At 58.3% G+C, this 113223-nt stretch carries 106 protein-coding genes and 4 pseudogenes (2 of these 110 cut by a window edge); 36 read left to right on the plus strand and 74 right to left on the minus strand.

Annotation, left to right across the window (positions count from 1 at the left end):
- A protein-coding gene (locus tag CKW32_RS04075) for a hypothetical protein (protein ID WP_095184109.1) crosses the window boundary here: on the minus strand, nt 1–1772 show its 5' end (the start). It extends 2125 nt beyond the left edge of the window; the window shows 1772 of its 3897 coding nt (coding positions 1–1772); the start codon lies at nt 1770–1772; the stop codon falls past the left edge of the window.
- Nucleotides 1773–1981: 209 nt separating this feature from the next.
- Nucleotides 1982–3910: a transglycosylase SLT domain-containing protein gene (locus tag CKW32_RS04080; protein ID WP_032888785.1), complete on the minus strand. Its 1929-nt coding sequence runs from the start codon at nt 3908–3910 to the stop codon at nt 1982–1984.
- A gap of 213 nt (nt 3911–4123) precedes the next feature.
- On the opposite strand from CKW32_RS04080, the gene CKW32_RS04085 reads away from it, so the two are divergent.
- Complete coding sequence (locus CKW32_RS04085) at nt 4124–6043, plus strand: ATP-binding cassette domain-containing protein (RefSeq protein ID WP_032888786.1); 1920 nt, start codon at nt 4124–4126, stop codon at nt 6041–6043.
- 138 nt (nt 6044–6181) lie between these two features.
- On the opposite strand, the gene CKW32_RS04090 is transcribed toward CKW32_RS04085, so the two are convergent.
- Complete coding sequence (locus tag CKW32_RS04090) at nt 6182–6622, minus strand: universal stress protein (protein WP_032888788.1); 441 nt, start codon at nt 6620–6622, stop codon at nt 6182–6184.
- 105 nt (nt 6623–6727) lie between these two features.
- On the opposite strand from CKW32_RS04090, the gene CKW32_RS04095 reads away from it, so the two are divergent.
- The 7 genes from CKW32_RS04095 (at nt 6728) to CKW32_RS04130 (ending at nt 15082) form a co-directional block, all read left to right on the plus strand.
- Nucleotides 6728–7165 (plus strand): hypothetical protein, encoded by a 438-nt coding sequence (locus tag CKW32_RS04095; protein WP_095184110.1) that lies wholly within the window; start codon nt 6728–6730, stop codon nt 7163–7165.
- Nucleotides 7166–7658: 493 nt separating this feature from the next.
- A complete protein-coding gene (gene fadB / locus CKW32_RS04105; RefSeq protein ID WP_032888792.1) occupies nt 7659–9806 on the plus strand; it encodes a fatty acid oxidation complex subunit alpha FadB in 2148 nt (715 codons plus the stop codon).
- 29 nt (nt 9807–9835) lie between these two features.
- On the plus strand, nt 9836–11011 hold the full coding sequence (gene fadA / locus CKW32_RS04110) for an acetyl-CoA C-acyltransferase FadA (RefSeq protein ID WP_024074080.1): 1176 nt from the start codon (nt 9836–9838) through the stop codon (nt 11009–11011).
- A 97-nt stretch (nt 11012–11108) separates the two neighbouring features.
- On the plus strand, nt 11109–11345 hold the full coding sequence (locus tag CKW32_RS04115; RefSeq protein WP_010212074.1) for a DUF1653 domain-containing protein: 237 nt from the start codon (nt 11109–11111) through the stop codon (nt 11343–11345).
- Nucleotides 11346–11459: 114 nt separating this feature from the next.
- Nucleotides 11460–14081 (plus strand): type I DNA topoisomerase, encoded by a 2622-nt coding sequence (gene topA / locus CKW32_RS04120; protein ID WP_095184112.1) that lies wholly within the window; start codon nt 11460–11462, stop codon nt 14079–14081.
- Between the two features lie 127 nt (nt 14082–14208).
- Nucleotides 14209–14730 carry a DUF6586 family protein gene (locus CKW32_RS04125; RefSeq protein ID WP_095184113.1) on the plus strand — a complete coding sequence of 174 codons (522 nt, stop codon included), beginning with the start codon at nt 14209–14211 and terminating at the stop codon, nt 14728–14730.
- A gap of 118 nt (nt 14731–14848) precedes the next feature.
- Nucleotides 14849–15082: a hypothetical protein gene (locus tag CKW32_RS04130; protein WP_032889274.1), complete on the plus strand. Its 234-nt coding sequence runs from the start codon at nt 14849–14851 to the stop codon at nt 15080–15082.
- Between the two features lie 258 nt (nt 15083–15340).
- Here the strand turns inward: CKW32_RS04130 and sulA are convergent, their stop codons facing one another.
- Together sulA and lexA are read right to left on the minus strand one after the other, a co-directional pair.
- The gene (gene sulA, locus CKW32_RS04135; RefSeq protein ID WP_095184114.1) at nt 15341–15814 is read right to left on the minus strand and encodes an SOS-induced cell division inhibitor SulA; all 474 of its coding nucleotides are present in this window, start codon (nt 15812–15814) and stop codon (nt 15341–15343) included.
- Between the two features lie 10 nt (nt 15815–15824).
- Nucleotides 15825–16433 carry a transcriptional repressor LexA gene (gene lexA, locus CKW32_RS04140; RefSeq protein ID WP_003172575.1) on the minus strand — a complete coding sequence of 203 codons (609 nt, stop codon included), beginning with the start codon at nt 16431–16433 and terminating at the stop codon, nt 15825–15827.
- Nucleotides 16434–16696: 263 nt separating this feature from the next.
- Here lexA and CKW32_RS04145 point away from each other — a divergent pair, with 263 nt between their 5' ends.
- Complete coding sequence (locus CKW32_RS04145; protein WP_032888800.1) at nt 16697–17404, plus strand: TetR/AcrR family transcriptional regulator; 708 nt, start codon at nt 16697–16699, stop codon at nt 17402–17404.
- A gap of 144 nt (nt 17405–17548) precedes the next feature.
- Nucleotides 17549–18559 carry a beta-N-acetylhexosaminidase gene (nagZ, locus tag CKW32_RS04150; protein ID WP_095184115.1) on the plus strand — a complete coding sequence of 337 codons (1011 nt, stop codon included), beginning with the start codon at nt 17549–17551 and terminating at the stop codon, nt 18557–18559.
- A gap of 87 nt (nt 18560–18646) precedes the next feature.
- Here nagZ and CKW32_RS04155 read toward each other — a convergent pair whose 3' ends face one another.
- The 3 genes from CKW32_RS04155 to mfd are packed head-to-tail and all read right to left on the minus strand — an operon-like array spanning nt 18647 to nt 25374.
- On the minus strand, nt 18647–21337 hold the full coding sequence (locus CKW32_RS04155; protein WP_095184116.1) for a DEAD/DEAH box helicase: 2691 nt from the start codon (nt 21335–21337) through the stop codon (nt 18647–18649).
- Nucleotides 21338–21346: 9 nt separating this feature from the next.
- A complete protein-coding gene (locus tag CKW32_RS04160) occupies nt 21347–21913 on the minus strand; it encodes a CsiV family protein (RefSeq protein ID WP_032888806.1) in 567 nt (188 codons plus the stop codon).
- 11 nt (nt 21914–21924) lie between these two features.
- Complete coding sequence (mfd, locus tag CKW32_RS04165) at nt 21925–25374, minus strand: transcription-repair coupling factor (protein WP_032888809.1); 3450 nt, start codon at nt 25372–25374, stop codon at nt 21925–21927.
- A gap of 340 nt (nt 25375–25714) precedes the next feature.
- Between mfd and CKW32_RS04170 the strand changes: the two genes are divergently transcribed.
- Entirely contained in the window at nt 25715–27178 is a 1464-nt protein-coding gene (locus tag CKW32_RS04170) for a glyceraldehyde-3-phosphate dehydrogenase (RefSeq protein WP_095184117.1), read from the plus strand.
- A gap of 194 nt (nt 27179–27372) precedes the next feature.
- Here CKW32_RS04170 and CKW32_RS04175 read toward each other — a convergent pair whose 3' ends face one another.
- Nucleotides 27373–27906, minus strand: a complete 534-nt coding sequence (locus CKW32_RS04175; protein WP_095184118.1) for a chalcone isomerase family protein — start codon at nt 27904–27906, stop codon at nt 27373–27375.
- Nucleotides 27907–28167: 261 nt separating this feature from the next.
- Here CKW32_RS04175 and sthA point away from each other — a divergent pair, with 261 nt between their 5' ends.
- Nucleotides 28168–29562: a Si-specific NAD(P)(+) transhydrogenase gene (gene sthA, locus CKW32_RS04180; protein WP_032888814.1), complete on the plus strand. Its 1395-nt coding sequence runs from the start codon at nt 28168–28170 to the stop codon at nt 29560–29562.
- A 42-nt stretch (nt 29563–29604) separates the two neighbouring features.
- Here the strand turns inward: sthA and CKW32_RS04185 are convergent, their stop codons facing one another.
- Together CKW32_RS04185 and CKW32_RS04190 are read right to left on the minus strand one after the other, a co-directional pair.
- Nucleotides 29605–30327, minus strand: coding sequence for a glycerophosphodiester phosphodiesterase (locus tag CKW32_RS04185; protein ID WP_032888815.1), 723 nt, complete (start codon nt 30325–30327; stop codon nt 29605–29607).
- A gap of 44 nt (nt 30328–30371) precedes the next feature.
- Nucleotides 30372–30950 carry a PilZ domain-containing protein gene (locus CKW32_RS04190; protein ID WP_095184119.1) on the minus strand — a complete coding sequence of 193 codons (579 nt, stop codon included), beginning with the start codon at nt 30948–30950 and terminating at the stop codon, nt 30372–30374.
- Between the two features lie 94 nt (nt 30951–31044).
- Here CKW32_RS04190 and CKW32_RS04195 point away from each other — a divergent pair, with 94 nt between their 5' ends.
- From CKW32_RS04195 to CKW32_RS04205, 3 genes are read left to right on the plus strand one after another with little or no spacing between them, the layout of a single operon-like run.
- The gene (locus tag CKW32_RS04195) at nt 31045–32295 is read left to right on the plus strand and encodes a lipoprotein-releasing ABC transporter permease subunit (protein WP_032888819.1); all 1251 of its coding nucleotides are present in this window, start codon (nt 31045–31047) and stop codon (nt 32293–32295) included.
- A gap of 7 nt (nt 32296–32302) precedes the next feature.
- Nucleotides 32303–32986: a lipoprotein-releasing ABC transporter ATP-binding protein LolD gene (gene lolD / locus CKW32_RS04200; RefSeq protein ID WP_024074097.1), complete on the plus strand. Its 684-nt coding sequence runs from the start codon at nt 32303–32305 to the stop codon at nt 32984–32986.
- A 60-nt stretch (nt 32987–33046) separates the two neighbouring features.
- On the plus strand, nt 33047–34291 hold the full coding sequence (locus tag CKW32_RS04205) for a lipoprotein-releasing ABC transporter permease subunit (RefSeq protein ID WP_095184121.1): 1245 nt from the start codon (nt 33047–33049) through the stop codon (nt 34289–34291).
- A gap of 104 nt (nt 34292–34395) precedes the next feature.
- On the opposite strand, the gene CKW32_RS04210 is transcribed toward CKW32_RS04205, so the two are convergent.
- Together CKW32_RS04210 and CKW32_RS04215 are read right to left on the minus strand one after the other, a co-directional pair.
- Nucleotides 34396–35751 carry a heavy metal sensor histidine kinase gene (locus tag CKW32_RS04210; protein WP_095184324.1) on the minus strand — a complete coding sequence of 452 codons (1356 nt, stop codon included), beginning with the start codon at nt 35749–35751 and terminating at the stop codon, nt 34396–34398.
- Entirely contained in the window at nt 35748–36428 is a 681-nt protein-coding gene (locus CKW32_RS04215; RefSeq protein ID WP_032888823.1) for a heavy metal response regulator transcription factor, read from the minus strand. Before CKW32_RS04215 ends, CKW32_RS04210 begins: the two co-directional genes overlap by 4 nt.
- 157 nt (nt 36429–36585) lie before the next feature.
- Between CKW32_RS04215 and CKW32_RS04220 the strand changes: the two genes are divergently transcribed.
- Both CKW32_RS04220 and queF read left to right on the plus strand, forming a co-directional pair.
- Nucleotides 36586–37098 (plus strand): plastocyanin/azurin family copper-binding protein, encoded by a 513-nt coding sequence (locus CKW32_RS04220; RefSeq protein ID WP_095184122.1) that lies wholly within the window; start codon nt 36586–36588, stop codon nt 37096–37098.
- A 66-nt stretch (nt 37099–37164) separates the two neighbouring features.
- On the plus strand, nt 37165–37995 hold the full coding sequence (gene queF, locus CKW32_RS04225) for an NADPH-dependent 7-cyano-7-deazaguanine reductase QueF (protein ID WP_095184123.1): 831 nt from the start codon (nt 37165–37167) through the stop codon (nt 37993–37995).
- 125 nt (nt 37996–38120) lie between these two features.
- Here queF and CKW32_RS04230 read toward each other — a convergent pair whose 3' ends face one another.
- Complete coding sequence (locus CKW32_RS04230) at nt 38121–38387, minus strand: DUF4404 family protein (protein ID WP_032888829.1); 267 nt, start codon at nt 38385–38387, stop codon at nt 38121–38123.
- A gap of 110 nt (nt 38388–38497) precedes the next feature.
- Nucleotides 38498–39106, minus strand: coding sequence for a hypothetical protein (locus CKW32_RS04235; RefSeq protein ID WP_032888830.1), 609 nt, complete (start codon nt 39104–39106; stop codon nt 38498–38500).
- A 195-nt stretch (nt 39107–39301) separates the two neighbouring features.
- Here CKW32_RS04235 and CKW32_RS04240 point away from each other — a divergent pair, with 195 nt between their 5' ends.
- Complete coding sequence (locus CKW32_RS04240) at nt 39302–39991, plus strand: VacJ family lipoprotein (protein WP_032888832.1); 690 nt, start codon at nt 39302–39304, stop codon at nt 39989–39991.
- 62 nt (nt 39992–40053) lie between these two features.
- On the opposite strand, the gene CKW32_RS04245 is transcribed toward CKW32_RS04240, so the two are convergent.
- The gene (locus CKW32_RS04245) at nt 40054–40350 is read right to left on the minus strand and encodes a PilZ domain-containing protein (protein WP_095184124.1); all 297 of its coding nucleotides are present in this window, start codon (nt 40348–40350) and stop codon (nt 40054–40056) included.
- Between the two features lie 278 nt (nt 40351–40628).
- Between CKW32_RS04245 and rssB the strand changes: the two genes are divergently transcribed.
- Nucleotides 40629–41810 carry a two-component system response regulator RssB gene (rssB, locus tag CKW32_RS04250; RefSeq protein ID WP_032888836.1) on the plus strand — a complete coding sequence of 394 codons (1182 nt, stop codon included), beginning with the start codon at nt 40629–40631 and terminating at the stop codon, nt 41808–41810.
- Nucleotides 41810–42292, plus strand: coding sequence for an anti-sigma factor antagonist RssC (rssC, locus tag CKW32_RS04255; protein WP_032888838.1), 483 nt, complete (start codon nt 41810–41812; stop codon nt 42290–42292). Before rssB ends, rssC begins: the two co-directional genes overlap by 1 nt.
- Before the next feature lie 183 nt (nt 42293–42475).
- Here the strand turns inward: rssC and tal are convergent, their stop codons facing one another.
- Both tal and dusA read right to left on the minus strand, forming a co-directional pair.
- Nucleotides 42476–43402: a transaldolase gene (gene tal, locus CKW32_RS04260; protein ID WP_032888840.1), complete on the minus strand. Its 927-nt coding sequence runs from the start codon at nt 43400–43402 to the stop codon at nt 42476–42478.
- Nucleotides 43403–43715: 313 nt separating this feature from the next.
- Complete coding sequence (gene dusA / locus CKW32_RS04265; RefSeq protein WP_095184125.1) at nt 43716–44726, minus strand: tRNA dihydrouridine(20/20a) synthase DusA; 1011 nt, start codon at nt 44724–44726, stop codon at nt 43716–43718.
- A gap of 103 nt (nt 44727–44829) precedes the next feature.
- On the opposite strand from dusA, the gene CKW32_RS04270 reads away from it, so the two are divergent.
- Nucleotides 44830–45981 carry a site-specific integrase gene (locus CKW32_RS04270; protein WP_095184126.1) on the plus strand — a complete coding sequence of 384 codons (1152 nt, stop codon included), beginning with the start codon at nt 44830–44832 and terminating at the stop codon, nt 45979–45981.
- On the opposite strand, the gene CKW32_RS04275 is transcribed toward CKW32_RS04270, so the two are convergent.
- The 9 genes from CKW32_RS04275 to CKW32_RS04320 all read right to left on the minus strand — a co-directional run bounded on the left by CKW32_RS04275 (nt 45956) and on the right by CKW32_RS04320 (nt 51681).
- Nucleotides 45956–46231 carry a pyocin activator PrtN family protein gene (locus CKW32_RS04275; protein ID WP_095184127.1) on the minus strand — a complete coding sequence of 92 codons (276 nt, stop codon included), beginning with the start codon at nt 46229–46231 and terminating at the stop codon, nt 45956–45958. The genes CKW32_RS04270 and CKW32_RS04275 overlap by 26 nt on opposite strands.
- A 265-nt stretch (nt 46232–46496) precedes the next feature.
- On the minus strand, nt 46497–46757 hold the full coding sequence (locus CKW32_RS04285) for a hypothetical protein (protein ID WP_095184129.1): 261 nt from the start codon (nt 46755–46757) through the stop codon (nt 46497–46499).
- 58 nt (nt 46758–46815) lie between these two features.
- Nucleotides 46816–47127 carry a hypothetical protein gene (locus CKW32_RS04290; RefSeq protein ID WP_095184130.1) on the minus strand — a complete coding sequence of 104 codons (312 nt, stop codon included), beginning with the start codon at nt 47125–47127 and terminating at the stop codon, nt 46816–46818.
- Between the two features lie 62 nt (nt 47128–47189).
- The gene (locus CKW32_RS04295) at nt 47190–49988 is read right to left on the minus strand and encodes a toprim domain-containing protein (RefSeq protein WP_177434255.1); all 2799 of its coding nucleotides are present in this window, start codon (nt 49986–49988) and stop codon (nt 47190–47192) included.
- Nucleotides 49989–49999: 11 nt separating this feature from the next.
- Complete coding sequence (locus tag CKW32_RS04300; protein WP_095184325.1) at nt 50000–50245, minus strand: hypothetical protein; 246 nt, start codon at nt 50243–50245, stop codon at nt 50000–50002.
- Nucleotides 50246–50316: 71 nt separating this feature from the next.
- Nucleotides 50317–50691: a hypothetical protein gene (locus CKW32_RS04305; RefSeq protein ID WP_095184132.1), complete on the minus strand. Its 375-nt coding sequence runs from the start codon at nt 50689–50691 to the stop codon at nt 50317–50319.
- Nucleotides 50688–50981, minus strand: a complete 294-nt coding sequence (locus CKW32_RS04310; protein WP_095184133.1) for an ogr/Delta-like zinc finger family protein — start codon at nt 50979–50981, stop codon at nt 50688–50690. Before CKW32_RS04310 ends, CKW32_RS04305 begins: the two co-directional genes overlap by 4 nt.
- On the minus strand, nt 50981–51451 hold the full coding sequence (locus tag CKW32_RS04315) for a YmfL family putative regulatory protein (RefSeq protein WP_095184134.1): 471 nt from the start codon (nt 51449–51451) through the stop codon (nt 50981–50983). Before CKW32_RS04315 ends, CKW32_RS04310 begins: the two co-directional genes overlap by 1 nt.
- A gap of 29 nt (nt 51452–51480) precedes the next feature.
- Entirely contained in the window at nt 51481–51681 is a 201-nt protein-coding gene (locus CKW32_RS04320) for a DNA-binding protein (RefSeq protein ID WP_095184135.1), read from the minus strand.
- A 21-nt stretch (nt 51682–51702) separates the two neighbouring features.
- Here CKW32_RS04320 and CKW32_RS04325 point away from each other — a divergent pair, with 21 nt between their 5' ends.
- The 3 genes from CKW32_RS04325 to CKW32_RS04335 all read left to right on the plus strand — a co-directional run bounded on the left by CKW32_RS04325 (nt 51703) and on the right by CKW32_RS04335 (nt 54768).
- Nucleotides 51703–52125 carry an XRE family transcriptional regulator gene (locus CKW32_RS04325; protein ID WP_371853980.1) on the plus strand — a complete coding sequence of 141 codons (423 nt, stop codon included), beginning with the start codon at nt 51703–51705 and terminating at the stop codon, nt 52123–52125.
- A gap of 83 nt (nt 52126–52208) precedes the next feature.
- A complete protein-coding gene (locus CKW32_RS04330; protein ID WP_095184137.1) occupies nt 52209–53003 on the plus strand; it encodes a zinc ribbon domain-containing protein in 795 nt (264 codons plus the stop codon).
- 373 nt (nt 53004–53376) lie between these two features.
- Entirely contained in the window at nt 53377–54768 is a 1392-nt protein-coding gene (locus CKW32_RS04335) for a P-loop NTPase fold protein (protein ID WP_160016616.1), read from the plus strand.
- A 44-nt stretch (nt 54769–54812) separates the two neighbouring features.
- Here CKW32_RS04335 and CKW32_RS04340 read toward each other — a convergent pair whose 3' ends face one another.
- The 26 genes and pseudogenes from CKW32_RS04340 to CKW32_RS04460 all read right to left on the minus strand — a co-directional run bounded on the left by CKW32_RS04340 (nt 54813) and on the right by CKW32_RS04460 (nt 74032).
- Nucleotides 54813–56078, minus strand: coding sequence for a phage late control D family protein (locus CKW32_RS04340; protein WP_095184139.1), 1266 nt, complete (start codon nt 56076–56078; stop codon nt 54813–54815).
- Nucleotides 56075–56515, minus strand: coding sequence for a phage tail protein (locus CKW32_RS04345; protein WP_095184140.1), 441 nt, complete (start codon nt 56513–56515; stop codon nt 56075–56077). The genes CKW32_RS04340 and CKW32_RS04345 overlap by 4 nt, the downstream gene beginning before the upstream one ends.
- A gap of 5 nt (nt 56516–56520) precedes the next feature.
- Nucleotides 56521–59196, minus strand: a complete 2676-nt coding sequence (locus CKW32_RS04350) for a phage tail tape measure protein (protein ID WP_095184141.1) — start codon at nt 59194–59196, stop codon at nt 56521–56523.
- A complete protein-coding gene (locus CKW32_RS04355; protein WP_095184142.1) occupies nt 59186–59305 on the minus strand; it encodes a GpE family phage tail protein in 120 nt (39 codons plus the stop codon). The genes CKW32_RS04350 and CKW32_RS04355 overlap by 11 nt, the downstream gene beginning before the upstream one ends.
- An 8-nt stretch (nt 59306–59313) precedes the next feature.
- Complete coding sequence (locus CKW32_RS04360; RefSeq protein WP_095184143.1) at nt 59314–59649, minus strand: phage tail assembly protein; 336 nt, start codon at nt 59647–59649, stop codon at nt 59314–59316.
- 50 nt (nt 59650–59699) lie between these two features.
- A complete protein-coding gene (locus CKW32_RS04365; protein WP_095184144.1) occupies nt 59700–60215 on the minus strand; it encodes a phage major tail tube protein in 516 nt (171 codons plus the stop codon).
- Between the two features lie 57 nt (nt 60216–60272).
- The gene (locus CKW32_RS04370) at nt 60273–61448 is read right to left on the minus strand and encodes a phage tail sheath protein (protein WP_095184145.1); all 1176 of its coding nucleotides are present in this window, start codon (nt 61446–61448) and stop codon (nt 60273–60275) included.
- 108 nt (nt 61449–61556) lie between these two features.
- Nucleotides 61557–62255, minus strand: coding sequence for a phage tail assembly chaperone (locus CKW32_RS28420; protein ID WP_256585243.1), 699 nt, complete (start codon nt 62253–62255; stop codon nt 61557–61559).
- Nucleotides 62256–63518: 1263 nt separating this feature from the next.
- Nucleotides 63519–64340, minus strand: a pseudogene (locus CKW32_RS28425) (phage tail protein); the annotation flags it as partial.
- Nucleotides 64337–64954: a phage tail protein I gene (locus CKW32_RS04385; protein ID WP_095184147.1), complete on the minus strand. Its 618-nt coding sequence runs from the start codon at nt 64952–64954 to the stop codon at nt 64337–64339. The gene CKW32_RS04385 and the pseudogene CKW32_RS28425, both read right to left, overlap by 4 nt.
- Nucleotides 64954–65865 carry a baseplate J/gp47 family protein gene (locus CKW32_RS04390; protein WP_095184148.1) on the minus strand — a complete coding sequence of 304 codons (912 nt, stop codon included), beginning with the start codon at nt 65863–65865 and terminating at the stop codon, nt 64954–64956. Before CKW32_RS04390 ends, CKW32_RS04385 begins: the two co-directional genes overlap by 1 nt.
- A complete protein-coding gene (locus CKW32_RS04395) occupies nt 65862–66206 on the minus strand; it encodes a GPW/gp25 family protein (RefSeq protein WP_095184149.1) in 345 nt (114 codons plus the stop codon). Before CKW32_RS04395 ends, CKW32_RS04390 begins: the two co-directional genes overlap by 4 nt.
- Complete coding sequence (locus CKW32_RS04400; RefSeq protein ID WP_095184150.1) at nt 66203–66775, minus strand: phage baseplate assembly protein V; 573 nt, start codon at nt 66773–66775, stop codon at nt 66203–66205. Before CKW32_RS04400 ends, CKW32_RS04395 begins: the two co-directional genes overlap by 4 nt.
- Before the next feature lie 75 nt (nt 66776–66850).
- A complete protein-coding gene (locus CKW32_RS04405) occupies nt 66851–67720 on the minus strand; it encodes a hypothetical protein (protein WP_095184151.1) in 870 nt (289 codons plus the stop codon).
- A 47-nt stretch (nt 67721–67767) separates the two neighbouring features.
- Nucleotides 67768–68226 (minus strand): phage virion morphogenesis protein, encoded by a 459-nt coding sequence (locus CKW32_RS04410; RefSeq protein ID WP_095184152.1) that lies wholly within the window; start codon nt 68224–68226, stop codon nt 67768–67770.
- Nucleotides 68216–68698 carry a phage tail protein gene (locus CKW32_RS04415; protein ID WP_095184153.1) on the minus strand — a complete coding sequence of 161 codons (483 nt, stop codon included), beginning with the start codon at nt 68696–68698 and terminating at the stop codon, nt 68216–68218. The genes CKW32_RS04410 and CKW32_RS04415 overlap by 11 nt, the downstream gene beginning before the upstream one ends.
- On the minus strand, nt 68695–68952 hold the full coding sequence (lysC, locus tag CKW32_RS28390; protein ID WP_218229550.1) for an Rz1-like lysis system protein LysC: 258 nt from the start codon (nt 68950–68952) through the stop codon (nt 68695–68697). The genes CKW32_RS04415 and lysC overlap by 4 nt, the downstream gene beginning before the upstream one ends.
- Nucleotides 68873–69238: pseudogene (gene lysB / locus CKW32_RS28430) on the minus strand (Rz-like lysis system protein LysB); the annotation flags it as partial. The gene lysC and the pseudogene lysB, both read right to left, overlap by 80 nt.
- Nucleotides 69235–69438, minus strand: a complete 204-nt coding sequence (locus CKW32_RS04425) for a hypothetical protein (RefSeq protein ID WP_095184155.1) — start codon at nt 69436–69438, stop codon at nt 69235–69237. The gene CKW32_RS04425 and the pseudogene lysB, both read right to left, overlap by 4 nt.
- On the minus strand, nt 69435–70277 hold the full coding sequence (locus CKW32_RS04430; RefSeq protein ID WP_095184156.1) for an N-acetylmuramidase family protein: 843 nt from the start codon (nt 70275–70277) through the stop codon (nt 69435–69437). Before CKW32_RS04430 ends, CKW32_RS04425 begins: the two co-directional genes overlap by 4 nt.
- Entirely contained in the window at nt 70274–70597 is a 324-nt protein-coding gene (locus CKW32_RS04435; RefSeq protein ID WP_177434256.1) for a phage holin, lambda family, read from the minus strand. Before CKW32_RS04435 ends, CKW32_RS04430 begins: the two co-directional genes overlap by 4 nt.
- A 45-nt stretch (nt 70598–70642) precedes the next feature.
- Nucleotides 70643–70855, minus strand: coding sequence for a tail protein X (locus tag CKW32_RS04440; protein ID WP_095184157.1), 213 nt, complete (start codon nt 70853–70855; stop codon nt 70643–70645).
- A complete protein-coding gene (locus tag CKW32_RS04445) occupies nt 70855–71316 on the minus strand; it encodes a head completion/stabilization protein (protein ID WP_095184158.1) in 462 nt (153 codons plus the stop codon). The genes CKW32_RS04440 and CKW32_RS04445 overlap by 1 nt, the downstream gene beginning before the upstream one ends.
- A gap of 116 nt (nt 71317–71432) precedes the next feature.
- Nucleotides 71433–72134: a terminase endonuclease subunit gene (locus CKW32_RS04450; protein WP_095184159.1), complete on the minus strand. Its 702-nt coding sequence runs from the start codon at nt 72132–72134 to the stop codon at nt 71433–71435.
- 4 nt (nt 72135–72138) lie between these two features.
- Nucleotides 72139–73161 (minus strand): phage major capsid protein, P2 family, encoded by a 1023-nt coding sequence (locus tag CKW32_RS04455; protein WP_095184160.1) that lies wholly within the window; start codon nt 73159–73161, stop codon nt 72139–72141.
- A gap of 40 nt (nt 73162–73201) precedes the next feature.
- Nucleotides 73202–74032: a GPO family capsid scaffolding protein gene (locus CKW32_RS04460; RefSeq protein ID WP_095184161.1), complete on the minus strand. Its 831-nt coding sequence runs from the start codon at nt 74030–74032 to the stop codon at nt 73202–73204.
- A 155-nt stretch (nt 74033–74187) separates the two neighbouring features.
- Between CKW32_RS04460 and CKW32_RS04465 the strand changes: the two genes are divergently transcribed.
- The 3 genes from CKW32_RS04465 (at nt 74188) to CKW32_RS04475 (ending at nt 77946) form a co-directional block, all read left to right on the plus strand.
- The gene (locus CKW32_RS04465) at nt 74188–75945 is read left to right on the plus strand and encodes a terminase ATPase subunit family protein (protein WP_095184162.1); all 1758 of its coding nucleotides are present in this window, start codon (nt 74188–74190) and stop codon (nt 75943–75945) included.
- Nucleotides 75945–76994, plus strand: a complete 1050-nt coding sequence (locus CKW32_RS04470; protein ID WP_095184163.1) for a phage portal protein — start codon at nt 75945–75947, stop codon at nt 76992–76994. Before CKW32_RS04465 ends, CKW32_RS04470 begins: the two co-directional genes overlap by 1 nt.
- 157 nt (nt 76995–77151) lie before the next feature.
- Entirely contained in the window at nt 77152–77946 is a 795-nt protein-coding gene (locus CKW32_RS04475) for a DNA adenine methylase (RefSeq protein ID WP_095184164.1), read from the plus strand.
- A 75-nt stretch (nt 77947–78021) separates the two neighbouring features.
- On the opposite strand, the gene CKW32_RS04480 is transcribed toward CKW32_RS04475, so the two are convergent.
- From CKW32_RS04480 to CKW32_RS04530, 10 genes and pseudogenes are all read right to left on the minus strand, one after another.
- A complete protein-coding gene (locus tag CKW32_RS04480) occupies nt 78022–78408 on the minus strand; it encodes a DUF2513 domain-containing protein (protein ID WP_095184165.1) in 387 nt (128 codons plus the stop codon).
- Nucleotides 78409–78507: 99 nt separating this feature from the next.
- Complete coding sequence (locus CKW32_RS04485) at nt 78508–79188, minus strand: SOS response-associated peptidase family protein (protein WP_095184166.1); 681 nt, start codon at nt 79186–79188, stop codon at nt 78508–78510.
- Between the two features lie 25 nt (nt 79189–79213).
- Nucleotides 79214–79552, minus strand: a complete 339-nt coding sequence (locus tag CKW32_RS04490) for a hypothetical protein (protein WP_095184167.1) — start codon at nt 79550–79552, stop codon at nt 79214–79216.
- Between the two features lie 1373 nt (nt 79553–80925).
- Nucleotides 80926–81202: pseudogene (locus tag CKW32_RS04495) on the minus strand (hypothetical protein).
- A 266-nt stretch (nt 81203–81468) separates the two neighbouring features.
- Nucleotides 81469–82383 (minus strand): hypothetical protein, encoded by a 915-nt coding sequence (locus CKW32_RS04500; protein ID WP_143499319.1) that lies wholly within the window; start codon nt 82381–82383, stop codon nt 81469–81471.
- Between the two features lie 74 nt (nt 82384–82457).
- On the minus strand, nt 82458–84149 hold the full coding sequence (locus tag CKW32_RS04505) for an AAA family ATPase (protein WP_095184169.1): 1692 nt from the start codon (nt 84147–84149) through the stop codon (nt 82458–82460).
- A 915-nt stretch (nt 84150–85064) separates the two neighbouring features.
- On the minus strand, nt 85065–85514 hold the full coding sequence (locus CKW32_RS04515) for a hypothetical protein (protein ID WP_095184170.1): 450 nt from the start codon (nt 85512–85514) through the stop codon (nt 85065–85067).
- Between the two features lie 487 nt (nt 85515–86001).
- Nucleotides 86002–86730 carry a metallophosphoesterase gene (locus CKW32_RS04520; protein ID WP_095184171.1) on the minus strand — a complete coding sequence of 243 codons (729 nt, stop codon included), beginning with the start codon at nt 86728–86730 and terminating at the stop codon, nt 86002–86004.
- 530 nt (nt 86731–87260) lie between these two features.
- Entirely contained in the window at nt 87261–88100 is an 840-nt protein-coding gene (locus CKW32_RS04525; protein ID WP_095184172.1) for a lipopolysaccharide kinase InaA family protein, read from the minus strand.
- Nucleotides 88101–88260: 160 nt separating this feature from the next.
- Nucleotides 88261–89448 (minus strand): MFS transporter, encoded by a 1188-nt coding sequence (locus tag CKW32_RS04530; protein ID WP_032888847.1) that lies wholly within the window; start codon nt 89446–89448, stop codon nt 88261–88263.
- A gap of 163 nt (nt 89449–89611) precedes the next feature.
- On the opposite strand from CKW32_RS04530, the gene CKW32_RS04535 reads away from it, so the two are divergent.
- The 4 genes from CKW32_RS04535 to CKW32_RS04550 all read left to right on the plus strand — a co-directional run bounded on the left by CKW32_RS04535 (nt 89612) and on the right by CKW32_RS04550 (nt 97320).
- The gene (locus tag CKW32_RS04535) at nt 89612–92425 is read left to right on the plus strand and encodes an ATP-binding protein (protein ID WP_095184173.1); all 2814 of its coding nucleotides are present in this window, start codon (nt 89612–89614) and stop codon (nt 92423–92425) included.
- Entirely contained in the window at nt 92422–93621 is a 1200-nt protein-coding gene (locus tag CKW32_RS04540; protein ID WP_095184174.1) for an EAL domain-containing protein, read from the plus strand. The genes CKW32_RS04535 and CKW32_RS04540 overlap by 4 nt, the downstream gene beginning before the upstream one ends.
- A gap of 125 nt (nt 93622–93746) precedes the next feature.
- Nucleotides 93747–96644 carry an ATP-binding protein gene (locus tag CKW32_RS04545; protein WP_095184175.1) on the plus strand — a complete coding sequence of 966 codons (2898 nt, stop codon included), beginning with the start codon at nt 93747–93749 and terminating at the stop codon, nt 96642–96644.
- Nucleotides 96645–96672: 28 nt separating this feature from the next.
- A complete protein-coding gene (locus tag CKW32_RS04550) occupies nt 96673–97320 on the plus strand; it encodes a response regulator (RefSeq protein ID WP_032888855.1) in 648 nt (215 codons plus the stop codon).
- Nucleotides 97321–97325: 5 nt separating this feature from the next.
- On the opposite strand, the gene CKW32_RS04555 is transcribed toward CKW32_RS04550, so the two are convergent.
- The 6 genes from CKW32_RS04555 to CKW32_RS04580 form a co-directional block, all read right to left on the minus strand.
- Nucleotides 97326–97814: a fimbrial protein gene (locus tag CKW32_RS04555; RefSeq protein ID WP_095184176.1), complete on the minus strand. Its 489-nt coding sequence runs from the start codon at nt 97812–97814 to the stop codon at nt 97326–97328.
- Entirely contained in the window at nt 97811–98278 is a 468-nt protein-coding gene (locus CKW32_RS04560; protein ID WP_095184177.1) for a fimbrial protein, read from the minus strand. The genes CKW32_RS04555 and CKW32_RS04560 overlap by 4 nt, the downstream gene beginning before the upstream one ends.
- A gap of 7 nt (nt 98279–98285) precedes the next feature.
- Nucleotides 98286–99194 carry a fimbrial protein gene (locus tag CKW32_RS04565; protein ID WP_241149719.1) on the minus strand — a complete coding sequence of 303 codons (909 nt, stop codon included), beginning with the start codon at nt 99192–99194 and terminating at the stop codon, nt 98286–98288.
- 3 nt (nt 99195–99197) lie between these two features.
- The gene (locus CKW32_RS04570) at nt 99198–101774 is read right to left on the minus strand and encodes a fimbria/pilus outer membrane usher protein (protein WP_095184178.1); all 2577 of its coding nucleotides are present in this window, start codon (nt 101772–101774) and stop codon (nt 99198–99200) included.
- 41 nt (nt 101775–101815) lie between these two features.
- Nucleotides 101816–102514, minus strand: coding sequence for a molecular chaperone (locus CKW32_RS04575; RefSeq protein WP_032888863.1), 699 nt, complete (start codon nt 102512–102514; stop codon nt 101816–101818).
- A gap of 66 nt (nt 102515–102580) precedes the next feature.
- Nucleotides 102581–103153 carry a fimbrial protein gene (locus tag CKW32_RS04580; protein WP_032888865.1) on the minus strand — a complete coding sequence of 191 codons (573 nt, stop codon included), beginning with the start codon at nt 103151–103153 and terminating at the stop codon, nt 102581–102583.
- A gap of 437 nt (nt 103154–103590) precedes the next feature.
- On the opposite strand from CKW32_RS04580, the gene mqo reads away from it, so the two are divergent.
- Entirely contained in the window at nt 103591–105237 is a 1647-nt protein-coding gene (gene mqo, locus CKW32_RS04585; protein WP_032888867.1) for a malate dehydrogenase (quinone), read from the plus strand.
- Nucleotides 105238–105449: 212 nt separating this feature from the next.
- Nucleotides 105450–105779 (plus strand): YXWGXW repeat-containing protein, encoded by a 330-nt coding sequence (locus tag CKW32_RS04590; protein ID WP_095184329.1) that lies wholly within the window; start codon nt 105450–105452, stop codon nt 105777–105779.
- 8 nt (nt 105780–105787) lie between these two features.
- Here the strand turns inward: CKW32_RS04590 and CKW32_RS04595 are convergent, their stop codons facing one another.
- The 3 genes and pseudogenes from CKW32_RS04595 to CKW32_RS28440 all read right to left on the minus strand — a co-directional run.
- Complete coding sequence (locus CKW32_RS04595; protein ID WP_032888869.1) at nt 105788–106159, minus strand: hypothetical protein; 372 nt, start codon at nt 106157–106159, stop codon at nt 105788–105790.
- A gap of 194 nt (nt 106160–106353) precedes the next feature.
- Entirely contained in the window at nt 106354–107727 is a 1374-nt protein-coding gene (gene ppnN / locus CKW32_RS04600) for a nucleotide 5'-monophosphate nucleosidase PpnN (RefSeq protein WP_032888871.1), read from the minus strand.
- A 148-nt stretch (nt 107728–107875) separates the two neighbouring features.
- A pseudogene (locus CKW32_RS28440) lies at nt 107876–107974 on the minus strand (beta-hydroxylase); the annotation flags it as partial.
- A gap of 192 nt (nt 107975–108166) precedes the next feature.
- Here CKW32_RS28440 and fabV point away from each other — a divergent pair.
- Entirely contained in the window at nt 108167–109363 is a 1197-nt protein-coding gene (gene fabV, locus CKW32_RS04610; RefSeq protein WP_032889283.1) for an enoyl-ACP reductase FabV, read from the plus strand.
- 63 nt (nt 109364–109426) lie between these two features.
- Here fabV and CKW32_RS04615 read toward each other — a convergent pair whose 3' ends face one another.
- Nucleotides 109427–110596 (minus strand): anthrax toxin-like adenylyl cyclase domain-containing protein, encoded by a 1170-nt coding sequence (locus CKW32_RS04615; RefSeq protein ID WP_095184179.1) that lies wholly within the window; start codon nt 110594–110596, stop codon nt 109427–109429.
- A gap of 304 nt (nt 110597–110900) precedes the next feature.
- Here CKW32_RS04615 and CKW32_RS04620 point away from each other — a divergent pair, with 304 nt between their 5' ends.
- A complete protein-coding gene (locus CKW32_RS04620) occupies nt 110901–111524 on the plus strand; it encodes an HAD family phosphatase (protein WP_095184180.1) in 624 nt (207 codons plus the stop codon).
- On the opposite strand, the gene CKW32_RS04625 is transcribed toward CKW32_RS04620, so the two are convergent.
- Entirely contained in the window at nt 111521–112426 is a 906-nt protein-coding gene (locus CKW32_RS04625) for a LysR family transcriptional regulator (protein WP_095184181.1), read from the minus strand. The two genes, CKW32_RS04620 and CKW32_RS04625, sit on opposite strands and share 4 nt — an antisense overlap.
- Nucleotides 112427–112522: 96 nt before the next feature.
- Between CKW32_RS04625 and CKW32_RS04630 the strand changes: the two genes are divergently transcribed.
- Nucleotides 112523–113223: the 5' portion of an acetylornithine transaminase gene (locus tag CKW32_RS04630; protein ID WP_095184182.1), read on the plus strand. Its footprint extends 478 nt past the window's final position; the window shows 701 of its 1179 coding nt (coding positions 1–701); its start codon is at nt 112523–112525; its stop codon lies beyond the right edge, outside the window.

Here is a 113223-nt window from a genome sequence, read left to right on the forward strand (position 1 = left end):
ACCCGATCAATGTCAGCCTGAGGATAGTTCCCGTCATCGCGGGGCACGAGTTCGCCGTTGATCTTGCCCCACTCAATAAGCGCCGCTCGCGATGTGACTTGCTGAATGGCCTGCCCCTCTTGCGAAATCGGGTCCAGAGCATCTCGGGCACATACTTGCGCAAACGTCATCTGCATCGTGGCACCAGGGCTATAGGCCTCGATCCGCGTCACCGCCGCTTTGAAACTCACCCACGCTGCCGATCCCAACGTAATGCTGGCAGGAGCGTTTTTGACCAATAACTCCGGCGCTGTACGCGAAAGCAGCATTTGTGCAGCAATGGGCGCCATGTCCGGCGAGGCTCTGTTCAGTTTTATCAGGTGGTCAATGAACGCCTGCTTGATAGTTGCGAGGGGCTGCCCCATGAAACGTCCGTCGGCCAGATTGAAACCCGCGAGATGATTGATTTGCGGGCCAAACATGCTTTCTGGGTCCAGAGTGGTAGCGATGGCAGTCAACAGCCAGTCATGGCTGGAGCTGGTCTTCCAGCCATCCCCCATCTTTTGGTGCAAGGCGGCTTCGAGTTCGATGGCTTTTGGTGTGTTGATGATTTTTTCGATGACTTTAAGTGGGTCGCGCAATTCGTTTTGGGAAATGTGCAGGTGGCTTGTGAGATAACCCAAAACTCCCCGTGGGTTTTGGGGCTCCGTTCTTTCCTTCACCAACGCCGGTAGTTGCAGGTTGTAGTGAAAATGACTGTAAACGCTCTTTTGGTCGTGGTCGCCCAGCGGGGCCGGCCACGAGATCGCCCCACCCAGGCTGCCTAGGCGTGGTGCCTGCAACGGCGGGGCATTGAGCGTGCTGATCATGTTCTCCAGTGCTTCAAGCGTGCTGGGCAACCGCCAGTTATTTGCCAGGATAAATTGCTCAAGTGTCACGGTGCGTCCAGGGCCGGTTTCGGGGCCTTGGCCGAATGACGAGTGCGGGTGCACCTCTATCGTTGTGTTCTTTAACCGCTCCTCAATCCCCTCAGTACCATAGCGCACAAGGCCCTTGAGCTTTTCGCAGAGCGCGCGCGTGTCCACCAAGTCGCCAAGGGCGGTCCGCTCTGTATTGAGCTTGCCCGTATTGGCCGGCCCATCCTCGACCTTGTTTGGAACCGCGTTGGCGGCGTTTTTGGTGAATGTCTGGGTCTGCTGCAGCTCTGCTGTCCGTGGCGTCGTGAGGGGTACCGATTCACCGTGAAAATTCGCCACCACTTCAAAGGGCGCAGATGTGGGGTCCGATGCGGACAGACGAAGGGGGCTGTTGCCCGCCGCCACGACGTTGGCGGCGCGAAGAATCGGCGCCACAACGACCGGCCAGAGCGGGTTTTCATCCGTTGCCCTGAACACCTCCCGGCGCCCATCAGTCATGGTGAAGGTGATCTGGTCGCGCAGACTGATCATTAAGGGTTTGGAAAGATTAATGTGCCTTTGCGTTGCCCATTCGACGAATTGGGGATGCTTGAGCAGCGTATGCAGGTGCGTCCACCACTGGCCGAAGGTCGAACTTGGCGGGATACCCTCAACGCTCTCTATGCCATCGTACGATGGGCCGGTTTTCGCCGATCTGGCTGATACGGCGGCAAACAGCACGGCCAATTCCTGATCGGCCTTGGCTTGCGGCGTTTTGCCGGCATCTTGATCAGGCGTGGGCGGCTTTTCACTCTTGACCTCGAAGAGTGGCGGGGGGGTGATGATGTTGGTCGCGGGCTGAGTGTTTAAGCGGCTGCTGATGGACGTGAGTGTCATGTCTGAGTTTCTCTCTAGGCCATTTTGAAGTCAGTCACTCAGAGATGATTTATCGACTGAGCTCGTGGGCTGAGTGAACATCAGACTTTTCGCGTTCCATCATGTTTTTTCTGTATGTGTATTTCCCCGGGCGATCAGAATGTTTTCAGCCGTGGAAATGAAAATGCCCGCATCTTTCGATGCGGGCATTTTCAGAGTCGCTTCAGACCTTACTGGTCATCAAAATAGCGCTCATGCCAATCCACAAGAGGCTGTGGTGAGTTGAGTTTTTGCCCGTAGATCACGGAATAAGACAACACGTTCTGCACATACTGGCGGGTTTCGTCGAATGGGATGCTTTCCACCCATACATCGAAACTCAAGTGATCCGCTCCGCGCAGCCACTGGCGCACACGGCCGGGGCCGGCGTTGTAGGCGGCGGAAGCGAGCACGCGGTTGCCGTTGAACTGGCTGTGCACCTGGCTCAGGTAGGCGGCGCCGAGCTGGATGTTTTTGTCCGGGTCCAGGACCTGGGCCGGGGAAGCCAGCGGGATGCTGAATTTGCGCGCGGTTTCCTTGGCGGTGCCGGGCATCAGTTGCATCAGGCCGCTGGCGCCTACGCCGGAGCGGGCGTCGTCCATGAAGGCGCTTTCCTGGCGGGTAATGGCGAATACCCAGCTCGAATGCAGGCCCCGCACCTTGGCTTCACGCACCAGGGTGTCGCGGTGGGCCATTGGGAAGCGGATATCCAGATCGTCCCAGTACTGGGCCTGGCTAATGGTGCGGATCGCCGGGAAGTACCACTTCATGTCGTACGCCAGCTTGGCCTGGGCGACCATCTCATCACGGTTGAAATGACGGCTGACGTGGTACCACTCGCGGCGGCCATCCACGATCTGGCCACGGGCGTAGAACTCCAGAGCGCGACGCACGCCGGGTGTGTTACGCACTTTATTGACCAGCGCCTGACTCATCACCAGCGGCTTGTTGTTCAACTGGTACGGAGCCTTGGAGCGGTCGGCGGCGAGGAAACCGTAGAAATCCCGCTCCCGCGAAAGGTTCTTGTAGAGCACCAATGCTTGCGGGTTCTTCGGCTCAGCCAGTTCAAGGCTGCGCGCCTGCCAGTAGCGCCAGCGGTTGGAGGTGGCCAAGTCTTGTGGGAGTTTGCGCGTCAACTGGTAGGCATCTTCCCAGCGCGCCAGGCGCAACAGCAGGCGCAGGCGCCATTCGGAGACGGTGTTGTCGCGCAGTTCCGGGTCGTATTTGGTCATCACCTCAAGGGCGCGTGGGTCGAAACGCTTGGCCAGGGTCAGGCCGATTTCACGGGCGATTGCCACTTTTTCGTCACGGGAGAAGTGCATGCTGCTGGCGTAACCGTCGAGCAGGGCCATGGCTTTGTCCGGGTCCTGGCGCGCCAGGCGGCGCAGGCCCAGGCCTACGGCATCCGACATAGCCTCGGTGGCCGGCTGGAAGCGCGATGGATCGCTTAGCATGTCGGGCTTTTGCGCCACGTCCACCATCAGGCGACCTTGGGCACCGAGGGTCGGCAGGGTTTTTACCAGGCTGTTGGCCAGCGCGTAGTTGCGCGCTTCGGCGGCGAGTTTGGTGCGGTCCCAGATTTTCTGTTCGGTGAGTTGGCCGTCGGCGGCCCACTGGCCAAACGTGGCATCACAGGCGGCGGGTTGGGATTTGCCGGTCATCCACAGCTTTTCGGCGGTCTTGTAGCCTTCGGCCTTCAGGTTGTGGGTGAGCTGGTATTGGCCGTGCAGGCAGTCCAGTTCGACGAAATTGAGTTTGGGGTCGTAGTACTTTTCAAAGGTTTGCCAGTCGCCACGCTCGGACAGCCAGCGCAACCAGCGCAGTTTCATCCAGTTCGCCTGGGGCAGGTCGCCGTTTTTGGCCAGGAACTGCTCGATTTCCTGGTTACTCGCGGTTTTCAGGCGCGCAGTTAGTTCGTCGTAGGCCAGGTACGGTGTAAGCGGATAATCGGCCAGGGCCTGGCTGTATTGCATGTATGGGCCGGTATCGCCCTTGGCCAGAGCGCGCTTGGCTTCATCGTAATATTGACGTTGGGTAGTGAGGTCCACGGCCTGGGCGGATTGAACGGCGGTGGCGGAAAGAAGCAGACAAGATAAAAAGTTGAAAAGGCGACTGCGCATGAGACGTCCGTGCAGAGAAATCACGACTAGCGCCGGCACTGCCGACGCTGATTGCCCCTAGCTTAGCCTTTTGCCAGCGACCGGCGAAAGCTTTGCTGGCCGGTTCGTTCAGGTTTACGGGAAATGTCCTACAGAACGTGTCGGCCTTGAAAATGCTGGCCGCATCCCACCCTCAACTCAGGTAGAATGCGCGCCCAGTTTTTGGAGAAGCGTATGACCCTGCTCAAATTCAGCGATGTGTCCCTTGCTTTCGGCGCTATGCCGTTGTTGGACAAGGTGTCCTGGCAGATCGCCCGTGGTGAGCGGGTGTGCATCATCGGCCGCAACGGCACCGGCAAGTCCAGCATGATGAAGCTGGTAAAAGGCGACCAAAAGCCCGATGACGGCTCTGTTTGGCGCGCCCCGGGCCTCAAGATTGGCGAATTGCCGCAAGAATTGCCGGTGGCCGACGGACGGACAGTGTTCGACGTGGTTGCCGAAGGCCTGGACGGTGTGGGCGAGTTGCTTGCGCAATACCATCACCTGGCGCAGAACTGCGTCACCGAGGAAGACCTGAACAAGCTGATGCACGTTCAGCAGGACCTCGAAGCACGTGATGGCTGGCGCCTGCAGCAACTGGTGGACAGCACCCTGAGCCGCCTGCAACTGCCGGCCGACAAGACCCTCGCCGAGTTGTCCGGCGGCTGGCGTCGCCGCGTGCTGCTGGCCCAGGCCCTGGTGTCCGAGCCGGATCTGTTGCTGCTCGACGAACCAACGAACCACCTGGACATCGGCGCCATCGCCTGGCTTGAAGAAGCCCTCAAGGATTTCCAGGGCGCCGTGCTGTTCATCACGCACGACCGTTCTTTCCTGCAAAACCTGGCCACGCGCATCCTTGAACTGGATCGCGGCGGCTTGATCGACTGGAACGGCGACTACGCCAGCTTCCTGGTGCACAAAGAAGCGACGCTGGCGGCTGAAGAAACTGCCAACGCGCTGTTCGACAAAAAGCTGGCCCAGGAAGAAGTCTGGATCCGCCAGGGCATCAAGGCGCGCCGCACCCGTAACGAAGGCCGCGTGCGCGCCCTCAAAGCCCTGCGTGTTGAACGTAGCGAGCGTCGTGAGCGCACCGGCAAGGCCAATATCCAGCTGGATACCGCCGACAAGTCGGGTAAACAAGTGATGGTGCTGGAAAACGTCAGCTTCCATCACCCGGACGGTCCGTTCCTGATCAAGGACTTCTCCATGGTCCTGCAGCGTGGCGACCGTATTGGTCTGCTGGGCGCCAACGGTACCGGCAAGACTACCTTGCTCAAGCTGATGCTCAATGGTCTGAAGCCGACCAGCGGCACCGTGGAGGAGGGCACACGCATCGACGTGGCTTACTTCGACCAGTTACGCCATCAGTTGGACCTGGAAAAAACCGTGATCGACAACGTGGCTGAAGGTCGCGACTTTATCGACATCGACGGCCAGAGCCGCCACGTGCTGAGCTACCTGGGCGACTTCCTGTTCAGCCCGCAGCGCGCACGGACGCCGGTCAAGGCCTTGTCCGGTGGTGAGCGCGCACGCTTGCTGTTGGCCAAACTGTTCAGCAAACCTGCCAACTTGCTGGTGCTCGACGAACCGACCAACGACCTCGACGTAGAAACCCTTGAACTGCTGGAAGAGGTCTTATTGACCTTCAACGGCACTGTGCTGATGGTCAGCCACGACCGGGCATTCCTCGATAACGTGGTCACCAGCACCCTGGTCTTTGAAGGTGAAGGCAAGGTGCGCGAATACGTCGGTGGCTATCAGGACTGGCTGCGCCAGGGCGGTTCACCGCGCCTGTTGGGCGTGACCGAGAGCAAGTCCGGCAAGGCCGACTTGAACTCGGCGGTGGTCACACCTGTTGCCGCTGCTGCCCCTGCACCCGAGGCTGCGCCGACGGCCAAGAAGAAGCTCAGCTACAAGTTGCAGCGCGAGCTGGAAGCCTTGCCGGGTGATATCGACGCCAAGGAACAGCAGATTGCTGCGGTAGAAGCCGACATGGCTGATGCGGGTTTTTATCTGCGTCCGGCGGCGGAAACTGCCAAGGTCATCGCTTCTCTGGAGAAGTTGAACCAAGAACTGGAAGTGCTGATGGAGCGTTGGGCAGAGTTAGATGCCTGAGTGACTTGAGGTCAGTAAAAAAGCGGCTCAAATGTGGGAGGGGGCTTGCCCCCGATAGCGGTGTCTCAGTCAGTGGTGTTTCTACTGAGAGGCTGCTATCGGGGGCAAGCCCCCTCCCGCATTGCATCTTCATCGGAGTTACGAGCTTTTTACCAACTTAACGGCCAACACATCGCACGGCGCTCCGTGCAGTACATCATTGGCGGTGGAGCCCAGCAGCAATGCCAAGCCGTGACGGCCATGGCTGCCCACCACGATCAGATCGCAGTTCTGTTCCTTGGCCAGGTGGTGGATCTCCTGGCGCGGTTGGCCGTAAGTGAGGTGGGAGTTTTCCTTGGTCAGTTCCGGGTATTTGATGATCAACCGGTCCAGGCGTTCTTTGGCCTGATCGAACTGTTGTTGTTGCAGTTGGGAAAGGTCCATCGGCACATCGCCGCCAAACGCCATGGCCATGGGCTCGACGATGTGTACCAGTGACAGCTTGGCGCCGTTTGCGATTGCTGAAGCCTGCGCGCGCTTGATCACTGGATCGCACTCTTCGGTCAGGTCGACGGCGACCAGAATATGTGTGTAGGACATGGGGCGTTCCTCCAGGGGACTGCAATAAGTTCAGTATGGCTGCTTTCAAGCGGATGGGGTTGCGTCAGGTCAAATCCGCTCATCTAGAAATTCGGGGGTACTCATATGACGGTCTGGATAGTGGTGTCAATCCTTGTGGTGGTTCTGAGCCCTCTGGCATGGCTACGCCCTTCGCGCCACCAGAGCGGGCGAATGGCCCTGCGCATGGAGGCGCGCCGCATCGGCCTGGCCATGCAATTGGTACCTCAGGAGTGGCCGCACTGGCTCAAGCAAGAGCCGCCGAGCCCCTGTGCGCAATACTGCCGGCCACGACGCGGTAGCACGCCGGCAACCTGGAGTTATTGGCAGTTGGAGCCGGGTGTGTGGGTTAATCAATGGCGTGAAGTCTGCGACGATGAGAAGTTGTTGCCGCATTTTGCAACGCTGCCGGCCAACGTCTACAAGGTCGAGGCCGATAAGCAGATGATTGCCCTGTATTGGGGCGAGAAGGGCGAAGCGAGTGATTTGCTCGCCATTGATGCGCTGCTCAAAGCGCTGGCCTGAAGCGTCTACTGAATTTCAGGCAATAAAAAGCCCGACATCATCATCGGGCTGGAGTTGGCCAGGCAGGCCGGTAATCTGTGCTTGCTGCGTCGGATGTTCATCCGTGCGCGTTATGGTTGCGGCTAGCCTAGCCGGATATCCCGTTCTGTACAGTCTTTTCCCACATCCTTCCTATAATTGATTTCGTGAATATTTGAATATTGGCGAAGCGTGCGCCTATGGTTTGAGTTCTGAAATGACTGGAAAGTCGCGTTTTTCCTAGCCTTTCGAGCGATTGACAATTGCCTGGAATTGGATGAAGGTGGCGTACCCAAATCAAACGGGCGTATGAATTGAGCGTTTGTCTGTCAGACCGCGCGCACATACAACCCGACTATCGCATTGGCGGGTGTGCCTGGCGGATTGGAGTGAGCATTGACCTAAAGGCCAGTGTCCAACCAGAGGCCAGCGTCCAATGTGTACTGTTCAGCTTCCATATCGTGGAGATCAGTTGATGATTTACGAAGGTAAAGCCATCACGGTTAAGGCTCTTGAAAGTGGCATCGTCGAATTGAAATTCGACCTCAAGGGTGAGTCCGTCAACAAGTTCAACCGTCTAACCCTGAATGAACTGCGTCAGGCCGTAGACACCATCAAAGCAGATGCTTCGGTCAAGGGCGTGATCGTCTCCAGCGGCAAGGACGTGTTTATCGTCGGCGCTGACATCACCGAATTCGTCGACAACTTCAAGCTGCCCGATGCCGAGCTGGTGGCTGGCAACCTCGAAGCCAACAAGATTTTCAGCGATTTCGAAGACCTCAACGTACCGACCGTTGCCGCGATCAATGGCATCGCGCTGGGCGGTGGCTTCGAAATGTGCCTGGCCGCAGACTTCCGCGTCATGTCGGCCACCGCCAAAATCGGCCTGCCTGAAGTCAAACTGGGCATCTACCCAGGTTTCGGCGGCACCGTGCGCCTGCCGCGCCTGATCGGGGCCGACAACGCCATCGAGTGGATCGCCGCCGGTAAGGAAAACCGTGCTGAAGACGCGCTGAAAGTCGGTGCCGTCGACGCCGTGGTTGCTCCGGACAAACTGGCCGAAGCCGCACTGAACCTGATCAAGGGCGCCATCAGCGGCGAATTTGATTACAAGGCCAAGCGTCAGCCGAAGCTGGAAAAACTCAAGCTCAACGCCATCGAACAAATGATGTCGTTCGAAACCGCCAAAGGTTTCGTCGCTGGCCAGGCCGGTCCGAACTACCCGGCGCCGGTTGAAGCGATCAAAACCATCCAGAAAGCAGCGAGCTTCGGTCGCGATAAAGCCCTGGAAGTGGAAGCGGCAGGCTTCGTCAAACTGGCGAAAACCTCGGCTGCCCAAAGTCTGATTGGCCTGTTCCTGAACGATCAGGAGCTGAAGAAAAAGGCCAAGGCCTACGACGAAATCGCCAAGGACGTGAAACAGGCTGCCGTACTCGGCGCCGGTATCATGGGCGGCGGTATTGCCTATCAGTCGGCGTCCAAAGGCACGCCGATCCTGATGAAAGACATCAACGAGCACGGTATCGAGCAAGGTCTGGCCGAAGCCGCCAAGCTGCTCGTGGGGCGCGTTGATAAAGGTCGCATGACCGCAGCGAAAATGGCTGAAGTACTTAACGGTATTCGTCCTACGCTGTCCTACGGCGATTTCGGCCATGTCGACCTGGTGGTCGAAGCCGTTGTCGAGAACCCGAAGGTCAAGCAGGCGGTACTGGCTGAAGTTGAAGGCCACGTCAAAGACGACACCATCCTGGCCTCGAACACCTCGACCATTTCCATCTCGCTGCTGGCCAAGGCCCTCAAGCGTCCGGAAAACTTCGTCGGCATGCACTTCTTCAACCCGGTGCACATGATGCCGTTGGTGGAAGTGATCCGTGGCGAGAAGTCCAGCGAGCTGGCGATTGCCACCACCGTTGCCTACGCCAAGAAAATGGGCAAGAACCCGATCGTAGTCAACGATTGCCCAGGCTTCCTGGTCAACCGCGTGCTGTTCCCGTACTTCGGTGGTTTCGCCAAGCTGGTGAGCGCCGGTGTTGACTTCGTGCGCATCGACAAAGTCATGGAAAAATTCGGCTGGCCGATGGGCCCGGCGTACCTGATGGACGTGGTCGGCATCGACACCGGCCACCACGGTCGTGACGTGATGGCTGAAGGCTTCCCGGACCGCATGAAAGACGACCGCCGCTCCGCTGTCGATGCTCTCTATGAAGCCAAGCGCCTGGGCCAGAAGAACGGCAAGGGCTTCTATGCCTACGAGACCGACAAGAAGGGCAAGCAGAAAAAAGTCGCCGATCCATCGGTTCACGAAGTGCTCGCACCTGTCATCTACGAACAGCGTGAGGTGTCCGATGAGGACATCATCAACTGGATGATGATCGCCCTGTGCCTGGAAACCGTACGCTGCCTGGAAGACGGTATCGTTGAAACCGCTGCCGAAGCCGATATGGGCTTGGTGTACGGTATTGGTTTCCCTCCATTCCGTGGCGGTGCGCTGCGTTACATCGACTCGATCGGTGTGGCCGAATTCGTTGCCCTGGCTGATCAATACGCTGATCTGGGCCCGCTGTACCACCCGACCGCGAAGCTGCGTGAAATGGCCAAAAATGGCCAGAGCTTCTTCGGTTAAGCGCCCAGACGACTAGAGCGAGAATATTTATGAGCTTGAATCCAAGAGACGTGGTGATTGTCGACTTCGGTCGCACACCGATGGGCCGCTCCAAGGGCGGCATGCACCGCAACACCCGCGCTGAAGACATGTCCGCGCACCTGATCAGCAAATTGTTGGAACGCAACGTCAAGGTCGACCCGAACGAAGTCGAAGACGTAATCTGGGGCTGCGTCAACCAGACCCTGGAGCAGGGCTGGAACATCGCGCGCATGGCGTCGCTGATGACTCAGATCCCGCACACAGCTGCTGGCCAGACCGTGAGCCGCTTGTGCGGTTCGTCCATGAGCGCGCTGCACACCGCCGCCCAAGCGATCATGACTGGCAACGGGGATGTGTTTGTAGTCGGTGGCGTGGAGCACATGGGCCACGTCAGCATGATGCACGGCGTCGATCCAAACCCGCACATGTCGCTCTACGCGGCGAAAGCCTCTGGCATGATGGGCTTGACTGCAGAAATGCTCGGCAAGATGCACGGCATTACCCGCGAAGCCCAGGACGCGTTCGGCTTGCGCTCCCACCAACTTGCCCACAAGGCGACCGTGGAAGGCAAGTTCAAGGATGAAATCATCCCGATGAACGGTTACGACGAGAACGGCTTCTTGAAACTGTTCGACTACGACGAAACCATTCGTCCGGACACCACCCTGGAAAGCTTGGCGGCCCTGAAGCCGGCATTCAATCCAAAGGGCGGCACCGTGACAGCGGGTACTTCGTCGCAAATCACCGACGGTGCTTCGTGCATGATCGTGATGTCGGCGCAGCGTGCCCAGGACCTGGGCATCCAGCCGCTGGCAGTGATCCGTTCGATGGCAGTGGCGGGTGTGGACCCGGCAATCATGGGCTATGGTCCTGTACCGGCCACACAAAAAGCGTTGAAGCGCGCGGGCCTGACTATCTCCGATATCGATTTCTTCGAGCTCAACGAAGCTTTCGCCGCACAGGCCCTGCCGGTGCTGAAAGATTTGAAAGTACTCGACAAGATGAACGAGAAGGTTAACCTGCACGGCGGTGCGATTGCCCTGGGCCACCCATTCGGTTGTTCCGGTGCGCGTATTTCCGGCACTTTGCTTAACGTGATGAAGCAAAATGGCGGTAACCTTGGGGTTGCAACCATGTGCATTGGTCTCGGCCAAGGCATTTCCACCGTCTTCGAACGCGTCTAAGCGTTGAGTTGACGGAAGCCGGGGCCAAGTGCCCCGGTTTTTGTTTTTTGGAATTTTTAATATTTTTTTTCAACAAATTTTGTAAGGGGGCCAGAGCATGAAAGTCGAACCAGGGCTCTACCAACATTATAAAGGTCCGCAGTACCGCGTTTTCAGCGTGGCACGGCATTCCGAGACCGAAGAAGAAGTGGTGTTCTACCAAGCACTGTATGGCGATTACGGCTTTTGGGTGCGTCCCTTGAGCATGTTCCTGGAGACCGTCGAAGTTGACGGCGAGCAGGTCCCGCGCTTTGCTTTGGTCCAGGCCGAACCCAGTCTTTTTTCAGGGCAATAACGGCAGGCGGCGCAGAATGCTGCGCTTGACCTCACCTTGTTGCCACTATATATAGCGTTGCCGCGTCAGGCGCCAACCGCCTTTCACTTCTCGAATTCAGGAATTTTCCGATCCATGGGCAAATCGCTGGTCATTGTGGAATCCCCGGCTAAGGCCAAGACCATCAACAAGTACTTGGGTAACGAGTACGTGGTGAAGTCGAGTATCGGCCATATCCGAGACCTGCCCACCAGCGGTTCGGCTAGCGCCAGCAAGGAGCCTGCCGCCAAGCGCGGCAAGGCGGCTGCGGGCGAAGGTCCGGTGCTCACGCCTAAAGAGAAAGCGCGCAAGCAGCTGGTCTCGCGCATGGGTGTGGACCCGGATCATGGCTGGAAGGCCAAGTACGAAATCCTTCCGGGCAAGGAAAAGGTCATCGAAGAGCTGCGCCGGCTCGCCAAAGATGCCGACACCATCTATCTCGCGACGGACTTGGACCGCGAAGGGGAAGCCATTGCCTGGCACCTGCGGGAAGCCATTGGCGGTGACGACAGCCGCTACAAGCGTGTGGTGTTCAACGAAATCACCAAGAAAGCCATTCAGGAAGCCTTCTCCAAGCCGGGCGAGCTCGATATCGACCGTGTCAACGCGCAGCAGGCCCGTCGGTTCCTCGACCGCGTCGTGGGTTACATGGTCTCGCCGCTGCTATGGGCCAAGATCGCCCGTGGCCTGTCCGCCGGTCGTGTGCAATCGGTAGCGGTCAAGCTGGTGGTGGAGCGTGAGCGTGAGATCCGTGCGTTCAACCCTGAAGAGTATTGGGAAGTCCACGCCGACCTGGGCACTGCCAAGGGCAACAACGTGCGCTTTGAAGTGGCCCGCGAGAAAGGTGAAGCCTTCAAGCCGCTGAACGAAGCTCAGGCCATGGCCGCGCTGGAAAAGCTCAAGGCCTCCAGCTACAGCATCGTCAAGCGCGAAGACAAGCCGACCAGCAGCAAACCGTCGGCACCGTTCATCACCTCCACCCTGCAACAGGCCGCGAGCAACCGCCTGGGCTTCGGCGTGAAGAAAACCATGATGATGGCCCAGCGTCTTTACGAAGCCGGCTACATCACTTATATGCGTACTGACTCCACCAACCTGTCGCAAGACGCGGTGGCAATGGCGCGTACCTATATTGAAAGCGAGTTCGGCAAGAAGTACCTGCCGGAGAAGCCGAACGTCTACAGCAGCAAAGAAGGCGCCCAGGAGGCTCACGAAGCGATTCGTCCTTCCGATGCCAACACCGAGCCAAGCAAGCTGAGTGGCATGGAGCGCGACGCTGAGCGCCTCTACGAGCTGATCTGGCGCCAGTTCCTGGCTTGCCAGATGCTGCCGGCGCAATATCTGTCGACAACCGTCAGCGTGGGTGCTGGCGACTTCGAACTACGTGCCAAGGGCCGTATCCTCAAGTTCGATGGCTACACCCGCGTGATGCCGCAAATCGCCAAGCCTGGTGACGACGATGTACTGCCGGACATGGCCCAGGGCGATACGTTGAAGCTGATCAAGCTCGACCCGTCCCAACACTTCACCAAGCCACCGGCGCGTTACTCGGAAGCCAGCCTGGTCAAGGAAATGGAAAAGCGCGGTATCGGTCGTCCATCGACCTACGCGGCGATCATCTCCACCATCCAGGACCGTGGTTACGTAGCGCTGCACAACCGTCGGTTCTATTCGGAAAAGATGGGCGACATCGTTACAGAGCGTCTGTCCGAGAGCTTCTCCAACCTGATGGATTACGGCTTTACCGCCGGCATGGAAGAGAACCTCGATGACGTGGCCCAAGGTGAGCGCGACTGGAAAAATGTACTCGACGAGTTCTACGGCGACTTCAAGAAGAAACTCGAAGTAGCTGAGAGCCCTGAGAGCGGCATGCGTGCCAACCAGCCGGTTATGACCGATATCCCGTGTCAGACGTGCGGCCGCCCGATGCAGATTCGTACGGCATCCACCGGCGTGTTCCTTGGTTGCTCGGGCTACAGCTTGCCGCCGAAAGAACGCTGCAAGGCCACGGTCAATCTGGTGCCAGGTGATGAAATCGCCGCCGATGACGAAGGTGAGTCCGAGTCGCTGGTCTTGCGTGGCAAGCACCGCTGCCCGATCTGCAGCACGGCTATGGACGCCTATCTGCTTGACGAGAAGCACAAGCTGCACATCTGCGGTAACAACCCGGATTGCAACGGCTACGAGATTGAAGAGGGCACCTACCGCATCAAGGGCTACGAAGGGCCGAGCCTGGAATGCGATAAGTGCGGCAGCGAGATGCAGCTCAAGACCGGTCGTTTCGGCAAGTTCTTCGGTTGCACCAATCCGACCTGCAAGAACACTCGCAAACTGCTGAAAAGCGGTGATGCGGCGCCGCCGAAGATGGATCCGGTGAAGATGCCGGAACTCAAGTGCGAGAAGGTCAACGATACCTACATCCTGCGTGATGGCGCTTCGGGGTTGTTCCTGGCGGCAAGCCAGTTCCCGAAAAACCGCGAGACCCGCGCGCCGTTGGTGCTGGAAATCGTTCCGCACAAGGACGAGATCGATCCGAAGTACCACTTCCTGTGTGAAGCGCCGAAGAAGGACCCGGATGGTCGTCCAGCCGTGATCCGCTATAGCCGCAAGACCAAGGAGCAGTACGTACAGACCGAAGTAGACGGCAAGCCTACCGGCTGGAAAGCGTTCTACGACGGCGGCAAGTGGAAGGTCGAAGACAAGCGCCAAGGCGCTTGATCGACTAATTTGCGATAGACAAAGGCCGCCTGTATGGGCGGCCTTTTTTTGCGCTTGCAGCGGGCTCGGTTGATCCGTGACACTGTTAAGCCAGCATCGCGCCTCATTCGTTGTGGAGATTGCCGTCATGGCCAACGAACTCTATACCCGTACCAATCAGAAAATTTACTTCGCGGGTTTGTCCCTGGAAGCCCTTGGTCGTGCCGAGGAAGGGAAGGAGATGAATGCTATCGCGCTGGTTCAGGCGGGGCGTGAAGCAGCCTTATTCCACCTGTACGGCGCCTTGCTGGGCCTGTGCCATGAAATCGCCGGGTTCTACCGCTTGCCCCAGGCCGGTTCGCCCCGTGCGGAAATGATCATGAGCCGTGAAGTGCTGGAGACCATGGCGATTCCTGAGCTGGCGGAACTGGTAGAGATGGCCCAGAGCCCAGACAGCTGGGTGGCGCGCCTGCTCAAGGCCCATGCCGATATGTTTCAGCCGCCGCGTGTTCCCCATGTGCCTAAGGGTGACGTTAGGCAGCCATTGATCTTGGCAGTTGCGCTGGAGGAGGACGAGCCTAAGTCATTGAGCCGGGAAGAGTTGGAGGGCTGGCGTCAGGAGCTGAAGAAGATGGCGCTGCGCTTTCGTGAGGGCCTGAACGAGTGCTAAACCCCGAGTAGGTTTAGAAAGCACCGTTCATCAAGCTGTAAAGAAACCTCCCTAGATCCTCAGCGAGGCTGGGTGGATGACTGATATAATCCCGGCCTTTCGTGGAGAACAGACTTTTATGCCGACGTCCTTTCTGGAAATTGTTGAGTTGCCTGACGGCCGAATCGAGCTGCGTCGGGCTGAGGACGAGGGTTCTCTGGTTATTCTGGACTTTTCAGAGGACGCAAAAGCGTTCCTGCAAGGCCAGCACGTGGAAGTGGCAAAAGCCATGTTGAGCGTAGGTGTGCAGATGGCTGGTCGCCTGGCGGAAGGCGAGCCGGAGAAAGAGGATGGGTCGCGGGTTCTTCACTGAGTCTGTGCCGAGCGCTGCTTATTGCGAGCGGATTTTTTGATGAGTGTACTTGTTGTGGTGAGCGGGCTTGCCCCGCGCTGGGTTGCGAAGCAGCCCTAAAACCAGGCGCCGTGGATTATCCGATATACCGTATCAATCTATTCAGGGCTGCTTCGCAGCCCAGCGCGGGGCAAGCTCGCTCGCCACAGAAGTTCGCTAAGCATAATGAGCATGCTCACTACAATCAGCCCTCTTCGCGCCCTCATCAAACCCAGCTTTTTATCCCAATCTAATATTCAAACTCTGTGCATCACCCGTGCGTGCGGCACTGATCAATTGCTGCTTGGCCGACGCATTCAGCGGATTCAACCAGCTCACCACCGTATGGCTACGACCCAGGCGCAACGCTTCGCATGTCAACTGCTGGGCACTTTGCGCGCCGCGCGGTTGCAGTAACAGGATGCGCTCACGATTGAGGCCGGCGTCCCGCAGCCAGGCCTGTGTAAGGCTGGCGGGCGGGGCAATCAGGGTCAACCAGCGTGCATCCTGATCTTCGCTCAGATCACGCAGGATAGGTGCCAATAGGCTCAGGCAGCTCCCGGCCGCACCGCGCAACGACAGTTCACTGAACGCCTCGGGTTCAGCGCTCCAGGGCGCCTCTACCGTTTGCTTGAGGATGGGCGCAAGGGGTTGAGCCATAAAGGCCTCGAACAGCGACAGTTGTGTGTGTTGTGGGGTGTGTACGAGCTGCATGATGCCTCCTTTAGCGGCGAATGACGCCGACGCTCAAGCCTTCGATCACCAGGTCCTGATCTTTCAGGTTTACTTCAATCGGGGCGAACTCAGGGTTCTCGGCCAGGAGCCAGACCTTGCTGCCTTCGCGCTTGAAGCGTTTTACGGTGACTTCATCGCCGATGCGGGCGACGACGATCTGGCCATTACGGGCTTCGCGGGTGGTGTGGACGGCTAGCAGGTCGCCGTCAAAGATGCCCACGTCTTTCATGCTCATGCCGTGCACCCGCAACAGGTAGTCGGCACGCGGATGGAAAAAAGTCGGGTTGATGTTGCAGGACTCCTCGACGTGCTGTTGTGCCAGGATCGGCGCACCAGCGGCAACGCGGCCAATGATCGGCAGTGTTGATTCGTCGGCCTTGGCTTCGAAGCCAGGGATGCGAATACCGCGCGAGGCACCGGGGGTCATCTCGATCGCACCTTTGCGGGCGAGTGCCTTGAGGTGTTCTTCGGCGGCGTTGGGGGACTTGAACCCGAGTTCCAGCGCAATCTCAGCTCGTGTCGGCGGGTAGCCGTTGTCATCGAGGCAGCGCTTGATAAAAGCCAGAATCTCAGCTTGGCGTGGCGTCAGTTTTAGCATGTTGATCGCTCTGTCTTTTTATACAGTGACTGGGATTATATACAGTGAACTGCACTTGGCAATCATCCTTTTCTGTGGCTCCGCTGGACGGTCATTCGCCATCCTTCCTACAACGCAGGTATGGCACTGCCTACAGACCTGAAGGGATGTGATTAAATAGCGATGAAATAGATGACTGACCGGCCGGAAAGCGAACCCGCAGGCTTGACAAGACACACCCTGAAACGTATGTTTCAAACAAGTGTTTGTCAGGCGGAGTAGTCATGGCCCAGTCGGAAACCGTTGAACGCATTCTCGATGCTGCCGAGCAATTGTTCGCGGAAAAAGGATTTGCTGAAACTTCATTGCGGCTGATCACTAGCAAGGCAGGGGTCAACCTCGCCGCTGTGAACTACCATTTCGGCTCGAAAAAAGCCCTGATCCAGGCGGTGTTCTCTCGCTTCCTGGGGCCGTTTTGCGCAAGTCTCGATCGTGAGCTAGAGCGTCGCCAGGCCAAGGCCGACAACAAGCCCAGCCTGGAAGAGCTGCTGGAGATCCTCGTCGAGCAAGCCCTGGTGGTTCAACCGCGCAGTGGCAACGATCTATCGATTTTCATGCGCCTGTTGGGCCTGGCTTTCAGCCAAAGCCAGGGCCACTTGCGGCGTTACCTGGAAGACATGTACGGCAAGGTGTTCCGCCGCTATATGTTGCTGGTCAACGAAGCGGCGCCGCGTATCCCGCCTATCGAACTGTTCTGGCGCGTGCATTTCATGCTGGGTGCGGCGGCGTTCAGCATGTCGGGTATCAAGGCACTGCGTGCGATTGCCGAGACCGATTTCGGCGTCAACACCTCCATCGAACAGGTCATGCGCCTGATGGTGCCGTTCCTCGCCGCCGGCATGCGTGCCGAAACCGGTGTGACCGATCCGGGCATGGCCGCTGCCCAGTTGCGTCCACGCAGCAAAACTGCGCCGGTTCCTGCCAAGGTTTGACTGCGCCGGGTGTGCGCGGCTGCTTGCATCCGCTAAGCTAGCCGCCATGCCGAATTCAGCTATTTACTCGCAACCCGTTGTGCTTGCCGCGCGTATCGCGCGAAGCAAGTGCACCGGGTTGTGTGCGTTATTTAAGGAAGGTTTATGACTGCTGCCCTGCAAGGTTCTTTGATGGTCGACGTTGCCGGTACCTGGCTGACGGCCGAGGATCGCCACCTGTTGCGTCAGCCTGAAGTGGGTGGCCTGATTATTTTTGCGCGCAATATCGAGCATCCGCGCCAAGTGCGTGAACTGAGCGCGGCGATTCGCGCAGTGCGCCCGGATTTGTTGCTGGCCGTCGATCAGGAAGGCGGTCGTGTACAACGTTTGCGCCAAGGCTTCGTGCGCCTGCCGGCTATGCGTGCGCTGGCGGACAACCCCAACGCTGAATACCTGGCCGAGCAGTGCGGTTGGATAATGGCCACCGAAGTGTTGGCTGTCGGCCTGGATTTAAGCTTCGCCCCGGTGTTGGACTTGGACTACCAACGCAGCGCGGTGGTCGGCACCCGTTCCTTTGAGGGCGACCCCGAGCGTGCTGCGGTGCTCGCAGGTGCCTTTATTCGTGGCATGAACAGCGCTGGCATGGCTGCGACCGGCAAACACTTCCCTGGACATGGTTGGGCAGAGGCTGATTCCCACGTCGCCATTCCCAATGACGAACGTAGCCTGGAACAGATTCGCGCCAATGATCTGGTGCCTTTCGCACGTCTGAGCAAGCAATTGGCGGCGGTGATGCCGGCTCACGTCATCTACCCGCAAGTCGACGCCCAGCCTGCTGGTTTCTCGCGCCGTTGGTTGCAGGACATCCTGCGCGGCGAGCTGCAATTTGACGGGGTGATTTTCAGTGATGACCTGTCCATGGCCGGTGCCCATGTGGTCGGCGATGCGGCCAGTCGTATCGAAGCGGCATTGACGGCCGGCTGTGACATGGGGCTGGTGTGCAATGACCGTGCTGCTGCGGAGCTTGCCCTCATTGCGGCGCAGCGGATGAAAGTCACTCCATCGCCCCGAATTGCGCGCATGCGTGGTAAGGCGATTGCTTCGACCGATTACAAGCAGGATCCGCGTTGGTTGGCGGCGCTTACTGCGTTGCGAAAGGCTCAGTTGATCGGCTGAACATCGCGGCGAGGCCATCGCAGGCAAGTCAGCTCTCACAGGGTGTTCATTCCGGGTGTGTGGCTTGCCTACCAAACAATCTAACGGTCAGCGCTTCTCTTGCTTATCAGGCAGCGGCGCAAACAACGCTTCAATTTCCTCATTGCCCAACTGCCAATCCCCGGTGGTTCGTCCATCCAGCACACCCGCCGCCAGGTCGGATTTTTCCTTCTGCAGGTGCTGGATTTTCTCTTCCACCGTCCCTCGGGCAATCAGCTTATAGACAAATACCGGCTTCTCCTGCCCGATGCGATACGCACGGTCAGTGGCCTGGTTTTCCGTCGCCGGGTTCCACCACGGATCGTAGTGGATCACGGTATCGGCTTCCGTCAGGTTAAGCCCCACGCCACCGGCCTTCAGGCTTATCAGAAAAATCTGCAACTTGCCGCTCTGGAAGTCCTTCACCGGCGTGCGCCGATCCCGGGTCTGGCCGGTGAGCAGCGCGTAGGCAATGCCGCGTTTTTTCAGTTCGACTTCGATCAGGCTCAGCATCGAGGTGAACTGGGAAAACAGCAGGATCCGGCGACCTTCGGCAAACAACTCGTCGAGCATTTCCAGCAGGCTGTCGAGCTTGCCCGAGCTGCTGCCGCGGGCAGGCAGAGTGGCGTCGTTGACCAAGCGTAGATCGCAGCAGACCTGTCGCAGCTTGAGCAGCGCTTCAAGGATGATGATCTGGCTGCGCGCCACGCCTTTGCGGGTGATCTCGTCGCGGACCTTTTTATCCATGGCCAGGCGCATGGTTTCGTACACGTCGCGCTGGGCCTCGTTGAGGTCGACCCAGTGGATGATTTCGGTCTTGGGTGGCAACTCCGTCGCCACTTGTTCCTTGGTTCGGCGCAGCAGGAAGGGTTTTATCCGGCCGTTGAGGTGCTGCAATCGCACCTCACTGGCGCGCTTTTCGATGGGCACGCGGTAATCACGGTTGAAGCTTTTTACGTCGCCCAACCAGCCTGGCAGCAGGAAGTGGAACAGTGACCACAGCTCGCCCAGATGATTTTCCAAGGGCGTTCCGCTTAGGCACAGGCGCTGCCGAGCATTCAGCTCGCGCGCCGCTTGGGCCGCCTTGCTGGAGGGATTCTTGATGTACTGGGCTTCATCCAGGATCAGTACGTGCAAGGGCAGGGCGGCGAGGTGGTCGATATCCTTGGGTAACAGGGCGTAGGTAGTGAGCAGGAGATCGTAGTCCTGCAGGTTGGCGAAGTGCTTCTTGCGACCCGCGCCGTACAGCGCCAATACCTTGAGTTGCGGTGTGAAGTGCGCGGCTTCGTCGAGCCAGTTAGGGATGAGGCTGGTGGGCATCACCACCATGCAGGGCCGGTCCAGGCGTCCGGCGATCTTTTCGCTGAGCAGATGCGCCAGGGTCTGCAGGGTTTTACCCAGGCCCATGTCATCCGCAAGGATCCCGCCGACGTCCAATTGGCGCAGCGACTGCATCCAGCTCAGGCCTTCCAACTGATACGGGCGCAACGTCGCGTTCAAACCCTCGGGCGCCGCACAGGTGAAGTCCTTGATATCCCTCAGGCGTTGGGCAAAGTTGCGGATCTTCTCGCCGCCTTCCCATTGCAGTGTCAGGTCTTCCAGCGGGTTCAACCGAATTGCATCGGCCTTGGCCAAACGCAGCGTGGTGGTGCCAGGGTCCTGTAGGTAAAACTCGCCAAGCGTTGCCAGAACCGGTTTCAGGCGGCCGTAAGGTAATGCCACTTGCAGTGGGCCGTGGCCGTTGGGCAGGCCGGGGATATTCACCAGGATCAGTTCGTCATCGCGGCGCCGAGCGAGTTTCTCCGGGTTGAGGATCTCGGTGTGGGAGCGCATCAGATTCAGCAGGATCGGCAATAGGCTCAGCCGCTCTCCGTTGACGATGATGCCCAGTTCCAGGTCAAACCAATCGCGCTCAGGCCCGTCATCGACAGTGGCGTACCAGTCGTCCACCGGGCTCAGGTCGAAACCGAAATCCTCATCGATCTGCAATTCCCAGCCTTCGGCGCGCAGGGTGGGTGAGACGTTAAGGGTGAAGTTCAGCCAGGCGCTGTCATTGACCATTTCGAAGAGCTCGCCAGCGCTTTCCGGCAGTGCCTTGCTCTGGCGGGTGGCGATCTTGAAACCCAGCAGGCGCAGTCGTTCACGAAAGGGTTGTTCCAGCTCCGGGTGTCGCTTGATACGCAGGCTCTGGGTTTCCTGGCGCACGATGATGTCGGCGTTCTTTTGCCCGCTGACATAGTTGCCCAAGTAATTGAACGAGAGCGCGGCACGGTGCTGGATATAGCGCTGCATCTTGCCGTTGCGCGGTTCGAACGCACTGAACTCGACACTCGCCAGCCACAGGCGCGGGACCGGCAGCACGTCCTCCATCACCACCTGCGGCAACACCACACGGTTATCCAGTACGGCCTGGAGTTTTTCCAGCAATTCGGCGTCCTGTGCGGCTGCCGGATACGCCAGTGTTTCCTGGACCTTGAGCAAAACGGCAGCGATGTGTTTGCAATTGGTGTGCACCGGGCAGGTGCAGCGGCTGTCTACCAGAATCAGCGAGCCCTTGGCCGATTCGCGCAGCGAGATGGTTTGTCGGTAAACGTTGCCGCCCGAGCCTTCGCAACTGGCGATGATGGTGCTGTCACCGGATTCGACGATGCGCACCCGATTCTCCAGCGCGTAACGTCGCCCGCGCTCCAGGCTCTGCTCTTTGAAGCGATTGGCCCACGAAGGGGCCAGGGGTTTGGTCAGCGACGATGTCAGGGGCATGGCGCTGGATCAGTCCTGAATGTCGGGCGGTGGTGCGCTGGGTGGCTTGGCGGTCAGCGAAGTGATCTTGATCAGCAGTGCCAGATGGCCGCCGTCCAGATAGTTGAGTTGGTTGTTCTTGGTGCGCACGTCGGTCTGGTTCAGGTGCTCGCTGGCAATCACGCTGCCCTTGCTGTCGAACTGGTTGATCCAGAATTGCGCATCGATATCGGTAAAGCGCCCCAGTTGCAGGTTCAGCGTGCCCTCGATAGGGAACTGGCCGAACTGCTCCTCGCCGTCGGTGATCGCGATTTTGACCGGCTGTTCACCGAGGTTCTGTTCCCACGCCTTGTGCGCCAACACGGTGTAACTGTTATCGGCCCTGAGCTTGTCGACGATATTGTTCAGGCGCGGCGGGCTCATCTTGTCGCCCAGGCGCACAGCCCCTGCATCCCAGTTTTCCGGCGCGGCGCGGCTGTTGATCACCGGCTCCGCGTTTTGGCGCACCAGGATCATTTCTACCTGGTAAGGGCTGTCGGCAAATGCCGAAGGCGCCAGTACCACCAACAACAAGCTCAAAATGCGGAACAGGCGCATTGGGGCGTCCTTCAAACAGATTTCGGGATGAGGCGCTCAAACAGCGCCTCCAGGGTATTAAAGCGTTCTTCGGCACGTTCCATCGGCACCATGAATTTGAACAGCGTAGCCCCTTCGAACTTATAGCGGTTGGGTTGGCCCTGGATCAGCTTGATCAGCACCAACGGGTCTACCGGCGTTTGCGCTTCGAACTCGATGCGTCCGCCCTGTGGCCCTGCGTCGACTTTCTTAATACCCAACTGCTCGGCCTGCAATTTAAGCAAGGTCAGGCGCACCAGGTTCTTGGTCGGTTCCGGCAGCAGGCCGAAGCGGTCGATCATTTCAACCTGCAAATCCTTGAGGCCTTCTTCGTCGGTGGCCGAGGCGATGCGTTTGTACAGGATCAACCGTGCGTGCACATCCGGCAGGTAATCTTCGGGAATCAAGGCCGGCAAGCGCAGGTTGATTTCCGGGCCGCCGCCCAGGGGTTGATCGAGGTTCGGCTGCTCGCCCTTGCGGATGGCTTTCACCGCGCGTTCAAGCATCTCCATATACAAGGTGAAGCCGACGGCCTGGATCTGCCCGCTCTGGCCGTCGCCCAGCAGTTCGCCGGCGCCACGGATTTCCAGGTCGTTGGTGGCCAGCACAAATCCGGCGCCCAGGTCCTGGGTGTTAGCAATGGCTTCCAGGCGCTTCTCGGCGTCGGAAGTGATCTGTTGGCGCGGCGGCGTCAGCAGGTAGGCGTAAGCCTGGTGGTGACTACGGCCGACGCGGCCACGCAGTTGGTGCAACTGCGCCAGGCCGAACTTATCAGCGCGCTCGATGATGATGGTGTTGGCGCTCGGTACGTCGATGCCAGTCTCGATGATGGTCGAGGCGATCAGTACGTTGAAGCGCTTGTGGTAGAAGTCGCTCATCACCTGTTCGAGTTCACGCTCGCGCATCTGACCGTGGCCGATGGCGATGCGTGCTTCCGGTACCAGTTCGGCGAGGTCGGCGGCGCATTTCTCGATGGTTTTTACGTCGTTGTGCAGGTAGTACACCTGGCCACCACGGAGCAGTTCACGCAGCAGTGCTTCTTTCACCGTGCTTTTGTTCTGCTCCATCACGAAGGTGCGCACCGACAGCCGGCGTGCCGGCGGCGTGGCGATGATCGACAGATCGCGCATGCCCGACACCGCCATGTTCAGGGTGCGGGGGATCGGCGTCGCAGTGAGCGTAAGAATGTCGACTTCGCTGCGCAGGGCCTTGAGCTGTTCCTTTTGACGCACGCCGAAGCGGTGTTCTTCGTCGATGATCACCAAACCCAGGTTCTTGATCTTCACATCGTCCGACAGCAGCTTGTGCGTGCCGATCACGATGTCGATCTTGCCTTCGGCCAGGTCGGCGATCGCGGCGTTCACTTCCTTGGCGGACTTGAAGCGGCTCATCACTTCGACGGTCACCGGCCAGTCGGCAAAGCGGTCGCGGAAGCTGTTGTAGTGCTGCTGGGCGAGCAGGGTGGTCGGGACCAGGATCGCGACTTGTCGGCCGCCGTGGACGGCAATGAAGGCTGCGCGCATCGCCACTTCGGTCTTGCCGAAACCCACGTCGCCGCACACCAGGCGGTCCATCGGCTTTGGCGCGAGCATATCGGCGCGCACGGCTTCGATGGTGGTTTGCTGGTCCGGCGTTTCTTCGAAGGCAAAGCCGGCGCTGAAGGTGGCGTAGTCGGCTTTTGGGTCGGCAAAGGCATAGCCTTCGCGGGCGGCGCGACGGGCGTAAATGTCGAGCAGTTCCGCGGCGACATCGCGCACCTGTTCGGCGGCCTTGCGCTTGGCTTTCTGCCACGTCTCGGACCCCAGGCGGTGCAACGGCGCCAGTGCGTCGTCGCTGCCGGTGTAGCGGGCGATCAGGTGCAGGCTGGCAACCGGCACATAGAGCTTCGCGCCCTCGGCGTACTCCATGGTGAGGAATTCGGCGGCCTGGTTATCGATCTCCAGCGTCTGCAGACCGAGGTAGCGACCCACGCCGTGGTCGATATGCACCACCGGCGCGCCTTCGCGCAGCTCGGTGAGGTTCTTGATCACGGCGTCGTTGTTGGCGTCGGCGCGTTTTTCGCGACGGCGCCGCTGCATCACGCGCTGGCCGAACAGGGGGCTCTCGGCGATCAGTGCCAGGGCCGGATCATCCAGAAGCAGGCCTTCGTCGAGCGGTGCGATGGTGATCGCCAGGCGTTCTTTGCTTTTCACAAAGTCCGGCCAACTGTCGACGGTTTTTGGCCGCAGTTTCAGACGTTCCAACAATTCCAGCAGCACTTCGCGACGGCCGGCGGATTCGGCGGTAAACAGCACGCGGCCGGGGAAGTCGCCGAGGAAGTTGGACAAAGCCTCCAGGGGCTGCGTGGCTTTGGCTTGAATCGCCAAATCCGGCAGCGTTCCGGCTGGGAAGCGTTCGCGGCCGCTGCCGGCGTCCACGTCCTGCTGGCTGGCGACAACGCGCGGCCAGTTTTTCAGGCGCGCGAAACAGTCTTCCACCGGCAGGAACAGCTCGGCGGGAGGCAATAAAGGACGGGACGGGTCGACGCGGCGCTCTTCGTAGCGGTTGCGCACGTCGTTCCAGAAGTTTTCCGCGGCTTGCTCGATACCCGGCAGCGAGAACACCTGGGTGTCCTGGGGCAGGTAATCGAACAGCGTGGAGGTTTCGTCGAAAAAGAGCGGCAGGTAGTACTCGATACCGGCGGGGGTAATCCCACTGCTCAAGTCCTGGAAGATCGGGCAGCGACGGAAGTCGACATCGAAGCGTTCGCGGAAGCGCGCCTTGAAGCGGGTCACCGCGTCTTTTTGCAGCGGGAATTCCCGCGCGGGTAGCAGCTTGACCGAGTCGACCTTGTCGATAGAGCGCTGGTTCTCCGGATCGAAGGTGCGCAGGGTTTCGATTTCGTCATCGAACAGGTCGATGCGGTACGGCAACTTGCTGCCCATCGGGAACAGGTCAATCAGGGCGCCGCGCACCGCGAATTCACCGTGCTCATACACCGTATCGACGCAGCGGTAGCCGCTGGCTTCCAGGCGCGTGCGCATTTGTTCCACATCGAGTTTCTGGCCGATATCCAGCACCAGGCTGCTGCCCAGCAGGAACTTGGTCGGTGCCAGACGGTGCAGGGCCGTTGTGATCGGCACCACGAGCACACCGTGGGCCAGTTCCGGCAAGCGGTACAGGCTGGCGATGCGCTGGGAAATGATGTCCTGGTGCGGCGAGAACAGGTCGTAGGGCAGGGTTTCCCAGTCGGGAAAATGCAGCACCGGCAAATCGGGGGCGAAGAAGCTCAGCTCCTGCTCCAACCGTTCGGCGCTTTGGCTGTCGGCGGTGAGCAGCAGGGTAAAGCGCTTGGCTGCGCTGGCAGCCTCGGCAATGGCCAGGCTCAGGGCGGCACCGGGCAGGTTGCCCCAGTGCTGTTTACCTGCCGCGGCAGGGAGTAGCGGTAGACGCAGAACGGGCACGGAAGGTTGAGCTCCAAGCGTTGCGACAAAGTCGGTAATTGTAACGGCCCGAGGTGCCGCCTGTCAGTTGCTGACTGAGCCTATTACGGTTTGTAGGAAATGTAGTGGCTAAGACAAACAATGGCGTGTTTTGACTCAATATGTAGTGCCAAAAAGCGTGAATGTTTAGGAGGGTTACGGACAAGTCGGCCGACTCGTTGAACTAGTGGCCTTCTGGAACCCGCGTATTTACTGGGCTGCAGCGGGGCGGTATTTTTTAGCAAGGACTTTTTGTTGCCTGGCGCGCATTGCGACGAGGACAGTCGGGCGGCATAATGTAGCCCCTTTTTTCAGCCCCTACATGTGGAAGGTTCCCGTGACTCAGAAGCCCGACCAGTGTCTTGGTGAATGGATCGACCGTGAAGCACTCGCAGAAGCGATGATCCCGCTTATCGGTCAGCTGTACCGCAATAACAATGTGGTGAGCTCGATCTATGGCCGCAGCCTGATCAACCAGTCCGTCATCGCGATTCTCAAGGCGCACCGTTTTGCGCGCCATCGCTCTGCCGACGACAGCGAACTCTCCGTCCACGAAACATTCCCACTGCTCAAGGCCATGAGCGAGCTCAAGCTCGGTGCGGCCTCGGTAGATCTGGGCAAGTTGGCGTACAAATTCCGCAAAGAAGGCGCGGGCCGCACTGCCGAGCAGTTCGTGCGTGAAGAAATGGCCGATGTGGTTGGCCAGCAAAACGCCGCTGCCCGCAAAGGCACTGATGTGGTTCTGTACGGCTTCGGTCGTATCGGCCGCCTGCTGGCACGCATCCTGATCGAAAAAACCGGTGGCGGCGACGGCCTGCGCCTGCGTGCCATTGTCGTGCGCAAAGGCGCCGACAACGACCTGACCAAACGCGCCAGCCTGCTGCGTCGCGATTCGGTACACGGTCCGTTCAACGGCACCATCGTCATCGATGAAGAAAACAACACCATCACCGCCAACGGTAACCTGATCCAGGTGATCTACGCGAAGAACCCGTCTGAGGTGGATTACACCCAGTACGGCATCAAGGACGCTCTGCTGGTGGATAACACCGGCGTATGGCGTGATGCCGAAGGCCTGGGCCAGCACCTGGCCTGCCCGGGTGTCGACCGTGTTGTTCTGACCGCACCTGGCAAAGGCAAGCTGAAGAACATCGTGCACGGCATCAACCACGGTGAAATCACTGCTGACGACAAGATCGTGTCCGCCGCTTCCTGCACCACCAATGCCATCGTGCCGGTGCTGAAAGCTGTGAACGACAAGTTCGGCATCGTTAACGGCCACGTTGAAACCGTTCACTCGTACACCAACGACCAGAACCTGATCGACAACTTCCACAAAGGCGATCGCCGTGGTCGTAGCGCCGCGCTGAACATGGTTATCACCGAGACCGGTGCTGCCACCGCTGCTGCCAAAGCTTTGCCTGAGCTGGCCGGCAAGCTGACCGGTAACGCGATCCGTGTGCCGACGCCTAACGTGTCGATGGCGATTCTCAACCTGAACCTTGAGAAAGTCGCCACCCGTGAAGAGATGAACGAGTACCTGCGCTACATGGCGCTGCACTCCGATCTGCACAAGCAAATCGACTACGTCAATTCCCAGGAAGTGGTGTCCACCGACTTCGTTGGCTCGCGCCACGCCGGTGTGGTGGACGCGGAAGCGACCATTACCCAGGACAACCGTGTTGTGCTGTACGTGTGGTACGACAACGAGTTCGGCTACAGCTGCCAGGTGGTTCGCGTGATGGAAGACATGGCTGGGGTTAACCCGCCTGCGTTTCCGCGCTAAGCCTCTGCGTTGAATGAAAAAGCCCCGACTGGTTCGGGGCTTTTTTATGGCAGCAGGTTTTGTGTTGTCGATCAGGGCCTCATCGGGAGCAAGCTATCTCCCTCATTTGAATGTACTCACAAGTCGACATGTGGGAGGGGGCTTGCCCCCGATAGCGGTCGCTCAGTGGATGCATACCCCACGGCAGGCCATTTTCATTTCAACAATTTGCCGCGCAACTCTTCAGACAGCCCTTTGGGCGCCAGCCAGATACCCAGGTAGGCCCTGGCTAGTGCCTCATTACGGCTGCTGAACACCACTTGGCCATTGATCTCAAGGTTCAAGCCGCGCCCTGGATGAAAGTCCAAGGCATATCGATCACCTTTGCGTATGTTGCGAAAGCTGGCATGCAGTTGATCCAGCTCGGGCTTCAAGCGTGCGCTGGCTTGCTGGCGCTCCAGCGTAGCGGTGGCGGCCTTGATTACGTCGGAGCGGTCGATGTCGCGATAGTAATAAAGCACCAGGCGCAGCGCCTTTTGCTGGTCCCAGGCCTGTCTGGCGCTCAGCGTCGCAGGGGCATATAGCGCCGCCGCGTACACGTCCGCCCAGAGGTACGTGAGCACCGCCTGGTTTTTCAGGACCAGTTCCTGGGACTGTGCCGGGAAATCGGCCTGCTTCAATCGATCCGCCTCATTAGCATGCGCGGTGATCGACAGCATCATCATCAAACAGATAACTATATGTCGCATAATGCCCCGTCCTGAAAAACGTACGTGCCTACAGGGTAATTCAATTTCTGGCCGTGTCAGGATTTAGCGGTAATCTGCGCCGTGTAGTAAAGGCAATACTGGCCTACGACGCGACCAAGGGTTAATGTGCGCGGCGTTGAGCCTTATATAGACTGTGCCCCGGTTCACACACTTGAGCCAAATTGTCCTTCATGACCGCTGGCCGCGGCATGATTTAGCCAGGCGTCCAACCGTACGCCTGGCCTGTTCTGAGGAGTACGCATGGCTGTCTACAACTACGACGTGGTGGTACTGGGTTCCGGCCCGGCTGGAGAAGGTGCGGCGATGAACGCCGCGAAGGCAGGGCGCAAGGTGGCGATGGTCGATAGCCGTCGCCAGGTCGGCGGTAACTGCACCCACCTGGGTACCATCCCGTCCAAGGCCTTGCGTCACTCGGTCCGCCAGATCATGCAGTTCAACACCAACCCGATGTTCCGGGCCATTGGTGAGCCGCGCTGGTTCTCGTTCCCGGACGTGCTCAAGAGCGCCGAGAAAGTTATCTCCAAACAAGTGGCTTCGCGTACCGGCTACTACGCCCGTAACCGTGTCGACCTGTTCTTCGGAACCGGCAGCTTCGCCGACGAGCAAACCGTCGAAGTGGTGTGCGCCAACGGCGTGGTCGAGAAGCTGGTGGCCAAGCACATCATCATCGCCACCGGTTCGCGCCCGTATCGCCCGGCCGATATCGATTTCCACCATCCGCGTATCTACGATAGCGACACCATCCTGAGCCTGGGCCACACCCCACGCAAATTGATCATCTACGGCGCCGGCGTGATCGGCTGTGAATACGCCTCGATCTTCAGCGGCCTGGGTGTATTGGTGGAACTGGTGGACAACCGCGACCAATTGCTGAGCTTCCTCGACTCGGAAATTTCCCAGGCGTTGAGCTACCACTTCAGCAACAACAACATCACCGTGCGCCACAACGAAGAGTACGAGCGGGTCGAAGGCCTGGACAACGGTGTGATCCTGCATCTCAAGTCCGGCAAGAAGATCAAGGCCGACGCCTTGTTGTGGTGCAACGGCCGTACCGGCAACACCGACAAGCTGGGCATGGAAAACATCGGGGTCAAGGTCAACAACCGTGGCCAGATCGAGGTGGACGAGAACTACCGCACCTGTGTAACCAACATCTACGGCGCTGGTGACGTAATCGGCTGGCCAAGCCTGGCCAGTGCGGCGCATGACCAGGGCCGTTCGGCTGCTGGCAGCATCGTCGACAACGGCAGCTGGCGCTACGTGAACGACGTGCCGACCGGGATCTACACGATTCCCGAGATCAGCTCGATCGGCAAGAACGAGCACGAACTGACCAAGGCCAAGGTGCCTTATGAAGTCGGCAAGGCGTTCTTCAAGAGCATGGCGCGTGCGCAGATCGCTGGTGAGCCCCAAGGCATGCTGAAGATCCTGTTCCACCGCGAGACCCTTGAGGTGCTCGGTGTGCATTGCTTCGGCTACCAGGCGTCGGAGATCGTGCACATCGGCCAGGCCATCATGAACCAGCCGGGCGAGCAAAATACCCTCAAGTACTTTGTGAACACCACGTTCAACTACCCGACCATGGCTGAAGCCTATCGGGTAGCGGCCTACGACGGCCTCAACCGGCTTTTTTGAGCGGCTCCGGCCGGTGGCCTGAGCCGGCCGGGGAGACCGATTTCAGTAATTCCCGAGGGTGGCAGTGGCCAAACCGGGAAAGTCTGTAATCAGGCTATCTACGCCGAAGTCGGCGAGCCTGCGCATCAGCGCAGGTTCGTTGACCGTCCATACGGACACGTGCAAACCCTGGCGCTGGGCTTTTTCCAGACGCTCCGGGGTGCACAGCGTCCAGTTCAATGCCAGATACTCACAGCCGTAGTTTTGCGCGACCTTCAGCGGGTCGAGCCAGGCGTATTCGGCGACCAGTCCGCGTGACAGGTCCGGGGTGAGTTCAACCGCCGCTTTCAATACTTCCCGCGAGCTTGAAGTCACGGTGACTTTGTCCATCAGGCCGAAACGTACCGCCATCTCACGGATTGCCAGCACGGTGGTCGCGGCGCGGGTGCGCGAAGCGCTTTTGACTTCCAGTTGCCAGTGATCGAAGTCGCACTGCTCAAACAGCTCTTCCAGACGCGGGATCGGGCACGGTTTGATCCAGCCTGGGCCGCCTTTGCGTGCGTCCATCTTCACCAGGTCCGCCGCCGAATACTCGACGACCTTGCCGCGCCGGTCAGCGGTGCGCTTGAGTGTTGGGTCGTGGATGACCATCAACTCGCCGTCCATGGACAGGTGTAGATCCAGTTCGCAGCGGCGTACACCGTGCTTGAGGCACTCCTGGAAGCTGGTCAGGGTGTTTTCCGGTGCTTCGCCTTTGGCACCGCGGTGGCCGTAAATCAGGGTCACAGTTGCTCCTTTGCGCCAGGCTGGCTGGCGTAGTGAATACGAATTCAGATGTCGTCGCTTTGTTCCCGCGCCAGGCGGCGTTCCTGGGCCTGCTTTTGCAGGATGTAGCGCGCCAGCAGTTGGCGTTGGGTATCGGTCATGGACTCGAATTCCGTGCCCACGTCAAAGCCATCACCCTTGGGATCGCAATGGGTGACCCGCGCCCGCAACAGCAGGCCGAGCGCCTGGGGCATCAGCACCAGCTTGACGGCCAAGTGAGCGCCGGTGACCAGTGAGGTAGGGTGTTGGAAGTCGATACCGCCTTCGGAGATGATCACCGGCTGCGGTGCGCCCACCTCATCGAGCAGGCCGCGTGCCATGATCTGGCTGAGCAGGTCCACGCGCTTGTTCTGCACGCGGAGGAAGGCGGCGAGGGTGCGGTCCTTCTCGCTCAGTTGGCGCAGCAGGTGCTGGGCTTCGAATTCGCTGAGGTGCAATTCGCTGAGCAGGTTGAACAGCGGTGAATCATCCAGCAACACTTCCTTGCTCGCCGCTTCGGGGGCCGACAGGCTTTTGATTTGGAGTGCGATCATGTCGTCGATACGGTAGTATTCGCGGCGCTCTTCTTCATCTAATGTCGACATGGCGAACCCCAGGTAACGGTAATGGTCAGAGTGTAAAGCTGCTTACCAGACCCCGCCACCGGGACGTCTTCTTTTCCTCCGAACAAGCCCCGACATGTTCAGACCTCTCTTCGTATTTATTGGCACGCGTTATACCCGTGCAAAGCGCCGCAATCATTTTGTGTCGTTCATTTCCTTGACCTCGATGATCGGGCTCGCCTTGGGCGTAGTCGTGATGATTGTGGTGCTGTCGGTGATGAACGGCTTCGATCATGAGATGCGCACCCGCGTGCTGGGCATGGTGCCCCACGCGACCATCGAGTCGGGCGAGCCGATCAACGATTGGCAAAACCTGGCCGCCAAGGTCAAGCAGAACCCCAAGGTCGTGGCCGTTGCGCCGTTTACCCAGATGCAGGGGCTGCTGACCCATGATGGCAAGGTGCAGAAGATCTTGCTCAATGGCATCGACCCAGCCCAGGAACGCAACGTGTCGATCATCGACAAGTTCATGTTGCAGGGCAAACTCGACGATCTGGCGCCTGGCGATTTCGGCATCGTGATCGGCGACAAGGCCGCAGCCAAGCTCGGCGTGGGCCTCGGCGACAAGCTGACCTTCGTCGCGCCGGAAGTCACCGTGACCCCGGCGGGCATGTTTCCGCGCATGAAACGCTTTACCGTAGTAGGCACCTTCCATGTGGGCGCCGGCGAAATAGACGGCTACCTCGGGCTGACCAATCTCACCGATCTGGCCCGCCTCCAGCGCTGGCAGCCGGATCAGGTGCAGGGCCTGCGCCTGAAGTTCAGCGATTTGTTCGACGCCCCGCGCGGTGCCTGGGATATCGCCCAGCACTTGGGTGAAACCGAGTATTACGCCCGTGACTGGACCCGTACCCACGGCAACCTGTACCAGGCCATCCGCATGGAAAAAGCCATGATCGGCCTGCTGCTGCTGCTGATCGTCGCTGTGGCCGCGTTCAACATCATCTCCACGCTGGTGATGGTGGTAAATGACAAGAAAGGCGACATCGCCATCCTGCGTACTCTGGGCGCCACGCCGGGGCAGATCATGGCGATCTTTATGGTGCAGGGCACCGTGATCGGCGTGGTGGGTACCTTGATCGGCACCGCCGTGGGCATCCTGGCCGCGCTTAACGTCAGCGCAGCCATCGCCTTGCTTGAGAAAGTGATCGGCCACAAGTTCCTCAATGCAGACGTCTACTTCATCGACTACTTGCCGTCCCAGGTTCAGGCCCAGGACGTGTTGATGGTGGGCGGCGCTGCGTTGGTCCTGAGTTTCCTTGCCACCCTGTATCCAGCCTGGCGCGCGGCACGTACCCAGCCAGCACAGGCCTTACGTTATGAGTGAATTGGGCATGAGTGAAAAAGCAATCCTGAGCTGCCGCAACCTGGGCAAATCCTACGAGGAAGGCCCTGAGTCAGTGGTGGTGCTGTCCAACCTGCAACTTGAGCTGCATCCGGGCGAACGCGTGGCGATCGTCGGCAGTTCCGGTTCCGGCAAAAGTACCTTGCTGAACCTGTTGGGCGGCCTCGACACGCCGTCCCAGGGCAGCGTCTGGCTGGCTGGCGAAGAATTGTCAGCCTTGAATGAAAAGGCCCGTGGCCAGTTGCGCAACCGTTCGTTGGGTTTTGTGTACCAGTTTCACCACTTGTTGCCGGAATTCACCGCACTGGAAAACGTCTGCATGCCGCTGCTGATCGGCAAGACCGCAATCCCGGAAGCACGCCAGCGTGCCAAGGCCTTGCTGGAGCGTGTCGGCTTGGGCCATCGCCTTGAGCACAAGCCGGCCGAACTGTCCGGCGGCGAGCGCCAGCGTGTGGCAATCGCCCGCGCCCTGGTGAACAACCCAGGCCTGGTGATGCTCGACGAGCCCACCGGCAACCTCGACTCCCACACCGCCCAGGGCATCAAGGATTTGATGCTGGAACTGAGCACCCAGATGCGCACTGCATTCCTGGTGGTGACCCATGACATGAGCATGGCCCGCCAGATGGACCGCGTGCTGCACCTGCAGGAAGGTCATCTGGTCGCCATCTGACCCGTTTCAAGCCTGGCGCCTGGCGTCGGGCTTTTTTAATTTTTCAGGCGGTGCAAGCGAATGTTCAGACCGTTATCGATTTTCATCGGCACGCGCTATACCCGCGCCAAGCGCCGCAACCGTTTTGTTTCGTTTATCTCGATGACCTCGATGATCGGCCTCGCCCTGGGCGTGTTGGCGATGATCGTGGTGCTGTCGGTGATGAACGGCTTCCAGCGCGAAATGAGCTCGCGCATCCTCGGCATGGTGCCCCACGCCACCATCGTCGGCGTGAACCCGATTGATGATTGGCAGCCGGTGGCCGCGGCTGCGATGAAGAATCCGCAAGTGACCGCTGCAGTACCGTTCACGCAGATGGACGGCATGTTCTCCTACAAGGGCGCGATGCAGCCGATTGAGATCAGCGGCGTCGACCCGGCCCAGGAAGGCAAGGTGTCGATCGTGGCCCAGCACATCGTTCAGGGCAAACTGGACGACCTGAAACCCGGCGAGTTCGGCGTGGTGGTCGGTGAAATCACCGCCCGGCGTTTCCGCTTGAACGTGGGCGACAAGCTCACCCTGATCGTTCCGGAAATCAGCACTGCACCGGGCGGCATCACCCCGCGTATGCAGCGGTTGAACGTGGTGGGGATTTTCAAGGTCGGCGCCGAGTTGGATGGTTCCATGGCCTTGATACACATGGCCGACGCGGCGGAAATCCAGCATTGGCAGCCGAACCAGGTGCAGAGTGTGCGCTTGGCGGTTAAAGATTTGTACGCAGCGCCCAAGGTGTCCACGGACATTGCCACCAGCCTCGGCGCGGCCTACAAGGCAGATGACTGGACCCACACCCAGGGCAGCCTGTTCAGCGCGATGAAAATGGAAAAGACCATGATCGGCCTGCTGCTGCTGATGATCGTCGCCGTGGCCGCGTTCAACATCATCGCCACCTTGATCATGGTAGTGAATGACAAAGGCGCGGACATCGCGATCCTGCGCACCATCGGCGCCACGCCACGGCAGATCATGGCGATCTTCATGGTGCAGGGCACGGTGATCGGCATTGTCGGCACCTTGATCGGCGGCGTGCTGGGGGTTATTGCAGCGCTCAACGTGAGCGAGTTGGTGGGCTGGGTCGAGCGGGTGAGCGGGCAGCATATCTTTAGTTCGGATGTGTACTTCGTCAGCAACCTGCCTTCGGAGCTGCAAGGTGGCGATGTGGTGCTGATCTGCACCGCCGGGTTTGTGTTGAGCTTTTTGGCGACGCTGTATCCGGCGTATCGGGCGGCGAAGATTGAGCCGGCGCATGCGCTGAGATACTCGTAATTATTGAGACCGCTATCGGGGGCTAGCCCCCTCCCACATTTGAGGTATTCATAGATCAAAGTGTGGGAGGGGGCTTGCCCCCGTTAGGGCCGGTGCAGCTTGCATCAATCTACAGCTGGCAGCTCAATCACAAACCGCGTCCATCCAGCCCCGGACTCACAAAAAATCCTCCCCCCATGGGCGCGCACGATCGACTGGGTAATCGCCAGCCCCAGCCCCGCATGTTCGCTGCTGCCTTCATGGCGCGCCGGGTCGGCCCGATAGAACCGATCAAACAGCCTCGGTAGCAACGCCCCGGGGATGCCTTCACCGGTGTTCTCCACCGCTAGCGTCACGCCCATTGCGCCTTCGGTTATTCTTACCCGCACTTCGCCGCCTGCCGGGGTGAACCTGAGGGCGTTATCCAGCAAGTTCGACAAAGCCCGGCGCAACATGCCGCGATCCCCGGCTGTATGAGCGCTGCCTTCTCGTACCAGCGATACGTGCGCGTCCTCGGCCAGCAACGCAAAGAACTCCAGCAACGCCTCCACTTCATCGGCCAGGGCCAATGGCTCACGCTTGGGCATCAGCAAACCGTGGTCCGCCTTGGCCAGGTACAGCATGTCGTTGACCAGTTGGGCCATCCATTGCAGCTCTTCCAAATTACTGTGCAGCGCCTCGCGGTAATCCTCCAGCGGGCGTGGCTGGGTGAGGATGACTTGTGTCTGGGTCAGCAGGTTCGACAGCGGCGTGCGCAGTTCATGGGCAATGTCGGCGGAGAAGGCCGACAGGCGTTGGAACGCGTCGTCCAATCGTCCCAGCATGGCGTTGAAGGCCTGGGCCAGTTCAGCCAGTTCCGCCGGCATGTGTTGTTGGGGCAGGCGCTGGGTCAAGGAGTGGGCCGATACGCTGGCAGCCACTTCGCCCATGCGCCGCAATGGGCGCAAGCCGCTGCGTGCGGCCCAGGCACCCAGCAGCGCGGTGGCGAGGGCAGAGAGGCCAACGGTGAGCCAGATCAAACGCTGCATGCGTTGCAGGAAGTGCTGGTGGTGGGTGATGTCGAGTATCAGGCTCAGTTGCGGTGAGTCAGCTTGGCCAGCGTTCAGTGGCGCATTGTAGACGCGGTAATCGGTGCCGGCATTTTGTAGGCTATGCAGGCCGGGCGCGGTGGGCAGGGCGACGCTCGGCGCATCGTCCAGCCAGCGCTGGCCAGCGTAAGTGATGCGCAGTGCAAGGTCGGGCTGTCGATTGAGTTCGACGCGCAGTTGCGCCTCGCGTTGGTTGAACGCTTGAGGTGAGTCGACGCCCTGCAAGGTGCTGCGCAACGCCACAAGTTTGCTGTCGAGTTGCTGCTGGTCCAACTCGACAAAGTGCGCCTCACTGGCTTGGTTGAACAGCACGCCTGCAATCAGCGACACCACTGCCGTACAAGCCGCAAACAATAGTGCCAGGCGGCTGGCGAGGGACAGGCGCTTGATCAATTGCACCGCTCCTCCAGCACATAGCCCATGCCGCGAACGGTGTGGATCAGCTTATTAGGGAAGTTGTCATCGACTTTGAGGCGTAGGCGGCGGATCGCTACTTCGATGATGTTGGTGTCGCTGTCGAAATTCATGTCCCACACCTGGGAGGCGATCAGCGTTTTGGGCAGCACTTCGCCCTGGCGGCGCAGCAGCAGTTCCAGTAGAGAAAACTCCTTGGCGGTCAGGTCGATACGTTGGCCGTCGCGCTCGACGCGGCGGCGGATCAGGTCCAAACGCAGGTCGGCTACTTGCAGGGCGGTTTCCTGGGGCGTGCTGCTGCCACGGCGCAACAGGCTGCGCACCCGCGCCAGCAATTCGGAGAAGGCGAAGGGTTTGATCAGGTAATCGTCGGCGCCCAATTCCAGGCCATGCACGCGGTCCTCTACGGCATCCCGGGCGGTCAGAAATAGCACCGGGATCTCCAGACCGGCACTGCGCACCGCTTGCAGGATTTGCCAACCGTCGCGACCGGGCAGCATTACATCCAGGATCAGCAGGTCATAATCGCCGGTCAGCGCCAGGTGCTGGCCGCTGGTGCCGTCGGCCACCAGTTCGGTGGTAAAGCCAGCCTCGGCCAGGCCTTGACGCAGATAGTGGCCGGTTTTCGGTTGGTCTTCGACGATCAGCAATTTCATGGGGTAGCTCTTGGCAACGGGTGGCGAGGGGGCTTTATACCGTGGGGACCAGGTGCGGGGCGCAACCTGACAAAGTTGTAATCTAGCAGTCAGTTGGCTGGCAGCGGCGTAATCTTAGAGTGCGGCTCAAGCCGGTTATACATTTTGGAGAAGAGAGATGACGTTGCGTTCACCCCAATTGTTGGCGGGTTGCCTGTTGGCGTTGAGTTTCAATGCAATGGCTGATGCATCCCACAGCTATGCATTTGGTCAACCAGCAGCGGCTGACAAGGCCACGCGCACCGTAGAAGTGACGCTGCAGGATATTGCCTTTGCGCCCAAGTCCCTGGATGTAAAAGCCGGTGAGACGGTGCGCTTCGTGCTGGTCAACAAGGGCCAGTTGCTGCACGAATTCAACCTCGGTGACGCGGCGATGCACGCGGCGCACCAGAAGGAAATGTTGCAGATGCAGGCCAGTGGCATGCTCACGTCTACCGGCATGGGCAAGATGGACCACAGCGCCATGGGCCATGGTGCAATGAAGCACGATGACCCGAACAGTGTGCTGGTCGAGCCCGGTAAAACTGCTGAGCTGACGTGGACATTCACCCAGGCCACCGGTCTGGAGTTCGCCTGTAACCTGCCCGGGCATTACCAGGCAGGCATGGTCGGCAAGCTGACCGTTGAGTAAGGCGTTTCTTAAGGGCGGGGGCAAAGGCTGGTAGACTGGCGCGGTTTATTTAGCCAGGTTTCCGCCATGCATCCCGCAGCCGAACATTCGCCGCTGGGCAAGTCCAGTGAATACATCTCCACGTACACGCCTTCGTTGCTGTTCCCGATTCCTCGCGCCGCCAAGTGGGCCGAGCTGGGCCTGAGTGCCGAGACCCTGCCTTACAAGGGCGTGGATTTCTGGAACTGCTTCGAACTGTCCTGGCTGTTACCGTCGGGCAAGCCGGTGGTGGCCATTGGTGAGTTCAGTATCCCGGCCGACTCGCCGAATATCATCGAGTCCAAGTCATTCAAGCTGTACCTCAACTCGCTGAACCAGACCGCCTTTGCCGATACGCAAAGCCTTGAGTCGACACTGCGCGCTGACCTGAGTGCCGCCGCCGGCAAACCAGTGACCGTACGCATCCGCAGGCTTGCAGAGATCGAGGCCGAGGGTGTGATGGCATTGCCGGGCGTATGCATTGACGATCTGGATATCAACGTCAGCAGCTACGAACATCCGCGCCCTGAGTTGTTGCGTTGTGACGACTCGCGGATTGTCGAGGAGAGCGTGCACAGCCACCTGCTCAAGTCCAATTGCCCGGTTACCAGTCAGCCGGACTGGGGCAGCGTAGTGGTGGAGTACCGTGGTCAAGCGTTGGATCACGCCAGCCTGTTGGAGTACATCGTGAGCTTTCGCCAGCACTCGGACTTCCATGAGCAGTGTGTGGAGCGCATCTTCCTCGACCTGCAGCGCCTGCTGAAGCCGGAGAAATTGACGGTGTATGCACGGTATGTGCGGCGCGGCGGGCTGGATATCAACCCTTATCGCAGTACCGAGGATGTGGCGTTCCAGAACGTGCGCCTGGCCCGCCAGTAAAACAAATGTGGGAGGGGGCTTGCTTCCGATAGCAGAGGTTCAGGCACAGGTTCGGTGACTGACACTCCGCAATCGGGGGCAAGCCCCCTCCCACATTCTGGTTCTGTGTCTGGCTTGGGTTCGGGTTAAATGCCGATGTTGCCCAGGGTGATCACGATATTGCGCAGTGTCCCGGCAATGCCCGGGTGATCCAGTTCAAAACCTTCCACTGCACGGTTCACATCATCGGCGATGCTCGGTGTCTGGGTGGCCGGTTCCAATTCAAGTTGCACTTCGAATTTGGCAATCAACCCTTCCAGCGCTTCACGTTTTTCTTCCGATAGCGGTGGCTCCTGCTCCAATTGCCCGCGCAGGATATTGACCTGTTCTTCCAGTTTTTTGCGATCAGGCATGACGTTCTTCCTTTTATCGATAGGCACTGGCATAGACCACGGCACGCTGAGAAAGGTCTACGGGATGAACTGTAGATTAATCCACCGGCGCCGACTGTGCATGATCTCGATCAGGGCTTCTCGCCTTTGAGCTGGCGCCGGCTGATGTCTGCCAGGCAGGTGCCGAGTTCGCCTAAGTGATCGATCACAGAATGCACTCCCAGCCCATACAGCGTCACGGTGGCCTTGCCGCGCTTGTGTTCGCGTTCCTTGTCGCTCAGTGCTTGCCATTGCTCGGGCGCTAAGCCACACAGCGAACCGCAGGAGGCCAGGCCGATGGTCCACAGCCCGGCGTTAAGTCCCGATTGCAACAAGCGCGGCTCGCCGCTGACCAGGACGCAGCCTTCAAGGCGTTCGATATTCAATTCCATCAGCGCTTGCCAGCACGCGTGGGGGGCGGGCCAGCGGATGGAGGAGGGCGAGGCTGCTTTGAGCCAGGTGGGCAAGGTGGCGGCCAAAGGAGTGGTCACCGCAGGCGGCAGCTCATCCAGCCAAGCGCAGGGCACGCCCAGCTCTTTGAGGTTGCGCAGGATTTTCAGGGCGCCCGGCGTGGCTTGTGAATCCGGGGAAGGAGAGTCGGTGCGCGCCTGTGAGCCAAAATCCACTAGGCAGCCACTCAGGCCAAACAGCACGGCGGTCAAGGCGGGTGCGCTGGTGATTGCAATCTCGGCTTGAGGCATGTCGACATCCCTGAAATAGCTGTGACGCTATCGAGGCAGGATGACAGTCCGATGACAGTTGGCTCAATTGTAGGAATTTTGTCCATTTGCGGTATGAGTTTTCCCGGCGGCTGCCTAATTGGGCACTTCCGTCATATACTGGCTACCTTATTCAGGGCATAGCGCCCATGACAGACCATTCAAGGAGCAAAAGCTATGCGCTGGAGCCACTACTTCGCTCAGCTGTCGGTGTGTGCCACCGTTCTGCTGGCCCCGTTCGCTGTGCAAGCTGCGTCGGAAGATGATCCATGGGAAAGCGTCAACCGCCCGATCTTTACCTTCAACGACACTGTTGATACCTATGCCCTCAAGCCATTGGCCCAAGGCTATCAATGGATCACTCCGCAATTTGTTGAAGACGGTATCCACAACTTCTTCCGCAACATCGGCGACGTCGGCAACCTGGCCAACAATGTGTTGCAGCTCAAACCTCACAATGCAGGTGTCGATACTGCCCGTTTGCTGGTTAACACCACGTTCGGTGTGCTGGGCTTCATCGACGTAGGCACCAAAATGGGGCTGCAACGCAGCGATGAAGACTTCGGCCAGACACTCGGCTACTGGGGCGTTGGCAGCGGTCCGTACGTGATGATCCCTCTGCTGGGTCCAAGCACCCTGCGTGATGCGCCGTCCAAGTACGTCGACAGCTACACCCAGCCTTATCGCTATATGGATGATGTGTCCCTGCGCAACAGCGTCATGGGCCTTGGCATCGTCGACGCCCGTGCCAGCTTGCTCGACAGTGAGAAGCTGATCACCGGCGACAAATACACCTTCATTCGTAACGCCTACCTGCAGAACCGTGAGTTCAAGGTCAAAGATGGCAAGGTCGTCGACGACTTTTAAGAGGTGATCGTTTGAAATGAAAAAAGGCGATCCTGAGTGATCGCCTTTTTTGTGCGCGGGTTTCAGCGCATTTTCAGGATGCTGAGGCCCAATTGCTGATCATTGCCCACCGTTTTGGCCCACACCACTTTGGTATCTGCCTCCAGGCCTTTAAGGGCCGCATGTTCTGAATCAATGCGCACGGTCAGCAGGTCTCCTACGTTGAACTGGCGCGGTGCCTGCACTTGCATTCCGGAGCTGGAAAGATCCACGCAAACCCCAGCAATCTCTTGGCCTTCGTGGATCAAAGACACATCGGCATCCACTCGCATGCGGATGAAATCGCGTTTCTCGGCGTAGTCGCGCTCGTGTTCGCTCATGGGTTCCATCCTTACTTTGTGTTGTGGTCGTGGCTGTTCTTATAACTCCCGGTGATTTGCGATGTAAAGACGCCTGGCGACCATCGGCATGAGCTTGAAACACCTGGCGGATGGGAGTACCGTCTGCGCCTTAGAAGGGCACCTCTGCTTTACAGTTGTGCGTGGGCAAAACGCCTACGCTTTTGTAGGACAGAGAGGCTAGAAAGCGAATCCAGTAGTGTGACCCCGGCCATTGCCGAGTTGCCTACGCCAACCTAATTCTGGCGCCGTTTGCCCACATGCAAAAAACCAGTGCCACGCTGCTGATAATCGATGACGACGAAGTAGTGCGCGCGAGTCTCGCGGCCTATTTGGAAGACAGTGGCTTCAGCGTCCTGCAGGCCAGTAATGGCCAACAGGGTCTCCAGGTATTCGAGCGCGACCAGCCCGACCTCGTGATCTGCGACTTGCGCATGCCCCAGATGGGCGGCCTGGAGCTGATTCGCCAGGTGACTGAGCTTGCCCCGCAGACTCCGGTGATTGTTGTGTCCGGTGCCGGCGTGATGAACGACGCCGTTGAGGCCTTGCGCCTGGGCGCCGCCGACTACCTGATCAAACCCCTGGAAGACCTTGCGGTGCTGGAGCACTCAGTGCGCCGCGCGTTGGATCGTGCACGTCTGCTGGTCGAGAACCAGCGTTACCGCGAAAAGCTCGAAACCGCCAACCGCGAGCTCGAAGCCAGCCTGAACCTGCTCCAGGAAGACCAGAACGCCGGTCGCCAGGTACAGATGAACATGCTGCCGGTCAGCCCATGGACCATCGACGAGTTCAAGTTTGCGCACCAGATCATCCCTTCGCTGTACCTGTCGGGTGATTTTGTCGACTACTTCCGTGTGGATGAGCGACGTGTGGCGTTCTATCTGGCCGACGTTTCGGGCCACGGTGCTTCCTCTGCTTTTGTCACCGTGTTGTTGAAATTCATGACCACACGGCTGTTGTTTGAATCCAAGCGCAATGGCACCTTGCCGGAATTCACCCCCTCCGAGGTGCTGGGCCACATCAACCGAGGCCTGATCAGCTGCAAGCTGGGCAAGCACGTGACGATGGTAGGCGGCGTGATCGATGAAGAAACCGGTCTTTTGACCTACAGCATTGGCGGTCACCTGCCGATGCCTGTTTTATACACTCCAGACAGTGTGCGTTACCTGGAAGGGCGTGGTCTGCCCGTCGGCTTGTTCAATGAAGCCACCTACGAAGACCACATTTTGGAACTGCCGCCGACCTTCAGCCTGACGCTGATGTCCGATGGCATCCTGGACCTTCTTCCAGAGCCTACACTCAAAGAGAAAGAAGCCGCCTTGCCCCAACGGGTCAAGGCAGCTGGCGGCAGCCTGGATGGCCTGCGGCAGGTTTTTGGATTGGCCACGCTAGGGGAGATGCCGGATGATATCGCCCTATTGGTGTTGAGCAGGAATCTTTGATGAGTACCGGAAGAATCCAATTCGCTGAGCAAGACGGGACCTTCGTCCTGAAGTTTGTCGGTGAAGTGCGCCTGACCTTATGTTCGGCGCTGGATGCGACGATTGAGCGGATCTTCACTGCGCTGAACTTCTCGGCGATCGTGATCGATCTGACTGAAACTCGCAGCATTGACAGCACCACCCTTGGGCTATTAGCCAAGTTGTCCATTCTGTCTCGGCAGAAGGTTGGCCTGTTGCCGACCGTCGTCACCACCCACGAAGACATCACCCGGCTGCTGCAGTCCATGGGCTTTGATCAGGTGTTCAACATCGTTGATCGTCCGATTCCTTGCCCGGAATGTCTTACCGACCTCCCGTCCCAGGATCAGTCCGAAGAAATGGTGCGGGTGAAGGTGCTGGAAGCGCACAAGATCCTGATGGGCCTCAATGAGTCCAATCGCGAAGCGTTTCACGACCTCGTCAACGCCCTCGAGCGTCACTGATCCTTCTGTCGAACACATTCCAAATGTCGGAGGAGCCTCGATAGCGCAGTGTCAGTCAGTACATTCACAACTGACTCACCGCTATCAGGAGCAGCCGCTCCCGCAGTTGAGCTGAGATCGGTTTGAGACACAAAAAAAGGGCGGTACCCTCACAGGTACCGCCCTTTTTGCCGTCCCCGCTGTTTACAGCTTGGCGGACAACAGCGCCTCAAGTTTTTCCTGGTCACGGGCAAACTGACGAATGCCCTCCGCCAGCTTCTCAGTCGCCATCGCATCTTCGTTGGACTCCCAACGGAACTGCGCTTCAGTCATATGCACTCGCGCTTCACCGGCATGGCCAGGCGACAGCTTACGCTCCAGTTTGCCTTCATCCGCCGCCAGCTTCTCCAGCAGGTCCGGGCTGATGGTCAGGCGATCACACCCGGCCAATTCTTCAATCTGGCTCAGGTTACGGAAGCTCGCACCCATCACTACCGTTTTATAACCATTAGCCTTGTAGTAGTTGTAGATGCGCGTAACCGACTGCACGCCCGGATCATCGGAGCCGGTGTAGTCGTTACCGTTGGCCTTCTTGTACCAATCGTATATGCGGCCCACGAACGGCGAAATCAGGAATACCCCAGCCTCAGCACACGCCACAGCCTGGGCAAAGGAGAACAACAGTGTCAGGTTGGTCTGGATCCCTTCTTTCTCCAGCTTCTCTGCCGCGCGGATGCCTTCCCAGGTAGAGGCGATCTTGACCAGTACACGGTCGCGGCCAACGCCGGCTTTTTCGTACAGGTCGATCAAGCGGTGCGCACGCTTGAGAATGGCGGCCTCGTCGAACGACAGGCGGGCATCCACTTCGGTGGAAATGCGGCCCGGCACAACTTTAAGAATCTCTTGCCCCACCGCGACCGCAAAACGGTCGCTGGCCAGGCCCACATCACCGTTGCAGTCCTGCACGCACTCATCCAGCAGCTTGGCATAGCCCGGAATCGACGCGGCCTTGAGCAGTAGGGAAGGGTTGGTGGTTGCATCCTGCGGCTTGAGCTTGGCGAGGGTGGAAAAATCGCCGGTATCGGCTACGACAGTGGTGAATTGCTTGAGTTGTTCCAGCTTGGAAGTCATGAGCGTGCTCTGTCCTATGGGTCTGATGACATTACCCGAGCGCCGAGAGGCGCTCAAGGGCGCAAATGCGTTCGATCGTTTGCGAGGGCAACAACCTGAAAACAGCCGTTTGAATGACCGGCCGTGGTGCTAAATAGGAGGGCAAATTCGCCAGCAGGTTCAACCCAACTGCCCGATGACACTTGGATATCGCCTTCATGCCTACTGATGCCTTCCCCGGCACACACCGCACCAAATGTGGGAGGGGGCTTGCCCCCGATGACGGTGTGCCAGCTCAGCCAATAATCAACGGACTCCCCTGGAAGCCACCCAATCAACGCCCTTCCAACAAAGCCCCAGCCTGATCCAACAATGCCAACGGATCCGCGGCCTTATGAATATCCACCGACAGCAACTGCCTGAACTTGCGTGCCCCAGGGAACCCAGTGCCCAGTCCCAGCACATGCCGCGTAATATGATGCATCGTCCCGCCACCGGCCAAATGCTCAGCAATGTAAGGCCGCAAGTGCGCCAACGCGTCCGCCCGACTGATCACCGGCTGTGCACTGCCAAACAACTGCTGATCCACCTCCGCCAGCAAATACGGATTGTGATAAGCCTCCCGCCCCAACATCACGCCATCAAACGTCTGCAAGTGCTCATGGCACTGCTCCAGCGTCTTGATGCCCCCGTTGAGCACAATCTCCAACTCAGGGAAGTCCTGCTTCAACTGCGCCGCCACGTCATAGCGCAAGGGCGGAATGTCCCGATTCTCCTTAGGCGATAACCCCTCCAGAATCGCAATCCGCGCATGCACGGTGAAACTGGTGCAACCGGCGTCCTTCACCGTCCCGACGAAATCACACAACTGCGCATAACTGTCCCGGCCATTGATCCCGATACGGTGTTTCACCGTCACCGGAATCGACACCGCATCACGCATCGCCTTCACACAATCGGCCACCAGCGCCGGATGAGCCATCAGGATCGCGCCAATCATATTGTTCTGCACCCGATCGCTGGGGCAGCCGACGTTCAAGTTCACTTCGTCGTAACCAGCGGCCTCGGCCATGCGCGCGCAGGCCGCCAGATCCGCCGGAACGCTACCGCCCAATTGCAGAGCAAGGGGGTGCTCGGCCTCGCTGTGACGCAGGAAACGCTCATGGTCGCCATGGAGGATCGCCCCAGTGGTGACCATTTCGGTGTAGAGCAGGGCGTGTTTGGAGAGCAGGCGCAGGAAGAACCGGCAGTGGCGGTCGGTCCAATCCATCATGGGTGCAACGCTAAAGCGCCGAGACAGTGCGGGGCTTGATTCTGCTGGGCTAAAGCTCTGTTTATCTAGCATTTTACTCAACGTGTTCTTGACGAGTTTTAGGGCGTTTTCAGGCGTTTTTGGAGGCTCGGTGGTACGATGTACCACCTCAAAACAGACGCGTACCACTTTCGATATGGCGACTATCAGGGCAAGAAAACTGGCGGATGGGACTGTGAGCTACACGGCTCAAATCCGCATCAAACGCGACGGAGTGCAAGTCTACCAAGAGAGCCAGACCTTCGCCCGGAAACAGGCCGCCCAGGCGTGGACGCGCAAGCGTGAATCGGAGTTGGATGAACCTGGTGCGATCGAGCGTGCGAGCCGTAAGGGCGTCACCGTCAAAGACATGATCGATCAGTACCTGGTGGAAGTGGAGAAGGCCCGCCCGCTAGGCAAAACCAAAAAGGCCACGCTCGAAGCGATCGGCAAGATGGACATCGGCAAGCTAAACGACACAGACATAAATACCCAACGCCTGGTCGACTTCGCCCTTTGGCGGATGAGCAAGGAGGGCGGAGGTGTCCAGCCGCAAACCGCCGGCAACGACCTGGCGCACCTCGGCGCCGTCCTGGCCATCGCCAAAGACGCCTGGGGCTACCAGGTCGATCCGCTCGCCATGGGCGGCGCCCGACGCGTGCTGCGTAAGCTGGGCTATAACCTAAAAAGCCGCGAGCGAGACCGCCGGCCTACCCTGGACGAACTGGCAAACGTGCTGACGCACTACCAGGCGATGCAGGCGCGGCGCCCGAGCGTCATCAATATGCTCAAGGTCGTGGGCTTTGCCCTGTTCTCCACCCGCCGGCTGGATGAAATCACCCGTATCCGCTGGGACGACGTCGATGAGCCAGGCCAGCGTGTGCTGGTGCGCGACATGAAAAACCCCGGCCAGAAGATTGGCAACGACGTGTGGTGCTACCTGCCGGACGAGGCGTGGCAGATCCTCCAGACCATGCCGAAGGCCGGCGAAGACATATTCCCCTACAGCCCTGAATCGATCTCCACGTCCTGGGCTAAAGCCTGCAAGTTCTTGACCATCGTGGATCTGCACTTCCACGACCTTCGTCATGAGGGTGTCAGTCGGCTGTTTGAAATGGACTGGGACATCCCGCGCGTGGCGAGTGTTTCCGGGCACCGGGATTGGAATTCAATGAGGCGATACACCCACCTGCGCGGCAAGGGTGATCGTTACGTGGGCTGGGAATGGCACGACAAGATACTGAGGGCGCCCGTCCAACTGGGCGCCGCATCAGAGAAGTGGCTCAAACGACGCGTTTTATCCCGTTGAGCTGGTTGTGTTCTTTTACAGCGGCGGCGCGCTGCGAGTCGAGGTATGCGGCCAGGTCAGTGAGATGGATGCCCTTGGCTGATTTCTGGCTCGGCTCCAGGCGGGTGATGGGCAGCTTGATCTGACCACTCATAACCTTGCGTTGGAACATTTCCGGTGTCAGGTGCGTGAAGTAATCCCGGCACACCAACTCCAGCGAGATAATCGCCTGGCCATCGTATTGGGCCATCAGGATGAAGGCTGTGTTCATGGTGGTCTCCTTACATCCGAAACGATTGATGAATGAACGCAGGCTGCGCTTTATGTTCTGCAGGTTTCGCGTCATTGCCCTGGGTCTCGCAAACGAACCGATGCCTCTTTCGGTTGAGCGCAGTCAGGGCCTCGGTAAGGCCTTGCACGACGCCGGTGCATTGCTCATATGCGAGAGGGCCATTCCAGCTATCAGCCTTCACCACTTGGCAATCCGTTCGGGTTGCATCTGCGCAGAGGTAAAGCAGAAGGAATACCGTCATACGCTAACCTCCCATGAGCATGCGCGTCAGTGCATTGGGCTTGCCGTCCGGTGTCAGCTTGTCGAGTGGTTGGGTGACAGTGCGACCGTTCGCGGCGCGTAGGGTGGCAACGTTGCCGTCGATCCCTACGATCACGCCCGTGCGTGCGTTGAGTCGGTACTCCCGACCACCGCCGCTCATTTCGATGTAGCTGGCCTTGTCGCCGACAGCCAGTGGTGTTGTGGTAGCCTCTGCGGTGCCGCCTTTGGGTCGATTCACTTGCATGGTGCTTCTCCTTTGGGTGGTCGGTGTCGAGGGGTTGCAGCCCCTCGGCACCACCTTCTTATTGGCTTTCGCCGGTTGGGTTTTGCTTGCGCACCAAGTGCAGCAGCAGGTTTTCAAACTCAACAACCTCATCCGTTGCTGACTGCCATTCCAGGACTGCCTGGATCTGATCCCGGCTGCACTCCAGCACTAGAATTTCTTTGTCGCTTACCGCACGAACCTCAAGGATCGCGACCAGGCCCGCTGGGTCGTAGGCCTCGGCGTGAACAATTTTCCCGGACTCGTTAAACCAGTCCTTCAGCTCTTTCAGGTGCCGAAGGCGGTTGGTCTCGCCCTGCTGGCCCTCGCCGGTGATGACTTGTACGTGCATGGTGCTTCTCCTTTGGGTGGTGGCCAGCGTTGCAGCGCATGGCGGGTGTTGCCGTTGATTGGTCAGGCCTGAAAGTGCCAGCACTTCACGATGGGTTGTTTAGTGATGACTGCGTTGCTGGTCTTCGCCTGGTGAGCCCGTACAGCGCTGTCAGTGGCTTTATTGATATCGAGCAGCTTCCGGGAACGGGAGTCTTTCAGGCGGTCGCGCAACTCGCTGACGTCGGCGATCTTCTGGCGATGTTCGGCTGCACACTTCACAAAGTCGTTGAGGTTGATGGCGATGACGTTGTCTTTTTTGCTGTGGTTGACTACTGGGCCGTCGGCGTCGAGACCTTCCAGGTACTCGTACACTTCCCAGAATTCAGCCACCACCGGATGGTCGGAGCTGATCGAGGACTGGCGCTCGATCGCCATGCGGATGATCTGCGTGCGGGTGTGGCTGATCTGCGGATCGCTGAGCGGCACCACCATGCGCAGGCAGTCCAGCAGGGCGAGCAGTTGGGCGTGGTTCTTGTTGATTCGCTCCACCCGGATGTACCCGCGCAGCTTGTTGCCACAATGCTGACAATCGGCTTGCTCGTCCTGAAACGGTGTCTCGCATGCAAAGCAATGCGAATGCAGGTTGCGCAACTTCGCCTCGTAGCCAGGGATGCGCTGGGCAAACAGCTCTAGCACTTCCAGCTCCTTACGAACGGCCTGCAGCACAAAGTTGCTGAGCGTCGAGCCTTCCAGCGCATTGAGCCGATCTGCTGCCGCACGGCTCTCAGGCGTTACGTTCGGGCGTACAAAGTGCAGTTTCACAATCCGGGTCATGATCGCTTCAGACGCCACCACAGGGGCGTTTTGGCTGATGGCAATCGTGCCGCGAAAAGGGGGTTCGTACGTTTCGTTGCCGGCGGTTTTAACGCCCTTGGTTGCGAGTGTGCCGCCGCCGTAGTAGTCCTTGAGTTCGTCCCATTCGAAGGTTTTGGCGTGGGCCTTGTCATCGCCGCTTCGGTCCGACTCCAGCAGCACAATGGGCATGCCCGATACCTGTCCCATCAGGCGGCTACGGCCTGCCTTGGTGGACTTGGATGGGTCGAACCCTTCGTATCCGTCCCGGCCTGCCAGTTTCCAGAGCAGGGTAAGCAAGGTGGTTTTACCGGCGCCGGCCTCGCCCGTGGCTTCAAGGAACGGAAACGACTGGTAGCGGTTGCGGATCTGTTCGGCAAACAGTGAGCCAAACCAGAACGTCAGCGCGACGATTCCCTGGGCTCCAAAGCACTGCCACAGAAGGCCCAGCCACTGTTGGTCGTAGTTTTTGCTGTCCTTCTCCAGATCGATCTTCACACCTTTTTGCAGGGTCTTGAGCTTCAGCTTGCCCATCTCAAAAAACTCCTCCTCGTTGATGTGGATGACCTGGCCTTCGCGGACGGCGACGTCGTTGAACACGTAGCAGTGGTATTCCTTGCTGTAGCCCACGTAGTCGATGGTCTGAACGGTCTTGATGCCGAAAAGCTGGTCTTTCATGAGTTTGTCCAACTGTTGTCCACTGCCGGTGAACACGGCCCCGGCACCCATGCCGAGAAGTCTTTTTTTGAATTCGCTCGCGGCGGCGACCTGGCCCCCGGTGAAGGTGTTTTTCACGGACCCACCGTCGTGGGGGAAGTCGACGCGGAAGAAGTACCAAGACTCGTCAGTAATCTCGTTGCGCTGGAAATAGAGGGCTTTGGGGTAGCAGTTGGCGATTTCGACGACGCATCCGGCCACGTTCAGCGCCTTCTCCCGCAGCTGCTTTTCGTTCAGCACTTGGGCTTCCTGGTCGTCGCTTTTCTCCAACGCTTGCTTGGCGCTGTTGTATTTCGCAAGGTCCAATTTCCACCAGTACAGGCGGGAGTCGAAGCAGAAGTGAAACTCCTCGCGCTCGCGCCATTGGTACATAAGCAACGCCTTATCGCTGGCACTGTCTGCGATAAGCAGGGCGCCCTGGTGACGGGCTTCCTTCAGGTCTTTTTCGATGCGTTCCGCACGGGCTTTCTCGTCGTCGATAAATGCCCAGCGCTGGTGCAAATCGTTCCAGTCAACCTTGCGTGCATCCGGCTGCGTGACCTGGGCGGCTTCGCAGGTAAAGCCAAGTTCGCGGGCACGTTTCACCCAGGTACGGGTGTATTTGTGAGCGCCTGGCTCGTTGTCCAAGGCCCAAACCAACTTGGGAGTTTTGCCGCCGCGAGCGGTGATGAGGGCCTTCAGCGATTCTTCTGGAAAAGCGTTTGATGACAGGGCGGCGACGGCCGAGATACCATTTTGAATGAGCGCAATGGCGTCGAAGATGCCCTCAACAATCCACAGTTCGTTCACCTCCAGCAGGTCCAAGCACGGTGGGCTCCACCAATGCCCTCGGTAGCTTTTGAGGGGCTGGAACCGGGCCTTTTTCTTGCCGAAGCGGGAAGGCTGATCAATCAGGCGCTCCCAGTACCCGCCATGCTCCAGCGGAAACCGCACGGTTGCAGAGCCGATATTCAAGTCGCGATCGAAGTAGCTTTCCTGGGTGTACCAGCCCTCAATCAGCTCAAGACGGAAACCCCGTGCGAACGCCAGGTATGCCTTGGCACTTGCGGCTGGCTGATCACTGGTGGCCGGTGCCCGCTTGCTCCAGTCGTCGAACAGGTCCGGGTACAGTTCTTTGACCGGAGCCATGTACCGGCATTTTTCTTCGCGGCCACAGCGGATGAACCACGGTTCGTCGTGGCGGGAAAAAAGGCGTTTCTGGTTGCACTGAGGGCAGGTGCCCTTGCGCATGTAATGCGTGCCGGTCATGTGCTGGAGGCCGTAATCGGACTCCAGACGCTGAAGTACATCAGCCCGGATCTTGTCCTCCATGGGCTTACGTATCACTGCGGGCGCTCCGCAGTCGGCGCCACGAGCTGCTTTTTCAGCTCGTGGCGCGTCTTGCCAATGCCCGCCAGGTGTGGATAGTCGGCAAGCACTTTTGGCCCACGCTGGCCGTTGGGTACATTCCGGTAGCGATCGGAGTACCAAATATCAGCCATGGTGACTTCGTACTGACTGGTCAGCCACAGCAGGTAGTGCTGCGCCTGCTGTTCGTCCAGCTCCAGTTTTATGGTGATTTTGCTCATTTCAGCCACCAGTAAGTTGCAAATTTCCCCTACCCACGCGGTGCGGGCATCCATCAGGGAGTGGTTTCGGGTTAGTGCGGGAGGTTGCGAGTCAGCAGCAGGCGTGTCGGGAGCAAGCGCGCTGAAACGGGGTGTCGCTGTTGGGTGCAGTTGTCGAGCAGCCAGATGACCGGGCGGAATGGACCGCTGTTCGGGTGAACACCTAGCCAGGCAACGCGCTTGCAAGTCATGCTCTCGAACTCGGCGACGGCCAGTTCGGCAATGCGTTGCACTAGGTGTTGTGGGACTTCAAGCGACAGCGTCAGGTAGCGGGTGCAGTTCTCCAGCAACTGCGTATCACCTGCCAGATGCTCGCAGCGATGGCGGTAGAGGTAGGCCACCGCCGCTTGTTGCATCGCCGCACGGTAGTCACTGGCGGGGTTGGTAGTCAGGTTGATGGCGTTCATGCGGTCGTGGCCTCCATTTCCAGTTGGTCCAGCAGATCGGGTTGATCGTTGGCTGTTTTCATTGCCTGGCGACGAATGACCACATCTGCAACTGGCAGCTTTACAGCTGGGTTGGGCATGCCGCTTGGGCTCAGTTCGTGGGTCATTTGAAACTCAGCACGCACCGCCCAGCCGCAGGCTTCGTTCGTGCATTGCATGTAAGTGATTCGCAGGAAAATGTGTTGGCCTTCGCTGGTGCGGATGCGCATACGGCCGTGGCAGTGAGGGCAGACCAGTTTGTAAGTGCTCACTAAACAGCTCCCTGGCTGTACAGCTGGATAGTCGCGAACACCTCGGCGTAACGGGCCGACATGTAGGTGAGTAGGGCGGCGATAATCGCGTCGGCTTCACGCTTTTCGATAACACCGTCATCCAGGGCTGTTGACATGATCTGGTCGACCTTGCCCCGCTGAGCCGAGGCCTTGAGCGAGCGGCTGTACAACTCCACGTTGTCCAGGCTCTCCGGGACGCTCAGCGGAACGAACATGCCGCCGTACATTGAAGCGATGTAGTCCGCCAGGAATGTGGTCCCGGCGACTTGCTCCAGACGATGAATATGTTCATCGGTCAGCGGGCGGCTGCCGGCGTTCTCGTAGGCTTGGTTATCAAACTTCTTCAGCGGCATGCCGAGATCTGCCGAGGCGTACATCCGACCGCCTGGGTAGGCGCCGATGACGGCCATAACGACGCTCTTTCTGCTGTCTAGAACTGGGCGTTTCATCTTCTGGTTTCCCCTTGGAGCCAGAGGCCCTAGTTTGTGATCTTGCCGTCTTTGATCCCGAGCAATACAGCTGCTCTGTGTGCTTCGCCGCGACGGCCTTTCTTACGGCCGTTCAGCAGGTCGCTGACCAGATTTTTGTTCAAGCCATGTTGACGGCTAAATTCGGCAATGCTTTTACCCTCGCGATCAAGAACCGCGCGGGCTTGCTCGGGGGTCTGTAGGGCATGCATAGTGTTCGTCCGTGTTTAATCGTGTTCGACGAAAAGGATTCTTGGGCAGATTACTGTTCAAGTCAACTTATATTGATCAAAAAAATGCTCATTTCTTCGGGGGTAGGTGAACGCCTGCGGGAAGAACGCGAGCGGCTGGGTAAAAACCAGACCGACTTTGGCGTGTCCGCTGGGGTAAGCCGTGGCACTCAAAAGGCCTATGAGCTTGGGTCCAGCTCCCCCGATGTACGCTATCTCTCTGGCCTCCAAGAGCTTGGAGTTGACGTGCATTACGTGCTGACCGGTTCGCGGGTCGACACAAATCTCAACAACCTCAGTGAAGTCGAGTCGGCCGTCTTGGAGAGCATGCGTCAGATGTCAGAAGCGGACCGCAATGTGCTGTTGCGGACGGCGTCGGCATTTGCGAGCGCGGCAGCTCTGGACGGATTGAAGTCACCCAATTAGCGCAGTGCTGCTGTCGAAGCGGATTTGATACGCCGACCATGAGGGTCGGTTTTTTTCGTGGGAAATAGAAAGGAGCTGTTCGAATGGCGTTGAAGCCTTGTAAATCGTGTAACCACAAAGTGGATGCCACCGCAAAGGTCTGCCCAAGCTGTGGAGTAAAAAAACCTGGAGTCACCGTTAGGCAACAGTTCTTCGGACTTTTTATACTACTGGTGATAATCGCTGTAGCAGTGTCGATGTGTTCAAGTGGTAGCAAGGAAAAACCAGTCGAGAAAGTCGCACAGAAGTCTGCGACGACTGCTGTAGCGCCCCCCTCTTACGCGATTACTAAAGACGATTTTCGCGAAGGCAGGCCACGCAAAGTCGAGGTCATGCTTCCCAAGCGGTTAAGCGACGCAGACTTGGCCGAGGTTGCTAGAGCCGTTCGTGCTGATACCAAATTCAAAGCCGATAAAACCTTCATAGGATTCCGCGTCGAAGGTCAAACCGACAGCGCTTATTGGGCTAACGCCAGTTTCGACCCGAACTACAGAGCGTCTTTGATTGGTTTGAGCGCTAAGGACTACGAAGCCCTGAAAGCGCTAGACCTGAAAGCCTACCCGAACAGGATCGGCAGCTGGTTGCGGGACGGCGCGCTGGGTCATGTGATGGTGCTGTACAAGCAAAGCGACAAGTATCTAATCGACTCTGTCTTTGCCAGCGGTGGGAAAAATACAAATCACTTTGTAGGAAAAAAGCAACCGGATGGCGGTCTGAGACTGGACGACCCTGAGACCAGTTTCAACGAGCACTATTTGGTTGATGCCAAGGGCAATTTGCAAGGGTGGGGGGAGAACGGCGTGTACATGACGCTGCCCCCGTTTAAGCCCGCGCATTGACGTAACAGCACACACATTTTTTCATTGGCGTCCGATGACACAGCAAAACGTGAGAGAGATTGGCTGTTCCCCGGGAGACTTTAACGGCGCTACGTAGGCGCCGAGTGCCCGTTGCGTGTGAAAGGAGTATTCGCATGATGGTGAACAGCGGTGTGTCGGAAAGCAAAGGAGCAGACGTAGACGCGAACTGCCTTAGCGATCTGGAAGTGATATTGCTGGCAATGTTTAGGGCAATCAGTGCTCAGAGGCAAAAAGATTTACTGCGGTTGCTAGAAGTTTTTACGCAACTGTCTGAATAGATTTTATGATGCCTCGGACTTGTGCCGGGTCCTACCAGGACGGCGATTTTTTTCTTTTATGGATGGGAGGTCGTATGAGCAGCGAAATAGATGTATGGGCTGATGATTTTATGAATCGTAAGTCAAGTAGCGATTTCTTAACAAAATATATATTGGCAAATGAACACGTAAAAGTATTGAATGTGAATTCGCCTTGGGGTTCAGGTAAGACGTTTTTTTTGGATCGCTGGAGAAAGCAACTTAGCAAAGAGCATGTATGCATCTTTTTTAACGCGTGGGAGACCGATTATTCGGCTGAGCCTTTGCTTGCTCTCGTAACTTGCGTGGAACAGCAGACTAAGGATAAACTTGATATAACAGCTACGGAAGCTGGTAAGCGTACCGTAGATTTGGCCGCGAAAATATTCAAGAAAGCGGCCCCTTTGATCGCAAAGGGATTAGTTAGGAAATATGTGGGTGTCGAGCTTAATGACTTATTTGGTGAGGAGGGCGGGAAGGACGCCGTTGATGCAACAGAAGACCTTGTTTCATCTCTCATTGAAGATCAGTCAAAAACGACCAGGCATGTGGAGGAGTTTAAGGCAGCTGTCGTCGAGAGGTTGAATGTCGCGGCTGAAAATAATAATCTAAAAAAGCCAGCTTTCATTTTTATTGATGAGTTAGATCGTTGTCGTCCAACCTACGCGATCGAATTGTTAGAGCGTATTAAACATTTTTTTGAGTTGGATGGGTGCCGATTCGTAATCGCCTCAGACTCAAAACAGTTGGCCCATTCCATTCGTGCCGTCTATGGACAAGGTTTCTCCTCAGAACGATACCTCAACAGATTTTTTGATGCTGAGTTTAACCTGGATAATGGTGATATCGTTGATTTGGTGCGGAACACGTTACCTGTCATAAGTTCGATGTCCCTTGAGTTAAATGTCTCTGGTGAAGTGGTTCATAATTTTTACGATAGGAGCGAAGTTAAGCAAGCGCAAAAAAATACGATTGTTAGTAGTGTGAAAGGTGTTACGGAAAATCAAATAATTGTTATTGGTCTTTGTAAGTATTTTAAAGTTGAGTTGCGAGAGCTCGCGAATTATATAAAGCAAATAAAGAGTGCTGCAGATACTATAGGTGAAGATGTCCAGTTTTTCTGGTTGGCGTACTTGGTTTTTTTCAAGGCGTCAAAAGCAGATGAGTACGCTGATCTTTGGGATGCGGATAAGTGGCGAAAAGCTATAAACTCTTACGAGACTACAAAAGCTGATATGGTCACGTTCTATTTTATACGCGATGTATCGACACCAGCGGATCTTGCAAGATATTATTTAACGATATTATATGCTGACCGCCAGGAGATTTCACAGCTGTCGTCTGATCTCCATTCATGGAGACATCTTGTATATTACGGCACTATTAACAACGTTGCTCGCCTCCGATCCTATAGAGATATCGTAGAGTTGGCCCACCGATTATCGTAGTGGCATCCATTAGCCCGGCGCCTGTCGGGCTTAACGGACATTACCTATAAATCCGGTGTCATTCTCTTCCACTCTCGATCCACCGCTCGCTTAGCCGTCTTTTCACTGGCGTACAACCATCGCAACCGTCTGGGCTTCGTCTGATCCCCCGCTGTAGTCATCTTTTCCTTTCCGGTTTTTTGGTCGCGGTAGTACGCGATGATCCCCGTGTAATGCCCCTTGTTCTCCTCCGCCAGATCCTCAACGTTGTCCTCCGGCAGCTTGCTCTCCAGTTCCAGTCTGACGGTGTAGCCACCATCCGCACTCAGGCTGTGTTGCACATTCCCGCCGTACCAGATGATCTCGTCGATTTCCTCTTTCACCCCTTGGAGTGTGTAGGTCAGCTCCGGTATCAGATCCGGCCGGCCCATCGCCAGGTTGTAGCTAAGCGTGGCGCTACCACGTTGCAGGCGCCGGAACTCTGCACGGGCAGCGCGCAGGGCTGACTGCTGGTCGCTGTAGGTGTGGCGCAGGTCTTTGAGATTGTCGCCGCCGCCGGCAATGGCTTCCTGTTTCTTGGCGCTGTTCACGTCGTAGTAATAGGCACGCACGCCGTCGTAACTGTCACGGTCGGCTTGTAAGTAGCGGTGCTGGTCGCCGTCGGCGCGGGTGAGGGTGATGTGTGGCAGATCCATGCCGCTGGCGGTTTTGCCGCCGCCCGCTGGAAGGCACAGCAGGCAGCCGGCTTTGACGCTGGCCACCGCGTCGAATTCTTCGGCCAGGCGGCTTATCAGGTTGGCGTCGGATTCGTTCGCCTGGTCTAGCTGCAGGATGGGCAAGCCGTGCAGTGCACTGGCGATCGTGGCGGTGAGGCCGTTGCCGATGGCGATATCGCCCAGGACGCCGCCGAGTGTGGTGTTGCTCCAGCTGCGCTCGCGCTTGGTTTTCAGGCCCTTGCGCAAGTCTGCCGATCTGGCGCGAATGCTGAGCACGTCCGGCGCGCCGCTGTGTTCGGTTTCGTCGACAGTGTACGTGCCTTTGTCGACCAGGCCGGTGTCACTCCAGCCCAGCCATAGTCGCAGCACCGCGCCCTTGGGTGGGATTGTCAGCAGGCCGTCGTGGTCGCTGAGGGTGATGCTCAGTTGGTCGGCCTCGACGCCGCGGTTGTCGGTCAGCTCCAGGCTCATCAGCCGCGGGCTGATCAGTTGAGCGATGTCGAGGCCGTCGACGGTGAGCCGGAAGGCCGGCACGGGATAGGCCGCGTCACGCATGTAGCGCTCGGCCGTGTTGCGCACGTAACCCGTGACCTTGGAGATGATGGCTTCGATCACAGCAGGCCCCGCAGGATGTTGACGCCGATGCTGGTAGCGGCGCCGAGCAGGTCGATGCGGTCGTCGTCGATGCGCTTGAGGCTCAGGGTGAATTCAATACGCCGTGGAGTGCCGTCGCTGAAAAAGAGGGTCTTGGTTTCGCTCAGGCTCTCGATCACCCACAGGCCGTAGATCCGTCCGGTGCCCTCGACCATGGGCCAAGCCTTGCCAGTGTTTGCCATTAAACGGATGGCGTCGAGGCTGAGGGCGGTACCGGCCAGCTCGGGGAAGATGATGCCGGGGAGGGTGATGGCGTCGTCGCCACGGCCTACAAACTGCCGCGCGGGCGCCGCGCCGATTCGATTGTTGCTGGCATGGCGCCAATCCGTTTGGCGCTGCAGCTCCTGGTAGGCAGCGGTGTGCAGGCTGAACACGAACATGCCGAGGGCCATCATCATGGTGGTTAATCCAGGTCCGAGAGTTTGCTGCGCTGACGCGCTTTCTTTTCGTTTTCGATGCGGGTCATCATGGCGCGCACGCTCTTTTCCAGGCTTTGCATGTCGGTGCCAGGGCCTGCTGTGATGCTGATTTCGTAGGTGTCGTGGCTGTCGTAAACCGCTGCTGAAGGCGAGCTGCTGATTGGCGGCGTGTTGTCAACGGCAAACGCCGGCATGGCCGTGGCGCCGAGGGCCAAGGTGCCTGCCGCTGTCATCTGCTTGGTCATACTGCTCAGGGCGTCAAGCGGGCCTTTCTGCCCAACTTCCAGACCTTGGGTGAGGCCGGCCATGGTGAAACCACCCAGCTCCGCGAACACCCGAGACGGGCTGTGGATACCGAGCTTTTCCTTGAACCAACCGATGCTGGCGTCGCCGATTGAGCCGATGGCCGTTTTGACGCTGCCGAGACCTGCCATCAAACCATTCACCAGGCCGTTGACGATCATGTTGCCGAACTCAGTGAAGCGGCTGGGCAGTTCTATGCCCAGATAACTCAGCACACCCGCAAACGCCTGGTACACAAGGCCGAGCGGGCTGAAATTGACCATGGTGGTGATGATGCCGCCGATACCCCCGTCGAAACCTGCGTTGATCTCTGTCCAGGCGTTGGTGAAATAACTCTTCACCGCGTCCCAGTTTCTGTAAATCAGGTAGGCACCGGCGGCCAGCGCGGCTACGACAGCTGCAATGATCAAGACAATCGGGTTCGCGGACAGCCCCCACAGTGCAATGCTTACGGTACGCAGAGCAGTGACCAGCGCACCGCCCATTGTCATGGCGAGCATGCGAACACCCTGGGCAAACATTGGGAAAACGTTACGGGCCAGTCCGGTCAGTGTGGGCATTAAGCGGCCCAGCATACTGGTGATACCACCACCCTGAAGGCCGAACATTGCCATCCCGTAGCGCAGTACCGCGAACGGTCCCAGCATGCTCGCCATGGTCAACGCCAAGCCGCCGAAAACGAATGCCAGCGCAGCAATCGCGGCCACTACCTTGACCAGGCCACCGGCCAACTTTGGATTCTCCCTGGCCCAGGTGCCGACGCTGTTGGCGATCTCGCCCAGTGTGTTGATCAGATCCTTGAGTTCCGGCGCTACCGCTGCACCGAACTCAGCCATGGCGTTGGTGAAACTGCCTTCTGCGGCTTCCATGACGTTGGTGAGGGTACTGAGTTGCTCGTTGACGCGAGTACGCAGATCGGCCTGGGTTTGCAGCTTCTGCTGTACCTCTTTATACCCATCCAGCCCCTTGTTCATCATGGTATTCAAGGTGGTCATCGTTTCGGAATCATCACCGAACAGAGCCTTGATTGTGGCGGTGCGATCTTCGTCGTTCAGGGTCTTGAGCTTTTCGACCTGGGCGAACAGGTTTTCCAGACCGGCGAAGTTGCCCTTGTCATCGGTGAACTTGAAGCGGATGGACTTTCCCTCCAGCGCCATGATCTCGTTGACGTCCTTAACTCCGTCCTTGTCCAGGCCCGCCTGAAAGATCTTCCGGTAGGCGTTGCCGGCGGCGCCGCCTTCCATGCCTGCTTGATCCATCATGACCAGCAGCGGTGCCAGTTCAGCGGCGGCGTCGATGCCCGATTTTTTGATGGTGTCCATCACGGGCGCGATCTTGCTGAAGCCCTGGAGCATGTTTGTCGGGTCGACACCGGCGTAGAAACCTCGCTGGATGGTGTCCATCAGCGACATCATGTCTTTCTCAGAGGTGCGGGTAGCGTCCTGCATTTTTGCCGCAAACTCAGCGGCCTCGGCCACCGGCATTTTTAGCTGTACGCCCAGGTACGCGGCTGCCTCACCCGTACCACCGAGAATGCTTTGTGCACTGAGGCCCTGGCGCCTCAGCATGGTCATCATTTCCTGGAAGTCGGCCGTTGTACCTGGCAAACGGTCACCCAGCTTTGTGGCCAGGTTCGTAATCTTCTGGAAGTCTTCGGCTACCTTGCCGGTGTCGTCCATCATCGACACCTTGAGCTGTGTGGCGGAATCCTCATTCGGCGCGAAGGCCTTAATTGCGGAGGCGATGGGGCGGCTCGCTGCATACCCAACCCCCAGACCTGAGGCGCCGTTCACAGCGAGATTGCCGGCAGCGCGCTGGGATTTTTCCATCTGACTGCGGGCTGCCGCCGCGCGCTTGTGCTGGGCGCTCAGCTCTGCCATGCGCTTGCCTTGCGTGCTAATGCTGGCATTGGTGGCGTTGATTTGCTCGCGCAGCTGGCGCTCGTGGGTGCCAAGGTTTTTGGTGCTGATGCCAGCGTCGTAGAGCTTCGATCGAAGGCCCTGCAGTTGCTCGCTCTGCTGTTGGTGCTGCTGCTTGAGCCGAGTGGCCTCGCGCACCGCTGCCTGGAAGCTGCGGGTCATTGCTCTGGTCGGCGTATCGGTAGCGGCGAGCTCTTGACTGAGGGACTTGACGCGATCCCGTGCCGCAGTGAGAGACGCGCCGGTTTGCTCAGCAGCCGCACGCTGAGCCCTCCAGGCGCTGACGTCTTTTTGTTGGGAGGTGAGTTCCTTCAGGCGGTCGCGAGCGGCCTTGAGGGCACGAGCTGTCTCGATACCCCCTTCGCTGATGTGCTTCAGCGGTCGGGTGGCCTTGTCGATGGTACTGAGCAGCACCTGAAGTCTCAGATCATTTGCCATCGGTGGAGCTCCGCACCCTGGCGCGCTCGCGCCATTCCATCAGTTCGTTCAGGCCCAGTTGATCCATGTCAGCCGGCGCCCAGTGAAAGACCACGGCCAGATCGGCCATGGCGTCCTCTACGCAACGAGGGATGCGTCCGTCTTCATCGATTTCTGCAGCAAAAAACCGGACACCTTGGCGCTGATTGCAAACAGGTCGGCCGGGTCCATTGATTTGACTTCAAGGGTGGTGAGGGTCGGTGAACTGATGCGGGGCAAAACCTTGATCAAGCTGTCGACTTCCATTTGCAGAAGATCGGCCAGGCTCACGCCGCGAAGCTCACCAGCGTTGGGTTTACGCAGGGTGATGCTGTCGATGGTGCTGGTTCCACGGAGGATTGGGGTGTCCAGCACGACGGTGTTGTCGTCGGCCAGCGATTTGACTTCGGGTTGTTCGGTGTCTTGGGTTTTCATGGCTAAAGCTCCTGGTGAAGGGTGAGCAGGTTTTGTCGCTGATTGAGGGGTCAGATGCCGAGGGCGTTACGCTGTTTCTCCAGCATGTCGACGCCGTCGACCTTCTCAATGAAGTTGAGCAGGTCGATTTCGATGATCTCTTCGTTGTCGACGGTCAACTTGTAGTAGGTACAGGTGGTGGTCATCGAATGCTCGGTGTCTTCGCCTGGCTGGGCATCACCCATTTCGATGGTTTCGTGACGGCCGCGCATAACGACTTCCACGGCGCTGACTTCACCCGTGTCGTCTTGCTCAAAGGCGCCAGTAAAGCGCAGGCCGACGCCCGAAGCGTTGACCATGCCGAATTGCTTCAGGCTGATCAGATCCAGGCCGCCGGTCTTCCATTCGAACTGGATACCGTCATCGGAAAAGCCCAGATCAGCCTTGACCGGACCATTCATGCCGCCGCCGCGATAGGCTTCCATCTTGCGACCCAAGGCGGGCAGGGTGACGGACTTGACCACACCTCTGTAGATGTTTGCGTCGTTGAACAGCATGAGGTTTTTGAGTTTGCGTGGCATCGCCATGGCGGTGTTCTCCGGGTGTTTGGCATGGGGTTAACTCCCCTTACGGGGAGACCCGGTTTAAGCGTTGACTGCTGCGGCGAACTGCATCAGGTAGCGGTCAGTGATGCGCTGTCGCAGGGTGAGGTCTTCCAAGGGCGGCACGGGGGTGTAGTCGTAGTCGAGGGTCAGCTTGCCGGCCTTGAGGGTTTCCTTGTCGTTGATGTCTTCCGGGTACCAGCACTGGCCGCCGATCAAGTAGCCCTGTGCAATCAGCTCACGGAACTTCGCGTTGATCCCGTCGATGATGTCTTTGACCAGGGACGCATGCATCGGCTTGTCCATGGCCCACATGTGCGCCTCAGCCATGGTGTCGGCGATGATCTGCGCGGTGCGGGTGTAGTTTTCGAACGCGAACAGCGGATCGGCGCTGCAGGTGCGGCTGCCCCAGAATCGGAACCCGCCCTCATTGATCAGAGTGGTGACCTCGTTGCTGTTGAGGTAGTTGGCGTCGGTGGCCGGGTTTTGCAGATCCCAGAACACGTCGGCGCTGATGCCGGTCACGCCGTTCACGGCGACGTTGGAGAGGGTCTTGTGCCAGCCGGTGTCCTTATCGATCTTCGCCCGCAGGCCCAGGGCTCGGGCCACCGCCGACGCGGTTACGGTCGCGCTGGTGACCGTGTCCCAATTCTGGAACTCCGGCCAGATCACCATAACCTCACGGGCACCGAAGTTTTCGCGGTAGGCGACCACCTCTTCCTTGGTTTTGCAGTCCCACGCACTGACGTAGGCGAAGGCGCGCAGGTCCTGGGCGATCGATACCAGGGCGGTGGCTACCGGCTGGCTGTCGAGACCTGGCACGCCGAGAATGCGTGGCGTCATGCCCACGCGGGCCTTGGCCGCGAGCAGGGCTTTCATACCGGTGTATTTGCCGTCGGCGGTGGTGGTGCCGATCAGGGCGGTGGTGGTAGCAGCTGCGTCTGCGCCTTCCTTCACCCGCACCACGATGGTGTAGGGCTTGGTCTGGTCGGCAATGGCTTGCAGGCTGGATGCCAGGGTGCCTCTCACGCCGGCTTTGGCGATGGCGCTTTGCACGTTGGTCAGCAGGACAGGGGTGTCCAGAGGGAAGGCGAGCGGGTCCGCATCTTCAGCCGTACAAACCAGGCCGATGACTGCGGTTGCGATGGTGCGAATGGGGCGGGTGCCGTCGTTGAGTTCGAGAACCCGCACGCCGTGGAGATAGTCTGAACCGGCCATGGGTGGTTGCCTGCGCTGTGATGGAATGACAGTGCACAGGCTGCCGCGCGCGCGCCGGTTGGGCGAGCGCGGCGGGTTGTAGGAGGAGGGGTTACAGGTGCGAGTTGATTAGCCGAGTTGATCTGCAAGCCAGGCTGGTTGTTCCGGCCTGTGCTCAAGTGCAGGAAAGAGCACCGATTCAGGCCACTCCCGCAGATCCTGGCGGTAGCCCTGCAACTGCTTGTACTGCTCGGCGGTGAGGGTCGTTGGTCGCTCGGCCTCTACCTCGTCACGGTGACGCGAGATTAACGGGTCAGTGAGCAGTAATACTCGGTCGCGGATTGCACGCTCGCGGGCTTTCAGCTCCTCCACCGTAGGGCCTGGCGCGGGGATAGTTGTTGGTCGCCCATTCTCTTCAGGCGCTAGCACCGAGCCGCCGAGGGCCAGCACGCGGAATATCTCGTCGTGTTCACCCTGTAGCACCTCGACAAGCTCGGATTCAGGCGGAAGCAAGCACGCTGGGTTGGGCACGGTAATAAGCGGGGGCGAGGCCTGTTCATCCGGCACTTCAATCATTGGATGCACTGCATCAGGATCGGGAACCAAAATAGTTTCAGGCTCAGTTTGAGCTTCTGATTCCTCACCCTCTACTTCAATCACTTCAAACCACGCCGGATTGGGCGCTGAAATATTTGGGGGAATCCATTCCGGATCTGGAACAGGCAAAGTTGGGCGTATCCACTCTGGATCAAATACCTGAATAGCCCGAGTGCCGTGGAATACCTCATTGAAAAAAGTATTCTGTTTTGCGCTATAGAAGATCTTCATTTATCAGTACCCCACGGCCTCTACCATTAAAACCAAACCTGACTGAACAGCAGAGTTCAGCTCTTCAAATTTTACCGTGGCGCCTGTAGTTGTGATGTCATAAAATCCCGCAATAATTGCAATAGGAGAGCCATTTGCAACTCTTAAAGAATAATCTGCCCTCAAACATTTGGTCGGGAATTGAAAAGGCCAGGTTACTGACACCTGCATTGAACCAACGGAGTCGCCAATAGCAACCTCTGCTCGTTGAGTAATTTCACCGGTGTCTGCGTTCTTACTCCAGCCATTTGCCGTAAGTAGAGCGGTATCTTTGGGCCGATCAACCTGCAAATAAACAAATGTCCCGTCAGCGTGCAGGAGGTAAGGCGCAGTCTTAGCTCCCCCAAAAAAGCCGACTGCCTGAGATTGGTCTTTGTTGATTTTCGACGACGGGTCGAAGTTTCCCGCATCCCACGCCAAGTTACCCCCAAACGAAGGGCGCGCAGTCAGGCCTGTAAGGGCAGTAATACTGCTGTTTACGCCGCTCGCTGCCGCCTCAACCCAAGCCCCCCAAACATCAACAACACGCGCACGCCAGAATTTCCGTGCTGGAGCAGACCTCGAAACTACCTCTTGAGTCGCCGTCCGATTTCCGGTGTTAACCGTATAGTTCATGTGAAAGAGCATTGAGCCAGATCCGGCACCAGCAGGAACGTTCAAGGTGCCAGAGCCGATGGAGTAGATACCCGACGCCTCTATGAGGTTAGCGTCAGTCGCAGTTACAGCGGTTGGCGCGCCCCAACCAAAATCGCCAACCCGAAGAGCACGCCCCGGAGTCGAGTCTGTTGTTGAAACTGTAGACGTCAGAGCAGCAGCAGTTCCAAGCTGCGACTTATCGGCTTTTGAAGACGGGTCAAAGTTGCCGGAGTGATAAACCTCACGCCAAATATAAAGTCCGTCCGCACCTACTCGCCTGAATCCGAAAGTGTCCGCGCCGCTTGCCATGTGAGCATAAAGATCGAACGCCAATGGATTTGCGCCGGGATATTTCCACCGCACGTAAAGACCGCCAGTTGTGGGCTTGTCGGTCGTAGGGCCGGAATAAATCCCGATATCATGCTTTGCAACATCAGCAATTGCCCCAGTAAGAACACCCTGTGGCGTGGACGAAATAGCATCAGTAATGCCAGCCCCAGCGAGAGTAGTGGGGTTCGTTCCAGCAATAACGCGACCGAGCTTATCCACGGTCAAGCTGCGGTAGGTGCCAGCGACAATGCCCGTGCGCCCTGCAACCACTTCAAAGGTCAGCGCGGTGGTACCCAGCACAATCGGCGCATCCGTCACGAGCTGCCAAACGCTGTCGCCGTTTGCAGTACCTTTCTCGACGGTGACGAACAGCCCCGGCGTCACCTCGACACTCGCGTCAGCATCCTGGGCGCGCTTCCAGGCGCCGGCTGCCGGCACGACATAGATACCGTTGTCTTTCGCCTGCGCCTGGTCTTTCACCAGAACGCGTGAGTCTGCCGCAAGTAACACACCGTCGACGGTTTGAATCCCGATCAGCACGATGTTCGCCGTGGTGGCCACCAACACCGAGTGCTTGAAGTCGAGCCGCGACATAACCTCGGTGACCGCCAGGTCGACATACTCGCGTGTTGCCAGTACCACGCTCGGATCGATCTTCAACTCAATGTTCGCCGTGTTGCTGACGATCAGGTTGATTCGAATCACCTGCGTCCGGCCTGATCCTTGTGCCAGCAGCGGTTTAAATGTCGGAGCACAGTTCGCTACCGCGACCATGTCACCGGCAGCGTCGTACAGGCCAAGCTCGCGAACCCACCAGCCGCCAACGCTCTCGGGAATGATCTGCTCAGCGATGATCACGTTGGCATTCGCTGGGTCGACCTTCACTTGGTTCAACGGTGCCCGGCGGCGTTCGTTGATCAGCTTGGTTTGCGAGCTGTTGGGAATGGGCTCTGTGCCGTTGGCATCACCCACGGCCATCTGGGCAAAGGTCCACGTAGTGCCGAGGGCAGTCGCGTTGGCCTGCTTGGCTCTGCCGATGTCGGTGAGAATCGCGAAGAACTGGCTGTTTTGATCGGTCATGAGTAGATGTCCATCGTGTCGATATGATGTTCGCGGCCACCGATGCGGGTCACACCGCTTACGTCAATGTCGCGCTGTGTCGGTGGGTAAACGCTGAGTTCGTCGCCTTCGTACACGCAGGCCCCAATAAAAACGGTGCCGGTGCTTTCCAGGCTGATCGCCAGGCCCGTTAGTGGGCGGGTGAGTGGCTTGGCGTCATCGATCAGCCAGGTCAGCTCTTGGTACATTTCTTCGGTGATACCGGTGTCCAGGACGCCGACCTTCAAGGCAAAGGTGCCGGGAACGCCTTCCGGCACGGTCTGCCACCACTCCATCACCTCGATCAGGTAACCCAGCGGCTCAACCACGCGGCGCAGGGCGCCGATGGTGCCTTTGTGCGCGTGGATGTAGCGAGATGAACGGATGGCCGCGCGCTTGGTGGCTTCGGTCCAATTGCTGTCCCAGCGATCGACGGAGAAGGCCCAGGCCAGGTAGGGCAGCACCACCGCTGGGCAGGTGTTCGGGTTGCACAGATCCCGTAATGGGATCGGAACGCGTTGAATTTCCGCAAGCGCCTGTGCAGCCTGGATCTCAAGCGGCGTGGAGTTTCTCGGCACCAGCTGCTGCGCGCCCATTACTCGGCGCCCCGTGTAATGGTGACGCCGGTGCAGTACGGCGCCTGTGCTTTGGTGGCGACGATATCGACCCAGTTTTCCAGCTCGACCTTGCGTACCCCTTCGACGAACAGCGCCGCATGCAGGGCCGACTCCGACACTTCCATCGCTAGGCGCCGACGTTGATTGACGTAAGCCTGCAGGCTTTGCTCAGCCGCAGCCAGAATCGGCTCCGACTCGGGGCCGCTGGTCAGCAGGTACAGCTTGGCTTTGACCTGATAGCGCAGGATCTGCGCGCCCTGAACAGTCAGGCGGTCGGCCACGGGCCTGCGGTCGTCGTCACTCAAGTGTTTTTTGACTGCGGCGAGCAAGTCGGCCGAGGCAGTACCGTCGCCGAGCAGGGCCTGCACGGTGACCACTGCCACGGCGGGTGATGGGCTCTCAGCTGTCGCATCGGCAACACGGCCGTCTGCCCCTCGGGCATGGAAGATATAGCTCTTGCGCGGGCCGGCGGTGCTCAGCCCCTCCCAGGACATTTGCGCTCGCTCCCGCAAGCTTTCGTCGCTTTCCATCAGCCGCGCTATCGGCGGGACAGCCATCGGCTTGGCTTCCTGAACCACCAGGCGCTGGACGTTGAAGTTACCCGCCAGTTGGTCCAGGTCGGGGCCTTTGGCTAAGGCCAGCAGGTTCGCCATGGACGCCTCATTCACCCGCTGACGCCAGATGGTCTCGCGGTAAGCGTTCTCTTGCAGCAGCTTGGCCAGGGGCTCCGATTCCAGTTCGAGGCGGGCGGCAATCTGCGCTTGTTCCTCGATTGGCCACAGGCTGGTCATGTAGGCCTTGCGCTCGGCCAGGATCAATTCGAAGTCGATCTGCTCGACGATCTGCGGCGCGGGGAGCTGGCTGAGGTCGATAGCGGCAAAAGAATTCATACGCTTCCACCCATTTGCAGAGGCACGCTCAAGCTCAACGGCTCGTTGCTGTCGATGACCGAACCTTCCAGCTCCAGCACCGACTGCCCTTGCAGGTTCGCGCCGAGGAACTGCACACGGCTGAGGCTGATACGGGGCTCCCAACGCATCAGCGCCATGACAGTGCCTGCATAAACGCGCAGGCGCGTGGCGTCGTTGAAAGGATGGTCTACCAGATCGGGCAGCAGGCTGCCGTATTCGCGGCGCATTATTCGGGTTCCGATGCGGGTGGTAAGAATGTCCGCGATGCTCTGGCCAATGTGGTCCAGTTCGCTCATGGCTGCGCCGGTCTCTCGGTTCATTCTGGTTTCCCCGTCTTCGCGCTGCCCACCAGCACCCCACCGTGCGGGTGCTTGACCAGGCTGATGTTGGCTGCGACCACGTCTTCGGAGACGGTCACCAGGCCTACCACGTTCTGGTTGCCGGTTTGGTTGTAGTCGCCCTGGTGATTGATCGGGCCGATGATGTTGATCCCACCCTTGCTGACCAGGCTGGTGGTGCCGCTGTCGGGCAGGGTGGCGTTTAGGTGATGGGCGACGCTGTCGTACTCGATCACCGCTCCGTCGACGTAGGTGCGACGGTGCAGGCCGGCGCGGTTGCCGTTGGCAGGGATGTGGTCGCTGGGCAAGCCAGTGATGACAACGCCATTGGCAAGTTGGCCGGAGGGACTGAACAGGATCACCTGTTCGTCGACGGTGGGCGGATCCCACTCCTGATCAGCACCGGCGCGCAGGGCAAGCCAAGGCAGCCAGGCGGTGGTGAGGGTTCCGGTTTTTACCTTCACGCGCGGGGGCTCCATCTGCACGGCGGCGATTACGCCGAAGCGGATGAGGTTTTCGAGCATGCGGGAGAGGGCGGCGAGGTCGTTCATGGCGCCGATGGTGGCGCCACGCGCGTGGTAGTGCAGCTTTAATGATTTGTAAACAGGCAGGCCACAACCTGTGTGTTAGTCCGCCCCAAATCGGGCGGATGCCAAAATGCTTGGTAGGTGCAGGCCTACGAAAGCTAAAAATGAGAATGCCTTCAGGCTATTCATTTCAGTTCCGTAGTCAGATACTTCGCCGTGAATGATTTGGTGTCGATTGAAAGAGTTAAACGCCACTCCTGTTTGTTCTGATTCGATATTGCGCATCCATTCGCTTTTAAGAAGGTTTGATCGGTGTAGTTCAAATAATGGACTTAATAAGTTACTTGCCTCTACATCATCACCAATTTTATTTTTAATCCACTCAAGTCCTTTAACGCCCTCAGAGCCTTTTTTTCGAGGATTACCTAACGCCATACTGGTCTCGCACACCTCGGAAAAAATCCCATCAGCCTGTGCCAAAAAAACTGGAATACTTAAGCAGTACCCGTTAGCTCCCAAATTTTTGTGAGCCGAGATAGCAGCTTCCAGTACAAACCTCCGTTTAGGGAAAGCTTCGTACAGCTGTTCTGAGTAATATTCTAGATTCTCTAAGTAGTGCTCTGTTAGAACTGTGTCTATTTTGCGTTGATGTTCTCCAGCAGCCTCAATTTCGTCAATTAACGCTAATATCGTCTGCATGCGATGTTGCCAAATAAAAAACCAGCCTTGATTTAAAGCGATATCCATAGCCTTTCTCGATCGAGCTGGCATTTGCTCTAATCGTTCACCGATTTTTTGCCAATCAGTTGTGAGTGCTTGGTATATAAGTGCAGAGTGTTTTTTGCTTACATCGTCTAACCATTTACCAAACCGCTGGAATGCGTCAGATAGCGCCGGTATATGAGGCTCTAGCATTTCGCCCATTAGCCTAATTAACTCTTCCTTTTGCTGTTCGCTTAGCTTGTTCATGCTCGGCTCCATGGTTTATCTGACAGCTTTGGCAAAGCTAGCAGAATTTACGTCGCCAAATGCTCTAACAACGCGTCGCGAATCAAATCAAGTTCCCCGCCAGTAAAGCCAAGTAGCTCACGCTTCTCATAACGCACATCTGGAGCACCGCGCTCGGCACGATCTTTCAGACCGTACTGATGGACCTTAGCAATACGAGCGATTCGTCCCGTGAAGCCTACCGTTACTGTATTGCCATCGCCCCGTGCTTTTAGGTACGACGCCGTGCGTAGCTTCTTGAACATCGTCAGTTTTCGACTAATACGGCCCTGCTTTCCGCGCAGGTTTCGCTGCTTTCGCGGTGCAAACTTGGTCCCGTCCGGGTTCTCTTGAGCCATCACGCGTTTCTGCTGACTGCGACGCAGCTCCTGCCCAATGCTCCGGGCGAGCTTGCTGCGCTCCACCGGCTCCAGTCGATCGAGCAGGACAGCCGCCCAGGTCTCAAGCGCTTCCAGGTCACTTGCCATCAGGCACCATCCATTCACTGGTGTTGCCTTGTGCCCCTGGCGTCCAGTTCGGATCGAGGTAGCTCGCCACGTACTGCGGTTCGTTCGTGTGCCTCACGGTGGTGAGCCCTTGGTCATCCTTGCCAACGACTACGCGCTCTGTAAGTGCCAGGGTAATACTGAGGTCTACCTTATCCTTGTCGAGGATATCGGCTTCGAACTGAATGCCGTATTTGACCTTGTCGAGGTTTTCCAGCAGCTCGGACTGGTTGACACTGAGCCAGCCCAGAATTGGCAGCATCACGCTGTCAGGGTGGCCGGCGAACTCGGTGAGGATGATCTGCAGGTCAAAGCTGTATTCAAACGACAGGGTATGTGCGGCTGTGCAACGGACCTTGCCATTGTCGATGAAGATCAACAGGCGATCTGGGTCGTGCTTGAAGTCGGCGACGGTGGCTAGCAGGTGAGCGCGCAGGCTTTCGGGCTTGTTCATGGATTGGCCTGCTGGTGTTTGTAGACCATGTCGACCTGATTCGCGCAGTCAGCCCAGGCGGCTTCGGCGCGGTCTGCGTCTGTCAGGAGGTCACCGTTGTTGAGGGGGCCGGTCGCCGGCAGATGGCACGGAACTACGGCCGGACAGCCAGTCACGATAAGCGGCGGTGCCGGTGAGGGCGGGGCGCTCGCGCAGCCGGCGAGCAGCGTCAGGCAAAGGCTGGCCAGCCCAGTTGCGTAGTTCTTCGTTTTCACGTTTCAGCTCCTCTATGGTTCGCTCGCGTTTTGCCAGGCTTTGGCGCAACTGATCCTGCTGGGCACGCAGGCTGCTCTGCGCGTCGCGTTCCTGTTTCAGGGTGTCGGTGAGGGTGTTGGCGGTATTCAGGTTGCGGTCGGCATCATCGCGGGCGGTCTTGGCCGTAGCATTTGCCAGGTCGGTTTTGCCTTTGGCGACGTTGATGCGTGCTTCCTGGCCCCATATCAGCAGCACCAGGGCGCCGAGCAGCGCGATGCTGTACAGGGCCTGGCGCAGGGCGGTCATGCGCGGTACCAACCGAGTTTGTTCATGGCCGCAGTGTCGAGCAGCTTGATAGGGCCACGCACGATGACGGCGCGTGCGCCATTCATGATCTGGATGGATTCGGCCAACAGTTCCATGTCGCCCTGTTCGGTTGACTCTGGCACTACGAGCAGATCGCCGTCCTGCACCCGCAGCTTTTGCAGCGCTTCGAAGTCAATCATGCCGCCACCGCTTGCCCGCACTCGCAGCCGGCGTGCCGCTCATAGGCGCGCTGGAGCTTGGTGTCGTAAAGATTCCGCAGATAGTCAGGCCCGTTGTAGAACCTGGCGAACTCGGCCCATTTGCGGGCCTTGAGCGCTTTGTGCAGCACCGGGTCGGTTTCAATGAAGCGGGTGAACGCGTCGAACTGCTGCGATTCGCCGGCACTCATTGCAGCCACAAAGTCCTGCACGCTGGCATAGCCGAGGCGCTTCCAGTGGAACCCCATGATCTGGAAGGCACCCCAGGACGCCGACTCCAGGGCTGCGGTGTCATCGATCAGGCGGGCCATGGCCATGCGCTGGTGTTCGGAGGTGCCGCCGATGTATCCACCGGGCTTCGGATTGACCAGGGCAGGGTTGGCGGTGGCGAGCTGATCAGCGTGTCGCTTGAGTTCGGCCGGGTCATCGCCTGGATGGCGAACCATGGCGAGTTGGCGGTACATGATGTGCCGTTCGAACAGAATCACCGGCTTGCCGTTGTCGAGAAAGCCTTTGCCCTTGGACTCCACCTCATTGACCGCGTAGATGCTCGCCAACGGTATGTCGAGACGTTCGGCAGCGGCCACGAGGTCATTGTTGCGCAGCAGCTGGGCGCAGTCGCCGCCGGCAAGGCTGGTTTGCGTCTTGGTACCCGCTACGCCATCGGCGACCAAGCCGGCTTTCACCTGGTATGCACGCACGGCGGATTCAGTGGCATCGCCATAGTGTCCGTCCGGCACCAGCGTGGCACCGTGTTTGATGAGGTTCTTTTGCAGCATCAGCACCGCTTGCGAGCGGTCGCCGTGGCGGAGAGTGGTCATAGCTGCTCTACCTTACGGTTGAAAAACCTCTTGCCCGCCGCGCGGGTACCTTCTACGCCCAGCAGTCCGATAACCCCGCCGAAGAACGGCGCAGTGGATGTCGGGATGCCGAGCAGCGCCAGCCCGTGGCTAGCGGCTAGGGCCAGGGTGCCGCACAGCGGGGCCTCGACCAGCATGCGGCGCAGTGTGCCGCCGCCGTACATGATCCGTAGGGCGGCGATGATCAAGGCGAGGACTCCGGCGTAAAGAGTCGGCCAGTTCTGTTCGAGCCAGGCGGCGAGCCAGGCCCAGGTGTCGGGACGATCAGGCATGCGCTTCATTCCGTTGTCCAGGGTTGGTGGGTTCAAGGGCTTGGTGCCGCAGTGTCAGTCCCATAGCTGCACCATCTGCCGCTGGGGCGCGCTGGTTTGGGCTTCGGGCATGTTGACGACAAGGCCTTGCGGCAGGACCGGGCCGTGATCGGCCAGACCGGGGTTGGCCTCAAGTACGGCTTCGGTGACGCCCGCCGTACGGCCGTAGAACCGCCAGCAGAGGGCGTCGGCGGTTTCGTTTTGATTGGTGCGGATGGCGACGTGCATCAGATCAGCTCCACGGTGGTGCGGGTACGACCGAGGAAGTCGCGCACAGCCCAGCGCAGGTCGCGGCGGTAATCGTCGATGTTCGGGGTGAGCGCATCAGCTTTGTCGCTGCCGGTGTTGGTGGCGCTGTAGTCACGGTACCGCTCGCAGACTTCGGCTCCGGTGCCGGCCTCAATTGCACGGCGGTACAGGTGAACCTTTACCGAAAGGTCTTTTATGTGATCCCCCGGCACATCAACCAGAGTGGTGTAGCCGGCGGCCTGTTGGGCGGTTCGCCATTCGCTCAGTTCGTTGTTGAGATTGATCGCGGCTGCGATAACGGCGGTCTCCAAACGGGCCGGCGTGACGCTCGCGTCTATGCGCAGTGTGGCGCGCAGGCCGTCCAGATCAATCGACGGCCAGAACGGGTCGGTGTTGATATGGCCACTGGTGACTGTGCCGCTGGCTACAAATGCGCTCATGACTGCACTCGAAAATAGATCGCCGGTGGTCGGGGCTTCACGTTCAGGAGGAGCGGCCTGGCCGATCCGCCCCGAGCCGGCGGGGTGCGTGGGGACGCTTGGTTAGCTGCATGCTTCTAAGCAGAAGGTGCAGCGTGTTTTTTCAGGAGGCGCTCGGCGCCGTCCAAATCCTTCTTGCCACCGCAACCGTCGTGCAGCTCGATCGCCCGCTTGAGCAGGTCGATACCGGCCTGAATCTGTCCGGGCTGGCCTGGCTCCTCGGCGGTGATGCCATCCAATGTCGCGCGGCCGGTTGCCAGGTACAGCTTGGCGCGGGCCTGGTCGGGCATGTCTTCGGCGTCGGTCAGTTCGACGGTGCGGTGCAAGATGTCCAGGTCGAAACTGCCATTGGCCTTTTGCGCTTTCAGCGCGGCCGTGGCGATTTCTTCCGCCACCAGGCAACCGGTGGTGCGTTCGAAACGGTCCGGCATGATCAGCTTGTGCTTGAGCACGTAGTCCGCAATGTCCAGGGCACCGCTGTAGTCCTCGACGTCAACTCGCCAGACCATGACGGTAGTCATGACGTCGTCCTGAGCGCCGTTGCCGGCGCCAAGCACTCCCTCGACGTAGGGGATGTATTCGGGCAGCAGTTGCAGCTTGAGCGCAGCTTTGCCTTCGTTGGACTGGATGGCTTTCAGGCGTAGCCGGTCTTGCAGCAGCTGATTCAGCTGATGCTCGTAAGCTGTTGCACCGGCCATGGATTGCCGTGGTGCCGTTTTCGCTGCCTCCATTGCCGCGCGTGCGCGGCGTTGGTGGGCTTGGGCGATGCTGAGTGCCATAGGGTTAACCCTCGCTGCCTGCGTCTTCAACCGGCGTGATGTTTTCCAGCAGGCAGCCCAGGCCATATTCCTCGACCACATAAGCTTCGTTCGACGATTCGAAGTTGCTGACGCGGTTCCACTCTGGCTCTTCTTTGAGGTAGCGGCGGCGGGCACCGATCTGCCAGTACACCGACAGGTTGGCGAGCGTGGTGATGAGGATCGTGCCTTCGGGGATGTACGGCACTTCGTACAGCGGCAAGCCACCCACGCGGCGTTGCGAGATGATCAGGTCACTCGCCAGGGTGTTGGTCGCGTCCTGGTCCTTGTTGACCAGGGCCAGGAATTTGTCGTGCACCAGCTCACGGCCGGTCAGCACCACCAGGCCAGGGTTGCGACGGAACCAGGGGTCCAGCAATTGGATGGCGTCGTAGACCAGGGCGTCGATGTTCTTGAAGTCGCCGGCTTTACCGATAGTGATCTTGCCGGCGACGGCGCCTTCCTTTAGCACGCGGTCAGGTGCATGGGTGCGGTATTGCTGGAGCCACCCAATGTTGACGTCTTCCAGCAGCGGGTGCGCCGTGCGGTCGGTTTGCTCGGCGGCAGTGGTGCCGTAGAAACCAATCTGGATGCGGTCGAGCGCCTGGCGCTGGGCGATCGCACTGGACAGGCGGGTCTGGAAGTCCGGGAACTTGGCCCAGGCGTCGAGCTGCTTGTAATTGACGTAGGTGTCGAAGTCGGTTTGTTCAGCCCGGTACTTGTCGCTGGACAGGGTGCCGATGGCGCGTGGTTCACGCTTTTTGAGGGTGGTGTTGGTGCGGCTGGCAACGGTGCTACCGACGCCCAGACCCACCTTTTCGCCTTCCTGTTCGTCGACTCCGATGATGTTGATCTTGGTCAGGAACTCGCTCGACTCCTGGATTTTGGTCTCCAGTTTCTGCTGGATAGTCGGGTCGACGCTGAAGGTGGCGGTAGCCGATTCAACGCGGTTGAGCAGTGCGACCTGGCCGAGGTACGCGGTAAAGAGTTTTCGAGTGTCGTTACGCATGGGTGTCTCCGATAGTGGGCTGGGCGGTGAAGGCCGCAGGTCAGAACTCAGCCAAGGCTTGCTTGCCGCCGCCGGTTACCGGTGGGCGCTGGGTTTGGGAGTGGTCTTGGGTGTCACCGAGGACGGTTTTAAGCTCGATCAGGTCTTTGCTGAGTTGCTCGACCTTGGTGTTCAGCTCGCCAGAGAATTTCTTCTCGGCGGCGAGCTGATCAGGCAGATCCTTGACGTGATCGGCGATCGCTTCGACGGCCTGGCCGATCTGCGCTAACTCGGCATCGTCCTTCGCCTGCTTGCCGCCGAGCAGTGCCTGCACCTTGCTGAAGAGCTGTGCGCCGAGACCAGGCTTGTCTTCGATTTCTTCGAACTGCAGCTCGGTTTCCACTGCCTCGGTGAACATCGAAGTGGAGGAGTAGTGGCGATCCTTGAACGGGCTGGACTCAGGTTTTTGCGCCGAAAATGCCAACACGTCGGTGCCCAGGCTGGCGGGTGAGTCGGTCACTGCCAGGCCGACGATGTAGGCCTCGCCAGTGTCGGCAAAGCTGTCGTCGATCTCGATCGAGGTGTAGACCTTCTGTTTCGCCTTGTTCATGGCGATCAGCTCGGGGGTGGGTTCGACCTGGGCAAACAGTGCCAGCTTCTTCTGGCCGTTGATTTCCACTTCGTCGGTCTTGACCGCGAGCACGTCACCGTAGGCTTTGAACGGGCTGTCCGGCATCACGCTACGGAAGTGCTCCAGCCAAATGCGGGCGCCGTAGGTCGACGGGTTGAAGTTCTTCGCGGCCTGTTCCAGCCAGCTGCGTTTGATGGTGCGCTTGTCAGAGGTAGCGCCCTCGACGGCGACGCGGAACCAATTACTGCGGAATTTCTTCATGCCGGGAATCCTCAATGCGTTGGGCGCTAAGTGCGTTGCAATGAGGGGCATGGTCGTGACGCGCGCGAGTTGCGGCAACGGGACGGGATTGTAGAGGGCAGGACTACAAGGGGCGGCGCTACTGACTCGCGGGCGCGGGCGGCAGCATCGCGGCCATGACTACGACTGAACTGCTCCCAATCGATCCCCGACGCCAATCCAAGTTCCTGTATTGGATGGGTTGGCGTATCTGCGAGATTGCCGAGGCTACGGGCGAAAAGGAAAAAACGCTACACAGCTGGAAGGCCCGCGACGAGTGGGACCGGGCGGATAACGTCGAGCGCATAGGTGGGGCACTCGAAGCGCGTCTGGTGCAGTTGATCCTCAAGGAAGGCAAGAGCGGCGGGGACTTCAAAGAGATTGACCTGCTGCACCGGCAGTTGGAGCGGCAGGCTCGCATCCAGCGCTTCCAGGGTGGCGGTACCGAAACCGAACTCAACCCCAACCTCGCCAAGCGCAACGAAGGGCCGAAGAAGAAGACGCCGAAAAACGACATCAGCGAAGACCAGATCGAGCTGCTGCGTGAGGCGTTTATCGATGGGTGTTTCGACTACCAGAAAGACTGGCACCGGGCGGGCAATCAGCGCACTCGCGTCATCCTCAAAAGCCGGCAGATCGGCGCCACTTACTACTTCGCCCGAGAGGCGTTTATTGATGCGCTGGAAACTGGGCGCAATCAGATTTTTTTGTCGGCGTCGAAGAATCAGGCCTACCTGTTCCGTGGGTACATCCAGGCGTTTGCCCGCGAGGTCATCGGCGTCGAGCTGACCGGCGATCCCATCGTGCTGCCGAACGGCGCCGAACTATTTTTTCTGGGTACCAACGCGCGCACTGCTCAGGGCTACCACGGCAATTTCTACTTCGACGAATTCTTCTGGACGTTCAAGTTTGAGGAGCTGAACAAGGTTGCGTCGGGTATGGCGATGCACAAGAAGTGGCGCAAAACCTACTTCTCGACGCCGTCGACCATGGCCCATGAGGCCTACACCTTCTGGACGGGCGAGCGCTTCAACAAGGGCAAGCCGGCGGCGCAACACACCAAAGTCGACGTATCCCACGGGGCGCTCCAGCAGGGCAGGTTCTGCGAAGACCGGTTGTGGCGGCAGATCGTCACCATCCTCGACGCGGAGCAGGGCGGTTGCGACCTGTTCGACATTGAAGAACTGCGGCGGGAGTACAGCCCGGAAGCGTTCGCCAACCTGCTGATGTGCGAGTTCGTTGACGACGGCGCGAGCATCTTCCCGCTCACGGTGTTGCAGCCGTGCATGGTCGACAGCTGGGTTGAGTGGGCCGAGGACTACAAGCCGTTTGCCATGCGGCCGTTCGGCGACCGCCAGGTGTGGGTGGGGTATGACCCTGCGGAAACCGGCGATTGTTCGGGCCTGGTGGTGGTCGCGCCGCCGCTGGTGCCAGGTGGCAAGTTCCGGGTGCTGGAGCGTCACCAGTTCCGGGGCATGGACTTCGCGGCCCAGGCCGGCGTGATCAAAGCCGTCTGCGACCGCTACTGGGTGACGTACATCGGCATTGACGTCACCGGTCTGGGCAGCGGCGTGGCGCAGTTGGTGCGCCAATTCTTCCCCAATGTCACCACGTTCAGCTATTCACCTGAGGTCAAGACCCGCCTGGTGCTGAAGGCTTACGACGTGATCCACCGGGGCCGGCTTGAGTTCGACGCCGGCTGGACCGACATGGCGCAGTCGTTGATGGCGATCCGCAAGACCATCACCGCAGGCGGTCGCCAATTCACCTACACCGCCGGCCGCAACGACAACACCGGCCACGCCGACCTTGCGTGGGCGCTCTTTCATGCTTTGCACAACGAACCGCTGGAGGGGCAGACCACTGCCAACACCGGGCGGATGGAGATTTTTTGATGTCGAACCGCCGCAGAAATACCAAGCCTTCGTCCCAGACACCCGCCGTGGCAACGCAGGAATTCATTCCGCGCAGTGACAGCAAGATGGAGGCGTTCAGTTTTGGCGATCCATCACCGGTGCTTAGCGGCCGGGAGGTGTTCGATTACCTGGAGTGCTGGTTTAACGGGCGGTGGTATGAGCCGCCGTTGTCGCTGGATGGTCTGGCGCGGTCGGTGGGGTCTAGCGTGCATCTGCATTCGGGGCTGATGTTTAAGCGCAATTTACTGAGCAAGACCTTCATTCCACACCGGCTGCTGTCGCGGGCAGCGTTCGAACAGTTCGCCCTGGATTTCCTGTGCCTGGGTAACGGCTATCTGGAAGGGCGGCGCTCAATGCTCGGCCCGGTGCGCGAGCTGGTACCGCCGCTGGCGAAGTACATGCGTTCGGGTAATGACGGGCGGCAATTCATGGTCCAGGGATGGAAAGAGGAGCATGAGTTTGAACCGGGCACTGTCTTTCATCTGCGAGAGGCGGATCTGCACCAGGAGGTGTACGGCCTGCCCGAGTGGATCAGCGCCTTGCAGTCGGCATTGCTGAATGAGTCGGCCACGCTGTTTCGCCGTAAGTATTACGAGAACGGCAGCCATGCCGGCTTCATCCTCTACATGACCGACGCCGCCCAGAACGAAGCGGACGTCGATTCACTGCGCAAGGCGCTGAAAGACTCCAAGGGGCCTGGAAACTTCCGCAACCTGTTCGTGTACTCGCCGAACGGCAAAAAGGACGGGTTGCAGATCATTCCGGTCAGCGAGGTGACGGCCAAGGATGAATTCAACTCGATCAAAAACCAGACCCGCGACGACGTGTTGGCCAGCTTGCGCATTCCGCCGCAGCTGATGGGCATCGTGCCGCAGAACGCGGGTGGGTTTGGGTCGATCAGGGAGGCGGCGCAGATCTATGCGGCCAATGAACTGGAGCCGATTCAGGCGCGTATGGCGCAGGTGAATGACTGGCTCGGGGAGGAGGTCGTGCGCTTCAAGCCCTATGAAATTCCCGTGGGGGCTTAAAACCCCCTGCGCAGCAAACGAGGCGACGAACCGGTGCGTCAACACCGGTTCGACGCTGAAACACTCGAACACGCCGAGTGCTCCAACCAAGGCCTCGCCCCACTGCGCAGGGGGGGCGAAGCCTAAGCGAATCCAATTGTCTAAACAAGGATCACTTATGAGCACACCGATAATCCCGTGGATGGGCGGCAAGCGTCGCCTGGCAGATCGTCTTATTCCGCTGTTTCCACCCCATGAATGCTACGTCGAGGTTTTTGCCGGAGGTGCCGCGCTTTACTTCATGCGGCCCCAGGCCGCGCCGGTTGAAGTTCTCAATGACATCAACGGCGACCTAGTGACGCTGTACCGCGTGGTGCAGAACCACCTGGAGGAGTTCGTGCGCCAGTTCAAGTGGGCGATAAGCTCCCGCCAGGTGTTCGAATGGCAGAAGATGACCAGGCCGGAAACACTCACTGATATTCAACGGGCTGCGCGGTTTTTCTACCTGCAGCACCATGCGTTCGCGGGGAAGGTCAGCGGGCAGACATTTGGCACAGCCACCACCGGTCCGGCGATCAACCTGCTACGGATTGAGGAGAACCTATCCGCCGCGTGGCAGCGCCTCTCAGGCACCTACGTGGAGAATCTGGGCTGGCTGGAATGCGCGGAACGGTACGACCGGCCGCATACCTTCCACTACATGGATCCGCCTTACTGGCAGACCGCAGGCTATGGGGTGGACTTTCCCTTTGAAAACTACGAGCGGATGGCTGATTTCATGCGCCGCTGCAAAGGCAAGGTGATGGTGAGTATTAACGACCATCCAGATATTCGGCGTGTGTTCGACGGGTTTCACTTTGAAACCGTGGACATTCGGTACAGCACTACCAATCAACGCCAAGGGAAGGCCGAGGTCAGCGGAGAACTAGTGATAATGAATTGGGTACCAGAGGAGCTGGGGATGTTGTTCTGAATCAATAGGGGAAGCGGGTATGTGTCCATACCCGCGTAACCCACCTGCTGCGGGTGTCAGCGGATTATTACTTCTTCACAGGGCGACACCTGTATGTTTTTCGAGTTGCTGCTTGACCAACCCCTTCGCTAATTGACCAAGTAGTTCGAACGTGAAACCGCCTGCTTTCAAAGCTCCTTCTTTAGTCATCTTCCAGATTTTCTCATCTCTTACCGAGTCCGCAAAATCGTGCCCGGCGGGTGTCAGCCCCGAAAAAATATACAAGCCTCCGGCATTCCCCGGTATCTCAAAAAACTTGCTTTGGATTGCTAGTCTAAGGTGGTATTCGACTTCGGCTGCGGTGAATCCGTCAATAACCATATGGTGGTCAAAGTCCTCGTATTCAATCAGAGTATTTGGTCCCTGATGGTCCTTTTCGACCTCAAGCACCACAAGCCTCATCAGGTCCATATCTCTTCGCATATGTGGCTCCTTTAAATCCTAGGCTTCGCTCAATACCGAGCGCCTCTTGATATTATAACGCCATAGCATCATCCATTAGGTGCCAGTTGAAATGGGGTTCTAAGGCGCTGGCTGGATTAAATCGGGGCCCTTATTTCTCACGTTGCCCACGGCGGTGCTGACCTTGAACCATTCAAAGGCTTCGGCCGGCTCGCCCTGGTGCAACACCATCTGTTCGGCGCGCTCTTTTGGCGTTGCCGGGTCCAGCCATTCACGGGCAAGGTCTGGTTTAAGTACCACGGGTCTTCTGTCGTGGATGTCCACCATGCCGCCGGCGCTATCGGCGGTGATGATCACAAAGCCGTCATGCTCGCCAGGGCCTTCATCGGCGTCTGGCAGTTGGCCGATGGCCGCGCACAAGACCGGCGCGCCGTCCCGCCTGCGGATCAGATAGGGTTGTTTCTTCGGGCCGCCTTCATCCACCCACTCAAACCAGCTGTCGATGGGCGTGATTGCTCGGTGAGGCCAAATCGCTCGGAAGAACGGGCCTTGGGCGACCTTCTCGACGCGAGCATTGATCGGCGCGGCGCGGTCCTTCGCCCAGTGCGGTCGCCATCCCCACGGCACCGGATCGGCGTGTAGCAAGTCTCCCTGCATGTGTAAAAGCGCAACTTGGGTCGTTGGTGCGACGTTGTAGCGCTCGATGGGCTGGTCTCCCACAGAGTTGACCAGGGCATTGGGGATGCTCAAGGCCGCGACAAAGTCATGAATACCTCGGTACTGCGACAGTCTTCCGCACATGGCTAAGCCCTCTCTCGGTTTGATCTTAGACAATCGTGGTGGGTCGAGGCCTCATTTCACTGACGATCCGTCGCAACTCTTCCGCTTCTCGCTTGTTTACGTAGTTCGACGTGGTCAGGTCTGAGATCTGCTTTCGCATTGCTGCAGCTTCGGCACCGCGCTCTCGGAGATAACCGGCGAACTCGCTGTTCTTAGCCTGGGTTTCCAGCAGCATCTGGCTGATCCCGAAAACATCTGCCCGCGCTTTGCGTAATTGCAGGTTCAGTTCCTGAATCTCGTTCTCCAGTAAACGGCAATGCTGTCGGCACATCTGCAGTGGGGTGGGGAGGCCAAGCCATCCGAGGGTGTCTTCATCATCGTTCATGGGTACGAGTCCAATACTGTATGTGTATACAGTAAATGACGTTTGGTCATGACGCGATTTGAGGCGACGAGTTGTAATGGGTAGGCGGAGATTGGGCCGGAAAAGTCAGCTGGGATAGATGAAAGTTTGCCCTTCAGCAGCGTGAAAAAACCCACTTCAACATAGCATTTGCTGGCTGTCACGGCAAGCGAAGGGGGCTATGTGGACCAATAAACACGGGGCTCTCAGCATGTTTTGGCCTACCGAGCAGTCGCAGCCAGGATAGCCCCAGGCTCGCCGCTGTCAGGCCGGGGAGTTGGCGTGCCACATTTGGGCTACTGACGTGCCACAAGTGGGGCAGTGGCGTGCTTCAGCACTCGGCGCGCGCCGTCGTCCCCCCACCTCGCCTGCGGGCTAAATAGGTCGTTTTTTCTGCGCTTCTGCGGAACACTCTCGGCGGCTCAGGCTGAGCGCTTGCTAGGCATTTTGGATAGAGCAGAAACCTGCGGAACCCTGCGAGGGTGGACGTTTTTCGCAACGATTATAAGAACGTACAGACAGCTGAATTCAGTAGGTGCCTCGGGAAAAAGGTTAGTTTTTTTTTGATGGGGGGGTTGTGACTTGGAAGGCCCGTTTTTGTTGGGGTTGAGACCTAACTTTGAAGGGTTAGGTTGGGTTAGGTTAAAGGTTATGGATTTATAAGTGACTGTTTTTAATAGAATTAATATATTGAATATGTAACGCTAATAAAGGTTAGGAGATAACCAGACCTAACCAAAAAGCTAACCTTGCCAACCCTTCGGAAAGCCATGACAAACATGGCATTCAAGGCTCTTAGCAAAAAACTAACCCTCCTAACCTCTTCCCCGTGGGTCAACATTAAAACGCAAGATGTGCCTGGGGCGGACCGCTTTTGAAGCTGCGTGCGGCATTGCGCAGTGCTCACGACTTTTACGTGACGCGCTCACACTGCCACTCACACGCCGTCAGAGGTTGACGTTTACAGTGATTTTGGAGTTGGGGCGACAGGCACTGGCGATAAGCACCGTGGCGGAACCATGCGGTTGTGGTTTTTGTCGGCCAGACCAGGGTTAACTCAGAAAGTGGGTGTTACGAAGGTGGCGCAGAGGGGGGGATGCTGTAGTTAGCATAAAGCGCACGTCGCTCAAAGCTTTACACTAGATCAGCGCAACCCATCCCATCGGCAAAGCACCTTATGGTCTTCTAGCTGGTCCAAGTGTGAAGCGCCTCACGGCGCGAGCGTGCCGCCATCCAGCGACTGTCAGAGCTTCCTAGATGGACAGCCAGCGTCGACTTCTCCTCCTGTAGGCTGACCAGCGTATCGCGTGCCACGCCGCCCTATACCAGGTCGCGCAGTCCTTCTTCATTCATGATTAACCGTGCCTCCTGACTCGATCGGTAAAGTCGCTGACCTGCGTGGGCGTCAGGCAATTCAACTTACCGCTGGATCATTGCTTCCTGACTGCCGGGGTCACGGGCGACCATGCGCCGGCAGGTCTTGTCTTGGATCAACGCGGCCAGCTCCGGGTTTTCGACCTTCGCGGCATCCAAGTCCTGTGCGATGGCGATGGCCAGTTCGCCCAAGTCATGGTCCTCCCGCTTAAGCGCCTTTAGTGCATTCATCTGCCGCGCGGTGATGGGTAGCGACACTTCTCTCTTCCTTAGCAAGCACGCTCAAACCAAGCGCAGCGGTAAAGGTATACCAGCCTGCCGGCGTCTGGTTTCCGTCGGGCGCAAAAAAGCCCGCCGGAGCGGGCCCTGTTGTGGGGGGGCATTAAACATGAGCGGAGTTTTATTCGTTGAGCTTAAAAAGTCGCAATCGCTCATGGCGATTTCGCCACATCTGCATACACAAACCGATAGGCGGGGAGAGGCCTGCGATGGCTCGGCCTCTCTAAAAGATTATTTAGTAGGATTTACAATCGGATTGCAAAGTGTGTGCAAATAGACGGCTCACCTAACGCGCAAAAATGATGGTGAAGCTTTTTTATCACCGGAAACTCAGTGTCAGCCTCAACTATGCCTGAAATTGCTTCGTAGTCTGAGCTGATAAATTCAGATAAATCTAGGCTCTTTATATGCTCAACATACTTGCCCCACCAAGAATCAAAACTTGCGCCGCAGTAATATGTTATTAGGAACGTGCGTTTCACTAAGAGTGGGTTGTAGTTGGATAGAAGTTTGAAGTAATGCAAATTGATATTCATCGTATCCACAGAGCTCAACTTCAATGCTTCTAGAATTGCAAAAAGGCTACCTTGATCTTCTATGACCAAGTCTAGCTCGCCAGCTCCCTTACCAGAAGAGGATTTTCCTTCACGACCCTGATCTTTAACTTCATATCTTTTTGAGCAGAGCATGTCCCTTAAGTAGTCGTTGTTGTAGTCTTCGGAGTCGGTTTTTTCTGCGCGGCGTCCAAGTCTATGGAGTACCCATTCAAGATCGTCCTCAAGCTCCTGATAAATAGGTGTCCTCTTTTTTTCATTGAAAGGAAGGGCGTTTAGGCTGTGTAAATTCAATAGGTATATGCGTTGACGATTTATCTCGTCAATAAAGTCGGCATAACTATTGTTGTCCTCGGTTATAATTGTTTTGCAGGATGTCGTTACCGCTTTTGATATGGTTTTATAGACTGCTTGGGTTGCAGTACTTGCTCCGGTGGAACTAGATCTTATTATTTTGCCCGGTAGTTGCGCCTCAAGCATCCTTTGCCAAGTGCAGTAGTTACGCATGGCTTGATCATCATGTTCAATTAAGCTCACGTAAGTTGTAGCAAGGCGCTCCTCTTGATCGAGAACGATTTGATCTTCGGAGCCTAAGATGCTTTTCATGAAGATATTATAAAAGACTGCGTCATTCCCGATATTTTTGGATAGGAAAGAGGGGCAGATACAGTGAGACCTGATCATTGCAGCACTCCTTCGCTGCCTTTGTTCAGTCTATTATATTTCATTTTCTGGATTTCAATGGTGTCACGCATTTCTACGTCCATGAAATCTTTGGGCCAACTTACATCTCCATTATCGCTAATTTTTATATCGTCAAGATTTGTGCAGTTGCCGATGCTGTCCCTATGTAAGTAATAAATTTTTACGTGATCTTCAGTAAGTTCAGAGCTTTCATCAACTATGCGTAGCCGGATTCTCCTAATTATCGCATCGCTATGAGATTCAATAATAAAACGTTTTTGCTCAATTAAAGCAATGGATATTAGGGCGTCAGCGAGCCAGGCCTGCATGTTAGGGTGCAGGTGGATTTCCGGTTGTTCAATAATTGTTATTGAGTTTTTAGGGGATAGGTAGGCTTGGACCAAAATCGGCAAAACCTGTGAAATGCCAAAGCCAACGTCAGTCAGCTCTAGGTTGACATTATTCTGATTAACTACAATTTTATAAATGATGTCGTTGACTTTCTCAACATCAATACCAATGTTAAACCTTGCGAAAAGAATATTAACATTATCTTTGATCTTAGGGTTGTTCTTTAATATCTCTGCGAGTTCAGTCCCCTCTAGCGCATTTAGCTTTGTGTGATGAATTGATTTGTCAAGAAGGTAATAGCGTTGAGGGAAAGCGCGTAAAGGGCTGACATGGTTGACTTGTAATCCAGCAAGGCTAGATAAAAGATGTTTTGACGTTATGTCAATAAACTGTGTGATCAAAGCCGCAAAGGGACTTGTACTTCCTTTGAACGATGAGAATCCTCCGAATCCATAGGCCACAGGAGCGGCTCGTTTTGTGACCTGTAAAGAGTCCAAGGAAAATAGCTTTATTATCTCGGAGCGGGATCTGTTAAGTGCCGCTTGATCTATAACATCCGAAGTTATAGTGATGTTATTACCTTCTTTAACAAACTTAAAGATGATATTTCCAAATTTGTTGTATTGTACGTATTCGCTTACGGAGAGCGTTTCTTTACGTTTGTTATAGTGAAATGAGTATGAGACTTTTAAAGGTGCAATTTTACTGATTGGAAGTGCCAGGAAGGCTACAAAGCAATCTTGTATTTTCATTAGGGACGCTTGTTCGGTCAAAAAGATAAACTCTTCCGGCATCTGTCTTAGTTTTTTTGTGTCGCCGACCAATGTGCGATATAGTTTAATTAGTTTTATATAGTCGTTTGAAAACATTGTGGCTTTAGGGATGTTAGATGCTGTATCACGCGCACCTTCCATCTGCTGCTCAATTTTTTTATTAAGCTTTGCATACGCAGGGGTCTTCGCTCGCGATAACTCTAGTAAGTGCCCCATGTACCGCACAACCGTCTCATGGTTTTGAGTGGTGGAACTTTTTGCTTCACCTATTTGTTTGCGGAGGGCATCTTTTGGGTCGAAAGTGAAAGTGAAACTTAATTTATTATTCGGGTTTTTATCTTTGACTATATTTAGCGTTTCACCCATTCCTGTTTTATGCCCATTTAAGCGTAGGGGAGACTCAGAAATGGCAAGTGAATCTGCGGATTGAGATAGCATCAATAACGAATTTATTAATGCGCTTTTTCCGCTGCTATTTGGGCCTAATAAAATTGTTAAAGGCTTAAGCTCCATTTCAAAGTTATCAAAAGCTTTGTAGTTTTTCCCTGAAAATTTAAGTAGCATATGAAAGTCCTTTTTATTTAAAATATCTCACTATTTACCATTTTTTGCGGTCTAACGCAAATTTTTAAGCGGGGGCGTGGATGATGGTTGTCCGATTACGACGGTCTATGTTGCTGATCTATATTTTAATCGTCGCTCTATAGTTGGGAATAAAAATTTTCTTAATTGTTATTTCTATATGGCCCGTAATCAATCTGTTCTGCTAGTGTTTAGCTGGGCGCGCATAGACGTTCGTTTGTCGAGCATTGTTCAACGATGTCACGCGTTCAACCGGCATTACGCTGGAGGTTTCGCTTCTAGAAATGGATATTGTTAAGTAAAGTTATGTTTTTAATAAGTTGGTCTGCTAGGTAAATCAGCTCTTTTAATACGAATTAATCATTGTTTGATATGTTCAGTATTCTCACCAATAGCGTTAAGTGCACCTCTTACGTTCCCTCCTACTACTAAAGCAGGTTGCTGCTCAGCCCATGATGTCAAATCCAACAAAGCAGCTTCCAAAGCCAGTTGATTTTGATAAGGCTGTTCCGGAACATATGATTACGAGTATTCGCTTGCCATGGTTGCGAGCTCTGCGAAGAAGAATACAGCATAGTTTGTTGCTGAAAGGGGGCGGCTGAAATAGTCAGGGAGAGGTCTGAGGGAGTTAGACCAGCGTTGGCACATACTGGTACGCATGCTTTCAAGGTTCGCAGTGAAGCGCTTAATAAAAGGGCTGTAGATTTAGTTTGTCCAATCTATCACCGAAAAGGCTGATGTTTTTCGCTCGTGACCGGCAGCGGTCGGCCATTAGCGGACCTAGAAGCTCCTGCAGTTAGACTGCTTTGGGCACGGTTAAAATGAAAACAGGGACGGATCGTTCAATAGCGCTAGCTAAATCATCCAATTCGCTCGCGGATAGGCTCTAAACGTCCGCTAATTAATTTGAAGCGGCGGAGTTAAGCACTGCGTGCGCTTGTCATCATCAAGATAATAGAGTCCGTCGATTTGCCCCGTCATCTGTGCCATTCCAAGCAAAGGCTCGGATTCAAACGTGATCGGAAAAACCAAGCGTGCGGCTTCACCCTGAATCCAGTCCTCCCATACAGCTTTGATAACTCCTCCCCAAAAGGTCATGGAGGACCCATCGGGTAAAAACAGGTTAGGTTGGATATGACCGATGTCGTCGGTAAGACTCCAGTACACATACCCAGCGTAACTGGCTCCATCAGCGCCGCGAAAAACTGTTCTTACCAGCACCGTCGTATCGCTCTCTTCCAGGCAGGGGCGAACAATTTCCCAGTCATCATCGTCCATCGGGAAATACCAGACACCGTACTCTCGGAAGTCTTCCTCAGTTAATTCATAAATTAGCTTGCCTTGCATGCTGACCCTCCATCTACGCCGCCGAGCTCATCCATTGCCCGCCCTGAGGCAACGTTACTTAGTCGTTAAGGCGTTGTCGATCATTATAAGGAGCGATTTGCACACGGTCTGGGGAATGCTCGACGTCCGCTTTTGGCCGCTATCTGCCTGATGCCTATGGCGGCTAGTCAGGTCGGAGGTATGGGCCGAATGGGGTGCAGTGGTACATAAATGGTACGAGATAAAGATGAATCAGCTGTGGGTCTTTGTTTTAAAGGTTCTTTGGTTCAGTAGTTCCAATCCATCATCGGGGCAACGGAGAAGTGGCGGGAGAGTGGAGCTGTTTGTAGGGACATTGGGAATCTGAGTCAACGAGGCGAGTGGCCTAGTTTATCAGGGATGTATCAGGGGTGTTTTGCGCTCTTCACCGTCTCAAGCGACAGGGGACACGGTGAGGATCCTCAATCAATGATTGTGTCGGATATCGTGGTCTGACCCTGGCGTCTCTTTATTGCATTGCTTGCATGGAAACGTTTGTAGCCGTCTGAGTCGTTAGTTCTATGAGGGTTAACGCTCCGTCGTCAAAGGAGCAGCCTGTATCTATGTAGATCGTATTTCCCAAATAGGTAAGGGAGGATACAGTTGAATGGCCGACATAAACTTGATCAATACCTTGAGTTAAAGCTTCGTCGAGGCTTTCGATTTTTGTTCTGGCGTACAGTGCTTTTTCTAACGCTAGGCGTTGATGGACTTCGCCAAACTGACCCGTAATAACGTCTTTTGCACTCTGCCAGGTGTCATCGTTATGCGTCAGCGGAGTCTCTGCGTGCACAATCCCAATTTTTCGACCATCTGTTAATTCAACCTCTATTATTAGAGGAAGATCTTTTAAGGCGTCAGACAGGATCTGTTGAAATTGAGTTGATAGTTTGTAGAGCCATGCTCCACCGTTGCGCGAATGCCTGGCAATGTCGCCATTGCCAGAAACACAGTCGATAACCATCTGTTCATGGTTGCCTCTCACGGCGTGAAACCAGGGCTTCTGTAGCCAGACCACGGCATCGATGGAGTCGGGTCCTCTGTCAATGAGGTCGCCCACAGAGAAGATTCGATCTATGCGTTCATTGAAGTCCACTTTTTTTAAAAGAAGCTCTAATAGCTTGAAGTGCCCGTGGACGTCACCGACTATAAAATCTCGACCAATTTTGTTGGGTAAAAACGACTGGGTTTTGTGCATGGTCAGTGATCGAGGGGGGATATTTAATTTTAAGGATACTACGTACTAGGAGACTTGGTAGCGTACGCATGGAAATCGCGGCTTCCCCCCTGCGCCCGCTATTTAAAGTACGAGCGAATCCTTGTACACGTCTTGCTGGTGACTTTGGGTAGCCGATGTGTCGCTGCAGGCGGTGCCATTTGGATAATGCAGTGTTCCTTATGGCCATCGCCATAAACCATCACTGCCGAGGTGGTGGAGGAGCCATCTTCGTTCAAGTACGTTGTGACATTTTCACTGTTCTCTGGGCGTTTATCAGGGCCGCCGTAGGGATCAGGGTTCGCGGGGGACTCGGCCGCATAGGCAGCCTGGGCGAGCAATAGAAGCGTGAATGCGCAAATGAATTTCACAGTGGGCCCTTCGACAGAGTTGGGAATTCAGTAAATACAGATTGAGGCGGCTGTGCAGCTCAGACCGCTAAATCCCTCAAGAAATTTTCCGCACTTTCTCGCCCGGCCCTGTGCAAGCCCGCTACTACAGGCAGGGCTGCGTCAGCCCACTTCGACAGTACCTTTATGGAAAATCTTACGCCGTGCCCGGCGGCTGATGTTTTCGTGCTTGCTGAGTGTGTACATCTCGTCAAAACGCGCACGGTCGATACCGGGATAGTTGACCAGTTCTTCCATCACCATGCGGTCGTAATCCTGCTCGATCACAAAGCGGAAGACCTCACGTCGATAATAGAAGCCGAATTGAAAGGCCAGCACTTCGGTGAGGTAGTCAGTCTGGGTGAGGAAGCAGTTCTCCAGGTCAATCGCCTTGGCGCACGTGGGGTGCTGCGGGTCGACCATCACATTGTTGGCCCAGAAGTCCATGTGGATGATGTGTTTGCTGTGCAGGGCGCGCAGCAATTTGAATGACGCGGTGATCAGGCTTAGGACGCCGCGTTCCTGCTTGAGCCATTCCAGGCCGCTGAGGTAACCGTCGAGCATCTCGGTGAAGATGAAGAATTCCTGGATTAGGCCAAGCGCAGATTTTCTGTAACCGAAACCACGCAGTCCGGCGACCGGTGCGCCGCGCTTCTGCGCGCCCAGGGTGTTGATGACTTCCTCAACGGGCCAGTCGAATGTGCCGTCGCGTTTGGAGCGTCCGAAGGTGACGCGCAGTTTTGGACGCAGGCTGTCCAACGGCTGGGACTTGGCGAACAGATCGTTCTCCATGCCTTTCAACGGCGCGCTGATGCGGTTTTTGAGTTGATGGCGAGTGTCGATCAGGTCCTGAATCGCTTGGTGGACTCCGTCGTCGCTGGTGTGTGTGGTGAACACCGTCGCGTTGCCGTGATTGAGCGTTGCGGGAAAATTCTCAAGCACATTTCTATCGGGAAAGCTCAAAACACATCCTTGTCATTCGGAAAAGTATTACAGACATGTTACATGCACGATCTATTGGATCCAACCTGAACGTAACCTGTCTGGAAGTGAAATATTTTTCACGTAGGGTTTTCTGAGCGTTTTCTGGCGTTGATGCCTGATTTCAAGGAGTTCTATTCGTTTATTCCCCGCCTTTCATCCGTCGTGCAATCAGATAGATCCCCAATCCGGCCAACGCTGTGACTGCGCCGATATAGCCGGTGCTGGTCCAGCCCAACCCGGCCGTGATCGCCATGCCGCCAAACCACGGGCCCAGCGCGTTCGCCAGGTTGAATGCCGCATGGTTGGACGCTGCCGCCAGGCTTGGCGCTTCGTGGGCAATGTCCATCAGGCGGATCTGCAACGGTGCAGCCAACGCCACCATGGTGCCGACCAGGCCCATGCTCAGCAGCACGCCCCACAGCGATGCAGCTGCGAACGGAAAGAACAGCAATACGCCAATCGACCACACCAGGATCCAACCCACCGCGCGAAACTGCATGCGATCAAACAGCTTGCCGCCGGCGATATTGCCGATGATCCCGCCCACGCCAAACGCGGCGAGGCCGAAGGGAATCCACTGTGGCGAGACTTTGGTCACTTCGAGCATGGTCGGCGCCAGGTAGCTGAACACGCAGAACATCCCGGCAAACCCGATTGCGCCGATGGACAGTGCCATCCACACCTGAGGTTTGGTGAAGGCACGCAGTTCCTTGCGTGGGTCGCTGCGTTCTTCGTCATGGCGGTGCGGCACGAATTGCCAGACGAGGGCGATGGTGCACAGCGCAATCACGCTGACCAGCGCGAACGCCGAGCGCCAGCCCAGGTGTTGGCCGAGGAAGGTGGCGATGGGGTTGCCGAGCAGCATGGCCAAGGTCAGGCCCATCATGACGCGTGCGACGGCACCGGCGCGTTTGTCGTTCGGCACCATGCTGGAGGCGACTACGGCGGCGATGCCGAAATAGGCGCCGTGGGGCAGGCCACTGATAAAGCGGAACGCCACCAGCGAACCGAAGGTGGGCGTGAATGCCGTGGCGAAGTTGCCCAGCGCGTACAAGCCCATCAACAGCAACAACATATGTTTGCGCAGCAGCTTGGCGCCGAGGATCGCCAGCAGCGGCGCGCCGACCATCACGCCCAGCGCATAGGCGCTGATGGCGTGGCCGACCTGAGGTTCGCTCAACCCCAGGTTCTGGGCGATGTCGGGCATCAGGCCCATGATCGCGAATTCGCCGGTACCGATCGCGAAAGCGCCCACGGCCATGGCGGCTTCCATTTTGGCGGCGCTGCGCGCGGGCAATACGTGCCCGGGTGTTTGCTGGATAGACATGGATCGCTCTGTGCAGGAGGGAAAGACGAGCCGCCGATCCTAACGAGGCGGCCACGAAGGAGTCTAGAACAGCGGATTACGCCTGAGTTCCATCCCATCACGGCGCCGGCCTTTGAGATCCGTCTTATTCACCCGGCTCCTGCTCATCCCTAACCTTTGGGCGATGAAACTCAAACATTTCCTGCAACCCCTCGATTCAACCTTCTCGACGCCCAAGGCAGCCCGCAAGTTGTTGCGTTTGTTTGCCTTTGCGTTGGTGCTCGGCGTTTATGTGGGGGCTTACAGTTATCTGCGTGCGGCATTCAGCGAGGAAATTTCGCTGCGGCGCAGTTATATGAACGAGGCGATTTCCGACGCACAGAGTTTTTTCGTCAGCCGCCAGACGCTGTTGAAGAGCCTCGGCCTGTCCACCGTCAGCCATAAGACGCCGCCCGTGGGCAACCTCAATGAAGTGCCGGCCGAAGAAGTGCATATCACCCTCGGTGAAGCAGGCAATATCTGGAGCCTGTGGCTGACCCGACGCATGCTCGATTACTTGCAGGCCAACCAGGTCAACCTGATTTACGTGCCGCAGCGTGCCACGCCGCTGGTCGAGCGCCTGTTTACCGTGGGCGAAGCGCCGGGAGCCGTACCGGAATCGGTGTTGAAGCGCTTGATGGCGGTGGATACCGGCAAGGTGTCGGTCAGCGATGAGTTGTGGCTGACCGAGCAGAGTCGCCTGGATTCATCGCTGTACATTTTTACGCGCCTGGACGAGCGCAGTCCTTCATCGGGCTGGCTTGGATTAGAGGTGGACGGACCGGACCTGATCAACGCCTTGCAGCATGAGAAGGCCGGCGACTTCATGTTGCTCGACGGCGCGGGCCAGCTGATTTTCAGCAGCGCGCCCCATCAACCGGCGGCGGCGCAGGTGTTGCGCCAGTATCACTCCACCGCCAGTTTCGGCTGGGAAGGCAGCCGCTGGTTGCCCGACCGCCTGGCGATCCGCAAGCACTTGGGCTATTCGCACTGGCAGATCGTCTACAGCCTGGAGTTGAGCTCGCTGTTGCCCAGCCTGGCGCTGCCGTTGCTGGTCTGCGTGCTGCTGTGCGCGCTGGCGAGCCTGCTGATGGTGCGACTGGTCCGGCGCATCGACCAGCGCCTGATCATCCCGGCGGCCAATCGCATCGAAGCGTTGGTGGAGAGCGAAGCGTTCAGCAGTGCGGTCATTCGGATCGCCCCGGTGGCCTTGTGCGTGCTGCGGCGCAGTGACGGCGAAGTGGTGCTGGAAAACCCGTTGTCGCGCCAATGGCTGGGCAAGGGCCAGGAGCGCCGGCAACTGTGTCTCGACTGGGTTCGCCGTGCCTTCCATGATGCCGAACACGGCAGCACCGACGAGTTGCAGATGGCCGATGGTCGCCACCTGTTCCTGAGCTTTGCGCCCACCCGTTACCAACGTGAAGAAGTATTGATCTGTGCCTTCAGCGACATCAGCGAGCGCAAGCAGGTCGAGTTGGCGCTGGAGCAGGCGCGAACCCTGGCGGATGCGGCCAACGAGGCCAAGACCCTGTTCCTCGCAACCATGAGCCACGAGATCCGCACGCCGTTGTATGGCGTGCTGGCCACCTTGGAGTTGCTTGCCCGCACCGAGCTCAACAACCAGCAGCGCGGCTACTTGAATGCCATCGAAGGTTCCTCCGCGAACCTGCTGCAATTGATCTGCGACGTGTTGGATGTCTCCAAGATCGAAGCCGGGCAGTTGTCCCTGGAACTCACGGTGTTTTCTCCGCTGGAACTGGTGCAGGAAGTGATTCAAGGCTATGCCGGTGCCGCCCAGAGCAAGGGCCTGCAATTGTTCAGTTGCCTCGACCCGCACACCCCCGAACGCGTGCGCGGCGATGTCACACGGATTCGGCAGATCCTCAACAACCTGCTCAACAACGCGCTCAAATTCACCGAGAGCGGGCGCATCGTCCTGCGTTTACGCCTGGAAAGCCGTGAGGGCGAGCGCAGCATGTTGCAGTGGCAGGTGGTCGACACCGGCAAAGGCATTGCGGCGCACGACCAGCCCGATTTGTTCGAGCCGTTCTTCCAGGCCAGCGGCAACGCCAATGTGGTGGCGGGCAGCGGGCTCGGGCTGTCGATCTGCAAGCGCCTGGTGCACTTGATGAACGGCACGTTGCGTGTGGTCAGCGAGCCGGGCCTGGGCAGCAGTTTTACCTTCAACTTGCCGTTGGAGCAGGTCACCGACGATCAGCCCTGGGCCTTGCCGTTGTTGGGCGAGCGGGTCTATGTGGTGTCACCGGTACGCGAACTGGCCGAGAGCATCGGGGGCTGGTTGCGGCGCTGGGGTGCGCGGGCGCAATTGGGCGTGCCCGAATCCGTCGCCACCGACCCCGGCGCGGTGCTGGTCGAGCTTTATCCTGGCGCGGTCGATGCTGCGCGGCTTCGCTGGTCGGGCCCACGGGTAGTTGCATCGGCTGATGAGCATGGCGTCTCGCTGGGACCGGGCGCGTGTTGGCAGATCGGCTTGAACAACCTGCACGCGCTCAATCGTGCCGTCAGCCGCGCCCAGGGCATCGAAGAACACCTGTCGCCCATCCCCCGCGAGGCGCCCGCCGAGGTCAGCCTGAACCTGCGTCTGCTGGTGGCTGAAGACAACCTGATCAACCAGTTGATCCTGCGCGACCAGTTGGAAGAACTCGGCTGCACCGTGGTACTCGCCGGCGACGGCATTGAGGCGCTGTCGTTGTGGGGCGAACGCCCGTTCGACATGGTTCTCACCGACGTCAACATGCCGCGCATGAACGGCTACGAACTCACCGAACAACTTCGCCGCTTGGGCTGTTCGCTGCCGATCATCGGCGCCACGGCCAACGCGATGCTCGACGAAGCCGAGCGTTGCCTCAGCGCCGGCATGGACCACTGCCTGGTCAAGCCGTTTACCCTGCGCGCGCTCTATCAGTGCCTGCAGCGCTTTCAAAGGAGCGAGCCTTGAGTGCCTATCGCGTGCTCATCGTGGAAGACCATCCCTTTCAGCATGAGTACCTGATCAACGTGTTCCAGGCCATCGGCGGGTTTGACGTCGACGCGGTCTGGGACGGCGCCACCGCGTTGCAGCGCCTGGCCAGCCAGCATTACGACCTGTTGCTCAGCGACCTGATGATGCCGGGGATGGACGGTGTGCAACTGATCCAGCAACTGGCCGGCCTGCAGGCGCCGCCCGCGTTGGCGCTGATGAGTGTGGCTTCGCGGCGCATGTTGGTGGGGGCCGGGGAGGTCGCGGGCAACCTGGGCCTGACGGTGGCTGGATTACTGTCCAAACCGATCAGCGATCCGCAGGTGCGCAGCCTGCGCGATTGCCTCGACCGGCTGGCCGAACAGGCGCGCACGCCGTGTTGCCATCGCGGCGTCAACCTGGCGCGGGACACCCTGGCCCGCGCATTGACCAACGGTGAGATCCAGGCCTGGTTCCAGCCCAAGAAATCCCTGCACGACGGGCGTATTGTCGGCGCCGAAGCCCTGGCTCGCTGGGTCCACCCGCAGGAGGGCCTGCTGATGCCCGCCGAGTTTCTCGGCGGGATCGAACGCCAGGGCCTGGAAACCCAACTGCTGTCCTGCATCCTCGCCCAGACCCTGACCGCCCAGGCCCAGTGGGCGCAGCTCGGCTACCGGTTGCCGGTATCGATCAACCTGCCAACCCATCTGCTCGACCAGTGCGACCTGGTCGATCGCTTGCTGGCCCAAGTGCTGCAGCGCGACGCGGAGCCCCGGCAAATCACCTTCGAACTGATGGAAAGCTCCACCACACAGTTGGCCAGCAACTACTACGCTGGAGCATGTCGCCTGCGCCTGATGGGCTTCGGTCTGGCCCAGGATGATTTTGGCAAGGGCTTCAGTTCTTACTTCAACCTGGTGTCTACGCCGTTCAACGAGGTCAAGATCGACCGCTCACTGGTGCACGGTTGTGCAGACAACGAACACCTGGCGTCGGCCTTGCAAAGCATCATCGAACTGGGCCGCAAACTCGGCCTGACGACCATCGCCGAAGGCGCCGAAACCCAGGCTGAGCTGGCGGTGCTGAGGCGTTTTCGCTGCGACCAGGTGCAAGGCTTCTTGATTTCCCACGGCGTCGCTGCCGAAAAATTCAGCGCGCTGTTGATCGAAGATGGCCCTGCGCCAGCACTTATCTGAACGGCCGGGGTCACACAGTCAAGAAGCCCAGAGGAAGGGTCATCCGGTCAGTCGGGTGTTATCGGTCAATGCCGGATGAAACATAGGCCCTACGTCCTGATTCCAGGCTTTTCGCGGTACTGACGATGAAACATGCAAGTCTGCGCCTGGACAAGCTGGCGCAAAGCTCTCAACGCCTGAACAAAGCCCTGTTGTTGCTCACCGGGCTCGCCTTGCTGCTGTCCAGCAGTTGCTATTGGGCAGTGTCGCGTTTGTTGGAAGCCGAACAGGAAAAGATCCAGTTTCACTTTGCCCGTGTGGTGGAAATCATCCATGAGCATGAGGCGTTTCTGCGCAATGTGGCCAGCGGCTACAGCCAGCGCAACTCGGCGCCGTTGCCGGCGGTGCAATCGACGTCGGTGGTGGAGGTGCAGCGCGACGCTGGGCAGGTGGTGTTGCAGGCCAAGGGGTTTGCGCTCTCGCTGCCGTTCACCTTGTCCCACGATCCCGGCTTATCGGCGGATGACACACGGCGCGCGCTGGCATTTGGCGTGCAATTGACCGACTACTACGGCGGCTATTGGGCCAGCTCGTTTTATGCGTCGCCACAGCTGTTCGTGCTCACCCCTGACAACCTCACCAGCCTCGCCGTGCCCGGTATTGGCGGCCTACGCCAGCATCAGCCGTTGTTGCCCGGACAGTACCGCGAGGTGGTCGGGCGCTTGCATGAATTGCAACAGCGCCAGGCCGCCTTGCTCAATGACAGCCGCGTGCGCTGGATGCGCGCGCCGTCGCAGCTGTATCACGACAGCCGCAGCGTGGTCGCCATGATCGGTCTTAATGTGCCCGGCGCTGTGTTGCCGGCTGCTCAAGGCCAGGGCTTGCTGGCCTTGGCGGCGGTGGTGGATACGTCCCAGGTCGATGAGTTCGAGCGGGTGTTGCGACTGTCGGTCTACAACCAGTTCACCCTGATCGCGCCCGAGGGCGACGTGTTGCTCGGCAGCCTCGGCGACGAACAGATGGCGCCGATGGGCTTGAGCTTCAGCCGCCAGGGCTTGCGCTTCAAGATGACCAGCGCGGGCGGTGAACGCTGGACCGGCTTGTACGCCATCACCTATCAGGACTTCCTGCGCTACGCCAAATGGCCGCTGCTCGGTCTCGGCCTCACGTTCCTCGCCGCCATGCTGCTGGGTTGGTGGATCAATCATTGGTACAAGACGCGCATCGTCAGCCCGGCGCAGCGCGCTCAGGAGCGGCTGTTCGAGAGCGAAGCGTTCAACCGCATCATGCTCCACAACGCCCCGGCCGGGCTGTGCGTGGTGCGGCGCAGCGACACGCAACTGCTGCTGGAGAACCAACGCGCCCTGCAGTTGGGCGGCACCGCGTCCTTGCTGGCGGTACTCAAGGCCAACGACGGCGCCGACACCCCCGGCGAAATGTGCCTGGCGGTGGACGGCCGTTATTTGCAGGTTGTGGTGGTGGCCGCGCGCTACGAGGGCGACGACGTATTTCTTTGCGGCTGCAACGACATCACGCGGCATGTGGACGAAGCCCAATTACTGAACCAGGCCCGCCAGGAAGCCACCGCCGCCAACGAGGCCAAGACGGTGTTCCTCGCGACCATGAGCCATGAGATCCGCACCCCCTTATATGGCGTGCTGGGCAATCTAGAGCTGATGGCCCTGACCGACATGAGCGAGCGCCAGCGTCAGTACCTGGAAATCATCCAGGGCTCGTCCACTGTGCTGTTCCAGTTGATCAGCAACGTGCTCGACGTGTCGAAGATCGAGTCCGGGCAAATGGCGGTGGAGGCGGCTGCCTTCGATCCCCATCAACTGGTGGACGAGTCGGTGCTGGCGTTCACCGCCACGGCGCGCAACAAAGGCTTGCAGATCGACGCAGAGATCGACCCGCAGGTGCCGCAGCAACTGCGCGGCGATGCCGGGCGCATTCGGCAGATCCTGCACAACCTGTTGGGCAATGCGATCAAGTTCACCGACTCCGGCCGCGTGCGTTTGCGCCTCACCGTGCAACAGCTGTTCGAGCAGGAAGTCGCCTTGCAGTGGCAAGTCACCGACACCGGCGTGGGCATTCCGGAAAAGGCCGTGGAACAGCTCTTCAAACCGTTCTACCAAGTGGCCGGCGGCCAGGATGGCAATGGCGCGGGCCTTGGGCTGTCGATCTGCTCGCGCCTCAGTGAATTGATGGGCGGCAGCATGCGCGTGGTCAGCGAACCGGGCCTTGGCAGCAGTTTTTCGCTGTTCATTACCTTGCCGATTCTCACTTCTGTGCCCTCAGCCATCAGCCCGGCGCTGGCCTCGCCCTGTCTGGATGCGCCGTGCCTGAACGTGCGGGTGCTGGTGGCCGAAGACAACCCGGTCAGCCAGGCGGTATTGCAGGAGCAGCTCGAAGCCCTCGGCGCCCAGGCCACCGTGGCGCGGGACGGCGAGCATGCGTTGCAGATCTGGGGCTCGCAGCCTTTTGACCTGGTGATCACCGACATCAACATGCCACGCCTCAATGGTTACGATCTGGCCCGCGCCTTGCGCGAACAGGGCGTGCAGGTGCCGATTATCGGCGTCACCGCCAATGCGTTGCGCGAAGAAGGCGAACGCTGCCTCGCGGTGGGCATGAATGCCTGGGTGGTCAAACCGCTGAGCCTGAGCATGTTGCGCCAGGCGTTGATGGCGCACTGCAGGCGCGCCACGGCCCTGACGATACCGGCGCCGGACCGCGACCGCGAAGGCTGGATCGAGCTGTCGCCGTCCATGCGCAAACTGATGGGCGAGACCCTGCTGGTCGACGTGCAACTCATTGAACAGGGCCTGGACGCCGGCGACTCCGATCGGGTGCGCCAACGCCTGCACAGCCTCAACGGCGCGCTGGCCAGCGTGCGCGCCGGGCTGTTGTCCAACGCCTGTCAGACATGGGAAAACACCCTCTACGATGGCCCGTTGGACAGCCATGCCACCACGCAGATCCGTGTGTTGTGCGCGCGCTTGACGGCCGTCGCGCAGTGCCTGCTGGCCGAGTCATCCACCTGATGAACGCCCCCTACAAGAGAGCTGAACCATGCGAGACATGAACGTCGTCATAGCCGATGACCATCCCATCGTGTTGGTGGGCGTGCGCGAAATCGTGCAGCGCGACGCCCGCTACCGCCTGGTGGGCGAGGCGGTCAGTTCGACGCAGTTGATCGAGCAGTTGCGCAGCCATCGGCCGCAAGTGCTGATCACCGATTTCAACATGCCCGGCGATGATACTTATGGCGACGGCCTGAAGTTGATCGAGTACATCCTGCGCCACTTCCCCGAGACCCAAGTGTTGGTGCTGACCATGATCTCCAACAGCCTGATCCTCACGCGTTTGCAGGAGTTGGGCGTGGCCGGCGTGATCCAGAAGAACCACCTGCACGGTGAAATCGAGAAAGCCCTGGGCGCCATCAGTGCCCAGCGCAGTTACCGGGCACCGATGCCGGCGGCGACGTCGGTGGTGGGCAACGGGTTTCAGGTGCAGGAGCGGTTCCAGAGCTTGTCGCCACGGGAGATGGAGGTGCTGCGTTTATTCGTCACGGGGATGAGTGTCAGCGACATTGCCAGGCAATTGAGCCGCAGCAACAAGACCGTCAGCGCACAGAAGATCTCGGCCATGCGCAAGCTGGATGTGGACAGTGATCAGGCGCTGCTGACCTATTGCATCGAGGCCCGGCAGTTTCAGTAGGGGGGTTAGCGGTACGTCATCTGCATCAACAGCGTTGCGCTGTAGCTGCCCGCTTCGGGCAGTTCGCCCACGGTCACCGGCTTGACTCGTAGGGTCAGTTCCAATGGTTCTTTTTCCACCGTCCAGTTGCTGGTTTCTCCCAGACTGAAATCGGCCTTCGCGCTTTTATTCAGCAGCCCCAGGCGCAGTCCCAGACCAACGCGATTGGTGAGCAGGGTCTGGTTGTCAGCGCTGCCCAACCCCGCTGAAAACGTCAGGCTCACCTGGCTGTCAGCTTGGCAATCGAAGATCAGCGGTACGTCGGTAGCGGCGACGCTGTCATCGACCAACTGGTTGAGGTTGGCGTCACCCAGTTTCAACTGTTGCGAGGTGGGAAAACGTGGTGTGCAGGGCGGCGCGATCAGCTTGCCGCTGACATCGATCTTCGCCTCATCCGCCGGTTGCGCAACCGCCGTGCCGGTCACCGCCAGCAGTATCCAGATAAGCACTTTCATAGGTAGTTGATGGTCATGACGATCGACGAGGTGAACGCGCCCGGCGTCAGGGTGCCTTGTGCGATCAGCTTCGCCTTGAGGCTGATGTCGACGTTGCCGCTCAGGTTGCTGTAGGCCTTGGCGGTGCCTTTGAGGTTGGCCACCGTATTGTCTGCCCACAACAGCGAAACGCCGAGGTTGTCGGCCGTGGTCTTGGCCACGGTGTCGGTGTGCGTGCCTTTGCTGGAAGCGAAGCTTACGTTCAGCGATGAGCCAGCCGGGCAGGTCATTTTCACGGGAACCGCTACGGTATCGGTGGTGGCGACCTGGTCGGTGCGCACATTACCGAATGCTGCCGTGAGGGAGGTGCCAGAAGTCAGTACGCAGGGCGGTCGGGTGAGGGTGCCGCTTACGGTGATATTCACGGTGTCGGCGGCCTGGGCGGCAGTGCCGAGCAGTACCAGGGCGAGCAATGACGTTTTCATGAAAGCCTCATTGGTAATTGATGTTCAGGGTGTATTGGCTCTGGAACGCACCGGCAGGCGATTTCCCAGCCTCCAGTTGTGGCTTGAAACTCAAATTCACGCTGTTGCTGCCGGCCCTCAGTTGCATCGCGCGCGGGCTGGTAAAAACCACCGGGTTGCCGCTGTCGGTCCAGATAGCCTGCATGTTCAGCCCCGCAAGCGTGGTGCGTGATACTCCGGTATTGGCGTTGACCACTGACTGGCTCGGCGTCAAGGTCACGTTGGCGCGCATCGACGATGGGCAATTGAGTGACACGCTGGTCGACTGCGAAACGGCGCTGAGATTAGCGCTGCTGATAGTGCCGAATTTCAAGTTGACGGCGCTCGGAGAACTCAAGCTGCAACTGACGGCGCGGACGTTGTAGATGAATAGCCACTCATGGAACCATTCCGCATAGGCCTGCCAACCACCTGTAGAGGTCACGCCAAGCTTCACTCTCGCGGTGCGCCGGCCCGGCGTACTCGGGGCGGTTCCCACTACGTAGTACACGTAAGAAACCGAGCGTCCGGCGAGTATGGGCGCGCAAGTCCCACCCAAGCATGCGGCTCCCCAACTGCCCAGCGGCAGTTGAAGCATATAGGTGTTGCTATAGGGGTCCAGCACCTGCAGGTTAGCGGGGGACGTTCCGGAAATCGCCGTGATTTCCAAATTGGTACCTGCGCCAGACGGGTAGGTACGTACCGCTGTGCAGGTACCGCTGAATGGGACTTTCATCTCGGCTCCGGCGGCGAATTCGTAACCGTTGGATGGATAGCCCGAGAGAGAGCATTTTATGCTTCCACTGATAAAAGCCTGTGCTTGAGGCGACAGCCAACCCAGTACCACCAGTGTCATGAGCTTCAGCAAGCAGTTTCCAGGCTTGATTTTCATGATCATTACTTACGAATCCTTGGCACCCGACCCACCGGCCGCGCGCTCACATTGAATGTTCAGTTGTGTAATCCCACCCTCGGCAGGCCCTTTATCGTCCAGTTTCAATTCGCGGCTGCACCACGGCTGGTTATCCACGCTGATCAACAGGCGTGACTGCGCCGGTACGCCGCTCAGGTACGCACGGCCCTTGTCGGCCACCAGTGTGCTACCCAAAGAGCGCCCATCCGGGGCGAACAGTTCGGCCTTGGCGGCAAACGGTGCCGCTTCGCCGCGTGCATCGATGATGCGGAACAGAATGCGTTGGCCTTTGCGGGTCTCGAAGTCCGCCAGCACAAAGGCACCGCGATTCGGCGTGACCTCCTGCACCAGTTGGGCGATGTCGACGTCAGCCGGCATCGACTGGGTGTCCAGCGACATACGGTTCTTGCGGTAGGGCAGGGCAGACGGCACCACCGTGTAGCCATTGGCATTGGTGCGCACACCCCGCTTGTTGGCGATTCCCACGTCTGCGGCACCGGGTGTGGCCACGATCACGTTGGTTTCGCCCAGAGGCTGACTGAAAATCAGATTGCGGTCATAGGCGACCACCGAGCCCTCGATGCCCATGTCCAGTTGCCGGCTACCGGAGGTTTCGTTATAGCCGCCGTGCACGATGGCGTTGGGTGCGTCATAGCGCGCGGCAAATGTGCTGCCCATCACGCGGTCATTGGCGTTGACTTGCTGCGACACGCCAGCGCTGTAGGCCAGGGTGTCGTCCTCCAGCGCATTGCCGCTCAACGTCGCCGTGCGCGAGGCCGTGCCCCGCGCGCTCTGGTTCGCGTTGACCGATACACGCTGGTTGCGTGTACCGCCCAGCGGCATGCTGATGCTCAGGGACAGCGTGCGGTCATTGCTGCTGTCCCCTTTGTTAGCGCTCAAGCCGAGAGTGTAGGAAATGTCCCCGACGCTGGCGCTGTAGCCCAGTTGAATCGAGGTGTCGGCATTGCTCTTGTCCCAGTAGTTGGTTTTCGTCACGTTGGCATACACACCGCCGTAGCCGCCCAGTTGCTGGGACACGTTGGCGGTGAAGTTGCTCTTCATATGGCCGCTGCGGTACATCTCCAGCGACTGCTCGTTGGTGCGGCTGTTGAGCGCCTCGTTGAACGAGTAGTAGCCGCCGGTGGAATAGCGATAACCGATCAGGCTGAAGTTGGTGTCGGTGGCCGCCAGGGCTTTGGAGTAGCGAAAGCGAAACGACTGGCCGCTGGCGGTGGTTTTTGCCGGGCCCATGGCTTCGCTGCGCGCGTGGGTCATGTCCACTGAAATCGCACCGAAACCGGCGAAGTCGTGGGCGAACCCTAGCAGGCCGGCGCTGTACTGATCACTCAGCAGGCTGCCGCCGAACAGCGTGGTGCCGCCGGCCAGGCCGCGCCGCAGGGACGCCTGGATAAAACGTGGGGTGTCCTGCTGCGTGGTCGCTTGCGCCGGGCGGTACTGGCCGGCGAATACCGAGTAGCTCTGTTGGCCCTCACGCAGCATGTAAGGCACCGACGAAAACGACTGGGTAAACACCTGGCGCTGGCCATCGGGGCCTTCCACGGTGACTTCAATGTCGCCATTGCTGGCGGTGGGGTACAGGTCGGTCAACGCGAACGGCCCCGAGGGCACCCACTGCTCATGGATCACGTAACCGCGCTGGCGGATGATCACCCGCGAGCGGCCGTTGGCGATGCCACGAATCACTGGCGCGAATTGGCGGGCCTGGTCCGGCAGCATGTCCATGTCCGAGGCAATGCCCAGCCCGCGATAGGGGATGGCGTCGAACAGGTCACCTTCGGTGGTGGAGTCGCCCACGGTGGCAATCGCCATCATGTTGCCCATGTTGCGCTGGGCGTAGGTTTCCATCGACTCCCAACGCCCGGTGTCGCCTGTGCCTTTCTGCCAGGTGGAGAAATTGCGCAGCCGCCAGGCTCCGGCGTTTATACCGCTGCGCAGGCTGCCGAACTGGTCCTGGCGGCTGCCGGTGTCGGACTCCACCGTACTCCCGGAAAAGCTGTAGTTGGTGAACGCTACTTGCTCGCCGTCACTCCACTGCCGGCGGCGTACTTCAAACGGGATGCTGCCCAGGTACGCTTGGGGGATCTCAATCGACAACACCTGGCGGTTGAAATCGTAGTCGTAGACCATCCCGGCCAGGCCTTGGTCGAACGCGATGCAGGTAGCGTCGGCGTCGCTGCGGTTTTGCAGGGCGGTATCGGCAACCCCTTGGCTACGAAAAAAGTCGGTATCCAGGCACGGGAAAAGCCCGGTGGAGGAGCGGTCCGACGTACCGCTGGCGCGAATAAAGCGTACATCGCGCTGCTCGACCGAATGCTCATTGACCAACACGTCTACCCGGTAAATTCCTGGCAACTGGCCTTCGCTCATGGCGCTGACCTGTTGTTTCACGGCGGCCGAACTCTGCCCACCGCCGATCTCGAGGAACGACGCATCGAACTCGTAGCCAGCCTGTGCAGGGGCCAAATGCAAGGCCAAGGCCGCCGCGAGCGGGCAGCCGAAAGCCTTCATGGCGCAACGGCGCATGAATGGGAGTGAACGGGGCATGGGCGTTCCTGAAATGGCGTTTCGAGGTTGGCGCTTGGGTATCAGTGAAGGCGGACGACGGGGGCGGTCACGACGCTGCCGTAGTCATCGATGTAGCTCATTTGCACTTCATCACCGGGCTTGGCCTGGATCGCTAGTTCCTGCTGTTGGCCGGGGCGCAGCACATCCGGTGCCTGGGTGATCGGCTGGCCGTTGAGCTTCAGCTCGCTGACCACGACATGGAATTTGGACGTGTTGTTGAACATCAGCGCGCCGGCATTGGCCTTCCAGTTCACTTGCGCCACCGCGTCCTTGAGTTCGCCTTTAAGGCCGGCGGGGCGGTAGAACAGCTTGATGGTGGTCTTGAGGGCGATCTGCAGCACGTTCTTGCCTTTCTGGTCGTCACTCATGGCCGGGATCGCCTTGACGTTCATCAGGAACAGGCTTTCACGGTCTTGTGGCACATCGGCGCCACCGGCAAAGATCACACGCAGGATGTTTTCCTTATTGGCGTCGAGCCGGAACAGCGGCGGGGTGACGATAAAGCTGTCGACGCTTTCTTCGCTGGTGCCGCCGAAACGGCTGACCCAGGACTGCACCAGGTAAGGCGAGGTGTCTTCGCGGTTGCTCACATTCAGATTGGCTTCGTTGGAGGCGCCGTTGTAGATCAGGCGCGTGGCGCCTACGGTCACGGCGGCGTCCGCTGCTGCGACATGCCAGAGCGGTAAGAGCGCGAGCAAAAAATACAGTTTCAAACGCATGATGGGAGACCTTTAAAAGTCCGTAGGCCGGCGCGGCGGCGCCAGGCCCACGGTGTTGACGAGCAATTACTTGTAGGTAACGTCGAAGCTGGCCAGGGCGTTGACTTGACCGGTGCCGATGCCAGACGTGGTCACTGCATCGTCGCCCGTGCCCGTAGTCACATCGGCGGCGGTGCGCACATAGGCGGCGGTGAAGTTGAAGGTGTTGGACATCGCTCGCAGGTCGTAGTCGGCGGTCGCGGTATTCAGTGGAACCGCGTTTCCGGTACGCGCGTCAGCGATCTTGATCGCGATACCTGTGACCTGGTTTTCACCGGTCAGGCCCAGCAGGGTGGAGTCGCTGGCGTCTTCCTGGCCGCTGAAGGTAATCGCGACGTTTTTCTTGGTCGCGGTGCTGCAGTTGTCCAGGCTGATCGAGAACGCTTTCGGCTTGGCGGTGGCGCCCACCGTTTTCCCGAAGTCAGCGATGCGCACCGGATCGAGTGTCACGGACTTGCTCTCGTCGCCGGTTTTGATGGTGCACGCGTTGTCGGTCACGGAACCGGTGAATTGGATCTGCCCGTCCGCAGCCTGTGCGGTACCGGCCAGCAGCCAGCAAGCGCCGCATGCGAGAGTGATTTGGCTCAGTTTGTTCAGCATTGCAATGCCCTTTACGAGATGGATGGTTGTCTGCTTACCCCCCTTGGGTAAGCCAATCCATAGTGCAATGCTGGGATTTGGAGGCACATGAGACAGATCTTAAAAGCTGGCCTACTGATGGCCGTTCGACCGGTGAGTCCATATCCGACGCCGGGCGTGATATTCTGCGCGCCGTCTTGGTCTAGTCTTTCCTTGGTACGTACATCCGTATACGTCCCAGCGGTTGACTGTCGCCCAGGTTGCTGAAGCCAATAAAGATAAAAAGTCAGCGCAGAAGGGACATAAAAGTGAGGTCGATACGTCGGCTTTGTGTGCCCACCCTGTGGCCTTCGTGTGAGTGTGCAAACCCCGCGGTACGTTGCCTGGCGTAGCGTGATTGAGGGTTGCCCATGATCAGGGGCAGTGGGGCGGATGGCGTTTTATCATAGGTGCTACTGATGTTTAAAAAAGTAAACACTGCCCTGCTGGGGCTGGCTTTGTCGCTGGGGATCACGTCCGTTCATGCGGAAGAGGCAAAGAAAGTCGATGTGCTGCTGATCGGCGGCGGCATCATGAGTGCAACCCTCGGTGTCTGGCTTAACGAGCTGGAACCGGACTGGTCGATGGAAATGGTCGAGCGCCTCGACGGCGTGGCCGAAGAAAGCTCCAACGGCTGGAACAACGCCGGTACCGGTCACTCGGCCCTGGCCGAGCTGAACTACACCCCGGAAGACAAGAACGGCAACGTTGAGATCCCGAAAGCGGTCGAGATCAACGAAGCGTTCCAGATCTCCCGTCAGTTCTGGTCCTGGCAGGTCCAGCAGGGCGTGCTGAAGAACCCTCGTTCGTTCATCAACACCACTCCGCACATGAGCTTTGTGTGGGGCGATGACAACATCAAGTTCCTCAAGAAGCGCTACGAAGCCCTGAAAGCGAGCCCGCTGTTCGCCGGCATGCAGTACTCCGAAGACCCGGCGCAGATCGCCAAATGGGTTCCGCTGATGATGGAAGGGCGTGACCCGAACCAGAAAATCGCGGCCACCTGGAGCCCGCTGGGTACCGACATGAACTTCGGCGAGATCACCCGCCAGTTCGTTGCTCACCTGCAAACCACACCTAAGTTCGACCTGAAACTGTCGAGCGAAGTGCAGGACATCACCAAGAACGCCGACGGTTCGTGGCGTGTCAGCTACAAAAACCTGAAAGATGGCACCAAGACTGAAACCGACGCCAAGTTCGTGTTCATCGGCGCCGGCGGCGGTGCACTGCACCTGCTGCAAAAGTCGGGCATTCCTGAAGCCAAGGAATACGCTGGCTTCCCGGTGGGTGGTTCGTTCCTCGTGACCGATAACCCAACCGTTGCCGAGCAGCACCTGGCCAAGGCCTACGGTAAGGCTTCGGTTGGCGCGCCACCGATGTCGGTTCCGCACCTGGACACCCGCGTGCTGGATGGCAAGCGCGTAATTCTGTTTGGCCCATTTGCCACCTTCTCGACCAAGTTCCTGAAAGAAGGCTCGTACCTGGACCTGCTGACCAGCACCACCACCCACAACATCTGGCCAATGACCAAAGTCGGTATTCGTGAATACCCACTGGTTGAGTACCTTGCTGGCCAACTGATGCTGTCCGATGACGACCGCTTCAAGGCGCTGCAAGAGTACTTCCCGAACGCCAAGCAATCCGACTGGCGCCTGTGGCAAGCCGGTCAGCGCGTGCAGATCATCAAGCGTGACGAAGAGCAGGGCGGCGTCCTGAAACTCGGTACCGAAGTGGTCAGCTCCGCCGACAACACCATCGCAGGCCTGCTGGGTGCATCGCCAGGCGCGTCCACCGCGGCTCCGATCATGCTGACCGTGCTGCAGAAAGTGTTCAAGGACAAGGTGGCTACTCCGGCCTGGCAGGAAAAGCTGCATCAGATCGTGCCAAGCTACGGCACCAAGCTGAACGACAGTCCTGAAGCCGTTGCCAAGGAATGGGCCTACACCGCCAATATCCTGCAACTGCCTACACCGCCGGTGATCCCGGCAATGGCTGCTCCCAAGGCGACCGAGGCTGCCAAGCCTGCGGCTGAGCCGAGCAAGCCGGCGTCTGATCTGGCGCTGTAAAAACAGGTAGGGCGCTGATTCAGGTCCAACTGTAAAAAAGCCCGCTGAACCGGTGACGGTCAGCGGGCTTTTTCATGGCCGTGAGAACAGTTCAGCAATCCGACAGACATCACCTGTTAAAAAAGTACCCAGGCCTTAGCAGGAGCGTGGCTCAAATACGGGGGCATTTTTTACTGGTGCAAGTGTTGGGCGTCAGCGCCCGAGGGGGTTATATGTTGCTACGTTACGCAGCATTGGCGGCCATGGTCGTTGCGGCATCCGGGTGTGTGCAAGAGCGTGTCGTGCATGAGCGTCGACCGCCACAACGTGAGTATGTCGAGGTGGTTGCGCCACAACCGCCACCGGTGCAGGTGATCGAGGTCGAGCCTGCGGTACGCGAAGGTTACATATGGTCGCGTGGTTACTGGCGCTGGGAAGGTGGGCGCTATGTTGCGGTACACGGCCATTGGGAGCCTGTGCGCCAGGGCTATCGTTATGTGCATCCGCATTGGGTGCAGCGCAATGATGGATACCACTGGCAGGTTGGTGGCTGGATTCGCTGAGCTTCGTCCTAAGAGGGCTTTTTCGTACCCAAGAGCCTGACTTCCCGTAACAGCGCGGCGCCGAGTTGATCGGTGCCCAGCTCCTTGTAACCCACGGCTTTAACCTCACCGTTCTCTTCCGCCTGGATGATGATCACCGGTGTTTCCTTGCCGGTGGCTTCGTCGACGTGCATCGCGTACTGGGGAATATCCAGCTTGATCGGTGTACCCGCTGCCTTGCCCTTCACGTTGATCAGAAACGCCGCGCAGCCAGTGTCGACATCTGTACTGGTGGCCGAACGGCCGCTGACGAAGCAGGTTTTCGGTAGCTCAGGCCAGGCGATATCGGCCAGGGCGAGGGACGGCGACAAGGCCAGGGCAGCAAGAAGAAACGAGCGCACGTGGGGCTTTCTCTCGATCAGGGGCAGAGGTGGTTTTTACCAAAGCCTGCCCTTCGCCGCAACGCGCGGGTTCAGGTCAGGCGCTTGATGCCCGCCACCTTGACCGCATTGAGGTCGAAGGTGGCGGTGTGTTCACAACCTTGCCGACGGGCCAAGGCGATAAAAACGATGACCGACCGGCCAGCCCCTTTATCTCACTGCACTACGCGATAACAAGGCACGTACGCCGCACCGCCCGGCAATTTCATGCGGTGCTGGGCGACGAACGCCTGCAGCAGCTCATCCAGCGGCTTCATGATGGCCGGGTCGCCGTGGATCTCGTACGGCCCATGCTCCTCGATCAGGCGGATGCCTTTGTCCTTCACGTTGCCGGCCACGATCCCCGAGAAGGCACGGCGCAGGTTGGCCGCCAGTTCGTGGGGTGGAAGTGCGTGGCTCAGTTGCAGGCCGGCCATGTTTTCGTGGGTCGGGTCGAACGGGCGCTGGAAGCCTTCGTCGATTTTCAGCAGCCAGTTGAAGTGGAACGCGTCGTTGCGTTCGCGGCGGAATTGTTTCACCGCCTTGAGGCCGACGGTCATTTGGCGGGCCACTTCGGCCGGGTCGTCGATGATGATCTGGTAGTGCGCCTGCGCTGCTTCGCCCAGGGTGGCACCGACGAAGGCATGCAGTTGCTGCAAGTACGGCGCAGCCTGTTTCGGCCCGGTGAGAATGACCGGGAAGGGCACGTCGCGGTTGTCCGGGTGCATCAGGATGCCAAGCAGGTACAGGAACTCTTCAGCCGTGCCGGCACCGCCTGGGAAGATGATGATGCCGTGGCCGACACGCACAAAGGCCTCCAGGCGTTTTTCGATGTCCGGCAGGATCACCAGCTCGTTGACGATCGGGTTCGGCGCTTCGGCGGCGATGATGCCCGGCTCGGTCAGGCCCAGGTAGCGGCCGCCGGTGATGCGTTGCTTGGCGTGGGAAATGGTCGCGCCCTTCATCGGGCCTTTCATCACGCCGGGGCCGCAACCGGTGCATACGTCGAGGCTGCGCAGGCCCAGTTCGTGGCCGACTTTCTTGGTGTATTTGTATTCTTCGGTATTGATCGAGTGCCCACCCCAGCACACCACGATCTTCGGTTCCACGCCCGGGCGCAGCGTGCGGGCGTTGCGCAACAGATGGAACACGTAGTCGGTGATGCCTTGGGAGTTGCTCAGGTCGATGCGCTGGCTGTCCAGTTCGTTCTCGGTGTAGACGATGTCGCGCAGTGCGCTGAACAACATCTCACGGGTACTGGCGATCATTTCACCATCGACAAACGCGTCGGCAGGCGCGTTCAACAGTTCCAGGCGCACGCCACGGTCCTGCTGGTGGATGCGCACTTCAAAGTCTTTGTAGGCGTCGAGGATGGTCTTGGCGTTATCGATATGCGCGCCGGTGTTGAGGATCGCCAGGGCGCACTGGCGGAACAGGGTGTAGATACTGCCGGTACCGGCTTCGCTCAGTTGCTGGACTTCACGTTGGGACAGGGTTTCGAGGCTGCCCTTGGGGCTGACGGAGGCATTGATGACTTGGCGTTGGGGCATTCTGATTCCTTGAAAGCACAGCCACCGCACCCTACGAGGCGCGATAGCTTGAGAATGGTGGGCGCCGTAAACGGTCGCACGAGCCGAATATTTACCTCAGGCGCGGGGCCCAGCGCAAATACCGTCCACCCCCATCATGCCGCAGAACTTACCGAATCAGCTTCCAGTTTTTGTAGAAAACCCGACGCAGGGTAACGGCCATCCCGCAAAACCCTGGGATCACGGCGTTGAGCAGCGACGGCAACACCGCAACGGCGTGCGACCTTGTGCAGGCTTTACATCGTTTCTAAGCCTTGCCAGCCTTGTGTGGATTGAATTTTGTAAACGGAAGATTTACGTCTATCGTGACGCTTCGGTTTTTCAGGCGTCATAGACCGGTACGATTGAAGTTGAATGGCCACCATTGGCCTTCGGCACCTTGGAAGAGGCAGAAATTTTTATGATCATCAAACCGCGGGTTCGTGGCTTTATCTGTGTGACCGCTCACCCTGTTGGCTGTGAAGCGAACGTCAAAGAGCAGATCGACTACGTCACTAAAAACGGCGTCATCGAAGGCGGCCCCAAGAAGGTGCTGGTCCTCGGCGCTTCCACCGGCTACGGCTTGGCCGCGCGTATCAGTGCTGCGTTTGGCTGCGGCGCCGACACCCTGGGCGTGTTTTTTGAGAAAGAAGGCGAAGAAGGCAAGCTCAGCTCCGCTGGCTGGTACAACAGTGCTGCGTTCGAGAAGTTTGCCGTCGAAAAAGGCCTGTACGCCAAGAGCATCAACGGCGACGCGTTCTCTGACGAGATCAAGCGCCTGACCATCGAAACCATCAAGAAAGACCTGGGCAAGATCGACCTCGTGGTCTACAGCCTGGCGGCGCCACGCCGTACCGATCCTAAAACCGGTGAAGTCTATAACTCCACCCTCAAGCCAATTGGCAAGGCTGTGACCCTGCGCGGTATCAATACCGACAAAGGCGTTGTGGTCGACACCACCCTTGAGCCTGCAACCCAGGAAGAAATCGATGGCACCGTGAATGTCATGGGTGGCGCCGACTGGCAGCTGTGGATCGACGCCCTGCGTGATGCAGACGTGTTGGCCGAAGGCGCCAAGACCACCGCGTTCACCTACCTCGGCGAGAAGCTGACCCAGGATATCTACTGGAACGGCTCCATCGGCGAAGCCAAGAAAGACCTCGACAAGAAAGTCCTGACCCTGCGCGACAACCTGGCCGCACTGAAGGGCGACGCCCGCGTGTCGGTGCTCAAAGCCGTGGTGACCCAGGCCAGTTCGGCGATCCCGATCATGCCGTTGTACTTGTCGCTGCTGTTCCGCGTGATGAAAGAGCAGGGCACCCACGAAGGCTGCATCGAGCAGGTCTACGGTCTGTTCAAGGACAGCCTGTACGGCAGCGAGCCGAAACTCGACGCCGACGGCCGCCTGCGTGCCGATCTGGCTGAGTTGGAGCCAAAGGTCCAGGACGCCGTTGCGGCACTGTGGGATCAGGTTACTGACGAAAACGTCAACGAGATCAGCGATTTTGCCGGCTACAAGGCGGAGTTCCTGCGCTTGTTCGGCTTTGAAGTCGATGGCGTGGACTACGACGCTGACGTGAACCCGACCGTGAAGATCAACGGTCTGGTCCAGGCGTAAATGATGTGATTGACAGCGGTCTTGATAACCGGGTTATCAGGCCGCTGTCAGCTCTTTCTTGATTCAAGAAAGACGGTTTTTTGCCAGGGTAAAGTCGGACCGCCTGACAGTGGTCACTTCTTTCTCCCAGAGTGGATTCAGCGGTACGTGATAACCGCTGTCCTTGGCGGTCTTGATCAGTTCTACCATTTCCCTACTGTCGCGGATGATGCTGATTTCATTGAATCGGCCCAGTTTTGCCGGCAGGAAAAACGTCGCCGGGTAATTGTCGGCCACTTCCGTCGCCGGGCTGCCCGAGTCCGCATTGTGATGAACCACGCGCTCTCCCTCGCCTATCAACGTTTGATTGATGAGTTCTATCATCTGCTCTATCCGCGGTGTCGCATTGCCGAGGTGGGGATCTTCTTTCTGGTAGAAGTGCGCCGCACTTTCAAAGTCTGCGCGTAGCTCTTTCGGAACCTGCTTGTAGCGCTCAACTCGATCCCTGAAGACACGGTGGGCCACGTCCGGCACGGGGAGATTGTCCTGTGGACCAAAGTCGCTGATGTGGGGCGCGATCATGTGCAGGTCGTAATCGGCGGTCAACGGTTTGCCTTCTGATTGCTTGGCCAGCACTTCGAGGGGCTTGCCCTGATGAGTGATGAGGTAGCTGTCACTTGAAGGCGACGTGCGATGGCCTTCGAATGTATACGACTGTTGACTGGGCCCGCAGGCGCTCAACTGCAACGTGCCGTCAGGTCCATGGGCTGCCAGTTGGGTTATCTGGCCGAGCTTGAGCAGCTCATCAATGCGCGGGCCCGAGAGTTTCAGAGGGGTTGCAACTGCGTGGCCTTCCTGGATGCACGCCTGGATTTGCTCATTGGCCTTGGCCACTTTGGCCGGCGTTTTTTCAGCAAATTGCTCAAGCTTGCTGAGCGCCTGATCCGTACAGATAAAACCTGCCTGGGGGCCCCAGTTGGCGCTTTTCCCTTTGATGTGGAAGTCCTTGGTGGGGTGCCCGGCTTCTATCAGGCCTGTTGCCACGGTTTCGACCGGGCGTACGCCAATGATGGAGTTGGTGATTACCGCGATGCCTTGCAAGGGGGCAAGATGGCTCGTCACGATGCCTGTTTGGTTTTTTACTTGGCCGACCAGATCGGCTGCGGGATCATTCGCGCCCTGGGCGCGGTAGCTTTGCAGCGTATGAAGGCTGTGCGCGCAAGGGGAAATCACTGAGGAAATCATGCCTGTCATTGAAGTTTCTCCACGTATGTCTACTGCGAAGTTGAACGATTCCCTCCAAACGCCAGCTCCTTGAATTGTCCGACCGACACTAAGGTGAAAGCGCCCTCAATCGCAGAGAACGAGTGTGACTGTCTGTGTGAAGTTGAACTCGCGCAAGTCAGTTAAAACCGCGTACTGCACGGGAGCTCCGCTATTTCCCATCGCCGGGCCTGGTCGAATTCTCAGAGCGTTCCTACTCGCTCTTACACGCTCTTGCAGGTCGCAGGCATGCCAGACTGTGATGGTTATGTCGTTTCACACACGGGAGGACCCCATGACGATTCGCGCAGTAGTGTTTGATTTCGGCGGTGTGTTGTTCGATTGGAACCCGCAACACCTGTACCGCAAGCTGATTGCCGATGATGATGAGCGGCAATGGTTTCTCGAGAATATCTGCACCCAGGCCTGGAACACCGAGCAGGACGCGGGTCGGCCGCTGGCCGAAGCCACGCACGTCCTGATCAATCAATTCCCCCACCACAAAACCCTGATCACGGCGTACTACGACCGCTGGCATGAAATGCTGCGTGGCCCGTTGCCCGAAGGCGTGGCGATTCTCAGGGCGCTGCATGCAGCCAACATGCCCTTGTTTGGGCTTACCAACTGGTCAGCCGAAACCTTTCCCTATGCCCGTGCCCACTATCCATTCCTGCAGTGTTTTCGCGACATCGTGGTGTCTGGCGAGTTGAAGCTGATCAAGCCCGATCCGGCGATCTACCACGCCAGCCTCAGTCAAGTTCGTGCCCATTTGCCGGATATCCAGCCAGGAGAAGTCGTATTTATCGATGATGTTGCCGGCAATATCGACGCGGCCATCGCCCTTGGCTGGCAAGGCATTCACCATGTGTCAGCCGAACAGACGGCGGCTCGGCTGCGTGAATTGGGTGTGGGCTTCTAGCGCGCCCATTTCTCCATGGCGAAATCGACAAAGGCGCGCAGCTTTGGCAGGCGATAGCGGTCCTGGCCATACAGCAAGTGCATGGGACGGCTGGGCAGTTGGTAAGTGGTCAGTAATGCCACCAACTTGCCGCTCTGCAGGTCGGGCTGTACCAGGGCGTCTGGCAGCATGACGATGCCCATGCCTTGCACTGCCGCTTGGCGCAGGGCTTGGGAGCTGTTGATGGTCAGCGAACCGGACACCGGGATTTCCACTTCGCCCTCTGCGCCGGTCATGCGCCAGAGCTTGTCGGCATTGCGCCAGTCGTCGGTGGATGGGTAGGCGAAGGCCAGGCAGTCGTGGTGCTGCAGGTCTACAGGCGTCTGTGGCGTGCCACGCCGTTCCAGGTATTGCGGTGAGGCGCACAGGGTGATGGTGTAGTCCTGCATGGGGCGGGCGATCAGGCTCGACGGCTCCAGTTCGCCCAGGCGGATCGCCACGTCAAAGCCGCTGTCGACCATGTCCATACGCTGATTGCTGAGCACCACGTACAGTTTGATCAGCGGGTAGCGTTGCGAGAATTCGCTCAAGGCCGGCGCCAGGCGTTCGGTGCCGAAGGCGGGTGGCGCGGTGATGCGCAGGGTGCCTTTGGGAACGTCACTGTGGGCCTGTTCTGCCAATTGTTCGGAGTCGGCGACCAGTCCCAGCACTTCCAGGCAGCGCTGGTAATACTGGCCACCGAATTCCGTCAGGCTCTGCTTGCGCGTGGTGCGCTTGAGCAGGCTGACGCCCAGGCGTTGCTCCAAGGCGCGCAAATGGTTACCGACCATGGTGGTCGACATCCCACAGGCCTGTGCCGCAGCGGTCATGCTGCCGGTCTCCACCACTTTCACGTACACCGACATTGCCTGGAACAGGTCCATTATCAATCCCTGATTTAAAGTCATTGCAGGAAAGCACAGTTTATCCAGCTGAGGTGGCTAACGATACTTCCATCACCACAACCGGAGCCTGCCACCATGACCGCCGCCTGCCTGATGACCACTTACCAACCCTTGGCCTTGAGTTTTACCCGTGGCCTGGGCACACGCCTATGGGATCAGCAGGGCCGTGAATACCTGGACGCGGTAGCGGGTGTGGCGGTGACCAATGTCGGCCACTCCCACCCGAAACTGGTGACGGCTATCAGCGAGCAAGCTGGCCTGTTGCTGCATACCTCCAACCTCTACAGCATTGATTGGCAGCAACGGCTGGCCCAGCGCTTGACGCAACTGTCCGGCCTGGACCGCGTTTTTTTCAACAACTCCGGCGCCGAAGCCAACGAGACCGCGCTGAAACTGGCGCGGTTGCATGGTTGGAAAAAAGGCATCGAAGAGCCGTTGGTGGTGGTCATGGAGAATGCCTTCCACGGCCGCACGCTTGGCACCATGGCCGCCAGTGACGGACCGTCGGTGCGCCTTGGTTTTCAGCGCTTGCCGGGGGATTTTCTCAAGGTCCGGTTTGGTGATCTGGCGGCCATCGAAGCGCTCACCAAAACGTTTGGTACGCGGATCGCGGCGGTCTTGCTGGAGCCGATCCAGGGCGAAAGCGGCGTGCTGCCGGCGCCGCCGGGTTACCTGCAAGCGCTGCGCGATCACTGCACGCGCCACGGTTGGCTGATGATGCTGGATGAAATCCAGACCGGCATCGGCCGTACCGGCGCCTGGTTTGCTTTCCAGCA

The organism is Pseudomonas sp. Irchel 3H9, assembly GCF_900187495.1.
Lineage (GTDB): Bacteria > Pseudomonadota > Gammaproteobacteria > Pseudomonadales > Pseudomonadaceae > Aquipseudomonas > Aquipseudomonas sivasensis.

Bases quoted from the DNA above. Each gene is read 5' to 3' on its own strand.
- CKW32_RS04080 (WP_032888785.1), bottom strand. From the start codon at position 3,910: ATGCGCAGTCGCCTTTTCAACTTTTTATCTTGTCTGCTTCTTTCCGCC.
- CKW32_RS04085 (WP_032888786.1), top strand. From the start codon at position 4,124: ATGACCCTGCTCAAATTCAGCGATGTGTCCCTTGCTTTCGGCGCTATG.
- CKW32_RS04090 (WP_032888788.1), bottom strand. From the start codon at position 6,622: ATGTCCTACACACATATTCTGGTCGCCGTCGACCTGACCGAAGAGTGC.
- CKW32_RS04095 (WP_095184110.1), top strand. From the start codon at position 6,728: ATGACGGTCTGGATAGTGGTGTCAATCCTTGTGGTGGTTCTGAGCCCT.
- fadB (WP_032888792.1), top strand. From the start codon at position 7,659: ATGATTTACGAAGGTAAAGCCATCACGGTTAAGGCTCTTGAAAGTGGC.
- fadA (WP_024074080.1), top strand. From the start codon at position 9,836: ATGAGCTTGAATCCAAGAGACGTGGTGATTGTCGACTTCGGTCGCACA.
- CKW32_RS04115 (WP_010212074.1), top strand. From the start codon at position 11,109: ATGAAAGTCGAACCAGGGCTCTACCAACATTATAAAGGTCCGCAGTAC.
- topA (WP_095184112.1), top strand. From the start codon at position 11,460: ATGGGCAAATCGCTGGTCATTGTGGAATCCCCGGCTAAGGCCAAGACC.
- CKW32_RS04125 (WP_095184113.1), top strand. From the start codon at position 14,209: ATGGCCAACGAACTCTATACCCGTACCAATCAGAAAATTTACTTCGCG.
- CKW32_RS04130 (WP_032889274.1), top strand. From the start codon at position 14,849: ATGCCGACGTCCTTTCTGGAAATTGTTGAGTTGCCTGACGGCCGAATC.
- sulA (WP_095184114.1), bottom strand. From the start codon at position 15,814: ATGCAGCTCGTACACACCCCACAACACACACAACTGTCGCTGTTCGAG.
- lexA (WP_003172575.1), bottom strand. From the start codon at position 16,433: ATGCTAAAACTGACGCCACGCCAAGCTGAGATTCTGGCTTTTATCAAG.
- CKW32_RS04145 (WP_032888800.1), top strand. From the start codon at position 16,697: ATGGCCCAGTCGGAAACCGTTGAACGCATTCTCGATGCTGCCGAGCAA.
- nagZ (WP_095184115.1), top strand. From the start codon at position 17,549: ATGACTGCTGCCCTGCAAGGTTCTTTGATGGTCGACGTTGCCGGTACC.
- CKW32_RS04155 (WP_095184116.1), bottom strand. From the start codon at position 21,337: ATGCCCCTGACATCGTCGCTGACCAAACCCCTGGCCCCTTCGTGGGCC.
- CKW32_RS04160 (WP_032888806.1), bottom strand. From the start codon at position 21,913: ATGCGCCTGTTCCGCATTTTGAGCTTGTTGTTGGTGGTACTGGCGCCT.
- CKW32_RS04170 (WP_095184117.1), top strand. From the start codon at position 25,715: ATGTGGAAGGTTCCCGTGACTCAGAAGCCCGACCAGTGTCTTGGTGAA.
- CKW32_RS04175 (WP_095184118.1), bottom strand. From the start codon at position 27,906: ATGCGACATATAGTTATCTGTTTGATGATGATGCTGTCGATCACCGCG.
- sthA (WP_032888814.1), top strand. From the start codon at position 28,168: ATGGCTGTCTACAACTACGACGTGGTGGTACTGGGTTCCGGCCCGGCT.
- CKW32_RS04190 (WP_095184119.1), bottom strand. From the start codon at position 30,950: ATGTCGACATTAGATGAAGAAGAGCGCCGCGAATACTACCGTATCGAC.
- CKW32_RS04195 (WP_032888819.1), top strand. From the start codon at position 31,045: ATGTTCAGACCTCTCTTCGTATTTATTGGCACGCGTTATACCCGTGCA.
- lolD (WP_024074097.1), top strand. From the start codon at position 32,303: ATGAGTGAAAAAGCAATCCTGAGCTGCCGCAACCTGGGCAAATCCTAC.
- CKW32_RS04205 (WP_095184121.1), top strand. From the start codon at position 33,047: ATGTTCAGACCGTTATCGATTTTCATCGGCACGCGCTATACCCGCGCC.
- CKW32_RS04215 (WP_032888823.1), bottom strand. From the start codon at position 36,428: ATGAAATTGCTGATCGTCGAAGACCAACCGAAAACCGGCCACTATCTG.
- CKW32_RS04220 (WP_095184122.1), top strand. From the start codon at position 36,586: ATGACGTTGCGTTCACCCCAATTGTTGGCGGGTTGCCTGTTGGCGTTG.
- queF (WP_095184123.1), top strand. From the start codon at position 37,165: ATGCATCCCGCAGCCGAACATTCGCCGCTGGGCAAGTCCAGTGAATAC.
- CKW32_RS04230 (WP_032888829.1), bottom strand. From the start codon at position 38,387: ATGCCTGATCGCAAAAAACTGGAAGAACAGGTCAATATCCTGCGCGGG.
- CKW32_RS04235 (WP_032888830.1), bottom strand. From the start codon at position 39,106: ATGCCTCAAGCCGAGATTGCAATCACCAGCGCACCCGCCTTGACCGCC.
- CKW32_RS04240 (WP_032888832.1), top strand. From the start codon at position 39,302: ATGCGCTGGAGCCACTACTTCGCTCAGCTGTCGGTGTGTGCCACCGTT.
- CKW32_RS04245 (WP_095184124.1), bottom strand. From the start codon at position 40,350: ATGAGCGAACACGAGCGCGACTACGCCGAGAAACGCGATTTCATCCGC.
- rssB (WP_032888836.1), top strand. From the start codon at position 40,629: ATGCAAAAAACCAGTGCCACGCTGCTGATAATCGATGACGACGAAGTA.
- rssC (WP_032888838.1), top strand. From the start codon at position 41,810: ATGAGTACCGGAAGAATCCAATTCGCTGAGCAAGACGGGACCTTCGTC.
- tal (WP_032888840.1), bottom strand. From the start codon at position 43,402: ATGACTTCCAAGCTGGAACAACTCAAGCAATTCACCACTGTCGTAGCC.
- dusA (WP_095184125.1), bottom strand. From the start codon at position 44,726: ATGCTAGATAAACAGAGCTTTAGCCCAGCAGAATCAAGCCCCGCACTG.
- CKW32_RS04270 (WP_095184126.1), top strand. From the start codon at position 44,830: ATGGCGACTATCAGGGCAAGAAAACTGGCGGATGGGACTGTGAGCTAC.
- CKW32_RS04275 (WP_095184127.1), bottom strand. From the start codon at position 46,231: ATGAACACAGCCTTCATCCTGATGGCCCAATACGATGGCCAGGCGATT.
- CKW32_RS04285 (WP_095184129.1), bottom strand. From the start codon at position 46,757: ATGCAAGTGAATCGACCCAAAGGCGGCACCGCAGAGGCTACCACAACA.
- CKW32_RS04290 (WP_095184130.1), bottom strand. From the start codon at position 47,127: ATGCACGTACAAGTCATCACCGGCGAGGGCCAGCAGGGCGAGACCAAC.
- CKW32_RS04295 (WP_177434255.1), bottom strand. From the start codon at position 49,988: ATGGAGGACAAGATCCGGGCTGATGTACTTCAGCGTCTGGAGTCCGAT.
- CKW32_RS04300 (WP_095184325.1), bottom strand. From the start codon at position 50,245: ATGAGCAAAATCACCATAAAACTGGAGCTGGACGAACAGCAGGCGCAG.
- CKW32_RS04305 (WP_095184132.1), bottom strand. From the start codon at position 50,691: ATGAACGCCATCAACCTGACTACCAACCCCGCCAGTGACTACCGTGCG.
- CKW32_RS04315 (WP_095184134.1), bottom strand. From the start codon at position 51,451: ATGAAACGCCCAGTTCTAGACAGCAGAAAGAGCGTCGTTATGGCCGTC.
- CKW32_RS04320 (WP_095184135.1), bottom strand. From the start codon at position 51,681: ATGCATGCCCTACAGACCCCCGAGCAAGCCCGCGCGGTTCTTGATCGC.
- CKW32_RS04330 (WP_095184137.1), top strand. From the start codon at position 52,209: ATGGCGTTGAAGCCTTGTAAATCGTGTAACCACAAAGTGGATGCCACC.
- CKW32_RS04335 (WP_160016616.1), top strand. From the start codon at position 53,377: ATGAGCAGCGAAATAGATGTATGGGCTGATGATTTTATGAATCGTAAG.
- CKW32_RS04345 (WP_095184140.1), bottom strand. From the start codon at position 56,515: ATGATGATGGCCCTCGGCATGTTCGTGTTCAGCCTGCACACCGCTGCC.
- CKW32_RS04350 (WP_095184141.1), bottom strand. From the start codon at position 59,196: ATGGCAAATGATCTGAGACTTCAGGTGCTGCTCAGTACCATCGACAAG.
- CKW32_RS04355 (WP_095184142.1), bottom strand. From the start codon at position 59,305: ATGGCCGATCTGGCCGTGGTCTTTCACTGGGCGCCGGCTGACATGGAT.
- CKW32_RS04360 (WP_095184143.1), bottom strand. From the start codon at position 59,649: ATGAAAACCCAAGACACCGAACAACCCGAAGTCAAATCGCTGGCCGAC.
- CKW32_RS04365 (WP_095184144.1), bottom strand. From the start codon at position 60,215: ATGGCGATGCCACGCAAACTCAAAAACCTCATGCTGTTCAACGACGCA.
- CKW32_RS04370 (WP_095184145.1), bottom strand. From the start codon at position 61,448: ATGGCCGGTTCAGACTATCTCCACGGCGTGCGGGTTCTCGAACTCAAC.
- CKW32_RS28420 (WP_256585243.1), bottom strand. From the start codon at position 62,255: ATGAAGATCTTCTATAGCGCAAAACAGAATACTTTTTTCAATGAGGTA.
- CKW32_RS04385 (WP_095184147.1), bottom strand. From the start codon at position 64,954: ATGGGCGCGCAGCAGCTGGTGCCGAGAAACTCCACGCCGCTTGAGATC.
- CKW32_RS04390 (WP_095184148.1), bottom strand. From the start codon at position 65,865: ATGAATTCTTTTGCCGCTATCGACCTCAGCCAGCTCCCCGCGCCGCAG.
- CKW32_RS04395 (WP_095184149.1), bottom strand. From the start codon at position 66,206: ATGAACCGAGAGACCGGCGCAGCCATGAGCGAACTGGACCACATTGGC.
- CKW32_RS04400 (WP_095184150.1), bottom strand. From the start codon at position 66,775: ATGAACGACCTCGCCGCCCTCTCCCGCATGCTCGAAAACCTCATCCGC.
- CKW32_RS04405 (WP_095184151.1), bottom strand. From the start codon at position 67,720: ATGAACAAGCTAAGCGAACAGCAAAAGGAAGAGTTAATTAGGCTAATG.
- CKW32_RS04410 (WP_095184152.1), bottom strand. From the start codon at position 68,226: ATGGCAAGTGACCTGGAAGCGCTTGAGACCTGGGCGGCTGTCCTGCTC.
- CKW32_RS04415 (WP_095184153.1), bottom strand. From the start codon at position 68,698: ATGAACAAGCCCGAAAGCCTGCGCGCTCACCTGCTAGCCACCGTCGCC.
- CKW32_RS04425 (WP_095184155.1), bottom strand. From the start codon at position 69,438: ATGATTGACTTCGAAGCGCTGCAAAAGCTGCGGGTGCAGGACGGCGAT.
- CKW32_RS04430 (WP_095184156.1), bottom strand. From the start codon at position 70,277: ATGACCACTCTCCGCCACGGCGACCGCTCGCAAGCGGTGCTGATGCTG.
- CKW32_RS04435 (WP_177434256.1), bottom strand. From the start codon at position 70,597: ATGAAGCGCATGCCTGATCGTCCCGACACCTGGGCCTGGCTCGCCGCC.
- CKW32_RS04440 (WP_095184157.1), bottom strand. From the start codon at position 70,855: ATGCACGTCGCCATCCGCACCAATCAAAACGAAACCGCCGACGCCCTC.
- CKW32_RS04445 (WP_095184158.1), bottom strand. From the start codon at position 71,316: ATGAGCGCATTTGTAGCCAGCGGCACAGTCACCAGTGGCCATATCAAC.
- CKW32_RS04450 (WP_095184159.1), bottom strand. From the start codon at position 72,134: ATGGCACTCAGCATCGCCCAAGCCCACCAACGCCGCGCACGCGCGGCA.
- CKW32_RS04455 (WP_095184160.1), bottom strand. From the start codon at position 73,161: ATGCGTAACGACACTCGAAAACTCTTTACCGCGTACCTCGGCCAGGTC.
- CKW32_RS04460 (WP_095184161.1), bottom strand. From the start codon at position 74,032: ATGAAGAAATTCCGCAGTAATTGGTTCCGCGTCGCCGTCGAGGGCGCT.
- CKW32_RS04465 (WP_095184162.1), top strand. From the start codon at position 74,188: ATGACTACGACTGAACTGCTCCCAATCGATCCCCGACGCCAATCCAAG.
- CKW32_RS04470 (WP_095184163.1), top strand. From the start codon at position 75,945: ATGTCGAACCGCCGCAGAAATACCAAGCCTTCGTCCCAGACACCCGCC.
- CKW32_RS04475 (WP_095184164.1), top strand. From the start codon at position 77,152: ATGAGCACACCGATAATCCCGTGGATGGGCGGCAAGCGTCGCCTGGCA.
- CKW32_RS04480 (WP_095184165.1), bottom strand. From the start codon at position 78,408: ATGCGAAGAGATATGGACCTGATGAGGCTTGTGGTGCTTGAGGTCGAA.
- CKW32_RS04485 (WP_095184166.1), bottom strand. From the start codon at position 79,188: ATGTGCGGAAGACTGTCGCAGTACCGAGGTATTCATGACTTTGTCGCG.
- CKW32_RS04490 (WP_095184167.1), bottom strand. From the start codon at position 79,552: ATGAACGATGATGAAGACACCCTCGGATGGCTTGGCCTCCCCACCCCA.
- CKW32_RS04500 (WP_143499319.1), bottom strand. From the start codon at position 82,383: ATGAAAAGCATCTTAGGCTCCGAAGATCAAATCGTTCTCGATCAAGAG.
- CKW32_RS04505 (WP_095184169.1), bottom strand. From the start codon at position 84,149: ATGCTACTTAAATTTTCAGGGAAAAACTACAAAGCTTTTGATAACTTT.
- CKW32_RS04515 (WP_095184170.1), bottom strand. From the start codon at position 85,514: ATGCAAGGCAAGCTAATTTATGAATTAACTGAGGAAGACTTCCGAGAG.
- CKW32_RS04520 (WP_095184171.1), bottom strand. From the start codon at position 86,730: ATGCACAAAACCCAGTCGTTTTTACCCAACAAAATTGGTCGAGATTTT.
- CKW32_RS04530 (WP_032888847.1), bottom strand. From the start codon at position 89,448: ATGTCTATCCAGCAAACACCCGGGCACGTATTGCCCGCGCGCAGCGCC.
- CKW32_RS04535 (WP_095184173.1), top strand. From the start codon at position 89,612: ATGAAACTCAAACATTTCCTGCAACCCCTCGATTCAACCTTCTCGACG.
- CKW32_RS04545 (WP_095184175.1), top strand. From the start codon at position 93,747: ATGAAACATGCAAGTCTGCGCCTGGACAAGCTGGCGCAAAGCTCTCAA.
- CKW32_RS04550 (WP_032888855.1), top strand. From the start codon at position 96,673: ATGCGAGACATGAACGTCGTCATAGCCGATGACCATCCCATCGTGTTG.
- CKW32_RS04555 (WP_095184176.1), bottom strand. From the start codon at position 97,814: ATGAAAGTGCTTATCTGGATACTGCTGGCGGTGACCGGCACGGCGGTT.
- CKW32_RS04560 (WP_095184177.1), bottom strand. From the start codon at position 98,278: ATGAAAACGTCATTGCTCGCCCTGGTACTGCTCGGCACTGCCGCCCAG.
- CKW32_RS04565 (WP_241149719.1), bottom strand. From the start codon at position 99,194: ATGATCATGAAAATCAAGCCTGGAAACTGCTTGCTGAAGCTCATGACA.
- CKW32_RS04570 (WP_095184178.1), bottom strand. From the start codon at position 101,774: ATGCCCCGTTCACTCCCATTCATGCGCCGTTGCGCCATGAAGGCTTTC.
- CKW32_RS04575 (WP_032888863.1), bottom strand. From the start codon at position 102,514: ATGCGTTTGAAACTGTATTTTTTGCTCGCGCTCTTACCGCTCTGGCAT.
- CKW32_RS04580 (WP_032888865.1), bottom strand. From the start codon at position 103,153: ATGCTGAACAAACTGAGCCAAATCACTCTCGCATGCGGCGCTTGCTGG.
- mqo (WP_032888867.1), top strand. From the start codon at position 103,591: ATGTTTAAAAAAGTAAACACTGCCCTGCTGGGGCTGGCTTTGTCGCTG.
- CKW32_RS04590 (WP_095184329.1), top strand. From the start codon at position 105,450: ATGTTGCTACGTTACGCAGCATTGGCGGCCATGGTCGTTGCGGCATCC.
- ppnN (WP_032888871.1), bottom strand. From the start codon at position 107,727: ATGCCCCAACGCCAAGTCATCAATGCCTCCGTCAGCCCCAAGGGCAGC.
- fabV (WP_032889283.1), top strand. From the start codon at position 108,167: ATGATCATCAAACCGCGGGTTCGTGGCTTTATCTGTGTGACCGCTCAC.
- CKW32_RS04615 (WP_095184179.1), bottom strand. From the start codon at position 110,596: ATGACAGGCATGATTTCCTCAGTGATTTCCCCTTGCGCGCACAGCCTT.
- CKW32_RS04620 (WP_095184180.1), top strand. From the start codon at position 110,901: ATGACGATTCGCGCAGTAGTGTTTGATTTCGGCGGTGTGTTGTTCGAT.
- CKW32_RS04625 (WP_095184181.1), bottom strand. From the start codon at position 112,426: ATGGACCTGTTCCAGGCAATGTCGGTGTACGTGAAAGTGGTGGAGACC.